Origin of the sequence: Paenibacillus sp. FSL R7-0163, assembly GCF_037969975.1 — a bacterium.
In the GTDB taxonomy this organism is placed as follows: Bacteria; Bacillota; Bacilli; order Paenibacillales; family Paenibacillaceae; genus Paenibacillus_AQ; species Paenibacillus_AQ odorifer.
Map to the genome: position 1 here is coordinate 1095756 of NZ_CP150224.1, position 115343 is coordinate 1211098.

Below are 115343 nucleotides of genomic sequence, written 5' to 3' on the forward strand. Positions count from 1 at the left end.
AGTAATACAACCGTAAACGTGAATACAGACACAACGTCTCTTATCCGTGTAACCAATGGCCTGGTGAATCTGGAGATTGATCTCGGAACAGGTGAGTCATCCGTTGTCGGCGGGACTTTTGCACATGTAAAGGGGATTCGCAGCGCCTTTCGCTGGCAGGGCCGGGAATATAATACTGAGCACTATCAGAGCCACGTGCTGAAGTTGCAGGAAGAGGTTGTTCGTGAAGGTTTTGGCAAAGGTGTTCATCTAGTGATTGTGCATGAAACATCCCTGCTGCCACAGCTGGAGCAGCATTTTTATATTTATGAGTCGTCCTCATATGTGCTGATGCAAAGTGCGATCGCAAGCGATGAGGATATCAAAGCGAACCGCATGGCGGTCATTCAGAGCAAATCGGTATCACTCGGCGGCGAGTCAGGTCAACCGGATGAACCAAGCATCCTGCGTGTGCCTTACGACAACGATAAATGGGTCAGATATACAGTGGTGAAGCCACCTATGGATACAGAGAGCTACGAGGTAACAGCAGTGTTCGCGCCGGATAGCCGGCGAGGGATTATCATGGGTTCCATAACTCATAAGGTGTGGAAAACGGGTATCCGTATCAAAAGCGAGCGAAGCGGCCAGATCGAGGAGCTGGATCTTTACGGTGGGGCTGTGAGTGAATTAACCCGCGACTTTCAGCCGCACGGTTATGTAAAAGGCAAAAGAGTGGAGTCACCGCTCGTATTCGTAGGTTTTTATGACGATTACAGAGAAGGTCTTGAAGCTTACGGCCGGGCCAATACATGGATTGAAGCTCCGCTGGCTTGGGAGGGTGGCGTTCCTGTTGGCTGGAATAGCTGGTCTGCCGCAATGGCTGAACTCGATTATGATTTGTATACGTCGACCAGTGAGTTTTTGAAAAAAGAAGTGCAGCCGTTAGGATTCCAGAATGAGGATACGCTGTACATCAACTTTGACGCTTTTTGGGATAATTTCACAGCAGAAGAGATGAAAAATGCACTTGAGCTAGTGCGGAAGAATGGTCATAGACCGGGAACCTACTGGACCCCTTTCGCTTTCTGGGGAAGTCCTTCTCAGTTCGGAGATGTCGTGGAGGGTACGAACGGTAAATACACCTATGGCGATATCCTGCTTCGGGACAGCGAAGGAGAGATTCTGCCGGATGTTGATGGAGGGCTAGCCATTGACCCCACACATCCGGGGAACCTGCAAAGAATGGATTGGTATACAAATAAATTCATCTCGGAAGGATTCGAGTATATCAAGCTGGATTTCTTAGCACATGGCGCACTGGAAGGGCAGCATCACAATCCGGAGATTACGACGGGCATTGCGGCGTATCACTACGGTATGTCCTACTTGCAGAACAAGCTGTCTCCAGAGGTAATTGGTCGACCGTTCTTTATTAATCTGTCCATCGCACCGTTGTTCCCTTATGCATTTGCACATAGCCGGCGTGTCTCTTGTGATGTTTTTGGCACGCTGCAGGATACAGAATACATGCTCAACTCTTTAACCCATGGCTGGTGGATGAGCGATTCATTGTACCGTTACAATGATCCTGACCATTCCGTACTGTACAAGAGCCATAACCAGGAAGCCACGGGCTGGCATGAAGGTCGCAGCCGGCTAACCGCTTCGGTGATCGCGGGAACGGTGCTGCTGCTAGGGGATGACTTCCGAAAAGAGGAAGCCGCCGCCCGGGCCAAAGCTTGGCTGAGCAATAAGGACATTATGGATGTTGCTCGTCTTGGCAAAACCTTCAGACCGATAGAAGGGGACCTCGGCAAGCAATCCTGTGATACTTTTGTGCTCGAATCTGCAGAAGAAAATGCTTTTTATATAGCCGTCTTCAATTACGATGCCGTGAAATCCGCTCCTAGATCTATCTCATTAGAACGTGCAGGGCTGAATGCTCAAGGTGCTTACCAGCTGCTGGACCTATGGGAAGGTGTAAAAGGGGAAACCTCAGGAGAGCTGGAAGTTACACTTGAACCCGCAGAATCTAAAATCTTCAAATTGACAGCAAAATAAAAAAGAATACGCGCCCTCTGCTTCTTGCGGATAGCGCGTATTTTTTTTATAACCTATATTTGTATTCGGCTTAGCGGATTAAGGCGGTATTGTGTGGGATTTATGCCGTAACAGGCACTGAAATGTCTGGAAAAGGGATGGATCGAAGGATAGCCTAATTTCTCAGCAATGGCAGTAACACTTAGCTCGCTCTCCAGAAGCAGACCTGCCGCCCGTCGCATAACGAGATTATGATGATAAGCGCGCGGCGTCATCCCGGTTTCTCGCAGAAACAGCTCATGAAAATAGGTTCGCTTGAGTCCGCAGAGATGTGCCCAGTCTTCGATAGATTTACCACGTTCGGGATGAGTGTTCAAATACTCCAACAGGCGGACAATCCGATAATCGCTTGGCTGATGCTGATGGAGGGCATTATACCAGCTTAATATCCAACCGTATAACAAGCTATGGACCGCTTCATTCCGGTAGAATATCGCTTCATTGTATATTTTGGCAATCATCACAAGACTATCGTATAGCTGTGGATATTTAGCTAGCGGGAAAACGCAAGGCAATTCGTTCAGCTCGGCACAGGGGGCTTCGGTGGCCTTTTTCTCAAGCCTAAAGGTTTCAGGCGCATGGATAAAAGAAAGATTAGTAGACATAGGTGACTGCTTGTCCCACAGATCAAAATAGACATTGTAGGACGAGAGTGGATGAGAAGGGGAAATATGAAAGGCATGTGGCTGGCCGGGACGGAGAAACACCAGTGTTCTACGCTCAATCGGATAACGTATTCCGTCGATTTCCATCTCACCGGGGCCATCGGTAAACAGATGAAAAGCGTAGGCATTGCCGACGCGCAGATGCTCATTGCTGCTGCCGTCGTACAGATAAGGCATGATTGCTCCAACATACGGTGTGATTTCAGATAGTTTGTTCATACTATACCCCTTGTCTAGAAGTATTTCTTAATTCTGGATTGTAGTTAAATGTTTGGGATAACGGATAAATTGTCAAATGAATGAACGAGTCAACAAAGACTATTAATACCGACAATGTTACGATAAATGCGATAAATAGACAATGCTAATAAAGAAATAAGCGAATTAATTAACAACACTTTGAGGTCTATTACAGACAGGAGACGATCTAATGAGCGATTTTAAATTGTGGTATTCAGCCCCTGCAACAAGCTGGTCGCAAGGTTTGCCATTGGGCAACGGAAGAATAGGTGCTGTTATAATGGCGGCGCCGCATCGTGAGGTTTGGAGCATGAGCGAGGTGACCTATTGGTCTGGGCAAAAGGATCCCGACCCTGCTCCTGCCGGAGGTAGAACTGCGCTTGAAGAGGCGCGAAGTCACTTTTTTGCCGGCGATTATGACAGCGGTGATCGTTTAGCCAAACAGTATTTACAGCCTAAAAAACAAAATTTCGGTACGAACCTGGGATTATGCGAGGTTGTTATTGATTTTGCCCAGGATGCGGATGTTAAATCAGGCGGTGTGTTTCGGCGGGAGCTGGAATTGACAAGTGCAGTGGCTTGGGCGGTCTATGAGAGCGGCGAAACAACCATCCATCGAGAGGTCTTCGCTTCACATGCCGATGATCTGTTAGTTTCAAGAATTTGGAGCGATAAGCCTGGAGGTGTATCCTTTACGCTTGCCATCGAAGGTGGGACAGAATCGTTTACGACTGAGGTTGTGGATGGCGACACCATTGAATTCAAGGGGCAAGCTACAGAAAAGGTGCATAGTAATGGTAAATGCGGGGTATGGGCAAAAGGGCAGCTCAAAGTAAGTCTATCCGGCGGTACGATCTACAGGGGGGATGGCCGATTAAGAGTTTCCGGAGCTAATGAGGCCCGGATTTATTTTGGGGTCAGTACCGATTATCGCCGGAGCAACCAGGATTGGGAGACGGAGAGCTACAGCAACCTACGGCAGGCTTTAACCAAAGGTTATGGACAGTTAAAAGAAGATCATATTCAAGATTACCGTCAGGAATATGAAAAGGTGGATATTCAATTGGGAAGCTCCGGGAAAGAAAGTCTGCCTACCGATCAGCGGATTAGGTTGCTGGCACAGGATCAGGTGGAGGACCCTCATTTGTTCGCATTGTTCCTCCAGTATGGCCGCTACCTGACCATTGCCGGATCACGGGAAGATTCACCTCTTCCACTGCACTTGCAGGGAATCTGGAATGACGGTGAGGCTTGTCGTATGGGCTGGAGCTGCGACTATCATCTCGATATTAATACACAGATGAATTATTATCCGACAGAAGTCGTGAACCTTGGGGACAGCCACCTTCCATTGATGCGATATATTGAAGATTTATCTCAGGCGGGAAGATCAACTGCACGGGATTTATATGGCAGCAAAGGATGGGTGGCGCATGTATTCTCTAACGTCTGGGGTTTTACAGCTCCGGGCTGGGAAACCTCATGGGGGCTCAATGTCACAGGCGGATTATGGATTGCAACCCATCTGATGGAACATTATGAATATAGTCAGGATCGTGTATTTCTAGAGCGCCAGGCATATCCTGTTCTAAAAGAAGCCGCAGAATTCTTCCTCGACTATATGACGATTCATCCGAAATATGGCTGGCTGGTGACGGGGCCTTCGAACTCGCCAGAGAACAGCTTCTATCCCGCAGATAGCAGCGAGGGTGCACAGCAGCTGTCTATGGGCTCGACCATGGATCAAGTGCTCGTGCAGGATCTTTTCGAGTTCTGCCTGAAGTCTGCGGTGTTACTTGATACAGATGTTGAGCTTCAGCTGAAGCTAGAGGAAGCTATTGCTAAGTTACCCCCGCTACAGATTGGCAAAAGAGGTCAGCTGCAGGAGTGGGTTGAAGATTATGAGGAAGCACAACCTGAGCATCGACACTTGGCTCATTTGTTCGCTTTGTATCCAAGCAACCAGATTACACCGGACAGAACACCGGAGTTAAGTGCGGCAGCAAGGGTAACGCTGGAGAACCGGATGGCTCAGGAAGAACTGGAGGATGTAGAGTTCACCGCCGCCTTATTCGGCCTTAGTTTTGCCAGACTATATGACGGGGAGAAGGCGTATAAGCATATCTCTCATTTGATTAGCGGATTGTGCTTCGATAATCTGTTCAGTTTCTCCAAATCAGGGATTGGTGGAGCAGAGTGCAATATCTTTGTCGTGGATGGCAACTTTGGCGGGACGGCTACCATTGCAGAGATGCTGCTGCAAAGCCACGCGGATGAAATTCATCTGTTGCCAGCGCTCCCGCAAGCCTGGAATACAGGATCGGTGTCTGGATTACGAGCCAAAGGAAAGGTAGAGGTAGACGTAGTTTGGGAGAAGGGGCAGTTGACGGAAGCTACGCTTCGCACCTACTCACCGGGAACGGTGACCCTTCGATGGGGAGATCAGAGAAATACCTTCCAAGCAGAAACAGGAGGAAGCTACTATTTCAACAGCCAATTGGAGCTGTTATAATAATTCGGCGGGGGCGATGAGCCTCCGTTTTCATTATGCGTCCGAATAATGATGAGTACGTATCAAAGGGCTATCTGGTCTGCTTAGGACCCGATAGCCTTTTTACAAGCACGTTGGGATTAGATCTTACAAAGTAACGATTCATGCCTGAAAATGACTTACATTAATTTGGTCGATGATCGCCTAAGGGGAAAAGAATATAATAGGAGCAAATACAGACAACAAGTAGGAGGAAACCTCAGGTGTATAGTATTTTTCTGGTAGATGATGAAGAAATGGGTCTTGAGATGATGAGAGATTATATCCGCTGGGAAGAGATGGGCATCTATGTCGTTGGAACAGCGAGCAATGGTAGAGAAGCTTTGGAGAAAATAGAGGCTTTTCAACCGGATATTATTCTTACAGATGTTCAGATGCCGATAATGAATGGAATTGAGTTGGCTAAAAAAATACATGAATGTTATGACCATATGCAAATTATGTTCCTCACCGGACATGATGAATTCCACTATGTTAAATCGGCCCTTAATGTAGGAGCTGTCGGATATTTACTGAAGCCGCTAGATTTGACTGAAATTGAAAGCGTTATCGAAAAGGTTAAAGCACGCTGCGAAGAGGTTCAGATGAAACAACGTTCTATGGAGGCTGCTAAAACTAAAATTCTTAAGGAGCTTTCTTTTGAAAAAAATGCGGAGCAAGCCGCAGAGCTGGCAAATAACTTCAACAGGCTGACACGTCTCCCAGAGAGTAATCGTTATACCATGGCACTGTTCAGCATCGACCCCAAAGAGGCGGAGGGTGAGCAGCAGAGTCTGGAAGAGTGTATGAGCCGGCTGATCTCTTATCTGGATCACTTTTTTAAGGCGAAAAATATAGAGGTTGTTTTTGTTCCTTACAAGGATGGCGAGACAGGTGTGTTTATGGAAGCAACTCAACAACCTGGCTATTATGCTTGGGAGGATTTAGCTGTGGCTATTCGTAGTGCGCTGGATTTTACGGTGACGGCAGCAGTCGGGGCGCTGGCAGCAGAATTAGCGCTGGTCCATAATCTGTATAAGCAGACGCGTGTGATTTTAAATGAACGTTTTTATAAAGGCACGGGCTTAATTATTCATGCCGCGGCTATTTCGAATCAGTTCGACAGTGAACATATGCCACCTTTTGAGAGAAAAGAGTGGTTTGAAGCTATCAATCAGCTGGACTTCGAGCAGGCCGCACAAAAGCTGCATCAATATTTCGTGGGATTGGCCACGCTGAGAATCAAGAAAAAAATCATCTGTAATTGGGCGATTGATCTTGTTGATGAACTGCTAGAGCAGCTGCATCAGTCGGTTCCCGAGGGCTTTAAGCGGGCGGAGCTCTATCATTCCATCTATAATGCGCTGACTTTACATGAGATCGAGGATTTAATCCTGGGCACTGCGGGTGATGCCGTGAGCATGCTAGGTGAGCGACTTATGGATAAAAATACAAAGCTCGTCCACAAGGTTCGCACCGTGATCGAACAAAATTACGATCAGCCGATTACGATTAATAGTCTGTCTGATCAGGTTTATCTGTCACCGAACTACTTAAGATCTATTTTTAAGGATAAAACAGGCATCACGATCCACGATTATTTAACCCGTATTCGGCTTGATAAGGCTAAGGAGCTGCTCGCAGACGGGTCACTGAAGATTCAAGATATTGCCCAGAGAGTGGGGTACGAAAGCACGTCTTATTTTATTTCTCTATTTCTGAAGAACCTTGGGGTCACACCTAACGAGTATAGGAAAAATATTTAACCTTCCGCACTTCTGCTTACTGAATAGAAAGAAAAGTCGCTTTCCTTTATGAATTGTAAACTTGCGATATGGAAAGATGCCCCTTTGCTTTTTACAATAAGCATGTATTACAACTCAGCACATGTGAGGGGCTTGATTCATTATTGCGATTAAAGGAAGCTTTTTTACAAATCTAATTGCGATAGCGCTTTCAAGAAATCCAGACGGCAATAGTTGGATACAGCATTCTTGAGAGAGTAATCGGTACGGGCCGTTCATTCCTTACATGACGTTACTTACAACAAGGAGAGGAGTTCTGAAGACGTTATTTGGAAAAAGGAACAACTGATGAATTGCAACCGGAAGGCTTTTCTTATATCAGAAAGTTAAATGGAGGGATTAAATGTTTGGACGTGTAATGAAAAGAGGGTTCTTGTTCTTTCTTATGATCAGCTTAGTGTTAGGCAGCGGTGGTCAGTTTGCCGGCAAGGTTTACGCCGAGGATACAAATAGCTATGAAGCTGAAGCGGATGGGAATATTCTGACGGGTAATGCGTCAATTTCTGACCACCCAGCGGCTTCCGGAGGGAAAAAAGTGGGCGGCATGTATCAAGGCAGCTCCTTGTTGTTCAATAATGTGACCGTAAACGAGCCAGGGAATTATAAAATTACAGTGTATTATATTTCTGGCGATTCGCGCCCGTTTAATATCAGTGCCAATGGCGGTGACAAGCAATTTGAAGAACCGTCCAAGACTGTGGACTGGGATACGGTAGGCACTTATGATGTGACGCTTCCGCTGAACGCGGGTGCTAATAACATCTTGATCGATGACAACAACTGGTATTCTCCAGACATCGATAAGATCGTAATCCGTGGACTAGACGACAGCGATCCAGGTGAAGGACCCGGAGGTGACTGGAAGGAGAAGCTGCATGGTGTGATCATGGAAGCCGAGGCTACTGAGAATATGCTTACAGGCAACGCCAAAGTGGCGGACAGCAGTGTGGGCTCTGGCGGTAAAATCGTAACGGATCTGAACAAAAACAGTTCCTTACAGTTCACAAATGTTGCAGTACCAGTAGCGGGAACGTATTTAATCCGCATCTCCTATATTTCCGGCGATCAACGTCCTGTCTATATGCAGGTTAACGATGGAATGGATGAAATGATCGACCTGCCAAAGACGGCAAGCTGGAGCACCGTGGGAACCTATGATGTGGAGGCCTCTTTGGTAGAGGGTTTGAATACTATCACCTTCTCAGATCATGATTGGTATTCTCCAGATTTCGACCGGATAGAAATTATTCCTTATACCCTCAGCTATGAAGCAGAATCTCCGCTCAATGTTTTGACAGGTGAGGCCCAAGTTTCCGAAAGCCCGAATGCTTCGGGTGGCCAGAAGGTAGGGTACTTGAATAGCGGCAGCTCCATAACCTTCAACAAGATTACAGCCCCTATGACTGGTGATTACCGAATCACAGTCGCCTACATTTCAGGTGACCCACGCAGCTTCTACGTTAGTGCGAATGGTGGTGCAGAACAGTATTATGAGCTGCCCAAGACACCGGACTGGGATACGGTTGGAATGTATGAACTTACACTGCCACTGAACGAAGGCGAGAATACAATCAAATTTACAGATGGCAACTGGTATGCGCCAGATCTGGACCGAATTATAGTTGAGCCAGCCATGGGTGTGGATCCTAATCCCCCAGTGGAGGAAGACGGTGATTTAGGAACACCGGGCGCTTCGAAGAACTACGGAGCTATCACAGTTACCGAATATACTTACGGACTGCTTGTATCAAATGGCCAATATGAAGTGTCCTATAATACCAAGTCTGGATATGCAAGCTATAACTGGGCTGACGGACAGAAGCTGCATGGGATCTATAGCAGTATCAAAATCGGCGATACGCTCGTTGAGACTACAAGCTATGAGAGTCATACAATTGTTGGTGCTCCGGTAGAAATTCAGGATGGTTTCGGCAAAGGCGTGGAGCTAACTTTTGTCCACACTTCCACAGGAAAACCGACGCTAAAGCAGGTCTACAAGTTTTATGACGATCAAAAGTATTTTCTGACCCGTCTGGATGTCGCCAGCGATACAGCGGTCAAGACCAACTATATGTCACCTATTACCGTAAAACGTACAGGTGGTGTGGATATCGGAGCTAGTGCGGATAATCGTGTGCTTACAGTTCCTTTTGACAACGATGCTTGGATTCGTTATAAATCTCAATCTATGAACCGTGCAGATACCAGCTATGAGGTGACTACTGTGTTTAACAACTCGACACGCAGCGGCCTTGTGCTTGGCTCTGTAACTCATGATACCTGGAAGACAGGCATCGACTGGAAAGGTTCCGCCAATCGGCTGAATGAACTGGTCGTATATGGCGGTGCAGCTAGTGATGTCACACGCGATACCCAGCCTCATGGCAGCTTAAGTGGAACAAACTTATCCTCACCTATGATCATGGTAGGGGCTTTCAGTGATTACCGTACAGGGCTTGAGGAGTATGGTAAAGCTAATGCGATCATTACACCTGCACTTGCGCTAAACCCCGAGCTGCCACAAGGCGTACCGGTTGGTTTTAATAGCTGGGGAGCTTACGAGGGTACGCTTTCCTATCAGGATGTAGTGGATGTCTCCAATTACTATAAAGAGAATCTGCAAAATTTCAATAATAACGGCAATGTATTTATTAACATGGATTCTTATTGGGATAATCTGAATGATAAGCAGCTGGCTGACGCCGTATCGGTTATTAAAGGGAATGGCCAGCATGCGGGTATTTATTGGGCACCGTTTGTATACTGGGGCAACAATATGGACCAGATTGTAGAGGGAACTGACAATAAATATACTTACGGCGATATTGTCCTTAAGGATGCCGCGGGTCAACCGCTGCCGACTCTGGACGGGGCTTTTCCTTTGGATGTAACACATCCTGGTGCCCAATTGCGCATGAACTATTTTTTGGACAAATTTAAAGGTCTGGGCTTCACCTTCATCAAATTAGATTTTTTAACGCATGGTTCGCTTGAGGGGCAACATTTCGATCCAACTATAACGACAGGAATCCAAGCTTATAATGAAGGAATGCGTTATGTGAAAGAACGTCTGGATGGAAAAATGTTCATTAGCGCATCAATTGCGCCTATTTTCCCGAGCCAATATGCGCATAGCCGACGAATTTCCTGCGACACTTACGGCAAGATCAATGAAACCGAATATATGCTGAATTCATTAACCTATGGCTTTTGGCAAAATGGCACGATCTACACCTACACCGATCCTGATCATTTGGCATTGGCCCGTGCTACCAGCTTGACTGAAGCGCGTAGCCGTATGAACTCTGGCGTTATCGCTGGAACAGTACTGCTTGGCTCTGACAATGTTAACGACTCAAAAGCACAGGAGTACATGACCGCTTTGTTCAACAACAAGGATGTTCTCGATTTAGCTTTAAAAGGAAAAGTGTTCAAGCCACTTGAAGGAAATACAAACGCCAATGCCGCTGATACTTTTGTTATGAAGGATGGCAATGATTATTATCTGGCCGTATTCAATTACAGTGCATCTGCTTCGGCAGATAAGCAAGTTGATCTTGGCCGCGCTGGACTGGATGCTGCAGAGATTTATACTACGCAAGATCTCTGGACAGGAGAAGTTTCCTCTGCCACAGGAACTATGAAATTGTCCTTGCAGCCGACAGAGTCGAAATTGGTAAAATTGACGGCTGCACCTAAGCAAGTAACCGGTATAACACTGGATAAGACAGAGCTTTCGTTGACCGCAGGTGAAACCGGCAAATTGACGGCTACGGTATCGCCGGAAGATGCGACGGATAAAGCAGTCCTCTGGACTTCGAGCGATACCTCTGTAGCTACCGTAGTCTACGGAACAGTAACCGCTGTAGAAGCTGGAAAGGCCACCATTACTGTGGAAACGGTAGACGGTGGATTCAAAGCATCGGCAGAAATCACGGTCAAAGAGGACTCTACAGGAGAGCCTAGCAATCCAGGAGAACCGAGCAGTCCGGGAGAACCGAGCAATCCGGGAGAACCGAGCAATCCAGGAGAGCCTAGTAATCCTGGGAATCCAGGAAATCCGGGAGAACCGAGTAATCCTGGGAATCCAGGAAACAATGGCGGTACCTCTGGCAGTACTTCGGGCTTGGAGAATGCTATTGGAACCTTGATTCTCACGCCAGATATGCTGAAAGTGGACAGTGATTCTGGTCAGGTAGTGGTTGATATTAAAGGGGACATCCAACAAGTTCAGTTATCCACTGCTGTAGTCCGACAGTTGGCGAACCACACCCTAGTTTTGAATGCGGGTAAGCTCTCTTTGCAGGTACCAGCGGAGTTAATTCACCAGCTACAAAACAAGTTGCCTGAGGGACAGCGGGAAGATAGCACGATTGCCCTGAAGATGGTGAACCTCAGCAGCAAGGCCGATGAGTTGGTTGCTACAGTGGCTAGTTCTACTAATGCGGCTGTTGTACTCAAGGGAGACATCTATGAACTTAGTCTCTCTATCACCACCAGGTCAGGCACTACAGACACACTCGCTACATTTGATAAGCCAATAACACTCATCATGCCAGTGGCAGAAGGCTTCAATGCTAAACGAGGTGGTGTTTATTATATCGCGGACAATGGCAGGCTGGAATATATTCAAGCTGATTATGCTAACGGTGTATTAAAAGCTGAGGTCAGCCACTTCAGCAAATATGCTGTGCTGGAGTTGAACCGCATCTTTGTCGATGTGCCGGCCAATCACTGGGCTAACCCAGTAATCCTAGAGCTGTCGTCCAAGCTATATGTGCAGGGCACAAGCAAAGAAAAGTTTGAACCAAGCCGGGCAGTTACACGTGCCGAGTTCACTTCGATGCTTGTTCATGCCCTTGGACTGACCGCGACAGGAAAAGAAAGCTTTGCTGATGTTGCTCCATCCGCCTGGTTCGCGGAGCCTATCTCAATCGCTTACAAGGCGGGAATCGTGAGTGGTAGAAGTGCGTCCAAGTTTGAGCCGGGCGCACAAATCACCCGTGAAGAAATCACGGTGATGCTAATGAAGGCTTACGAGCTGAACAACGGCGTAACAGCCAATGGCGTAATAACTAACGGCGTACCAACCAACGGTGCAACAGCTAACGGCGCAACAACCAACGGTGCAACTGCCGCAGCGTTCACCGACATGAATCAGGTGTCTGCTTGGGCCACTGCTTCTGTTAATGAAGCGGCCAGTCTGGGACTGATTCAAGGTCAAAGTCATGAACGGTTTGCACCAAAAGGAATCGCTTCGCGCGCAGAAGCGGCTCAAGTGATCTATAATTTGATTTTGAAGTAAGCTGAAATCACTACAAAAAAGCGACTCTCCATTAACCGGAGAGTCGCTTTTTTTGATAGATCACTTGATGAAATTAGCTACTTTATCGAACTTTACTAATAGGTACTACATTATTATTAGGTACATTACTGTTCGGCAGTTATTAGTACCGCACTTTACTATCTATCGGACCTTACTCCAGCGAAGTAGAATCCCGTGCAAAAGTCGAGCACACCCCAGCAAAGTAGAATCCCGTGCAAAAGTCGAACACACTCCGGTCTCAGCAAATTAGAATCTCGCGCAAAAGTAGAACACACCCCGACAAAATAGATCATAGTTAGAACACATCGGACCGTATTGCAGCTATTTCGGATATATGAGTCATTTTACTAAGACTTCGGACTGTATAGCTCTTATTGCTATAAAATTGTCCAGAATTAGTATGTAAATGAGTCAATAGCTGCATCTGAGTTCGATAGCCGAGCAAAATGCCCTGAATCATCGAAATAAGGTCTCCTCGGTCCGATGCGTAGGAGGAAGGAGTATAAGTTGGAACACACTAAGACACTCTGGCAAAGTAGAATCCCGCACAAAAGTCTAGCACACCCCAGCAAAGTAGAATCTCTCGCGCAAAGTAGAACACATCGGACCGTATTGCAGCTATTTCGGATATTTGAGTCTTTTTACAAAGATTTCGGACTGTATAGCTCTTATTGCTATAAAATGGTCCAGAATTAGTGTGCAAAAGAGTCAATAGCTGCATCTGAGTCCGATAGTCGAGCTAAATGCCCCGACTCATCGAAATAAGGTCTCCTCGGTCCGATGCGTAAGAGGAAGGAGTATAAGTTGGAACACACTAAGACACTCTGGCAAAGTAGAATCCCGCACAAAAGTCTAGCACACCCCAGCAAAGTAGAATCCCGCGCGAAGTAGAACACATCGGACTGTATTGCAGCTATTTTGGATATTTGAGTCATTTTACAAAGATTTCGGACTGTATAGCTCTTATTGCTATAAAAATGTCCAGAATTACTGTGCAAATGAGTCAATAGCTGCATCTGAGTCCGATAGCCGAGCAAAATGCCCCGACTCATCGAAATAAGGTCTCCTCGGTCCGATGCGTAAGAGGAAGGAGTATAAGTAGAACACACCCCAGCAAAGTAGAATTCCGCGCAAAAGTCGAACATTCCCCAGCAAAGTAGAATTCCGCGCAAAAGTCGAACACACCCCAGCAAAGTAGAATCCCGCGCGAAGTAGAACACATCGGACCGTATTGCAGCTATTTCGGGTATTTGAGGCATTTTACAAAGATTTCGGACTGTATAGCTCTTATTACTATAAAATTGTCCAGAATTAGTGTACAAACGAGTCAATTGCTGCATCTGAGTCCGATAGTCGAGCAAAATGCCCCGAATCATCGAAATAAGGTCTCCTCGGTCCGATACGAATGAGGAGGGAGCAAATAGTGCCGAACGATCCCAACGATCCCAACGATCCCATCAAATCCAAGGAGAAGCAAGCCAAAGGATTCTCGCAATGGAGAATCCCCTCGTCACCGCTCCTACACCTCTTTTTGCGGTAAACGAATCTGCACGGTGGTGCCTATTCCTAGTCTGCTAAACACTTTAACGCCGTAGTGCTCACCATATTTTAGTTTGATGCGGCGATCAACGTTAGTGATTCCGTACCCTCGTCCAGGCTTATCCTCAAGCAAAGAGCTGAGGGTCTCGCGGCTCATCCCCATGCCATCATCGATTACCGACAAGATAATATCGTTTGCTTCCATGACACCTTTGATATGAATGTTCAGCGGACTTTCTTGGCTCCACACGGCATGCAGCACTGCATTCTCCACAAAAGGCTGTAAGGCAAGCTTGACAGTAGAGTAGGGCAGGATCGCTTCATCTACTGTGTAGGTAATGTTCAGTTGGCCTTTAAAGCGGATTAGCTGAATGGCGTTGTAGCTCTGGGTCAGCTTTAATTCCTCGTGGATGGTCAATATACTTTTCCCTTTATTCAAGGAGATTCGATAAAACTTGGCTAGATGAAGCACCAAATCTTGTATACGCGTATCTTGATGTTTTAGGGCAAGCGACGAGATGGAGCCCAGCGTGTTGTACAGAAAATGAGGGTTGATTTGCGCTTGCAGCAGGTCAAGCTCGGCCTCCTTACTCTGCAGCTCCTTCTGATACACCTCGGTAATGAGACTTTTGAGCCGGGTGGTCATTTGCTTGAAGGCAAAATGCAGCTGGCCAATCTCATCATTCCCCAAATGTTCTTCTGTACTATGATTGAAATCGCCCCGTTCCAGGCGGCGGATCATCCGGATTAAAGTACGGATACGCTTGCTGAACAGCGACGCCGTAATGTAAATCAGCAGGAGGGCCACACCAATAAAGCCCAGTGAGATTTTGATAATCAGATCTGAGAGTGATTTAGCGTCCTGAATGATGCTGTCATAAGGGAAGATAGATACGGTTTTCCATCCATTTTTAAGCGTGTTATAGACGGCGAAAGCCTTTACCCCTTTGTAAGTTGTGTCAAATCGGCCCGAAGGCGATTCATCAAATTTCTGATCAAGCAATTCCGGCAGGCTCGTATTTAATAAGTGCTTGTCTGCTGCCGAGAGAATAAGCCCTTTATCATTAATAATAAAAATATCTTTCCCGCCCGCTTCTTCCTCCATTAAAGAATAGATGACCGATTCGGAGATTCTGAAGACCAGAATACCGTAGGGATATTGATTGCGGTTATTGTTCAAAAATCTTGCTAAGGTAAACATGGCTGGACTATCTTGGGTTTGCGGTGAGGATAGATGAATAATATTCCCATGTGACTGCTGAAGCTGCTTGAACAGCTCGGTCTGTTTAACCTCAGCTGTCACCGGCTTGATATAGTAATCATCTTTGGGCAGTGATTCATTGTCCGAATAAATGAAAACGCTATCAAAATCAGGATAGGCAGTCATTATCGTGTCCATGCGGTTGCCTATGTATTGATAGACATCCAGATAAGAAGGATCATCCTGGTATTCACTCGTGAGGTAGCTGGCAAGTCTGTTATCCAGGTAGATGGAAGCTGAAATATGTTCATAGCTGTCCAGCTTGTTTTCCAAATTTTTATTAATCTGAGCTGTTGAATTCATCATATTGCTGTAAATCTGATCCGTTAATTTTGATTTTGTTAATTCGTAGGAAAGGTAGGCGAAAAGCATCATCGGAACAATGGTCACTAGCACAAATACGCTGAACAGCTTGGAGCGAAAGCTCAAATCGATAAAAGGCATATAAATATATTTCCTATATATATGGCGCATAGAAGAAGTCCCTTCTTTACTGTAAATTCGCTGTTTGCCATGTTCATCATAGCAGACTGAATATCGAAATCCAATGCTCGAATCTGCCGAAACTCCTTTAAAAAGCGCTATCATTCGGAGGATTGAAGTATAGAAAGCCACCTGTTGCGGACTTAAGATGAATAGGAGAGAAGTTGAATCGAGATGTGGCTCGACATGCTGCACTAAATAAAAAGGGAGGGTATTTGATGCATAAAGCAAGCGCTATCAAAACAGTCAGAGGCAATAATCTGTGGTACAGATTAAAAGAGCAGAAATGGTTATTTTTGCTGATGCTACCTGCCTTAATTGCGACATTGCTATTTTCTTATGGTCCTATGTTTGGGATGTATATGGCGTTTACGAATTATCAGCCGGGCGGAGGAACATTTTTTCAACAATTTTTCCATGCAGAGTTTGTAGGATTCAAGTGGTTTGAGTATTTCTTTACTACCGGAGACTTCTACCGTGTAATGCGCAATACGCTCGCTACAAGCTTGCTGACCTTGTTATTCGGGTTTCCAGCACCGATCATCCTCGCACTTGTACTGAATGAAGCTAGACAGGGATTTTTCAAAAGATTTGTACAGACGGTTTCTTATCTGCCGCATTTTATCTCATGGGTTATCGCTGCAAACATCGTGATTACACTGCTGGCTTCCGATGGGATGTTTAACAATTTATTGGTGACGTTGGGCATTGTTCAGGAACCGGTTGCTTTTCTACAAAATGGACCGCTATTCTGGTGGATTATCGCTTTGTCCAATATGTGGAAGGAAATGGGCTTCAGCGCCATTATGTATCTTGCTGCAATTTCCGCTATTAATCCAGAGCTCTACGAAGCAGCTAGAGTGGATGGAGCCAGTCGCTTCCGGCAAATGTGGCATATTACGTTGCCAGCCTTGCGTCCAACCATTGTTATTTTAGGGATTCTTGCCGTCGGAGGCATTTTGAATGCGGGCTTTGAACAACAATACCTGCTGCAAAATAATACCGTGCTTGAGTATTCAGAGGTTATCGATATTTATGCATATAAATACGGGCTACAAAACAGCATGTTCTCCTACGGGGCGGCCGTTGGGGTATTTAAATCCGTGATTGCCTTCATACTTGTTGTAATTGTGAATCGAATTTCTAGAAAAGTGAACGACCAAGCGTTGTTCTAAACCCGAAAAAGAGAGGAGCGCTTGTGATGATTTCGAATAGATACGGGGATCATATTTTTAAATTTATAGTTTATCTCATTCTTATACTTGTGTTGCTAGTTACCTTTCTCCCTTTTTGGAATATTCTCGTTCTTTCATTAAATGCTGCTGAGGATACCGTACGTGGTGGCGTCTATTTATGGCCCAGAGTCCTCACCTTTGATAGCTACAGTCAAATCTTAAAAGATAGCGAGATTTTGAATGGCTTATGGGTTACTGTCAAACGTACCGTAATTGGCGCGCCGCTATCTGTCCTTGTCATTACGATGCTTGCTTATCCGCTAAGCCGCCGGAATTTGATGGGACGTAAAGGATGGAATCTATATTTTGTCTTCACAATGTATTTTGGAGGCGGACTGATTCCTTATTACATGGTGCTTAAAGCGCTGAATATGATTGACACGTTTTCCGTATTTATTTTGCCAGGGCTGATGAATGTCTTCTATATGATTATTGTCCGTACCTTTATGGAGGGGCTGCCTGGTGAGATCGAGGAGTCGGCGAAGGTAGACGGGGCGAATGACCTGACGATTTTCTTCCGGATTGTTCTACCGTTGACCACACCCGTGCTTGCGACTGTAGGACTTTTTCAGGCAATCTCACATTGGAATTCGTGGTTTGACTCCTATGCGTTTACCTATAGTTCTGACTTAAAGACCTTGCAAGCCGTACTCGTGAAAATATTAAGCCAATTCCAGACCGGAGGCATGGTATCGCAATCGCAAATGCTAGCTAACTCGGCTAAGCGGAATGCGGTTTCAAGTGATACTATCCGGATGGCAGCGACGATGGTGGCAACATTGCCTATCGTACTGGTATACCCATTCCTGCAAAAGTACTTTGTTAAGGGTATGACTTTGGGAGCGGTTAAGAGTTAATATGATTAAATAAATAGCGGCCCTGAAGGGGGGTGAACGGGCAGACTTGCTTGGTTGCTTGATAGACTTATGAAGTAACTTACTTAATGGGAGGAATTAGGGTGTCTATGATAAAGAAAAACAAATGGTTGAACGTGAGTATTACTGCCGCATTAGCCGTTGGTGTATTAGCGGGTTGTGCTTCAAATGATGGAAAAAACAATACAAACCAAACGGCCGGAGACGATAAAAAACAAGAGCCGATTACATTGACCTGGTTTGATTCAAATACCAAGGGAGAACCTTTCACTGATGCTATTGCGCAGGAAATCACCAAAAAAACAGGCATTTCGATCTCAATCCAGCAGCCAACGGGTAATCCTACGGAAAAGCTGAGCTTGATGCTTGCCAGTGGTGACTATCCAGATGTAGTTGTAATGAGCCGGGGCGATGCTTCTCTCGATAAATACATTACAAGTGGCGCATTTATAGCGCTCGATGAGTTAATTGAGAAAAGTGGACCAGACATTAAAGAAATGTACGGCGACACATTGATCAAAACACGTTATAAGGATGGGAAAAACTATTACCTAGCTAACTGGTATGGCCTGGATAGTGATCCTGTTTTCGGTATGCTGATGAGAAAAAATCTGGTTGCGGACCTAGCTCCAGATAAGGCAGATGGCTCTACCCCACTCACAACGGATGAGTTTGAAGCACTTTTAAAGAATTTTAAAGAGAAAAACAAGACAATTGATGGAAAAGAAACTGTTCCAATGACGATGAACGGTGAGAATATGGGCGCCAATCTCGGTACATTTAAAGGGATGTGGGGTCTGAGAACCTACTATGATAATAATGGAACATTACAATATGATGTTAAGGATCCAAAGTATCGTGAGATGCTGCTTTATGTGAACAGTCTGTATAGAGAAGGTCTAATCGAAAAAGAGTTTGCCATCAGCAAAACACAAACATGGATTCAAAAGCTGGCTACCGGCGCAGTGTTCTCCACACCAGGCGCATACTGGGACCCAGGTAATGCAAATGGTACTCTGAAGAAGGATGGCGGAGATGATAATCAGTTCTTCCCGTACAAGGTTGTAGCACCAGGCACAGAGACCTCCCAAACAACATTCGGACCAAGAAGCTCACTTGGATGGGATGCTATTGCCATTACGAAAAATAACAAACACCCTGAAGAAACTATCAAGCTGTTCAACTACCTAGCGAGTGACGAAGGACAACATTTGCTGCTATGGGGTAAGGAAGGCGAGCAGTACACCATGGTGGATGGAAAGAGACAACCAGACCCTGCATTCCTGCAAAGCTTCAAGGATAACTGGGACGATGCTGTGAAGAAGAGCGGGGTTCGTAAATGGTTGTGGTTTGTTAAAAATGGTCTGGATGCCAATGAACAGCCATACGATATGGCCGTTAAATACCAACGTAGTGAAATTGACGAAATGGCCATTAAGAGCCTTGGAGATTCCGTATGGGATACAGCAGAATTTGATAACTTAGGCCCTGACGGCGGAACGCCTGAAGCGCTGACAGCGCAAAAAGTAAAAGATATTATGGACCAAAGCATTACGAGAGTAATCATCGCTCCTTCTGAAGCCGAAGCCAATTCTACATTCGACAAGATGCTTGCGGATATGAAAAAAGCTGGGGATGAAAAAGTAGAAGAAATCTTCAATCAGAAGTATAGCGAACGTATGGAATTGTGGAACTCAAAATAATATAATTATCTATGTAAAAGCTTCCTCTCTGCATTTCAGCAGAGGGAAGCTTTTTGTTGTATAAAAAAGCTAAACCAGCCGATTAACATGTGCATTCCTGCGGAAATCAAGCGGAGCTTGATGATAGAATTTTTTGAATTGATGATAGAAATGACTGACATTCTCGAAGCCGGATTCCAAAGCGATATCGACCACACGCAGCTCGGTAGTGAGCAGTAGGTTGCGGGCTACATTGAGCTTTAGCTGGTTGATATATTCCGTAGGCGTCTGGTTCAAGTATTGCCGGAAGGCGCGGTTCACATGGCCGGCGCTTCTCCCTGACAGCTCGTACAAGGCATGAAGTCCACGGTGCAAATTATCCTTTAAATGCATTTTGGTTATGGCATGCTCTAGCCAGAGCGGGAATTCTGGTTGAGCGACTGTCTCTGCGGAGAAAAAATGCTGGGTGAGTGTATCGACGAGCAGGCCTTTTAGAAAAATCCGGGACTTAACCTTGTCTAGGGTTGATAGGATGCGAATGCGTTCCATAGAACGGACGAAACTAGCCATTTCCAGCTGAGATAACATGGCGATTCGGGGGAGAGGCGTGTTCAGCAATCCGTGCAAAAACTCCTCTTCATTCAGATAAGTTAAAGCAGCTTCAATGAGGCTTTTGCGGCAGGGAATGTTCAGGAAACGGCAATCGCTATCACCATCTGCTTCATATCTGTGGGTATCACTGGGCCGAATAAAGACAAGGCAGCCAGTCTGAAGCAGCTGCGCTGTCCCGTTAACAATATGCTGACATCTGCCTTCTGTGAGAATGAAAAATTCATAGAAATCATGCGTATGTTCTGGAGATACCTGACTTAAGGACTCCACCCAGAAAGGGTCTGCTAGTAGTTCAGGATTCATATGGCTTGCCTCGGTGTATTTGAGCATGTTCGTCCTCCAGTGTATTAATGATGTTAAAATAGCACATGATTCTCGAGAACACAACACAAGAAATATAAAGATATTATTGATAGACTTGATCTATAAGAAGGCAAAATAGCACATTTTGGAGGCGGGAGAAAATGCATCTTGTAGATCTAAATGGCAAATGGAAAATGAGACGTCTGCATGAGCCGAGCTGGCTGGAGGCTAGTGTGCCAGGTTCTGTCTATCACGATTTATTGAATGCCGGAGAAATGCCGGATCCGTTCTATCGTGAGCAGGAATATGAGGTTCTGGAATTATCCAATTACGATTACGAATATCAGCGTTGCTTTCAAGTGGAAGCTGAAGTGTTACAGCATGACCGCGTATTTCTGCTGTGTGAGGGGCTGGATACGTTATGCGAGCTTTTTGTGAATGGAACTAACATTCTGAACAGTGATAATATGCACCGGACGTATGAAGTGGACATTAAGTCAGTGTTGAAGCAAGGCGATAACACCATTCACGCGATTTTTCGTTCCCCAGTGGAATTTGCTCTGCGGAAGCAAGCGGAGCTGCCGCTTAGCAGTTGTGCTGATGCAGTGGAGGGAATATCCCATCTGCGCAAAGCACATTCCATGTTCGGCTGGGACTGGGGTCCGAAGCTGCCCGATCTTGGAATCTGGAGAAGTCTCTCCATTCAGGGGTATGACAGTGCCCGTGTTGACGATGTTTATATTACACAATTTCACGAGCCGGATAAGGTTACTCTGGATGTTCGGGTAAGAACAGAGAGCTGGCAGGAGGTTGAACGGGAAATCGTAGTCAGCGTTCACACTCCAGCAGGTGTGGCCGTTGAACGTCGTGTGTCCGAAACTGCGGGAGAAGATCATCATATTACACTGGAAATTATGGAGCCAGAGCTTTGGTGGCCGAATAATCTGGGTGCACAACCCCTGTATAACGTCGAGGTTGTACTGTTGCAGAAGGGACAGGAGCTGGATCGTCGAGAACTGCGGATTGGATTAAGAACGATTTCTGTGAAGCAGGAAGAAGACCAGTGGGGACAATCATTCGCTTTTGAAATCAACGGCGTACTTATCTTTTCTACAGGTGCCGATTATATTCTGGAAGATAATCTTCTACCTCGCGTGACTAAGGAGCGCACGGATCGCCTGCTCCAAAGCTGCGTGGCTGCTAACTTTAATACCATTCGTGTATGGGGTGGCAGTTATTATCCTGACGATTATTTTTATGATCTATGCGATGAATATGGGCTTATCGTCTGGCAGGATCATCTGTATGCCTGCGGGATCTATGCACTGACAGAATCTTTTGAGGACAATATCACACATGAGACGATGGACAACATGAAGCGCTTACGCCATCACGCATCGTTAGGCTTGTGGTGCGGTAACAACGAACAGGAGATGGCTTGGGTCGATTGGGATTGGGAGAATCATTATTCGCTCCAGCTAAAGGCCGACTATATCAAGCAGTATGAAGTGCTTCTGCCGGCTATCGCTAAGGAAGTTGATCCCAATACCTTCTACTGGCGTGCCTCTCCTTCCTCTAAAGGAAGCTTTGATAAACCGAATGACGAGAACTATGGAGACATGCATTACTGGGGCGTTTGGCATGGCAAGGAGCCTTTTACCGATTATCGGAAGCTCTATCCGCGTTATATGTCTGAGTTTGGCCTGCAATCCTTCCCAAGCTTGAAGACGATTGAATCCTTTACGCTGCCGGAGGATCGCAATATTTTCTCCTATGTCATGGAGTCCCACCAGAAGAACAATACCGGAAATGAGAAAATTCTCTATTATATCGGCGAGACCTACAAATATCCGAAGGATTTTGAATCTATTCTCTATGCGTCCCAGCTTATCCAAGCCGAAGGCATGCGCTGTGGCGTAGAGCATTGGCGTAGACATAGAGGGCGCTGCATGGGCGCATTGTATTGGCAGTTGAACGATTGTTGGCCGGTTGCTTCCTGGTCTAGCATCGATTATTATGGCCGGTGGAAAGCAATGCATTATACAGCTAGACGTTTTTTTGCTCCAGTTCTTGCTTCTGCACATGACGAAGGAACCGTAGTTTCCCTGCATGTCTCTAATGAGAGCAGAGAGAAGGTGAGCGGTGAATTAAGATGGAGACTGCTTACTCCGACATCAGAGGTTCTAATGGAAGGTGCGAAGTCGGTGAAGATTGAGGCTTTAAGCAGTGCCGAGTTCGATCGGCTTGATTTTGGTCATGTCTTGGATACAAAAGAGAAGAAACGTGAAGCCTATCTGGAATATGTATTTGAGGTAGAGGGGGAAACGATAAGCGGGGGAACCGTCTTGTTCGTTAAGCCGAAACACTTCAGCTTTGTTGATCCTGAGCTTGAAGCCGTACTCACTGAGGAAGCAGAACAATTCGTTATTACTGTGAAGTCAAAAGCATATGCCCGTTTCGTCGGACTTGATTTCAAGGAAAGAGATGCGATCTTCAGTGATAACTATTTCGACCTATCAGCTGGCGTTTCAAGAACCGTTACGGTTGCTAAAAAAGATCTCGATAAACCAGCTACGGCTGAGGAACTGCGTGCCCAGCTTACTGTACGTTCCGTCTTTGATATTTAAGAAAAAGGTTATTTTCCTACTATATCCTAGGCTACCAATCTCCAAATGACAGTTTGATGATATATATTCTAGTGGTTTAGACTCTGCGTATAGATAGATCAATATTTTACTATAATAGGTATAGATATTAAGATTGTATACCCTTCCATTTCACTCTAAAATAGACTTCGAAGAAGCATTAATTACAAACTATAAACGTTCTATTGAGCTACCTTAAGGAGAGTGCAAACATATTATGGGTATTTATTATGATGACAACCGCAAGGTGTTTCATTTACAGTCTGAGAAATCCAGCTATATTATTGAAATGATCAAAGGTGTTATTCCAGCGCATGTCTACTGGGGCCCAAAATTGGCAGGGAGAGAATTTCAACATCCGTTGAATTTGGTGGAACGTTGCTCTTTTAGTCCAACTTATTTGCAGGAGGATAAAAATATCTCCCTCGACACCTTGCCAAGCGAATTCCCTTCTTATGGAAACGGTGATTTCCGCGAGCCGGCACTTGAGGTTCACCTAGTAGATGGCACGACCGTAACGGATTTCCGTTATAAGAGCCACACCATTAATAAAGGAAAACCTGCACTCAAGGGTCTGCCTGCTACTTATGTTGAAAGTGAAGAAGAAGCAGAGACCCTGGAAATTATATTGCAAGATGATAAAACAGGATTGATCGCTGCCTTGAGCTATACCGTATTTAACAATCAGGATGTTATAACACGTTCCGTGCGGATTGAGAATCTGGGTAAGGACAATCTGGTTCTGAAAAGAGTATTAAGCGCGAATGTTGACTTCCATGATTCTGACTATGACATGCTGCAATTATCCGGTACTTGGACTAGAGAACGCCATATTCACAAAAGACCACTCGTTCCTGGCATCCAGCGGATTGACAGCAAACGCGGCTCCAGCAGCCATCAGCAGAATCCTTTTATGGCCTTGCTTGCAAAAGATGCAACAGAGGATCATGGCGAAGTTTACGGGTTCAGCCTTGTGTATAGCGGAAGTTTCCTTGCCCAAGCAGAAGTGGATCAATACGGAATTTCCAGAGTAGGGATCGGTATTCAACCTTTTAACTTTCAGTGGTTGCTTGAACCGGGCGAATCCTTTCAAGCTCCTGAAGCCGTATTGGTAAGATCCAGTGAAGGGCTTGGTGGGTTATCGAGAACCTATCACCGTCTTTATCGGACACGGTTATGCAGAGGTGAATTCCGCGATAGCAAGCGTCCTATTCTGATTAACAACTGGGAAGCGACTTATTTTAATTTTAACGCGGATAAAATCAAAGAAATTGCTAAAGCAGGCAAAGAGCTAGGCCTGGAGCTGTTCGTGCTGGATGACGGCTGGTTCGGCAAACGTGATAATGACGACAGCTCCCTGGGAGACTGGGTAGAGGATCGTCGCAAGCTGCCTGAAGGTCTTGGAAAGCTAGGGGAAGATATCACGGCAATGGGCATGGAATTCGGATTATGGTTCGAGCCAGAAATGGTATCGCCAGAAAGTGATCTTTACCGTGAACATCCAGACTGGTGTCTCCATGTACCTGGGCATAAAAGTTCGTTAGCCCGCCAGCAGCTAGTGCTGGATTTATCCCGCAAGGATGTATGCGATTATATCGTCGAGTCAGTTAGCTCGGTATTGTCATCTGCTCCGATTACTTATGTGAAATGGGATATGAACCGGAATATGACAGAGATTGGATCAGCGCTTCTTCCAGCCGAACGTCAACGCGAAACGGCACACCGTTATATCCTTGGACTTTATGATGTGCTGGAACGTATCGTTTCCCGTTTCCCTCATATTTTATTCGAAAGCTGCTCCGGCGGTGGCGGACGATTTGACCCGGGAATGCTGTATTATATGCCACAGACCTGGACTAGCGATGATACGGATGCCGTGGAAAGATTGAAGATCCAATACGGAACAAGTATGGTGTATCCTGCGAGTTCAATGGGTGCGCATGTGTCGGCTGTTCCTAACCATCAGGTACATCGTATTACTCCTTTGGAGACACGTGGTCATGTCGCGATGTCGGGTAATTTCGGCTACGAGCTGGATTTGACCAAGCTTACTGAAGCTGAACGCGAGGATATCCGCAAGCAGGTTTCGGAGTACAAGGAACTGAGAATGCTGATTCAGTACGGTGATTTCTATCGACTGCTTAGTCCTTTTGAAGGAAACGAGACGGCATGGATGTTTGTTTCCGCTGATAAAAAAGAAGCCTTCGCCACCTACTTCCAAGTTCTGGCCGGGCCTAATCCACCGTTGCGCAGATTGCGTCTGAAAGGACTCGACCCTGCAAAATCGTATAAGCTTGAGCTTAACGGCGGAGTATACAGAGGGGATGAGCTGATGCACTTCGGACTCACGATTCCACAGCTCGAGGGCGATTTCAGAAGCCTACTTTTCGTGCTTAGAGAAGTTTAATCAAAAAAGGAGGGTGCCCCGAAAGCCATTGGCTGCTGGGCACCTTCCTTTTTTTTCTCCTTTTTTGAGTTCTTTTGTGACTAGCTGCGCGCCCGAAGCTGTTATTGGATGGGGCGCTTTGCGAGATATGCTTACTTGGCCGGGGACTACCAGACGCGAATTAGTGCGACTTGCAAGTAGCTTGGCGCCACTGGAGCTGATTGTTTATACTGAAGCCGGCGGGCTCAAATTGGTGCACCATGTAAGTTGCTTACCCAGCCAACACAGTGCTATCGGACTCAAATGCCGCTAACCGCTCTCTTTCCACACATTTGGAGTTTTATCGGACCGCATAGTCGCTATTGACTCGAAAAGTACCTAATAAGCACCTCTTTCGAAGGAATAGCAGCACTGGAGTCCGAAACTGTGCTCAAAAGGCGAAAAATTAGCAAATAGCGTCATCTGAGTCCGAAAGCGGCGGTGGAGGGGGCGACTCGGTGCTGCTGTACTCGAATTAGGGTGTTTAACAAGCTGCTTACCAAGCTGGTGACTGCTGGATGCGAATTAGTACGACTTGCAAGTTGCTTACCCATCCAACACAGTGCTATCGGACTCAAATGCCGCTAACCGCAGCCTTTTCACACATTTGGAGTTTTATCGGACCGCATAGTCGCTATTGACTCGAAAAGTACCTAATATGCACCTCTTTCGAAGGAATAGCTGCACTGGAGTCCGAAACTGTGCTCAAAAGGCGAAAAATTAGCAAATAGCGTCATCTGGGTCCGAAAGCGGCGGGGGATGGTTTTGAGTTGGCGCCACCAAATCTGAATGGTTACTACTTGCATCCACCGGCCCCGAATTAGCACGCCACGCACGCCACTCAGCTCTATCGAAGCCGAACGGACATACCGAGCAACATCAATTTTCAAAAAACACATGCTTGGACAGGAACTCTAGGTCCTGCTCGCGGTAAGTAGAGGGGCTAACTCCAAAGTAGGAACGAAAGACTTTGCCAAAATAGCTGGCATTGTCAAACCCGGTGTCCACAGCGATCTGGTAGATCGTCTGATCTGTTGTTTTCAGCATAGATGCTGCCAGCTCGATCCGTCTCCTTCTTAAATACTCAAAAGGTGAGAGATTGATGTTTTTTTGAAATAGTCTGCAAAGATGATGTTTGGAAATTCCAACATGTGCGGCGACATCGTCTAAGCTAAGGTTATTATTGTGCAGATCATTTTTCATAAATTGTATAGCAGCATGAAGTTTGTCATTTTTTATATAGGTGGTTAACAAACTCGGTTTCTTGAGGTATTTCTCCATGGACAATATCCACTGAAAGGCTTTCCCCGTTAGAAAATGCAAATCTCTTTCTTCATCAACCTGGATGTCCTTGAACATACTCCACAACAAATCCATCGGAACCGATTCCTGAGGGAGTTCTATAATGGGACCGCCATGTCCGATCAGCTGGTTCCAGAGTGAAATAGCTAGAGGTCCTCGTACATTCAGCCAAATGAATTCCCAGGGCTCTGTACCTTCCTCCGGATAATAATATCTGTGTATACTGGGGACAGTCACTAGGAAAGCTTTGCCCTTTGTTAATGGGTGAACAACCCCGTCTATTTCAATTCTACCCTCTCCAGATAAGGTGTACTGAAAAATAACACAACTTCTCTCCGTCCGGTTCTGGCCGTTGAATGAATATGCCGGAGTCTCGGCTTGTTCCCAGCCAATAGAATCAAACAAAAGCATAGAAGCTTGTTCTTCCGAGCGAATGGTATAGGAGGAGCGCAACATTAGCAGATTTCCTTTCCATGGTTCGTTATTCATACAAAGTGTAAACTTTTTTGTTGATCTGTTCAATTTTTGTTTCATTTAATCTGCTGTCTTCGATATTGATAAGGCGTAATGCCATACTGATCTTTGAACAGCTTAATGAAATATTGTGGCTTTTTGTAGCCGACTAGATGTGAAATATCGAGCACATGTAAGTTGGAATCGATCAATAACTTGGAGGCCTTTTCTAAGCGTTTAGAAGAAATGTAGCTCGATAAATTTTCGCCCGTCTCCTGCTTATAAAATTTGGACAGGTAAACAGGATGGAGGTGAACAATTTTCCCTAAATCCTCCAGGCTCAAGCATTCACTAATATGATTGGAGATATAGGCTTGAATGGTATGAACAATATTTTGATTGGAAAATTTAGCGCTTCTATCTAATTGGGTGAGGCTCTGCAAGATGGATTGAAGAGCCGTATTTGGCTCTGATAATTGATTGAAAATCCAGTCTGCGGCCTCAGCTGATTGTATTTTAGCGGTTGTGGAATACAGCAAATTAATGAATTCGAGCAGGTAGAGGAGCTTTTGTTTTTTGACAGTGAGCTTGGCAAAGTTTTTTAAAATGTTTTTTCTGGTTTGCTCCCATTCTCCCAGCTCTAATTTAGGGAGAGCACTAGAGTCATGCAGCATAGTAAAGTCACTGGTACCTATATTTTCATTAAAAAAGAAATGATAAAAAATATGCCGAACAGCATGCTTTTGAGAAAATTCAAACGGCTCGGAAAAAGAAATGGAATCGACGCTGCTTGCCACAGTTTCGATATTTGATTCTGGAATAATTCCAGTAATGGCTGATGGAGTGGTCCAAATAAAGTCTCGTCCACCATTATGATCTTTTAACATCATTTCATCTTTCCCACTAGCCCCTGAGACATGAAAAAAGCAAAAATGCTCATTCCGGAAGGTAGAATCGAATGTACTGTGATCATAACGTATTGGGGAAGATTCGCTAATGACAGAAAGCAGGTAACCTAGCCCATCTATCTTTTTCTCTACCACTGGGGTTTTTGAGGGTTTCTCAGCGATACTCTTAATAACTTGACTCATGGCTTTTTCCATATCCTCTTTATCTACCGGCTTGAGTAAATAATCCAAAGCGCCCAGACGGATGGCTTGCTGTGCATAATCAAATTGAGAATAACCGGAAAGAAAAATCACCTTGGTTTTGAGCTTTTTTTCATGAACATGATGCAGTAAATCAATGCCGGATACCTCGGGCATACGAATATCTGTAATAAGAATATCTATATGATTCTGATTCAATAGCTCCTTGGCTTCAATCGAATTTGTTGTCGTCTCAATATGCTCAATCCCAAATTTGTTCCAATCCAGCAGGTGTTTTAAATATTCAACGATGTAATGCCCGTCATCAACTATCAGTAATCGCATATTGACCTCCTTCATCCAGCGAGAAATCTATGAATGCCAGCACGGATAAACCGCCCCAGTCATTGATGAAGAACCGCAGCCCGCTTAATTCACCATAAGCATTTTTGAGGCGATGATGAATGTTCCAAAGACCAATTCCTCTTGATCCTTCAGGGGGGGATTCATTCTCAAGTCTGGCCATTAGCTGGTGTATTTCCTCAGCAGTAAGCCCCTTACCGTCATCGGCAACAATAATTAACGCTCCAGTATCAAGTGCTTTTACATCTATAGTAACGCGATAAGCCCCTTGCTGTTCTTCAATCCCATGCTGAATCGCGTTCTCGACCATAGGCTGGATAATCAGTGGCATAATCAGATGCTCTCCCAGTTCAGGGGGCAGGTTGATTTCATAATTTATTTTTTTGGAAAGTGACATGATGGATAAAAAATGATCGGCAAGCTGCAATTCAGAAGCCAACGTAACATTATCTGAATTCATTTTTGTTAAATAACGATAGTACTCTGCTAAATGCTTGCTCATCTGCATTACGGCTTCCGGTGAAGTTTTTGCCACAGCCATAATGAAAAACAGATTATTGTAAAGAAAATGTGGATTGATCTGAGCTTGCAGCTGTTTCACTTCCGCGTTTCTGCGCAGCTCGGTTTCTATTTTTAATGAAGCGAATAAAGCCTGTATTTTGGCGACCATGTGGTTAAAGCTTTTAAATAGACTATAAAATTGATTGTCCGGGTTCTCACTAATTCTGGTGCTGTAATTCCCTTGTTCCACTTGGTAGAATTTCTTGTCGAGCAGATATACATTGCGATAATAGTTTCGATAGAACATAAAAATCACGATAAGGCCAATGATCAAGATCATTAAGATGCTGACAAAAAACACCTGTTTATTCCGGTTAAGCGGATTCAAAAAATCACTCATTCGCGTATAGGTAACTAGATACGTATCAATCGGCTCAATATACTTTGATAAAACATAATAATCGTCATCGTTGATATGATAGTCAAACTTTAGAATTTCATGTGCATTGGGTGTTATCGTCTCCTTGGCTTTTTCCTCGATTCGATTATCCACCGCTTTATTGCTAATCATTAAACTCTTGTTCACAAGCAAAAAGGCATTGGAGCTCTCACCGCCACTCACTGCTTTCTCTAACAGACTTGTTAAATACTCCTTTTTCAGCTTAACGCCCACAATGTATTGAATATTGGCAGGATTCTTAGGCTCATGAATATAAGGGTAGATTGAAAAATAATACAAATTATTATTAACAATCTGCCAGCCTCGCTGCGTGACCTTCTGAAAGGGCTGTTTGGCAAGCGAATCATGACCCGTAAAAATAAAAGTGCCGTCCGATTTCCAGTAGATACCGATAGATTCAATCGCCTGACTGGAGAGAAGTGGTGCTGATATGCGGTCATAGATATCATTTTTTTCATCTGGGCATCGTAATTGTTCATCTCTTGTATTTTGCTTTGATAGAAACGTACGGAGGTGTCGGCTGTATATTGGATGCCATACAAACTTGCCTCAGAGATGATGCCATCCAGTATGCTTTCCGTATAAGCTAGCTGATTTTTGGAGGAGTTAACCAAGCTCTCTTGAATGGTTTTGGAACCTAGGGAGTTCATTACGAAAAACAAACTTAAGGTCAGTAAAAGGAAAAAAACGAAAAAATATATGAATCGTTTCATATTTACTTTTTTAATCATAAGCATTACTCCTGTCGCTAGGACTCGTGTGAATTCATCATAAGCCATATATTCCAAAAGAAAAAGGGAAGAGCTCTCGCAAAATGAAAGCGTTTATAAAGATGTTTAGCGAGTGGTTATGATATTTAATTTGAGACATTTTCGAATGAAAGCGCTTTTGTTAACATTAAACCAGAAAGAAATTAGCAGCCAAGAATGTAAAAGGGGGTAAGCACAATACCACAGATAATGAATACCCAGCTCAAATGGAGTGAGAAAGCCAACGTTAAAAAAAGCAGAAAAAATCCTTGGAAAAAGGAAATCAAAAAAAATTGGCCATTGTATGTTTTATGTATCCCAGCTTTGGTATTCGTTCTAATTTTTGCCTACGGTCCTATGGTCGGATTAGTGATGGCCTTTCAGGATTACAAGCCCTGGCTTGGAATTACAGGTTCAACTTGGATTGGTTGGGATAACTTCGCAAGAATCTTTCAATATAAAGAGGCGACACAATCTATTATCAACACCCTCATTATTGCTGTAATCAAAATTATAGTCGGAATTATCGTTCCTATCTTTATGGCGATTCTGCTAAGCGAGATTAGAAACATGGGGATTAAAAAGAGTATTCAAACCTTGGTCTATTTACCGCATTTCCTCTCTTGGGTAACCGTTGCCGGAATCATGATTGATATCCTGGGTCTTGACGGGGGCATAAATCATTTTCTTACGAATTTCCTCGGACTAAAACCCATTTTCTTTTTGGGTGATCCTACGCTGTTCAGACCGACGATCATCATCAGTGATTTATGGAAAAACTTCGGATTTGGCATGATTGTTTACTTAGCGGTGATCACAGGGATCGACCCTTCTTATTATGAGGCCGCCGAGATAGACGGCGCGTCACGCCGCCAACAAATACGCCATGTTACCTTACCGAGTATGATGCCGATGATCATCGTAATTGCGACGTTAAGCCTTGGGAATATCCTGGATGCAGGATTTGACCAAATCTTTAACTTATTCAATCCACTCGTATATAGTACGGGAGATATCATCGATACTTATGTTTACCGGTCATCCTTATTGAATGGCCAATACGGTTTTGGTACCGCTGTTGGATTGTTTAAATCCGGCATCAGCTTCATATTAATCGTAATTTCCTATCGAATTGCTTACAAGGTAGCTAACTACAAAATATTTTAAGTCGAAGTTGTTAAGCTTACAAAACTGTTAGGAGGAATGGGAGTGTATTATAAATCCAAGGGATATAGGATATTTTCGATTTTCAATCATATCCTCCTGATTCTAGTAGCTTTATCGTGTTTATTGCCTATGCTTCATTTGCTAGCACAATCATTTAGTAGTAAGTCAGCGGTAAATGGGAATTTAGTATCCTTTTGGCCGGTCGATTTTAATATCGAAGCCTATGTGAAAACTTTTAAAAACACGAATTTTACAGGCTCCATGAGAATCTCAGTGGTCCGGACGGTGCTGGGGACGTTAATCAGTATGTTTATTATTACAACGTCAGGGTATGCCTTGTCCAAAGATTTCCGGGGGCGTAATGCTTTAATGTGGATTTTTATTTTCACGATGTTGTTTTCCGGTGGATTGATTCCTTCTTATATATTGGTTACGAAACTTGGGCTCAAGGATACGATCTGGTCGCTCGTGCTTCCCGGTGCCTTCGGAGCTTACAATTTGATTCTGATTATGAATTTCTTTAAAACAATCCCTAAGGCGCTTGAAGAGGCGGCATTTATCGATGGGGCTTCGTTCTTCGTCATTTTCCGGAAAATCTATCTTCCACTTTCCCTTCCCGGTCTGGCAACCGTCGGATTGTTTATCATGGTAGGGAGCTGGAACGCATGGTTTGATGGGATTTTGTATATGTCGAATACAACGGACTATCCGTTAGCTTCATTCTTACAGACTGTAGTTGTACAAGGTTCAGCGCAGAGTATGGCACTTAGTCAATCAGAAGCAGCCGCGTTGTCAGAACAGAGTATCAAAGCTGCGCAAATTTTTATTAGCACACTGCCCATTATCCTTGTGTACCCATTTCTACAGAAGTATTTTGTCAAAGGCATCGTTCTGGGTGCTGTAAAAGAATAACGTGACCAACATATAAAACTTAAATTTAAAGGAGCATATCAATGAAAAAAACAGGGGCCTTAATAACGACTACTGTATTGATGGCAGGATTGCTAGCGGGCTGCGGCTCAAACGGTAAAGAATCTAACGCGGCAGAAGCGGTTCTCAAAGATGGCAAATACGATCCTCCTATTACTATCAACATCGCCAAGCAACAAGATGAGAATGCCGGTAAATATATCAACGGGGAGAGCTTAAATGATAATGTGTTGACCCGCTGGGGTGTCGAGAATCTAGGGATTAACATCCAAACTACTCTTTTGGGCGGTGATGCCTCCCAATATAATACGAAACTTCGTTTAGCGCTCACTGGTTCCGAGAAGCTCCCGGATGTTTTGCCAGTGTATGACACCTCACTAGAAAATGATTTGATTCAATCAGGACTTGTAAAAGATATTGCGGAAGACATAAACAAATACATGCCTGAGCGTCTGAAAGAAATATATAAACAATATCCAACAACGTTCAACCCGGTTATCCAGAATGGCAAGGTTTATGGGATGGCGATTTCGCCCAATCTCACCGAAGGTGAAGTCATGCTTATCCGTCAAGATTGGTTAGATAAATTAAATTTAAAAGCGCCAACAAATATAGATGAATTTGAACAGGTTATCGCTGCCTTTACGAATGATGATCCGGACGGTAACGGAAAAAATGATACTTATGGATTTGATTTCTCGGGAAAAGATTCTTACAACACGGGCTGGGTGAGTGACTCTGTAATGATTTTTAGTGCTTATACAGGCAAGAGTCTCCCCGGCCAATGGTATAACGACAATGGTAAACTCACTTACGGTTCTGTCGCTGATGGGACAAAAGATGCGTTAGCTAAACTTCGCGATTGGTACTCCAAAGGGTATTTAAATAAGGAATTGGCTACACAGGGTGCATGGGATGCACTTGCGGATTTCACTGAAGGTAAAGCGGGGATTATTATTGGCCGTCCTTGGCTGTACGGCAGTGTTAAAGATGTGGAAACTAACGTAAAAGGGGCTAAAATCAAAGCTTACCCAACAATCAACGGTGTAAGTGGGGATCGAACCTACCAATCCGGTCAACAGAACGATGGTGTCTTTATGTTTAATAAAGACTTTAACAATATGGAAGCTTTCTTCTTGTATTATGACAAGCTTTACGATGCGGCATTTGGTACCGGAGATTTCAAATATGGTTATGCTCAGGGATATGATTATGACATCGTAGGCGATGAAGTGGTATTCGATTCCAAAAAATTCAATACTCCTTTGGATGCCGCTCAAGGTGTAGGCAAAATGGCTTTTACCAAAAATACACCAAGTGTTGATGGCCCAGGTAAATCTTTTTATGATCTTTCCAAAGGTGCAAAAGCAGAGAATGGGGTCTTGATCAGATCGGCATCAAATGATGAAACAGCCAAAGAGGGATATGTGATTTCCTATGAGAATAGAGAGTCACTGCTTCCAAATGCATTTAACGGTCCACCTACCAAGACCATGCAGACAACCTGGGAGCAATTGAATACGATGGAAAAGGAAACCTTCACCAAAATTATTTACAGTAAAGAGCCGCTAACTGCGTACGATGACTTCGTGAAGCAATGGCATGACAAAGGCGGTACGAAAATTTCCGAAGAAATCAACGAGTGGTATAACAATGCTAGCAAGGTGGATGTGATGTCTCAGATGGGATTGAAATAAGTTCGCAAGAACAGCAGGTTCAGTTAAGGTCATCCTTGGCCGAACCTGCTTTTTTGTATGAAAATCTAATCCTCTGGAGGATAATCATGGACGAAAACGCGAATATAGTCACCCTATTAAATAGCGCTCCGCTTCTGGATATGAGCGGGAACCCTGTACATGCACATGGTGGACATATGCTCTATAAGGATGGATATTATTACTGGTTTGGTGAGAACCGGATGGATCGGCGGAGAGTGAACTGCTACCGATCTGTGGATCTAGTGAATTGGGAATGGCGCAATGATGTGCTCACACTCGATTCACCGGTACAGCCGATTTATCATCGCACCACATTAGAGCTTGAACCCTTGGACAGGGAGGGTCGCCCAACGGGTGCGGTAATTGAGCGCCCAAAAGTACTCTACAACAAACTTACAGGGAGATTTGTTATGTGGATGCATTGGGAAAATGGACGCGACTACTCTGATGCGCGCTGCGCGATCGCTGATTGCGGGACGGTAGATGGGGATTATGTTTACCGGGGCAGCTTTAATCCGATAGGTAACATGTCTCGTGACTGCACCTTGTTCCAGGATGACGATGGGACGGCTTATTTTATCTCCGCGGCAAGGGAAAATGCTGATCTTATTATGTATCGTCTGTCACCTGATTACCTCAGCATAGAAGAACAGGTCAAGACCTTGTGGCCCGGACAAGCGCGTGAAGCACCTGCATTAATGAAACGTCAGGGTGTATACTTCCTCATCTCGTCCGCCTGTACGGGCTGGTTGCCTAACCAAGGAACCTATGCCTGGTCTGAGGAATTATTTGGTCGTTGGTCACCCTTGCTGCCTTTGGGCGACATCACTACATACGACAGCCAGCCTGCTTTTATAGTTCCTATTGTAGGAACAGACAATGACCAGTGCTCTTACCTGTATGTTGGGGATCGCTGGGACCCTGCGGATTATTATGCCTCTTCCTATGTATTTCTGCCGCTGAGCTTTCCTTCTGACCGGGAAATGAAGCTTGACTGGGCAGAGCGAACGGTGATTGACCTAAGGAAGGGAATCGTAGCTGTGGAATGCAGCTCTGGTTATGGTCTGTTCAGATTGAAAAGCTTAGGAATGGGGCTTTATCTGGCGGCGGGAAATCAATCTATTGAACATGAGGAGACCTTGAACGTCGAAGTCCGTACGCTTTCGTATGAAGATCAGCAGCAGAGATGGACGGTTGAATACGGAGAGAAGGGTAGGGCGAGAATTCGAAACAGTGAAAAGGCCTTATCTATTGGCCCGTTGAATTCCTTGCTGCTGGAGCCTATTCGTGACAACGAAGATCAGTTTATATGGTTGCTTACAGAGACAGAAGCAGGTTCACTGACTATTGGGAGCAATGACGGAAGAGTTCTTACCGTAGCAGGAGAACAGCGTGGGGGCTGGGGTTGTGTGTTTCTTGAATCCAAACGCTGCCATGATCCCCGTCTAGGTGCAGACCCGCAGCTTTTTCAACTGATTTCAGTAAGGTAAACAGTTTAGAGAAAAGAGGTATACCGCTGAGTTTATCTGTCTCCTTCCCTATGGAATGGTTTAAAAGTGACCCCCATACACAACTTACTGCGACTTCCTCTGAGGCTTTTCAGTTCATCACTACACCAGAAGGTGGTGGAATTGAGCTTCAGCCAGGGCAGCTGGAATCCGCCGCTTGGTGCGATTATGGTTTCGTTAATGCTGAGGTTTACCATGAAAGCCATGATGTTCTGGTGCTGTTATTCAGTTTTTATGATCGGGATCATCGCGTCATTACTTATCATGTGGGAATTTTACCTGGTGTGCGCACGAAAATTTGTTTACCCTTGATTCATTTAAATGGGGAGAAGCTGTTCCTTCCCCGTTATCCGGGTGTGATGCAGACAGTACTGCGGGGAGATGCAGGCATCGATCGCAAGCATATCACCCGATTCTCTATCGCTACTCTCCCTTCAACAACAAGTAGAGCTGTGCAAATTAGTGACTTGGCTCTAAGTCTAACTGAGCCCGTCTTTGAGTATGAACAGCAACCATATATAGATGATCTGGGCCAATTAAAGGGAAGGGGTTGGCCAGGGAAAACGGTTGATGCAGAAGCATTGACGGATCGGCTGCGCGAAGAGCGGCAACTTGCGGCACAAGTTGATCACAGTGGAGGTGACCTCAGCAGGTACGGAGGTTGGAAGGCGCTGAGATTCGCGGCAACTGGATATTTCCGCACGGAGTTTGACGGCAGCCGCTGGTGGTTCGTTGACCCAGAGGGTTATGCCCTGTTCAGTACGGGGATGGACTGTGTGGGTCCGGCTTGTTCTATGCATGTAACTGGCATGGAGCACTTGATACCCTCATTGCCGGAGCGGGAAGGAATCTATCAAGAAGCTTGGTCACAGGATGGCGAGGAATTCAGCTTCGAGATTGCTAATCTGATCACTGCTTTTGGGGCGGAGTGGCGCTCTAACTGGGTGGCTATGGCGAATTTCCGCTTACAACAATGGGGATTCAACACCATCGGCAACTGGTCCAATGATCGATTTATCAGTGGATCACAGCTTCCGTATGTTTATCCTCTAGTGGACTTTCCTATGACGGAGCAAACTATTTTCCGGGATTTCCCGGATGTGTTTAGCCCGGAGTATGAGCGGAATGCCGGGAGCTTTGCGGAGCAGCTTCTTCCATTAAGGGAAGACCAGAGAATGGTCGGTTATTTCATGCGCAATGAGCCGCATTGGGCATTCGTGGATGGGTTGAATTTGACCGGGCAGATGCTGAAATCTCCGGTCCGTTATGCCAGTAAGAAGGAATTCATTCGCTGGCTTGCAGGAAAGTACAAAACAGTGGAGCAATTAAACATGGCGTGGGATAGCGTTTTTGAAGAGTTCGAGGATTTATACGATGTATCGAATGTGAATGTAACCGGGGATAATCTCACTTCTGCCCGAGAAGTGGATTATAACCTGTTCAACCGGATCATGATCCGGCGGTATGTAGAAGTGCCAGCCTGTCTTTGCAAGCAGACGGATCCGAATCATCTGAATTTGGGAATGCGTTATGCCTGGGTTGGCAGTGATGAAGTGCTGGAGGGCTGCGAATGGTTTGATGTATTCTCTATGAATTGCTATCAGTTCAGTCCTGACAAGGAACAGATCGCCCAGATCAGCGGACGACTGAACAAACCAGTCATGATTGGGGAATATCATTTTGGTGCGGCTGAAGGCGGCATGTTGGCTTATGGGATCCGTGCGGTGGCAACTCAGAAGGAGCGCGGTGAAGCTTACCGTTATTATGTAGAGCAGGGGGCAGCCATCCCGCAGCTGATCGGAGTTCATTATTTTCAATGGAATGATCAGCCTGTGCTTGGACGTTATGACGGAGAAAACTATCAAATCGGCGTAGTGGATGTCTGCAACCGTCCATATGAACCTTTCGTGCAAGCAGCGAAAAAGGCCCATGACCAGATGTATCAGGTGCGGACGGGGAGGACAGCACCCTATAATATTGTGCCAATAGAGATTCCGAAAACGGGATTCTGATTGCAAATCTTTACAACAAAAAGGCCCCTAGCCAATGGGGCCTTTTTTGTCCTCTCCTCTGCAATGTAGCCCCTTTATAAGCCAAGGCCGGAGGAGGGGAGTGAATCATCACGGGAATAGCGCTTGCGGTATTCCCCCGGAGTTATTCCGGCACAACGTTTGAACATACGGATGAAGGAATTTACGTTCTGATAACCAACCTGAAGCGCGATATCCTGAATCCGCAGTTCCAGATTCATTAGCAGCTCTTTGGCCCGCTCAATCCGCAGATTGTTCAGATATTCACTGAAGTTGATGTTTGTTTTCTCTTTAAAAATGCTGGACAGGTAACCTGGAGTTAAATTCAACTTGTCTGCTACTAGGTTGAGGTTGATGTCCTCGCCGTAATGTTTGTCTAAGTAATCCAGCACAAAGCTGATAATGGGGTCGCGCGACTCCGAGCGGTTACTGATGACCACGAGCACAGGACGAACCAGATCACGCAGCCATTCCTTGTATTGATCCATTGAGTGGAAAGCGTTAAATGGCTCTAGTCGGGGTGGTAAGAGACGCTCCGCTTCCGCTTGGGGCAGATTCAGCTTCGTCACCGTTTTGCTCGTCTGTTCCGCTGCTCCCAAGGCAAATGCCCGAAAATCCGCCGCCGCTGCGTCCTTGTGCTGCAGCTGCTCCAGCTGACGATCCAGCCAAGCGAATACAGCCTCCTCATTGCCAGACTGCAGCAGATTGTGCAGCTCCTCTCCATGGGTCACCTTTAAATGAAAGGATTTGGCGGACGAGGCTCTAGGTTCTACGATAATTTGTGTTTCCCCGTTCAATCTACGCTCATTTAACAACATCGATAGATTATTGTAGGCATCGGTAAATGAGGTTTCGCCTGAATATACCGGACTTACAGCAATAGTCAGGTATAAGGATGTCTCCGAATCCAGCAGTTCTTTCAGTGTATCAAGAGCCTGCAGAAAACTGCTCTGCGGTCCGGGGTTGAACAGGAGCAGCAAGAGCTGATCCTGCTCCGGCTGGAGTGCGACGCTGTCGCTTTCACCTCCGGTGATCAAGGTTTGGATTAGTTTCCATAACATCAGTGTGTGTTTCTCAAATTCGTCCGGCAAGGTTTTGAAGCTGACCTTGAACAGAATGGAGGCATAGGGTAGTTCGGATTGCCGGACATCTTCAAGCTCCGCAAGACTTTTACTCAGCGGGATATTTTTCACTTTATGAGTGTAGGCATATTGGCGTACCAGTGAGTTCTTATGATCAAGATCGGTCTGGATGAATCGGTTATTCTCCAAAATGGAGCTCAGGCGGTCGCCGATAATGGCGAATTCCTTCACACTGCTCAATTTTTCTGGCCGGCTGCCCGCTTTACGGTCCAAGGCACCAATCAGGCGCTGGAGCGGCTGGTTAAGCCGATGGCTGAAGATCAGGGATGAGAGAACACTGATCAGTACTGCGGCAGAGAGTAATACAGCCAGCAATAGCTGCATACCACGCATTTCTGCGGCAATAGCCGCTACCTCGGTCACTCGGATATAGGTGAATCCGGTTTGTTTACCTTTTTCATAGAAGTAATATTGATCTCCGACCCGCTCATGGGCATTGCTACTTTCCGGAAGCTGGCTTGTTTGCAGTTTAACATCTGATGTAGAGAACAATAAATTTTCTTGTGCATCCAGAATATAGAATGGGGTATTGCCGGCATCACCGTAGGTATCCTGCATCAGCTGCGGATTCAGCATGACAATCCCATACACTTCCTCATAAGGAATCGCTTTGACCAGCACTGGCATTAACCTTCCGAGCGTACGGGTGGAATGTATAGTTTTCTCGGTAAAGGTTACGGCGGGCATGACTTTTAAAAATTGATTGTCCATCGTTTGCCGGCTCCAGTACTCCGGAGGGTATTCTGCACTGAAGTAGTATTTACCGAACATATCTGCGGCGCTGCTTAGGCCCTCCCTCTCCAGTACATAATTTTCCTTTTTAAAATAAAGAATGAAATTTTCGATATGCAGAAAAGGATTAGCATACAAAGTTGAGAGATCCGATGTCACTTCTGCCGGGATATCATATCGACGGTTCTCTTTGAGGTGGCTTAAAATGCCCAGATTGGCAGTCCATGAATCGGATTGGGTGAGGGCAAGAATCATGTTCTGGGTCAACCGGAAATGATTTTCGTAGCCTTCGACCGTTTGTGCGAGTCCAAGCTCATTTTGACGGATCATCTCCTTATAGATTTTTCCGCTTAAATACAGATGGGAGAACAGATTAAATGATGCCAAAATCAAGATGACACTGAGGAAGCTTAGCATCAGCTTAACGAACAGGGCATTCAGCGCAAATTTGCCTGTAACGGATCCCTTCATATGTATCCCCCTTTGGATGCACCCGTAAATGAATTGGATTAATTCTATCATAGCGGCAAAAAGCTAACACCAACAATATGCAATTTTGCTGATTTGTACGCTATTCTATGGAAATCCGCAGTTAAGGCGAAATGTTATATAACATGTAGATAGCGCTTTCCAAAGAAATGCAGCTATAATTCGGAGACAAATCCCAGAAAAAAGGGGGAAGTAATCTGACATCTATATGATTTATGATCATTTTAACAAGAGGAGACATGCATATGGCTCAAGCTAGCGTAGTGCAGGACAAAATGCGAAAGAAAGTGCACCGGCGACCCCAACGCCACAAAACGGGAATCCTTAGAACTTGGAATAAAAACAAGGCGCTCTGGCTGCTGTTCCTGCCGTGCCTGTTGTATTATTTGATCTTCCGCTATGCGCCGATGTTTGGATTAGTTATCACTTTCAAGGATTACAATCTCTTTAAAGGAATTTGGGCCAGCGATTGGGTGGGACTCAAATATTACAGGATGTTTATTGAGAATCCCGATTTTTGGCCGCTGATGAAAAATACTTTTCTGCTTGGTTTATATAAGCTGTTTTTCGGCTTCCCGGCACCAATTCTACTGGCGATTCTGCTTAATGAGGTGCGCAAGGCTGCTTTCAAACGTGTTGTGCAGACCGTCAGCTATCTTCCGCATTTTATCTCAAATGTCATTGTAGCCAGTATGGTGATTATGTTTTTATCCCCAACCGGAGGGCTGATTAATAATCTGCTTGGTGCCATAGGGATTGGACCGATCAATTTCATGAATGAACCTGGATTGTTCCGCGGTATTTATGTCCTGTCGGAAATCTGGCAGCATATCGGTTGGGAGACTATTATCTACTTGGCCGCGTTGACCGCTATCGACCCGCAGCTGTATGAAGCCGCTGATATGGACGGAGCCAGCCGCATGCGTAAAATATGGCATGTCACCTTGCCCGGCATTTCACCCGCCATCGTGATCACCTTGATTCTTAATATCGGTAAAGTGCTCGAGATTGGCTTCGAGAAGGTGTTCCTGATGCAGAACCCGGCGATCTACGACACAGCGGATATTATCAGTACTTATGTCTATAGGGTGGGTATGGTGCAGGGGAACTTCAGCTATGGCGCTTCTATTGATCTCTTCATGGGCGTGATTAGCTTGATCTTCATCTATACAGCAAATTACATCAGCCGTCGTGTAAGCGAGACAAGTTTATGGTAGAAAAGAGGTGTGGTGATGAGATCACCCCGTTTATCCTGGTTTAATGTCGTGAGCACTTTTATCCTTCTCGTGGTTGTGGTGGTCACGCTTTATCCGTTCCTGCATATGCTCGCTGTCTCTCTCAGTAGTGATGTGCATGTCATGAAGAATACAGTTTCTTTCTGGCCTAAGGGTTTTAACCTGAATATGTATAAGCTTGTACTCGGAGATTCGCAAATCTGGGTGGCTTACAAAAATACACTCATTTACACCGTGCTTGGCACCCTTATCTCGCTGGTGGTCACCTCCACGGGTGCCTATGCACTCTCACGCAGTGATATGGCGCTGCGCAAGAGCTTCACCCTGTTGATTGTGGTGACGATGTTTTTCAGCGGAGGGATGATTCCTACGTTCCTCGTGGTTCGCTCCCTGGATCTGGTCGATACCGTATGGGGCATGGTGCTGCCGGGTGCAGTTAGCACTTGGAATCTGATTCTGATGCGGACCTTTTTCTCCGGCATTCCTAAAGAGCTGGAGGAGTCAGGCCGCATCGACGGACTGAATGATATCGGCATATTTATCCGTATTATTGTTCCGCTTTCCAAGGCTTCCTTCGCCACCATAGCACTCTTTTACGCGGTTGGCATGTGGAATAACTTTATTTACCCGCTGCTCTACCTGCGCTCACCGGATTTGTTCCCGCTGCAAGTGCTGCTGCGCAATCTGGTGCTGGCTGGCAGTGCTAGCTCGGGAGATGTTACTAGCATTGGAGGTGACAACATGGTTATAGAAGAATCGCTGAAGTACGCGACGATTATGGTCTCGACGCTTCCGATTCTGATTGTGTATCCATTTGTACAGAAGTATTTCGTTAAGGGGGCCATGATTGGCGCAGTTAAAGGCTGAGGCGGGTGGTACCGTCACAAATTCAGAATAAGGGAGAGATCGTAATGAACAAATGGAAATCTGTACTGCTGCCACTGGTGATTGCAGCAACCGTAGTAACTGGCTGCAGCGGAGGGGGCAATGACACCTCGCCGCAGAGTAATACTCAGGGCAGCAGTACCGCTTCACCTACTGATTCGTCCAAAACGGAAAAAACCTTCACTGCGCTCTTAGACAACAATGCTACGTTCCCTTATTCGAAAAGCTGGCCCATTTGGAGCTGGCTGAAGGAGAAAACCGGTGTCACACTCGAGGTGCAGACCCCTTCAGGGAAGCTTGAAGAGAGCTTGAACCTGGCGATTGCCTCGAAGGCAATGCCGGATCTGATGTATATGCCTAACCGCAAAGAATCGAATAAATTCGGGCAACAGGGTGCGTTGGTGGATTTGATGGAGTATATGGACAAAATGCCGAATCTGACCGCCTGGGTAAAGCAGTATCCAGAGGAAGCGAAGGCTGCACTGTCTGCTGATGGCAAAATGTATATGTTCCCGAATCAGGGCTTTGGCGAGACGAATCGCATGATCTGGTTATACCGTAAAGACATTTTTGACAAAGAAGGAATCCAGGCACCAGCCACATATGAGGAGCTGCATACAGCTCTAAAAACCTTGAAGGCGAAATATCCGGACAGCTATCCGCTCTCGATCCGTTACGGTCAAATTCCTGATGAAATGAATGCCAATATGACTGTGAATTACGGGACAGGTGAAGGGGCTTATTATGATTTTGATAAAAAAGAGTGGCTTTTTGGGCCTACGGAAGATAGTTACAAGGAAATGGTTGGCATGTGGAAAATATTTTATGACGAAGGGCTGATTCCGCCTGACTTTCTATCTCTGCAAACTAAGCAATGGCAGGACATGGTGTCCACGGGCAAATCGTTTGTGACCATTGATTACATCAGCCGGATCGATTTTTTCAACAATTCGATGCAGCAGGAAAATCCGGAGTTCAACATGCAGTTCATGGCTCCTCCAGCGGGCATTGCCGGCGGCAAGCAACTGAACCCGTATTTTCATTATATGGAAGGTGGCCTAACCGTGGCATCAACCTCAAAGAACATCGATGATGTGATGAGCTATATGGACTTTTTCTATTCCGAAGAGGGACGTACGCTCAGCAGCTGGGGCGTGGAGGGCGAGACGTATGTGAAGGAAGGCGACACGATCAAGTTCAAACCAGAGTACAACGATGTGATCGAAATGCGGAAACAGACAGGACTTCAGACTAGCGGAACGTACACATGGATCGACTTTGGCTCACATCTGTCGTTGTTCTCAGACAATTTAAAGTATGCCTTTGAAGAAGCAACGAAATATGATCCGTCCATGATGCAGCCACGGCCTGCATTTACGGAGAAAGAGAATGAAATTATCGCGATTACCGGCCAGGCGATCCAAAAACACCGCGATGAAAGCTTTGCCAAGTTTGTTACCGGCTCCCGAAAGCTGGCCGACTGGGACAAATATGTGGAGGAGATGAACAATCTCGGCGTGGATAAGCTGCTGGCTACTTATAAGGAAGCTTACGACCGTGTTCAGAACATTCAGTTAAACGGGAATTAATCTGTCTGGTGCCAAGGACAATAGTTGCCCGGAAAGGATGAGCGGTATGAATGACATCATTAAGCCTTTAGAGACACACAGAGTAGAGCAGATGTCCGTTCAGGTTTATGAAGATCGTAGCCTAATGGGCGCTGCGGCGGCATCGCAGGTTGCGCAGAAAATTAGAGCTTTGCTTCAAGATTCTGCGCGTCAGGTCCGAATTGTGTTTGCTGCCGCACCTTCGCAAAATGAACTGTACGAGGGGCTGGTGCGGGAGCAGGGGATTGATTGGTCCCGGGTCAATGCTTTTCATATGGATGAATATATTGGCCTTGCGGCTTCGGCTCCCCAGCGTTTCGGCCGTTTTTTGACAGATCGGCTATACAGTCGGGTTAACCCTGGCCGGGTAGAACTGCTGGATGGTCTCGCCGCTGATGTGGTGCAGGAATGCCAGAGATATTCGGCTTTGTTGAGCGAGGAGCCTATTGATATCGTTTGCCTCGGGATCGGGGAAAACGGGCATATCGCGTTTAATGATCCGCCAGTCGCTAATTTTACCGACCCGCAGCTGGTCAAAGCGGTCGAACTGGAGGAAGCCTGCCGCCGCCAGCAGGTGAATGACGGTTGTTTTACCGGGCTGGACGAGGTGCCAACCCATGCGCTGACGCTTACGGTACCAGCCTTGCTGGCTGGCCGTCACCTGTACGGAATTGTACCTGGGGTGTCCAAACGCAATGCTTTACAGGCGGCGCTCCATGATTCGATCAGCACGGCATGTCCAGCTACTATTCTGCGAACCCATCCGGACATCACGATGTTCACGGATCGGGCTGCCTTCGACCTATGAACGTGTCAATTAAAGGAAAGCACTACAAGACTGGGCTGCCGGTTGAGGTGAGTGTCGAGCACGGGCAAATCACTTCGGTCACCGAACTTGCGGAGAGTCCAGCCAGGGCCGATTGGCCCTGGCTGGCACCCGGGTTGGTGGATCTGCAAGTGAACGGGGGTTGGGGGCTGGATCTCAACACGCTGCCTTTGCAGCCTGCCACGGTATTGGAACTGTCCCGACTTCTGCTAGGAAACGGGGTTACCAGCTATTGTCCAACTCTGATTACCAATGGCAAAGAAGCGCTGGCTCAAGCGGTCTCCGCTATTGCGGAAGCCGCTTCGCTGTATCCGGAAGATGCTGGGGGGATTGTAGGAATTCATCTGGAAGGTCCTTTTCTATCAGCAGAAGAGGGTCCACGCGGCGCCCATCCAAGGGAACATATTGGCCCGCCGGATTGGGATATGTTGTGCCGCTGGCAGGAAGCGGCTGAAGGGCTTATCCGTATCCTCACCGTCTCCCCGGAATGGCCAAACGCCGCTGCATTTATCGCCCGGTGCAGCGAATCAGGCATCCTTGTTTCCATCGGGCATACAGCAGCTTCTCCCGAACAGATAAGGGAGGCGGTTGCCGCAGGAGCGGTGATGTCTACGCATCTCGGCAATGGCACACATCTGACGCTGCCCCGTCATCCCAACTATTTGTGGGAGCAGCTGGCGGCGGATGAACTATACGGCTGTATGATTGCAGATGGCCAACATTTGCCGCCTGCTCTGTTGAAAGTAATTCTGCGGATGAAGCGCAGCCGCACCATCTTGGTCAGCGATGCTGTATCACTGAGCGGAATGCTGCCGGGAACTTACCACCTGCACATCGGTGGAGAGGTTGTATTAACAGCAGAAGGACGGCTGCATCTGGCCGGTAATCCGCAGCTGCTGGCAGGCTCCGCCATGATGCTTCCAGATCAGGTAGCCTATCTTGCGGAGGCTGGATTAGCCCGGCTGGATGAAGCCTGGGATTGTGCTTCTGTTCATCCGGCTACTTTGCTGGGGCTGGAGCAGGCGGCAGGGCTTAGGGCTGGAGCGCCTGCCGATCTCGTGAGCTTCTGCTATGAAGACAGGACACTTACCGTGCTGGAATGCTGGAAAAAGGGTCATAGCAGGGCTTGCAGTAATGAATTACAGCAAAGATTAGGAGGAGAACGATGCAGAGCTTGATACCGCAACCGAAGCAGATCCAAGTGAAAGAGGGAGAAGCTTTTCAGTTCAGCGAGGATGTAAGCCTGAGCCTCTACATGGAGCAGCATGATCCGAGACTGGTGGTTCATTGCCGCCGCTCGTTTCCGGAGCTGGAATGTACACATGTTATCTCGGGAAAAGGATATTCACTTATTCTTCAGAGTCTCTCGCAGCCAGAAACGAAAGGAGCACAGCCAGATGAAGTGGATCTAAAATTGCTTAACGGCCGGGCGGAAGGGTACAGGCTGGAGGTGTCGGAGCGCCGGGTGGTAATCCAAGCACTGGATGCGCCGGGTCTGTTTTACGGGCTGCAAACGGTACTACAACTGCGTAAGTCAGTAGGGGAAGTTCCTGCCGTGTCTATCACGGACTGGCCTGACACTACCTTGCGGGCGATGAACTTTGATCTTCGCCAGACATTTTCCAAGCCAGAGCTACTGCTATCGTATTTGGCGGATTTTGCCAGGTATAAAACGAATGCGGTTCTGATTGAATACGAAGATAAATTCCCGTTCCAGAAGTACCCGGAATTCGTGCATCCTCAGCAATCGTTAAGCCTCACACAGCTAGAGGAGCTGAAACGCACAGCCCATGAATATTTTATTGAGATCATTCCGCTGCAGCAGAGTTTCGGGCATCTGGAGTATGTACTCCGCCACGACGCTTGGCGGCACTTGCGCGAAACGGAGTTATCCCTCGGGGAGATCTGTCCATCGCATCCGGAATCCTTCGAGCTGATTACCGATCTGTTACAGGAGATGATGGATGCTCATCCGGATTCCCGTTATATTCACCTCGGCTGCGACGAGGTGTACAGCTTATGTGAATGCGAACGCTGTAAAACGTTGTTCGGAGGGGTACGGGAGCGGGTGTTTATCGCTTTTTTGAACACTTTGATTGAATTTACAGCCAGCCATGGTAAAAAAGTGATTTTCTGGCATGACATGCTGGACAAATGCCCGCCGGAGGAACTGGCAAAGCTGGATAAGCGGAGTGCGGCGATGATCTGGATATACAACGGACGTAATATTGAAGCTGAGGTTTCTTCTCTTGCGGATAAATTCAGGTCACTAGGTATCGAGGTTATGGGAGCGCCGGCGGTTCGCAGCTTTGACTGGGCTGAACATCAGAATTATCCGGTACTATTGAACCGGACGGATAATCTGCTCCAATGGGCGGAGACAGCGGATAAGCTGGACCTCGGTTGCATCGTCGCCACGAACTGGACGGGGCCGTTCAGCCTTGGCGTTCCTTATGGTATCTTCGAGACGACGTGGTATCCGATGCTGCTGCACGCCGATTTGGCCTGGAACCGCAAAGCGGACGCCTCAACATTTATCGATCGATTCATGGAGCGGTTTCATGGCATTGATCCTAGAACAGGTCATGCTCAGCTCGGGAATTATCAGCTGGAAGATTATTATGATGTTATCTGGAAGCTGCTGGACAAGGTGAAGGATCACAAGGATGAAGCAGAGCTGATTGCCATTATGCATGATTTTGAAGCGGCGACGGACCGTTCGCGGGCGATCCACAAATATGTCTACCGCTGGGAGCTCTATCCGGGAGACGATGCGGAATGGCATTCGCTGCTGAACAATTACATGAGAAATCGCCGTGGACGTGAGAACGTTTTGCCTCGCATGAAAGCGGTTTTGGAGCGTTACCAGCCATCCGATATGGCGGAGCATTTTGTGAAATCCCGGTTCTATCTTCACGATTATCTGGAGCAGACATTATACCGTGAGCTGGGGTTTGGCCAGGCTGAATAAAGGTTTTGAAAAGATCGTACGGCTACCGTGTAAGCGGGTAGCTGTGCGGTCTTTTGTTATTCCTATCTGGATAAAAATGTATATTGAAACATAGTCAGGAACAAAATCCCATTTTGCTGCGTCTAACCTTATAAAGTCCTAGCAAACTACATTGGAGGAGAATGAATATGAGAGCAACACCCATAAACAGGATGATAAGGAAGGTTACACTTACCGCATTATGTATTTTGCTTGTATTGCTGAGTGGCAGGGTAATGGCGGAGCCGTCTCCGGCACAAAAGACAACCGCGGTATTCACAGCGGAGATGCAGAGTACCTTGGAAGAGGCGCAGAATGTGCTGCTGACGATACAGCCATTCCCGGACGAAGCAGCCGTAGGTTTCTTCAAGAATGGGCGCAGTCTGCCCAAGGGATATCTGGAGCAGACTGCCGATAAGATTCTGGAACAGCGGGGCAAGTTCACCAAGGTGGCAGAGCTAACTCGAACAGCGCTGGCTTACAGTGCTGCGGGGGGCAACATTAACAACATCGCGGGTATTGATCTTTATCCATTCCTGATGAATCATGACGGAATTGATTCGGAAGGGGCAGCCGCGGTAGCAGCCGCCTATATTACCTCGAAGAACTCCATTTCAAATTCATTGGAGCGGACAAACCGTTACCCCGATTTGCTGTTTTATCAGCTGCTTGATATGCAGCTAGCGGATGGCAGCTGGCCGCTGGCCGGGCAGAAGCAAGGAGATCTGGTAGCTACTGCCTGGGTACTGACGGCACTTGCTTCGGAAGTGAGTTCAGAACAAACTGCGCAGCCGATTGAGAAGGCTTTGCAGTGGCTTAAGAGCAAGCAGCAGCTAGACGGAGGATTCGATGGTAAAACTACGACGACAGCGCAGGTGATTGTTGCTTTATCCTCGCAGGGAGTTGATGCAGCAGATTTCACCAAGGAAGGCGGAGCCTCGTTGCTGGACCATTTGCTGGCGCAGAAGCTTCCGGGTGGCGGCTTTGCGCAGACAGCAGGCGGCGGAAACGATAGTCCCGCTACTGTGCAAGCCTACCTTGCCCTGACTTCCTATAAGCTGCTGTCCAAGCAGGCTGGCATGCTGTATAGCGGACTACATCATGCTGGACTTGACCGGGCAACGATTCAGGTCGAAGGACCCGGTGGCACCCTTGCCGGGGGGCATATTGTTGGCGGAGATGCTGTGAAGGCAGCGGCAGCTTTTTTACAGGCGAAGGGTCTGGCGTATAAGCTGAATGCGGATGCAGCTAAACCAGCCTTCACAGCTATAGAAGGGATTCAGAACGGGCGATACAATGGACGCGGAGAATGGAAGATTGCTGTATTCAGCGGGGGCAGTGCATGGATGTATCCTGAGAATAGCCCGTACAGACTGACAATAGGCAATGGGGATCAGCTGCTTGTTTACTACGCGGATGATACAGAACTGCTTGACCGGATGGAAGTAAAATGGAAAGATAAAAACGGCCAGGAAATGGGTGGATACGCAAGCGCCAATATGCCGTTTTCCCTCCATATCACCAAGTCAAACGGTCAGCTGGGCGGTCTTCCGGCTTTCGGCGCTACTGTGACACTTCAAGGAAAAAGCGTAGTGGCTGACAGCACGGGAAAGGTGTCTTTTGCCGGCATGAAGCCCGGTGTCTATCCTGTGCAAGTCACCAAATACCGTAAAGATGCCGCTCCAGCACTTTCCAAACGGACGTTTGCGCTGCATGTCTCTTCACCGGAATTGGCGAGCTTTACGGATGCCAATAAAGTCGCATCTTGGGCACGTTTGGATATCGCAACAGCGCTCAGCAGCGGATATATTCAGGGCGTGAGTGCCAGCGGAAATGTGCTGGCTCCTAAGCAGAAGCTGACCCGGGCTGAATTTCTGACCCTGCTGTTGCGGCTATTGCATGAGTTCCCCGATGCCAAGGCCACTTCTAGCTTTAAGGATGTTCCGGCGGACAAATGGTACAGCGGTACCATCGCCAAGGCTGAGGAGCTGGGCATTATCAGCTCTTCAGCCGGCAAGTTCGAACCGGACCGCGGTATTACGCGGGAAGAAGCGGCGGATATGGTAACCAAAGCTGCCCGGTTGTCTACGTACGGCAGCCCGGACCGTGTGAAGTTTGCCGATACTTCCAGTTTGTCAGAGGCGAGCCGCCAGGCGATTCAGGCCGTGAATGAACATGAAGTAATGACCGGCAGCGGGAGCCGTTTCGATCCTAAGCAGATTCTGGTGCGTGAGCAGGCAGCGGCAATTTTAGTCAGACTGCAGAAATTAATCCCGGAAGCCTTCTATTAATGGAATAAACGTCCAGGGATATGATAAGCTTCAGATAGAGTTATCACATCCAGTGCAGAGGAGGCAAATCTATGAGCCGCTTGATCACAGGCAACATATATTATGGATTTCAGGTCGTTAATGAGGAATTTATCCGGGAGATCGATTCCGCCGTATTCACGATGGAACATCTGAAGAGCGGCGCCAGGCTGCTTTTCGTGCAGAATCAGGATGACAACAAGGTATTCAGCGTGAGCTTCAGGACCCCTCCTGAAGATAGTACAGGGGTCTTTCATATTTTGGAGCATTCTGTATTATGTGGTTCGGAGAAATATCCGGTGAAGGAACCTTTTGTAGAATTGCTAAAGGGCTCGATGCAGACATTCCTGAACGCATTTACGTTTGGGGATAAGACGATGTATCCGGTGGCGAGCCGGAATGAGCAGGATTTCTCCAATCTGATGGAGGTCTACCTGGATAGTGTCTTTCAGCCGAATATTTATAAGCAAAAGGAGATTTTTGAGCAAGAGGGCTGGCATTACGAGCTTCAGCAAACAGAAGACGAGTTGATCTATAAAGGCGTGGTTTACAACGAGATGAAGGGTTCCTATTCCTCGCCGTTTACGGTACTGATGGACAGGATCAAAAAGTCGTTGTATCCAGACACGATTTACCGCCATTCTTCAGGTGGAGATCCGCAGGAGATTCCTGCGCTTACGTATGAGCAATTCCTTAAGGCGCACAGCAACTATTATCATCCGTCCAACAGTTATTTTTATCTGTACGGAGACGTCTCTATTGAAGAGAAGCTGCAATTTATAGACCAGGAATACCTTAGCCGTTATGAAAAGAACAGCTTTGATACCACCATTCCCCTACAACAGCCTACCGGAATGACGGAGCTGGTAGCGGATTATCCGATTCTGGAAGCAGAAACGGCCGACGACAAAACTTATTTGAGTCTGAACTATGTAATTGGAACCTCTACGGATCGGGAACTGAATCTGGCTTTTGATATTTTGAAAAGCATGCTGATGGACAGCAACGCAGCTCCGCTTAAGCAAGCCCTGCTGGAAAGCGGTCTGGGTAAAGATGCCTTTGCTTTTTATTCCGACAGTATGGTTCAGCCGCTGCTTGGCATTACCCTGACACATTCGAACGCCTCCGCCAAAGATGCCTTCGTGGAGCTGGTGAAGACCACATTAAGCAGCTTGGTTAAGAACGGGCTGGATGAGAAGCTGGTGCTGGCGGCGGTCAACAGCAAGGGATTTGAACTGCGGGAAGCGGACTTTAGCCGATATCCAAAGGGACTTACTTACAATATCGAAGTGATGAAGTCCTGGCTCTATGACGGTCAGCCGTCTACTCATATGCTTTATGAAGAGGTATTCACTACCATTCGGGAAAAAATAACGGATCGTTATTTTGAGAAGCTGATTGAGGTCTACTTACTGAATAGTGATCATTGCAGTCTGGTGGTGCTGAACCCGTCCAAGACGATTGCAGCCGACAAGGAAGCGAGCACCCAGCGTCAATTAAGTGAATACAAATTATCACAGCAACCAGACCAGCTGGAGCAGCTTGTGCAGAGTACACAGCATCTTCTGGCGCGGCAAGGTCGTGCAGATGCAGCCGAGGATTTGCAGAAGCTGCCGAGTTTATCTCTACAGGACATTAACCGCAGTGCTGAACCTCAGGTGCCATCCCATGAATATAACCTTGAGGGTCTAAAGCTGATCCACCATGACGTATCTACTCAAAAGATTGCGTACTGCAAGTTTTATTGGGATACGAGTGTTGTGGCTCCTGAGCAAATTCCTTATCTTGTACTGCTGGCAGAGGTATTGGGCCAAATGGAGACAGCTTCTTACAGCATTGAAGAGCTCACTAGTGAAATTGGGATCAAAACCGGAGGCATTCATTTCAAAAATGAGATCTTTGGCGCTGCAAAAGATACTGGAGCCAGTTATCAGCCTAAATTCACTGCGCAGGTTAAGGTGATGGCGGGGCATATTGGCGAATCGCTGGATCTGCTGCGCGAGCTGCTCTATACCAGCGCGCTCGATAACCTGACGAAGCTACAGGAAATCGTGCGCCGGGAAGCTTCGCAGATGGAATCGGTTCTGAACCAAAAAGGCAATGAAATCGCGGCCAGCCGCCTGATGTCTTATTTTTCGGACATGGGAGCGTATCAGGAACAACAGGGTGGCGTGGCCTATTACCGCTTTATCCGTGAGCTTGCCGAGAAGATCGATCAGCAGGGAGCTGAGGTGGCAGACACGCTGAAGGATATCTGTACGGTTTTATTCAATAAACAGAATTTGATCATCAGCGTGACGGGTACCCCTGATTTGTATGAAGAATTCGCCGCTAATGTAGCGAAGCTGGATATTCAGGATCGGCCAGTGGTGAATAAACCTAAGATTACAGCGCAGGGCCATGCGGATAATGAAGGTTTTATGTCTTCCAGCCAGGTGCAATATGTGGTTAAAGGCTACGACTTCAACAAGCTGGGATTTACGTATTCCGGCAAAATGCAGGTGCTCAAAAAAATCATGAGCCTCACCTATCTGTGGAATGCCGTGCGCGTGAAGGGCGGAGCTTATGGCGGAAGCCTGATGCTGCGCAGAGATGGGATATTGATGTTCACTTCCTACCGTGATCCCAATTTGCAGGAGACGCTGGAGGTTTATGATCAGGCGTACCGATTCACCGAAGGATATGAAGCGGATGCCGACGAGATGACCAAAGCAATTATCGGCACCCTGTCCATGCTGGACCAGCCGCTGAGCCCAAGCGCTCAGGGACGGCGGGCGGACCGGCATTATTTTGAGCAGGTAACCGGGGCCGAGCTGCAGCAGGAACGGGATGAAATCTTGTCGACCACACCGGAAGACATCAGACAGTACACCGATTTGCTTAAGGCTGTGACGGAACAAAATTATTTCACTGTTGTCGGCAATGAATCCAAGCTGAAATCAACAAAAGGCTTATTCGGAAACCTAGAAGAACTTGTGATGTAATTCTCTCTATAAACTCCTCTTCAGTACCTGTCTGCCGACAAGTGCTGGAGAGGAGTTTTTTGTATTTAGTTAGAACCTTGACAGTTAGAGTTCTATCTATTATGATAATGATGTTACTTAGAGTTCTAACTAATTCAAAAGAGGAGGAAATAACAATGAACAAACCCGTTGTAGACACACCATTTTCTAATTTAATACGAGAGATTGGGATGAAAATAAAAGGTACAGCTGACACCAGGTTAAATGAGTTAGGTCTGAATTCACAACAAGGCCGCATGATCGGCTATATTTTTGAGAATCAAGCAGAAGGGGTTATTCAGAAGGATTTAGCGGAGGTCTTTAACAGGAAGGGGGCGAGCATCACCAGTATGCTTCAGGGGTTGGAGAAGAAAGGGTATATCCAGCGTGTCACTCCTGAAAATGATGAACGTCAAAAGAGTATTTTTGTATTGGAAAAAGGTGCTCTTTTAGTGGAAGAGTTCAATGAGATTTTCTCTGAGGTAGAAGCAAGCATTACTAAGACGCTTAGTCCGGAAGAAACTGCAACCCTAAAGTCTTTACTTCAAAAAGTTAGTTCAAGTTTATAAACGTTCGGAGGTTCACTTATGACAAATGAGTTCTCAAATCAATATTATTTAGAGTCGGCGCCCATGAAAAAAGCGATCGCTCATTTATCGATTCCCATGATGATTGGGATGTCTGTGGGTACTATTTATAATGTAATCAATGCTTACTTCATCGGCTTATTGCACAATACAAGTATGCTGACCGCAATCACGCTGGGCCTGCCTATTTTTACCGTTTTAATGGCTTTTGGAAATGTATTGGGGGTAGGCGGAGGAACATTTGTAACCCGCTTGGCGGGGCAAAAAGAGACGGAAAAAGGGAAAAAGGTTGCCGGATATACTTTTTACGGGAGTATTGTAGTGGGGCTTCTTATCGCGCTCATCGCTTGGTTAGCTATTAATCCGATCACGCGCATGCTTGGTGCAGATGCTGCTACCTTAGACTTTACGAAGTCTTACGCGCTCACTCTTTTTGCAGGCGGATTTGCTGTTGTGCTTAATTTTGCATTGGAACAACTGGTCCGTTCGGAAGGGGCCTCGAAGGAATCAATGTATGGTATTTTTATCAGTACGGCTTTAAGTTTGATTTTTGATCCTATATTTATTCTCGTGCTGAATTGGCATGTTGCCGGGGCTGCTTTGGCTATGGTTTTAGCAAATTTGGGCTCTGCTATTTATTATATTTACTTTTTGGAAACGAAAAGTGAGCATTTAAGAGGATTTTTGAAGCATTTTAAGATATCTGTACGAGATCAGCTTGAGGTTTATAAAATAGGTACAGCCGAGCTATTGCAAGCCAGTTTTTTAATTGTCAGCACGCTTTTGTTAAATAACTATTCCATTCAATATGGGGAGAGTGTGGTCGCCGGATTTGGTGTGGCTTTAAGAATTGTGCAGATTCCAGAATTTTTATCGATGGGTTTATTTTTGGGATTGATTCCGCTATTTGCTTTTAACTTTGCTAGTAAAAATACGGAGAGACTTAAATCCAGCATCAAATACGCTTTTGCATATATAGGCGGCATTGCAGTTGTTTTTGTGAGTCTAGTATATGTGTTTAGAGGAACGATTCTTCATTGGTTCTCAGGCGATCCTTCTGTGTTAAGCATGGGAACTTATATTTTGGCAGCTATGCTGATTTCGGCTTTATTTAATGGATTTACCGGATTATTTATGAGCATTTTTCAAGCAACGGGGCAAGGCACACCCACTACTATTATGGCAATAAGCCAAGGTGTATTATTTATACCGATGATTATCGTATTGCATTCTATTTTTGGCCTGCACGGTGTGATTTGGTCGATGACTGTGACTGAGGTAATAACGAGTGTGATGGGTGTGGTTTTGTTTATGATTTTTCGGAAAAAACTGAATAGTGCGGGCGGGGATGGAAAAGGCGCTGTAGAGGTTACGCCGGTATAACGCGATTGCTTTATGTAAAACTTAATATGGATTTTGTTTGCTGCGGGAGCTTAGCTCGCGCTTTTTTTGCGTTGTGCAAAAGGAATATAAAACTGCTGGATCGGTAAAATTCGTTCCAAAATGAACAATTCTAGTTCTTATGATGACCGCTTACTTTTTCTACAATTATGGATAAGTAAAGGAGGAGAACTATGATACGCAAAAAAAGGTTTCATCTTAACATGGACACACGCGAAGCGATGGCGGGATATCTATTCGTTGCTCCGCTTATGCTTGGGCTGATCATCTTGACCTTGATCCCGGTGCTGGGCTCACTGCTGTTAAGCTTCACGGACTGGAACTTTGTGGCTGGGTTAGGGGGGATTAAGTTCGCGGGCGTGGATAATTTCATCAGGCTGTTTCATGATGATGCTTTTATGAAAAGCTTGCTGAACAATTTGCTCTTTATTATCACAGTACCGGTTACGATCATCGTTGCCCTGCTGCTGGCTATCCTGATTGATAAACAGGTTTTTCTGAAGGATTTGTTTAAAGTGATTTATTTCCTTCCTTATATCTCCAGTGTAGTAGCCATCGCTATGGTTTGGCAGGTTATGTTTCACCCTTCGCTGGGACCCGTCAATCAATTCCTGATGTCACTGGGGTGGAACAACCCACCCAAATGGTTAGCTGATATCCATTATGCTCTGCCGTCGCTGATGCTGATTCAAGTCTGGATTCAGCTCGGTTACAACATTATTATTTTTATCGCAGGTTTACAGAGTATTCCAAAGGATCTTTATGAAGCGGCTGATATTGATGGTGCCAACGTCTGGCGCAAATTCCGCAACATCACGGTTCCCTGCATTTCGCCCACTACCTTTTTCCTGCTGGTAACAGGGGTTATCGGCTCATTTAAAATCTTTGATCTGATACAAGTATTGACCCAGGGTGGACCGGCTAACTCCACGACCGTTATCGTCTACGAGTTATATGATACAGCCTTCAATCAGCTGAAGACAGGTTACGCCTCTAGCATGGCACTCGTTCTGTTCCTTATTTGCCTGATCATTACAGCCTTGCAGATGTTGGCGCAAAAAAAATGGGTCAACTATTAAAGGCGGAAAGGAGAAATTACAGTGAAAAAAGAGCTTCTATCCAGAACCTTCTGGACCATCGCCATGGGACTGCTAGGTATCGCATTTCTTTTACCGTTCCTATGGATGTTATCCACTTCCTTTAAGCTGGAGAAAGATGTGTTTAACTTTCCGATTCAATGGTTGCCACAGCAGTGGAACCTCATTGAAAATTATAAACAGGTATGGTCGGGTGACTTCGCTCGCTATTATGGAAATTCCATTTATATTACGCTGGCTACGACTATAATTAATGTGCTGATATGCGCACTTGCTGCTTATGGGTTCTCCAAGCTGCGTTTTCCGGGCAGGGATGCGATGTTTATAGTTGTATTGGCACTTTATATGGTTCCTCCGCAGGCTTCGTTGGTTCCACAGTTTCTACTGTTTAACTGGCTGAATTTAATTGACACACATTTGGGATTGATCCTGATTAACAGCTTTAGTATTATTGGAGCGTTTATGCTCAAGCAATTTTTTATGGGGGTAAACAACGAGTATCTTGAATCGGCGCGGATGGATGGAGCAGGGCATTTTCGCTCTTTCCTACAGATTGCCTTTCCGCTGATCCGTCCCGCTGTAGCTACTTATGCTATTTTGCGCTTTATTTGGACCTGGAACGACTATCAATACCCACTCATTTTTTTGAAATCTAAAGAGTTGTTTACGATTCAGCTGGGGATCCGGTTGTTCGGGGATCAATACGGGGATGTCTATTCACTCATGATGGCTGGTGCGGTATCTGCAATTCTGCCGTTGCTCATCATTTTTGCACTCGGACAGAAGCAGGTTATTGAGGGAATTGCCCTCGGAGGTGTGAAAGGATAATAAAAGTCAAAATAGTTTCTCTTCGGTAGAATATGAGAACTTTCCTCGTCAATCCTGCATGTTAGGATGTTCTTGTAAGCAGTTACATAGTCACTGGTTATTAAGCGAGTGATGCCCAACACATTTATAGGAGGGTCTAAATGAAAAAGAAATTATTATCTGCATTCATCATCACATCGATGGCGTTATCATTGGCCGCTTGCGGCGGAAATGCGAAAACCAATAATGCAGGAGCGACTAATGCACCCGATGCTGGTGGAAATTCAAAGCCTGCAGCAGAGAAGGTTACCCTGAAGCTGAGCACCTGGCAGACAGAAGCCAAAGCGAAATGGAGCACGATTATCGCGGAGTTTGAGAAGACGCATCCCGATATTCATGTGGAAGTAGATTTGCTGAATGAAAAAGGTGATTCGGTAGCCTCTATGCAGAAGCTGGATTTGATGGCGGCTGCAAGCGATCCGCTGGATATTGTCGAACTGCCTTATACCAACTATTCACAGCGTGCAGATATCGGGTTATTGGAACCGATGGATGACTATATTCAGAAGGAAGGTTATAAGCTCGCAGATGAATATCTGGTGGACACTACGGTCAATGGCAAAATCTATGCGTTACCGTCTTCCATGCAGCGCTGGTTCGTGCTCCTTAACAAAGAAATGTTAGATGAAGCAGGCCTTCCGGTTCCGACAGATTGGACATGGGCGGATTTCGAAGAGTATGCCAAGAAATTGACCAAGGGCGAGGGCGCAACGAAACGTTTTGGCGCGTATCTACATAATTGGCCGGATTATTTCCAGCTCCAGCTGATGAGCAAGTCTACGGATAATACTTTTCTAAAAGCTGATGGAACCTCCAATGCACTTGACCCGCAATTTAAGGCTAATCTGCAGATGATGAAGAAAATGATGTACGAAGATAAGAGTGCCACTCCTTATGAGGATATTATTTCGCAAAAACTAGCTTACCGGAATCAGTATTTTAACGGTTTAGCAGCGATGCTTCCGATGGGCGACTGGATGGTTGCGGAATCGGGTGGAACGGATGCCATTCCGGCAACCTTTGTTACCGCGTTTGCGCCGATTCCCCGACTTGAGAGTGAGAGCAAACACTACTCACCCGTACAGCCGACCTACATGGGAATAGCCGCTAAATCCAAGCATAAGGAGGCTGCCTATACCTTTGTGCGCTGGTATACCTCAGAAGGACTGGAAATCGGTGGACGCGTTTTCTCTGGCTGGGCCAAATCGGATACGAACAAATTAGTGGATACAATTGTGAGTGGTTCTAAGGATGCCTCTAAGATTGATGTCGATTCTCTGAAATATACGATGGAGAACTCGACACCTGGTGCAACGCAAGTTCCGGCTAAATATGCGGATGAAGCTAAGAACAACGTTATTCCAGAAGCGGAGATGTATCTCCTTGGCCAACAGGATCTGGATGTCACGGTTGCCAATATCGATAAAAAAATAACGGAAGTTGTTCAGAACAATAGCGGAAAGTAAGCGGAGACTGATTGTACGCTTTTCAAAGGGGGCTTATAATGTGGGGGCAGGTAAGCATTTCTGCCTCCTGCTCCAAATTCAAACAGATGTGGGGCCTGTAATCCGTGTTTAGAAAGCATCAATCCCTCCGTAAGAAACTTGTCTGGTCATCGCTGATCTGCGTCCTGATCCCGCTGATCTGCATTTACATGGTTACTGATTATTTGACCCGGGATCTCATTCTGGAGAAAGCGGTTGGTAGCGCAAGAGAATCTTTAAATGCAGCCAGCGCCAATATGAATGCCATATTTGAACAGACACTGGAACAGTCCAACTTTGTGCTCCAGAACAGCGAGATCAGGCAGATGATGTCTGCCGATTCAGAGTCGCTCCGTGCACCAAAGCAGATCATTCAGTATAACCGTATGTCGCGGATGCTGGATGATATGTTTGTTTTAACAGAATATTTGAAGGTGACGTTAATCGGAAAAAATGGTCTTATTTATACCAGCTATCCTTACAGTGACTTTAACCCGAAAAATTTCTACAACAAGAATTGGACATCGTTGCTGAAACAAATTCAACCCATCTCGACTTATTGGAGAGCGGAGCACGATACTTACTACAATTATTCTGATAAAGGCTCAGCTGATTGGGTAACCATTGCAAGGCCGATTCAATCGACCTCTAGCAGTACCATCGGATATTTAATTATTAATATCAATGAGCGCAAGCTCCGTCCTTATCTAAATAACGATAATGATAAAGAGATGATGCTTTTGGATGACAAGGGAACTGTAGTTTCCCATGCTGATAAGGCCCGAATCGGAGAGACGATGACGTGGTTGAAAAAGGATGGCGAGCTTGACACTGTGGAAATCGACGGAGAGAAGTTTTTATATGTTGATCAGGAGCTGAGCAGCAACAAATGGCGGATGGTCAGCATTATCCCGCTGAAGGCAGCCTTGTCAAAAAATAAGCAGATTTTATTTATCAGCCTGGCGGTGCAGATTCTTTTCTTTACTTTGTTTTCCGTTCTCTTAACCGTTCTAATCTCAAAGCTGACTCAGCCTATCGTAAAATTAAGCGCTTTTGTAAAGCGAATAGGTCGTGGTCAGTTAGATGAACGTTCGTTCATTCGAGGGAATAATGAGGCAGCACAGCTCGCCCGCACCATTGACCAGATGCTGGATCGGATCGAGTCTATGATTGAACAAATCACTTATGAACAGACGGGAAAAAGAAAAGCCGAACTAGAGATGCTACAAGCGCAGATCAATCCACATTTTATGTTTAATCTGCTGAATTCGATTCGCTTAAATATTCTGATGCAAGGCGATCGGGAGAATGCTGAGTTGATTGGTTCGCTGTCGTCTTTGCTCCGTATGACCTTTAACAGGGACAATGAGTTTATCCCGCTTCGTGAGGAGACAGATACGATATCGCATTATGTCACTTTAATGAATTTCCGCCATGCCAATCAGGTCAGGCTGGAAATGAATTTAGAGGACGGGAGCGCTGAAGCACTGGTGCCTCGATTTATGATTCAACCCATGATCGAGAATGCCATCATCCATGGCTTCGAGCAGTTTGGTGGCGAGATTTTTATTGAAGCTCGTATTGTTGCAACTACGGGAAGCTTGGTTATCACCATTAAGGATAATGGGATCGGGATGTCACCGGAAACTTTAACAAGACTTCGTGAAACCGCATACAGTAGCGAACAAATTACAGAGGAGGACAGAAAAGGGTTCTCCGGCATAGGTTTACGCAATGTGGCCCAACGCCTCAGTATGATTTATGGCGCTTCTTTTAAGCTGAATATTCAAAGTGAACCTGATGTGGGCACGGAGATTTGTCTGGAGTTTCCTCTGAATTACGGAAAGGTGGGTGTGGAGAATGCTGACGGCAATATTGGTGGATGATGACTATCCGGTTATCCGTTATTTGTCGCAGGCCGTACCTTGGAGCGAGCTCGGTATTGAACTCACCGGATGTTATTATAGCGGTCTCGAGGCTTGGGAAAAAGCACAGCAGAGTCCACCAGATCTCATTATTACCGATATTGGCATGCCCAAGATGAACGGGCTGGAGATGCTGGAGCTATTCAGAGCTGTGCAGCCCGGAATCCGTGCGATTATTCTCTCCTGCCACAACGAATTCAAATACGCCCAGCAAGCGCTGAAATTAAACGTAGGAGAATATATTTTAAAGGAATCACTGGATATTGAGCAGTTACAGCAAGCGATTAGAACCCTTGTGGCGGAAGTGGGACTGAATAGGCAGCAGCATACGGAGATGCTGGTTTATAAGCAAAAGCAGTCTCAAAATCGCGCCGCGCTGAAGGAAAAGTTTCTAAAAGATACCTTGTATCAATCCTGGGACAAGGGGGCTTGGATCGAGCAGGCCCGATCAAACGGAATTATGATCCATGCCAAAAACTATATCCCGCTGGTTATTGTAATTGACCGTCCAGAGGAAGCTTCAAGGGTGCGCCGGATGAGTGAATATACGATTTCTTTTGCGGTTGAGAATATTATGCAGGAAGTGCTTGAGGCTGATCACAGTCTGTTTATTTCGAGATACAGCCATAAGGAGATAGTCATTCTCTTTTGTAGCGACCAGCCTTCCAAAGATCACCAGGCAATCTATCACTCCATTCAAAATGCAGCCTCTGCGGTTCAGAAATATCTTAAACTTTCTGTCTCTTGCTTATTTGGCGCTGAGGCGCGCAGTCCTGAGGAAATTCGCGGAACATTGCAGCGGATGCTGAAGGAGAAAATACAGCGCTTTTATCTCCCTGCGGCGGGAATTCACCGTTTTGAAGAAGTCTGCTTTTCCGGAGAAGATATTTATGCTGAATATGGAACCTTGTACGCTGTTATCAATGATGATATTGCCTTGAACAGGAACACGGAGCTTCGCGTTCATGTAAAGGAATGGAGGGAATGGGTGGCCTCGCAAAAATTCCATCCGAATGAAGTCAAGGAATGTGTGCTTCGCTTGCTGATGGACTTGCAGATGAAGACGAAACAGCTTCTGCAATCTCCATTGCCTATAACCGAAGAAAAGCTATTTAGCGTGGTTGGTGACATTGAAACTCTGGAGCATTTGGAACAATGGCTGGTGCAGTACTTGGAGGAATTAGCGCGGAAAATAAGTATGTTCTCCATCAAGTCTAAACGGAGTGAAGTCATCAAAGCCCAGCAGTTCGTGATTAGTCATGTGACGGAGAAAATAACGCTGGAGGACATGGCAGGCCGCCTTAACTTAAATGCCAGTTATTTCAGCCGCTTATTCAAACGGGAAACAAACCAGAACTTCATTGAATATGTAAATATGCTAAAGCTTCAGAAGGCAAAGGAGCTGCTTAACCAATCTGAAAAGACAGTGGAAGAGATCTCCGAGTATTTGGGATATGCCAACAAAAGTTATTTCATCAAGCTGTTTAAACGGGAAATGGGCATGAGACCTAGCGAATATGCGGCTTGGCATTAAGTGTGGACAGGAGGAAACATTGCTGTGGAAATAAAGGCCACTAAAAATGAATTACAGATGTTCCTAAATGAACTATATACTCCACTGGAGAGCAGATTTACTTCTGGTTGTGCAGGAATTAATATGGGCGCTACAGGATCGATTTACAATGAAGCTACAGCGCTTATGGAAGCTTTCGCCCGTCCTTTATGGGGCCTTGTTCCTCATGCCAGCGGTGGAGGGGAAAGTGCACTCTGGCCGATGTTTCTGGAAGGGATCATCAACGGAACAGACCCGGAGCATGAAGAATATTGGGGGCAATTTACTACCAAAGATCAGCGTATGGTAGAACAGGCCGTGTTGGGATTGGGGCTTGCTCTTGCACCACATAAAATGTGGGAGCCACTGAGCGACACGCAGAAAATGAATGTATATAACTGGCTAAATCAGATTAATCATGTGGATCGTTCCAATCCGAATAACTGGCTGATGTTCACGGTTCTTGTGAATGTGGGCTTCAAGAAAGTCGGATTGCCTTATGATCAGAGCATAATGGATGATTATCTAGCGAAGATCGATACTTACTATCTTGGTGATGGTTGGTATTCCGATGGATTGACCGATCAGAGGGACTATTATATTGCTTTTGCTATGCATTATTATACGCTGATATACGCTAAGCTGATGGCGGATGATGATCCTCAGAGAGCTGCTGTTTATCGGGAAAGATCCGCACGATTTGCCGAGGATTTCATTTATTGGTTCGCTGAGGACGGAAGCGCACTTCCTTTTGGTCGTAGCCTGACCTATCGTTTTGCACAGGTTTCTTTCTGGAGCGCGCTGGTGTATGCAGAAGTGGTTCCTTTTTCATATGGCGTTCTTAAGGGAATCATTATGCGCCATTTTCGTTGGTGGTTTGAACAACCTATTATGGGATTAGACGGACTGCTTAGCATCGGATATGCTTATCCGAATCTAGTTATGACAGAGAGCTACAACGCCCCCGGATCTCCGTATTGGGCCTTTAAAGCTATGCTTATTCTTGCCTTGCCAGATGATCATCCTTTTTGGCAGGCGGAGGAAGAGCCACTGCCTATTTTGAAAGAGGTACGGGCTCTCCAAGAGGCGCGAATGCTTGTGAGTCATCCGGAAGGAAATCGGCATGTTATTGCCTATACCTCTGGCCAGATGGCTAATTTTGATATGGCCCATAGTGCAGCCAAATATTCTAAATTTGCATATTCCACTCTGTTTGGCTTTAGTGTCCCGAAAGCGGGTTACGGGTTGGTTCAAGGCGCTTACGATTCTACACTCGCACTATGCGAATGTGATGAACACTATCGGGTACGCAGATTCTGCGAGACCTGGGAAATCGGAGACAGCTATGTATATTCCCGCTGGCATCCCTGGAGTGATGTACATGTGGAGACATGGATTATTCCGGCAGGTCTATGGCATGTTCGTGTTCACAGCATTCATACTGCCCGGCGGCTGGATGTAGCGGAGGGTGGATTTGCCATTGGCCAGTCAGCTGGCTTCTCTCACAGTGAACGGGAAACCATTAAGGTATCAAACACTGCTGTTTCGGTGCAGCTGCCCTGGGGAATCAGTGCCATACATAGGCTAAGCGGCTTTGATCGGGGAGAGTGCGTACATCCCGAGCCGAATACCAATCTGCTGAAGCCGCGGACACTTCTTCCGAGCTTGTGCTCCAGACTGGAACCGGGAGATCAAGTATTGATATCTGCTGTCTTCGGAGCGACGAATACTCCGGAGAACCAGGCAAGTCTTGCTTCACCACCGCTTATTCAATGGCACTCGGACGGAAGGGTTGCTGTATACGAACCTAGTAACGATACACTTTTGCATACTGTTGATTTAAGGGAAGGGAGAAACAAAGATGTGGAATAAGGCTATTGAGGATGCGATTCACAAAGTTGGGAGCAATATTGCTAACCATCCGGGCAAACTGCCTCATATCGCTGAGGGGCAACAGTACGAATGGGGAGACAACGACGACTGGATAGAGGGTTTCTATGTTGGGATGATGTGGCTTGCTTATGAATATAGTAAGGATTCATGCTATAAGGAGGCGGCAGCCTCTTGGTTAGGGGACTTCAAGCATCGTCTGGATCAGCACATTGCCCTGGACCATCATGATATTGGTTTCTTGTATACACTGACTGCAGTAGCGGAGTGGAAAATAACGGGCAGCGAAGCGGCGCGAGCTGTCGGCCTGCAAGCTGCGGACACGCTGTGCAAGCGCTGGCGTGAACCAGCAGGGATTCTTCAGGCCTGGGGACTGGAGAGTGACCCGGAGAATGCGGGACGTATCATTATTGACTGCTTGATGAATTTACCTCTATTGTTCTGGGCAGCGGAGGAAACAGGAGATAAGCGCTATTATGAAATAGCGCTCGAACATGCGTTTAAGAGCCGGAAATTTCTTGTGCGTGGGGATGCCTCCTCTTACCATACTTTTTATTTTGATCCGGCTACCGGAAATGCAATTCGTGGGGGAACACATCAAGGTTATGAGGACGGATCGACCTGGACACGGGGTCAAGCTTGGGGAATATACGGTTTTGCTCTGGCGTATCGCTATACGCAGAATGAGGATTTTCTTAATACCTCTAAGAGCCTAGCGGATTATTTTATCAGTCATCTACCGGAGGACGGTGTGGCTTATTGGGATTTCGATGTGCCAGTGGGAGCGGACACCCCTCGCGACAGCTCGGCTTCGGCGATTGCTGCAGCCGGTCTTTTGGAACTGCTCGATCACCTAGGTGTAGATGATCCGGACCGGGCCATTTATGAAGTTGCTTTACACCGTAGCATGAAATCCCTAGTGGAACATTATGCGACATCTGGAAATCCGGAAGCAGAGGGACTTCTAAAGCATGGTTCTTATCATGTGAGAGGTGGACGTGTGCCTGATGGTCATATGATTTGGGGAGATTATTATTATTTGGAAGCGTTGATCCGCTTGCAGACTGGCATCCGAGGCTATTGGTAGTGGGATGTTAGAATGTGGAAAGGTTTAGCCTATAGAAAAAGGAAACTGCTAAGACTAATCTCTTAGCGGTTTTCTTTTTTTTTGTGGCTACTATACAAGAATTTTAAAACGTAGTTATTTACTTGGAATAGTATGAATAAAATCATATCACCACACGTAAGGTTTAATGTAAGATTTTGATAATTATTAGAAATTAAGAAAAGGGGATCGGGTTACTCAGATATGAATTTAGACTGGGAGTTTATCTACGAGAGTTTGCCGCTTTATGGTGAGGCGATGTGGCTGACAGTGAAGCTAGCGTTGTTAGCTATTGTCTTCTCACTCCTTATTGGCTTACTGTTTAGTACCGTCTTGTACTATAAGGTCAAAATCGTCAGTGATGTTATTAAGATCTACATTGAGCTTTCACGGAACACCCCTTTACTTGTGCAGCTCTTTTTTCTTTACTATGGCTTACCTAAGATCGGAATTCACTTTAGTGAGATGACCTGTGCGATTGTAGGCATGACATTTTTGGGCGGGAGCTATATGACGGAGGCTTTTCGTGGTGGGTTCGAGGCAGTTAGCCAATCGCAGATTGAAGCAGGTCAAAGCATTGGACTGTCTAAGCTGCAGCTGGTCAGATATGTTATTTTTCCCCAAGCCTTTGCGATAAGTATTCCTTCTTTAGGGGCAAATGCGATCTTTCTGCTGAAGGAGACCTCTATTGTAGGTGCCATTGCTTTAATGGATTTAATGAATGTGGCAAAAGACTTGATCGGCATGCATTACAAAACAGCGGAGTCTCTGCTCCTTCTGGTACTCGCCTATTTGGTGTTAGTCCTGCCCTTATCGCTTTTATTGACTTGGGTAGAAAGGAAGGTGAGATATGCAGAATTCGGGGATTGAGGTGCTTTTTGAAGGTTCTAATTTCGAACGATTATTAGGGGGCTTACTTGTAACGATTGAAATTTCATTCCTCTCTATTGGAATCGGTACGTTATTAGGTATCCTTATGGGATTGCTCCGGACGCTGGGATCGAGGCCTTTAAGGTTTATATTACGTCTTTATTTGGAGACCTTTAGAATTATTCCGATTCTAGTGTGGCTGTATGTAGTACATTTCAGTTTCTCTCCATTACTTCATATCGATATCAGCGGGGAGGCTACCTCTATATTGGTGTTCAGCTTATGGGGAGCTGCGGAGATTGGGGATCTTGTTCGTGGAGCTTTGCAATCTATGCCAAAACATCAGGTGGAATCTGCCAGGGCGCTAGGTCTGAGCAGCAGTCAACTTTATCGGCATATTTTGATCCCGCAGGCTGTACGCAGAATGCTGCCGGGAATGATTAATCTTGCCACACGAATGATCAAAACAACATCACTGGTGGTGCTGATTGGAGTGATTGAGGTGGTAAAGATCGGGCAGCAGATTATTGAACTCGGCGTGATAAAAGCGCCCACCGCTTCATTCTGGGTATACGGCTTTATCTTTATATTATATTTTTCTGTATGTTTTCCGTTATCCAGACTTTCGAAAAAAGTTGAAAGCAGATGGCAAAATTAAGGCTTAGGAAGGAACGGTTGTAATGGCAGATTCCGGAGAACTCCTGCTGGAGGTTACACAATTACACAAATATTTTGGAGAGCGAAAGGTTCTGGACGGCATTGAATTGCAGGTGGCAAAAGGAGAAGTAATCGTTATTCTCGGTCCCTCTGGCTGTGGAAAAAGTACGTTCCTGCGTTGTCTTAACGGTTTGGAGCCGGTTCAGGAAGGGGCGATACAATATCGTGGGCAGAACCTTGCGGGGGCTGCTGTAGATTGGCGTGAAGTTAGGCAGCATATCGGAATGGTCTTTCAAAATTATGAGTTATTCCCGCATATGACGGTTATGGATAACATTCTTTTAGGTCCTCTGAAAGTACAAAAGAGAGAGCTCAAAGAAGCAACTCAGCAAGCGGAACAGCTCTTAGAGCGGGTTGGGCTGCTTGAGCGTAAACTTGACTATCCACGGCAGCTTTCCGGTGGACAAAAGCAGAGAATAGCTATAGTAAGAGCTTTATGTATGAATCCGGAGATTATGTTATTTGATGAAGTGACGGCATCCTTGGATCCGGAAATGGTTCGGGAAGTGCTTGATGTGATCTTAGGGCTTGCTCAGCAAGGAATGACGATGATCATCGTGACTCATGAAATGGGGTTTGCCAGATCGGTTGGGGATCGGATCGTGTTTATGGATCAAGGCAAGATATGTGAGATCGCTGCCCCGCAACAATTTTTTACCCACCCTGCGACAGAACGTGCCCAGCATTTTCTGGATATATTTCAGTACGAAAAATTATAGAAATAGGAGAGGAAGAGAAATGAAGAAAAGTTTGAAATGGCTAACGATGCTGGTAGGTGTAAGTATATTATTGATGGGATTGGCTGCTTGCGGCAATAGTTCGGATAACAACGGAAACTCAGCATCTTCTAAATTCACTTCTATTGAACAGCTAAAGAAGAAAGGGAAGATTAAGATCGGCGTATTTGCAGACAAACCACCTTTTGGTTATGTGGACGCTGAGGGTAAAAACCAAGGTTTTGATGTGTATATTGCCAAACGCTTTGCCAAGGATCTGCTAGGGGATGAATCGAAGGTTGAATTTGTGTTAGTTGATGCTGCCAGCCGTGTGGCTTATCTTGAATCGGGTAAGGTTGATATCATTATGGCTAACTTTACGGTCACCGAGGAAAGAAAAGAAAAAGTGGATTTTGCTAATCCGTACATGAAATTGTCCTTTGGGATCGTATCCCCAGACAGTGCTCCAATCACTTCCATTGATCAATTAAAAGGGAACAAGCAAAAGCTCATTGTAGCTAAAGGTACGACAGCGGAAACCTATTTTACCAAAGAATATCCGGATATTGAATTGCTCAAATTCGATCAGTACACAGAGATTTTTGCAGCGCTTAAAGATGGTCGGGGGGCGGCAATCGCTAACGATAATACAGAACTCATTGCCTGGGCTAAATCAAATCCTGGATTTACGGTCAGCATTCCTGCTTTCGGGGGTCAGGATACAATTGCTCCAGCAGTGGCAAAGGGGAATAAGGAATTATTGGACTGGATTAATACAGAACTTGATACCCTTGGTAAAGAACAATTTATCCATCAAGCCTATAAAGAAACCTTAAATGAAATTTACGGTGAAGGATATACCGATGAGCTTGTTGTTGAAGGTGGGAAAATCCAGTAACAGATTAGGAATAACATTGCGGGGGCATCTGAGAAGATGCCTTTTCTGCAGATAGACTATTGCAATTTCTATAATGCCGAGTATAATACTGGGTATACACAGAATAAGGAGTCGGTGAAAATGTCTGTCGATGATTATCTGGATCTTCTAAACTACGCCAAAGCAATTAACGATGGACAGTGGCAAGCTGACATCATAGACCGTTTGAATAAGCTGAGTAAGGCTTCTCATGCTGAGACAACAGAACAAAGTGTGAACGAGCTGTGGATTCAATTCGACGATATAAATGCAATATTAATGGATTTATTTAATAAGCTGAGGGAAAGTGTGGATCCAGTAGAGCAGTATCGGTGGAAAGAGAAAATCTGGGAGTTAAAGCAGGAACGGATTAATCTATCGAAGAAGATTCAGAGTAGATATATCAGGATATAATTTAAGCCCACATTGTGATAAAAAAGAAATAAAAAAAGGCATGCAGTTAGTCTGCTCTGCCAAACTTACGATGGTCTATAGGCTACTTAGACATTTGCATTCCTTCGCGCATCATTGTCATACACATAGTCATCATTTCATCGCAGTCCTGCATTTTTTTCATCATCATATCCATGTTCATATCCATCATGCCCATTTCAGACATTTTTTCCATGCCCATCTTCATACAGTTCATCTTAGACATCATATCATCCATACACATGTTCATCATCATTTCCATACACATCTTGTCCATTTTTAATTCCTCCCTTCTTTTAAATTACCTTTCTTCCATAAAATACTATACAATTTAGGAACAATCAACGCTAGATTTGATATTTTACTAACTTATTTTTCTTATTTGTCGTAATTATGTATATCCTTACCATGTGGATGTTATTAATCAGAATACTTAATTGCGGATCGGTGACTATTGGCTAGATTGCCTCAGGTCAGCGTTTTTTTGCGTTCTACAGAGTGAGGAATTAACGAGCCGGATCATCACTCTGGGATAAACGAGAAGACACTGCCATAGGTCCCTGTAAATACGGGCTGACCGAATTTTTGTGTCCATTCCTTGAGTAGCTTATATGAGACCTTTTTGCTCGTAATAACATAATCGGGATGATCGTAATTAACGATCTCGGGAAGGTATTCAGAGAATCCGTGCATCGAGCGTTCAAAAGCAGTCCAACCCAATACGCCAAGAGAATCTTTTGTCACGAAGGGATCTTGTCTGCCATCACATAACACATCTCCCCCTCGGAACATGACATAGCCGGATGAACCGTAGTGGGCGAGAACTTTGGGACGTGTACCTTCAGGTGTATGCTGCAGAATATAGTCCATTTCATCTACAGGATATTTTTTAGCGTCAATAACTGGTGGTACAAGGAACAGATAAGCAATGTTTAGCAGCAGACCAACTGCCAGTAACCCTCGTAATGTACTTTGTCGGACTAGAATACCTGTTTTGGTGAACTCAGGAAGCGCATCAAAAAATACAGCCGCAAAATAGGGAATGAACAGCCACATAAACAGGTTTTGCTTGAAGTTTGATACACCGAGGTATAGAATCCCAAGCATAAGAAAAAAACGGAACGGTTTACGCTGGAGTGCAAAAGGAAGTGTGCAGGCAAAGAACAAAAGCAACAGTAGAATGGGCAAATTATCCAAGCTATTGAACCGAATCGGCTGCCATTCATTAATCAGCAGGTTAAAGTTCTTTTTCGTTACTGTCAAAATAAACAAGAGGCTTTTTACGCCGCCTGGATTTAGAATGCCAACTAACCAGATGAGACCGAAGACTATAATTTTACGCTCATTCAGCGTTTTTTGGATCAATGATTCAAGCAAGGCCATCCCTGTAAATACAGCAATTACAAGCCATACTCCTGCATGGAAATTGGCAATGCCAATAGAAAGGGCAATCATCGCAGCGGCATATTTCTTTTGAGCACTCATTTGATATTCACGCAAATATACGAAAAACCAGACAATCATAAACGAAGAGATCATCTGTGGACGGCCTTTGAAATAATTATAATAAATCCAGCAAGAAATTAGCAGCACAAAAGGGAGCAGGAGAACATGGTCTTCCGGAAGTCCCAGTTCTTTGCGTGAAACCTTACCCAGCCGAAGCAATCCGAGCACTAAAAAGAACAAGCATACAGCGGTCAAAATATACACACCCGGCCATCCAAACGCTGCATAAAGCGGGGCAACGAGCAGCTGGAATCCGAATTCATGAGGGACGTAGGGCAGCTTATTTCCGTAAAAAGTATGTATGGCATGATGTAGAACTTGTCCGTGCTCGATCATATATTGTCCTAGCTCTATATGCCAGAAGGTATCGGGATCATTGTAAGAAAATTTAGGGAACATCAGCAAGATAGCGGCTATAACGAATATGCCGTACAAAAATTTGTGTATATTGAATTTCACCATTATTTTGTTTCCTTTCTTATATAATAGAAAATTTATGAAGCGGAGTGAACACTCATGCATCAACTATTTACGTGGATATCTGAATCCGCGCTTCACCTTGTTAATTCTATGGGCATTTGGGGCATATGGTTAGGGATGATTCTAGAGAGTGCCTGTATTCCCATTCCCAGCGAAGTGATTATGCTCAGCGGTGGCTGGCTGATTGCGCAAGGCTCGCTTACTTTTATGGAAGTTGCTGTTGCTGGGATATTCGGAAACCTACTGGGTTCCATCATTGCCTATTATATTGGTAAGGCTGGTGGACGCCGGTTATTAGAGAAATACGGAAAATATATTCTCCTGAATGAGCATCATTTGGAGCAATCGGAGCGTTGGTTCGAGCGTTATGGCGAGAGTACCGTATTTTTTACTCGTATGTTGCCCTTTATTCGTACTTTTATCTCACTGCCCGCAGGGATTGCTGGAATGAAAGCTTGGAGATTCATAACATTTACAGCACTCGGCTGTATCCCGTGGAACTTAGCTTTGATCTATCTGGGATACCGCTTAGGTGACAACTGGGGTATCGTGGAGCAATTTATTCGCCCAATCAGTTATACCATTTGCGGAATCGTGGTGCTTCTTGTGTTGAGATGGTTAGTACGGAGATTTCGTAACCAGACTTAATGCCAACTCTTCGGGTGTTTTCTGCTCGGTGAGCCTCACAGCTTATTATGGATAAATTAAGGTTAGGAACGTCGGTGCTAGAATTAACTGCTATATGTTGAATGTATTCTATATTCAAGATTAATCTACTTATGTCTGGGAGGTTTGAAATGAAGGTCAAACGAATCGTCGCCAATATAAACACGAAGGATATCACGGCAGCTAAATGCTTCTATGAGGATGTGCTCGGTCTTGATTTAATGATGGATCATGGTTGGATTAGAACTTATGGTTTAGACGAGGAGATGAGCATTCAGATTAGTTTTGCCTCACAGGGTGGCTCAGAAACGCCTACGCCTGATCTATCAATTGAAGTCGATGATGTCGATGCTACATTTGAAAGCATGAAGAAAGCTGGATTTCCGATAGAATATGGGCCTGTTGATGAGCCTTGGGGCGTTCGGCGATTCTATGTCCGCGACCCGTTTGGCAAACTTATTAATATTCTTGCACATAGACATTAGAAGAGTGGTCACGGCGTGCAGAAATCTTGATTGTTAAACTGTCGAATAGCGATAGCTAAATGATGACATAGGGGCAGCCGGTCAGGGGATCGGCTGCCTTTGTTCAACTAACGGGCAGTAGAGCGTAATGTCGCTGATACAAAAAACTAACATTACATAGAGTGTTGCTACGAATTGTATGTCTTGGGTAGAGATAGGGCAACCTAATTAATGGAAAATAAGATAACGGAGGAAAAGAGCGCGTGGATTTTTTTAAGAGCCAAGAGTCATTGTCGGCAATAGGGTGGATTTTACGCTCGATTGTCGGATTTGTATTCCTTATAATTGCTGCCAAAATGATGGGTCAGCGTTCAATATCGCAGCTTAGGTTTCTTGATTTCATCATCGCGTTGACGCTGGGAAATATTATTGCGCATCCACTGTCGGACGAGCAACTTGGCCTGAAGGGTTCCATGATTACGACTCTTTCGCTCGTGATCCTATACATAGTCGCGATCTGGCTCAGTTTAAAGATCCCACTGTTAAAACAATTTTTCGATCCTCCAGCGATTACTCTTATTCAGGAAGGGAAGCTTAATTACCGGAACCTATCGAAGGCAAAGTTACCTATTGATTTTTTGTATGCAGAGCTGAGAAAGTCGAGCGTAGAGGATATCTCGAAGGTTGCCTTTGCTTCATGGGAGCCAGGCGGTACTCTTTCTGTCTTCGTAAATACGGCTTATCAGCCTGTAACTCCGGCTGATCTGAAGTTGGCCACACAACCATTTAACCTGACCAAACCGATTATTGTGGATGGCCACATTGAACATGCACTGTTACGCGAAATCGGCAAAAACCGCGAATGGCTGGAAACGGTAATACAGCCCCACTTATTGAACAATGTCATCTTGGCAACCGTAGATAGTAAGCTTACAGTGCAGGTACATGTGGTTGAGGGTCCATAAACGTATGTTTCCTCCGAAAGTGTAATCGCGTAGCCATGAAATTTGAATATATAATACGGTTCACCGTAATGCTTCCAAATACAAAGTACAGTTTGACCACAAAATGTATATCAGTATATAAAGCAAAAAACACTCCTGACAATGGAGTGTTTTTTGTTATTCAAATTTATTTGAGGTCCATGTAGCAATTCCATTCATTGGACATGCAACAACCAGCCAATTATCAAATTCTACTCCCACCTGCCAACATTCATACTTCTCATGAAAACCATTAACAAATAATATGCTTCCTGATTCCAAGTTTATAATTAAATGTGGAGTAACGTCTCCCAATTTTATATCTGTAATTTTTTCACGTCTCAGCTTTATTATTTGACTGTACTTTTCTTCCTCTGAGACATCTGCAATTTGACTTTCATTACTAGGGTATTGAGAGGGAACTGAATCAAATATAGTCCACTTTGATTCAATGTTCAGGTACAGTTGACCAGCTAAATCATCGAACTCGTTCAGCGAAGTCCCTATTTTCTTTATTCATTCCGTTCCCAGCTCTTTTCATCAACGTATAAGCAAAATTTTTACACCATATCTTGGATTTGTCGGTGTTGGCTTTTCGCTTCAAATTTCACTCCTAAAAAACTCAATTACGACACAAAGGCAGCCAGTCAATGGAGCGGCTGCCTTTGTTTAGCTAACGGAAGGTTAGTTCAAATATGCAGGTGACCTGCGTTTTTATATTAGCGTTTTGGCATTTTGCTCTCATCCATGTACAGCAGATTCCAGCGGTGACCGTCCAGGTCGGCAAATCCTGCGCCGTACATCCAGCCGTCAGTTTCACTTGGCTTGCCAAAGATGTTTCCTCCGGCAGACTCTGCTTTTTGGATAAAGGCATCTACTTCTTCTCTGCTTTCAGCACCAATGGAGAATATTACTTCAGCGCTATGGGAAGTATCTGCGGTCTTTGAACCTGTGAATTTCTCAAACGCCGCATCCGGAAACAGCAGAATTGTTGTTTGGCCTATAACAAGCTTGGCTCTCTCGTTACCAACACTCACCGCTTGGAATCCAATCTCATTGAAAAAGGCAGTTGACCTCTCAACATCTTTGACTGGCAGGTTAATCCAAATCTCCTGTGACATGGCTGTAGCCTCCTAATATATTTTCAACTATTCCTACTATACTCTACTTCTGGCAGCAGAAGCGATCTCTTTCGCAACTCACCTTTAATTGAAATACTCGATAGTTTTCTCAATAAATGCCTTGGCCGATTTTGTCAGAAAACGGTCGGAACGATGAATGATCTCAAAGTGACGATATGGCGGATCGTCTGTAATTCGGATGCAGTGTAGTGTTGGTTCATTCATCGCTTGGATCAGAGGATAAGGCAGCAATGTTCCTCCGACGTTGGCTTTAACCAAGCTAATAATGGAAGTTGCCGAACTGGTCTCCATGATCGTATTTAAGCTGAAGCCATATTTACGGCAATAGCCATCAACCAATTCTCTGCCTGTAAATCCTTCGGGGAACATTACAGTTTGGATATTACGCAGTTCCTGGATTCCAATTGTGCTTCGTTCAGCCCAATCATGTTTCTCGGAAACGACAAGTACATATTCTTCACTGCACAAAGGAATGCGTACAAGCCGGTCATCAGGAGCGGAAATGATCTCGATCCCGATGTCTACTTCATTATCCAGTACTTGATTCAAGACGTAGATCGAAGAGATAACCTTCAGCTGCACCTTAGGGAATCGCGTATGAAAATTCACGAGTAATGGGGTGAGCCGATAGTCCAGATCGGAAGGGAGAACACCAATTACCAACCGCCCTCGTTGATCATTGCGTAATTCAGCTAACGCATCCTGGGTATTCTGTAAATGCCGAATCATCTGTACACAGTGCTCCAGAAAGAGATTTCCGGCCTGAGTCATCACAATCTTTTTGCCGACTCGGTCAAATAAGGGAACTCCGAGTTCATCCTCGAGCGCGCGTATTTGTTGACTCAACGTAGGCTGAGATATGCCAAGCTTCTCAGCTGCTCGTGTAAAATGAAGCTCCTCACACACAGCAATGAAGTTTTCCATCTGACGAATCTCCATATGAATGACCTCTAATCATTGGTTTTTGTAATCATTTTAATAGAAACTATTGTATTGTTCAATCATTCTAATGATTCTATACTTAATCGTGCACCATCCAAAGATCTGTTATTAACAAATAGGATCATGGGTGATTGCATCGATACTACTACCATGAGGTGATTCATAATGAAACTTTTTTATATCGTCTTGGCGCTTATTCTGGCTTCACTGAATTTACGGCCACCCATTACATCCATTTCTCCTCTCATGAGCACCATTCAGAATGATCTGGGTATAAGCGGGATTACAGCCAGTCTGTTAACCACACTTCCGGTATTATGTATGGGTATATTTGCTCCGTTCTCCGTACGATTAAGCAGAAGGTGGGGAAATGAGGGTGCAATTGTTCTGGCTTTAATCCTCATTGGGTTAGGTACGGGATTACGATGGTTTGTTGGTACAACTCCTTTGATGATGTTCACTTCTTTTCTGTCCGGTGTAGGGATTGCATTGGCAGGGCCGCTGTTGTCCAGCTTCATTAAGCAGTACTTCCCTGACCGAGTGGCATCCATGGTGGGTATTTACTCTACAGCGATGGTGATGGGGGCCAGCATTAGTGTGGGACTATCGGTTCCGCTACAGCATACGCTGGGTGGTTCGTGGAGAGGCTCGTTGGCTGTATGGGCATTACTCGCAGCCATTGCATTGCCGATATGGTTGAGATTAGCCTGGTCTGCGCACGCAGATCGACAATCCGGTAAAATCTCCAGTGTACTTAATGCACCACTTCCGGTGAACAACAAACGTGCCTGGGTGCTGACATTATTCTTCGGGCTGATGGCAGCGATCTTCTATTCATTGACCGCTTGGCTTGCACCAGCAATCCAAAGCCAGGGGTATAGTCAAGAGACGGCCGGCAAAATCCAAACTTTATTTACATTGATATCACTGCCCTCTACGTTGTTCATTCCCATGCTTGTACATCGTTACCAAAGACGTGTATTCTGGCTTGTCGGGTGTGCATTATTGGAGTTGATGGGTGTCCTGATGCTGAACCTAACCGTTAGCCCCTGGCTCGCGGCGATTCCGCTCGGTATTGGAGCGGGTGGGCTGTTCCCGATTGCACTGATGTTGCCCATTGATGAAACAAGCAGTGCTCAAGAAGCCAGTAGCTGGTCCGCAATGACCCAATCTGGTGGCTACATTCTCGGAGCGCTTGGGCCGCTAGCCATTGGCTGGCTGCACGATGCAACAGGCAGCTTCGTTCAAGCATTTTATGGATTGGCTGTAATCATCGTGCTTCAGATTATCGTTCAAATGGCTATAGGAAATAAAAAAAAGTTCTCCAGCGAGTTATGATAAACCGCAACCTGGTGTATAAAGAAATCTATCAATATGATGAAATCTCCTATTTCTGTTCCGTCTCTTTTTCTAGAGCGTGAGCAATGCTAAGCTCCACAAAGTTCAGCGCTTCGTCGGAAACGGGATATAGTCCTGACTCTGATGTAGGGAGCTTCCTCACTTCCCAAAACTTCTCCATCAATTCCTCGTCTCCATTAAAGGTTTCGTGTGATAGCTTTATTAACTCACAGGCAATGGAATAACCTTCATCAGATTCAGGTGGAACAGATTGTTGTATGCACCACTCAATCCGGCGCAGCAAAGAGGCATATTGCTGAGTGGTCTGGTCATTACTGCTGAGATTGGGTAGTGCATTTTGTAGAAAGGTACTTTCGTCATCGTTGAAGTAATCGATCCATTGTTTAGAAATGGGTTGTACGTTCTGGACCAGATGAGAAACCCGATCCCAGGAGAGTGTACCTTCTAGATCAATCATGTTGATCAAAGAAGTAGTATTTGCAATACTGCCCTGAAGAGAAGCAAGCTGCTCCTGAAGATGATTATGATGTGCGATTAGAATATGACGAAAGGATAGCTTGTCCATTACATTTATAATGTCTTCAAGCGGTAGTGATAGTGATTTAAGCAACGTTATCTTTTCGAGAGTGAATAAATCTTCTTCTGAATAATAACGGCGGCCGTTATCTTCCTTATAACTCGGTGTAAGTAGACCGATCTGATCGTAATAACGTAGGGTTCGAACCGAAATGTTCCGCTTTTTGGATATTTGTCCTGTTGTCCATCTATTCATGGTTCTTTTTCCTCCCAAAAATAATGCTTGCAGGTAACGTAACGTCACCTATTATCATTAAATTATATCACAGAGGATTGAGGGATTAAGGATGACCAGCACGGAAATGTGGAAGAAGATGGATCAGTGGACATGGCGTGAGTTTACTGCTTTACTTGCGCTTGAATTTGTATTCGTTATATTCGTTATCAAATATGCGGTACAGTCAATGTATGAGCAATGGTTGGGGAATACTCTTTATTCAGGGACTCTTACAGGGCTTACCATAGCAATTGTACTTTTGTTAGGTTTATATTTTATTGCTTTACGACCGAAGAAAATGCCTTGGACTGAGGTAGGAGTAAAGAGATTTTCTGCGAAAGATTGGTGGAGGATTGCGCTGTGGACACTTATTCTTATCGTATTCAGTGTGGTGACTCTCTATCTCACTAGTTTTCTTGGGAATACGGTGGACAATAGCAAAACAGAGAGTCTGAAGCAAAATGTCACTCTATTTACTATAATTATTGGTATTGTGTCGGCAGGGATCGTGTCACCATTTTATGAGGAGATATTTTACCGTGGATTTGTATATCGTTGGTTACGGACTCGTGTTAGTATGAGCTGGGCGATTGTGATTAGTTCGCTAATCTTTACGCTTGCACATTTTCCCACTATGAATGCCATGCCCGTGAATTTTATTAGTGGAGTTGTCCTTGCATGGACCTATGAACGTACGGGATCGGTCGTGCCTGGTATGATCGTTCACGGTGTGTTTAATACGATTGCCGTGTTGTTAACAGCGATGAGTTAGAGTGATGATTATATTATGTATAAACGATGAGCGCTGATGAGCCTCAGGGTTTCTGCATTAATTGGACGAGAGAGCAACGTATTTAAGACTTCGGTACTGACCAAAGGCCTGGGTGTAATTCAACTAGCGGGTAGGATAATGGAAATGATTTGTAGAAAAAAACCTATAAATGAAAGTGACAAAAGTGGACGATTCTACCGGCAGTTGAATAAAGCGCCTGTGAAAATTCAACCACCGCTTGATAGGATTGCGTTTGAGGAAATGCTATGCTGTTTTCGACAGTGCGCACTGTACATTTTGTTTTATTGGAGGTATACAATGCTCGACTTGCGTAAAATTGGAGCTTATATTTCAAAGCTTCGCAAAGACCAGGATTTGACCCAATTAGAACTTGCCGACCAACTGAATGTAAGTCATCAAGCGGTATCGAAATGGGAACGGGGCGACTCGCTACCGGATATCGGAACGCTTCCGCAGTTTGCGAGGTTATTCGGCAAAACGGTAGACGACATTTTAAATGCAGGAGACAACGCAGAAAATCGGGAGCACCCGCACCTAGGAACGATCGTTGAGGAGATCGCAGAGAACAGGCCGGACCAAGTTGCAGAGATGGTCAATACCGGTGAGGTGGAGGTGGAAGAACTTGTAGAAGTAGCGCCGTTTGTAAAAGCGAGTGCTCTGCATAAGGTTACAGAACGATTAGACAGCAGCGTCCTTAAGTTAGACGTGATCATGCGGCTGGCTCCGTTCCTTGGAACAGATACATTGGATGAACTGGTTCGTCAGGCAGAAGAGGGCGAAATTGTGTGGAATACCATTACTGGACTCGCTCCGTTCGTCAGCAGCGACACATTAAGCCGACTGGTAGATAAATCAATTGACGGTTCCTTAGAAGTGCACAATCTTGTTGGAATTGCCCCATTTCTTGAAAAAGAACATGTAGATCGGTTGGTACAACAAGCAGAAGAGGGTAGCTTGAGCTGGAATTCCGTTCAAGGGTTGGCACCCTTTATTAGCAGAGAAACGTTAAGCCGCTTGGTAGACCGGGTTGCAGATGGCACTATTGATGCGAACCGGATCATTAGCCTCGTACCTTTTCTGGACAGGGAAAATCTCGAGAAGTTAATTAGTGGAGTTGAAGCTGAACATCTTAGCCCAGATCTGCTGGCAAGCCTTGCTCCTTTCGTCGATCAAGGGACATTGAGCAGAATGGTGACAAACTTATTAAATAAAGTAAAGTAGACACGTATATCGGAGATTGGTGATGCATAGGCAATGGCGTTAAGCTCCCTCGAAATGATTCAGTTTCCTCACTCAGACTCATGAATTCGCAGGATTTCATCCTGTAGTTAAAGTGATGAAGAGGATGATGAAGGAGCCGGTGGCTGGGAGATGGGGAATTGGGCATGCGTAAATAAGGGTGAATAAGGATCACCCATATTGTTCCATTATATGCACGTCTCCACTTCGCCCTAGCGATTCTCACTCCCATGTCTCAACGGGTCATAGCCCTTTCATTCCTTCGTCACATCTAACTAAGGGGTGGAGGTCGGTCTTTCTAACGGAACGGGTCCGAGCCCTTTTGCGTAACGTCTCCCGATACTCCGTGCTTCTTGTTATCCTGCGAATGCATGAGTCGATGAGGATTAATTGGTTTTATGCTGCTTGTGGGAATACCTTGATCGGTTCGTAAGCGGTACTGCTTTTAGCCAATGCGACTAGCATTCTCGCTACTTTACCGATTAATTTCATAATGGATTTCATCTTCTTCAGTTTCTTTTCCTCTACATTATAACGATGTGCCGCTCGTATCTCCGGATTTGTCATAACCATACTCATTGTCATGAGATAAAGAAAATGACGTAAACGTGGCCGGCCTCGTTTGCTGAGCACCATCTTTCCTCGCCATTTCCCGGAGCTAGCTTCAGCTAGATTTAACCCAGCATGACGCAGTAAAGCATTTCCGTGCGTATATCCGCTTAGATCACCAGCCTCACCGAGTACACCAGCTAGATTCGTAACATAGATGCCTCGTATTTCAAGGAGCTTCTGTGCATAAGGAATACGCTTAAGAATGAGGCGGAGCTCATGCTCAATTTGTTCAAGCTGGCGCTGGGCCAGGTCATATTCTTCGAGCAATTGCCCAAGATGGAGCTTGTATGCGTGGAGTGCCTGAGTGGCACCCACACTGGATTTCGCAAGTGAAATGAGTAGCTCAGCACGTTTAACTCCAGCATGACGCTTTACATATTGCTTCCAACCGGCAAGGACCTGTTCCGTATTTAACAGACGGATCTCTTTTGGCAAGGGGAAGAGTCGGAGTGTTGCGATTGCACTGGTGCAAGTGAGGATTTTAAAAACCTGACGAAGTTCAGGGAAAACAATGTCTACCCAGCGATGAATCTGATTAACCGCAGCGTTGAGGCGCTTGGTAACCGTCTCTCGGTTCGCCATTAGAATACGTAGTTCCTCGTAATCTTCGGGATGAAAACGAACAGGGGAGTAGTACCCGTTTTTGACCATGTCTGCTATGACAAGCGCATCTTTATGGTCACTTTTAGACGGTGTATTATCTCGGTTTTCCTTGTTCTTTTTGACGAGATGAGGATTAACCAGAACGGGCTCCATGCCTTGATCGAGGAGCCAACGTGCCAGGCTAAACCAGTAGTGGCCAGTGGGTTCCATACCAACTATGACGCTGCTAAGTTTGTAGGATTTGAGTAGATCTTGGATCCAGCGTTCGAACAGATCGAACCCTTCACGATGGTTACCGAATTCGAGCGGAGTTCCCAAAGCAATCCCACGAAAGCTGACCGCGCGGGCCACATGGACTTCTTGGGCGATGTCTACGCCAATGACCAAATGATGAACGGTAATGTTTTCAATGAGTTGATTTTGCTTGTCTTGAGCTTTAAACTTCATAGTAGAGCGACCTCCTAAATGGTGAGATTAAAAGGGCTGTAGACCCGTATCCAACTCCCATGTTACCGAGGCGCTCGTTTTTGTTCAAACTCCAAATTATTCAGTTTACAGGAATTCTAACGGGAAACGTTAATTTAATAAAAACATGTAAGCAGCCGACTCGATTCCAAAAGGAACTGCTAAACCTTTTAAGTCAGATGCAGACTTTACTATTGTATGTGTAAATCCCAAAGATATTGATTACGAAAGATTGTCAAAAATTAAAGACAGGCTTTTGGAAGAATATCCAATAGTAACTAAGATTGATACGATAATTTGCTCGATTGACGATGTATTAAGTAAACCAAATGAGTGGGGTTTTTGGGTAAAGATAATTTGTGTTTGCATATATGGTCATGACGTTGGTGAAAAAGTACCACCGATAATTATTTCTCCAGAGTTCATTTTAGACTTAAATACAGAGACCAAGGAGGAAATAGATCGTATACATAGTTTACTTTCTAATGCTAGTGATAATACAATGAAAACTAGATATATTAAAGGTTACTCTAAGAGATTAATTCGTGCATTATACTCTTTGGTTTTAGAAGATACAGGTGTATGGCAAGATGACATTATTAAGATGAAGAATGCCCTATTAAACTATTGTGAGATTGACTCCGCTTTAGTTGATTATCTGTATGCTTGTTACTTGGATAGTAATGTACTTGTTGAAGAGTTTCTGGGAATTGCAGATGAAGTATGTAGCTATTTTGAGAACGTCTTAAATGCAATGGCTGCTTCCAGAACTTCCTTCGGCTAACACCATATTGACGCTCCGGGTCACTCTGAGAAGCGAGTGACCACATCCAGCCCCCTAAGCCCGTCGGGACGTCACTGCGTTAGGTGTTTGGCAAGCCTCACAACTATAAGCAGCGACTCTAATTAAAACATATGACTATCGAGCTAACGGGAACTTTAGTTGAATAATACACATTAATGAGCAGGCGCTACGGTAGCCTGCTGTTTTTATTGAAGTAACGGGCAGATTTGCACAATAGTCACCGCAGTTTAATGCGACTTCAAAATAAAAAGGAGAGAAAAGACCCATGAATACTACACTTGGCAGATTAACAGGTCGAATCGCAATAGTAACAGGTGCAAGTCGCAGCACAGGAATCGGTGCTGCAGTGTGCAAAGAGTTGGCCTATCTAGGCGCTGATGTATTTTTTACACACTGGGTTAGTTACGATCAACAGATGCCCTGGGGTAGCAATAACGAGGAGCAAAAGCAACTTTGTGAGGAAATACGTTCCATGGGCGTTCGTTGCGAACACCTAATGATGGATCTTTCTGTACCTGAAAGCTTTGTGGATTTAATAAATAACGTTGAGCAGAAGCTAGGAGAACCTTCCATTCTTGTTAACAATGCTTGTTATTCGGTTAACGATGACTTAACCACGATTACCCCAGAGTCTTTGGATGCACACTACGCAATTAATGTTAGGGCGGTAACTATGCTTAGTGTGGAATTCGTTAGACGGTTTACGCAATCGGCAGGTGGTCGAGTTATTAATATGACATCGGGCCAATCACTAGGTCCCATGGCTGGTGAAATCTCTTATGCCACAACGAAAGGGGCAATAGATGCTTTCACACGAACTTTTGCAGCAGAGGTGGGACCGAAAGGCATCACCGTAAATGCGATAAATCCTGGACCCACAGACACCGGCTGGATGACTCCTGACCTACGACAGCAGTTATCTAAGCAATTTGTAACAGGTAGAGTAGGATTGCCTAAGGATGCAGCTCGTCTGGTTGCATTCTTAGCCACCGATGATGGGGAGTGGATTACCGGCCAAGTTTTACATTCCACGGGTGGATTCAACTAACGGAGAACGATAGTTGAATAATACATTACATTGATAAGCAGGTGCTTCGGTATCCTGCTCTTTTTATTAAGCTAACAGGCAGGATTGTTTAGAAAGTCCCTGATTGTATTTACCTATGCTTACTGTTAATCTAAACAATAGAGATGCAAACAAAGGAGCATAAACTTATCATGTGGAATACTCTGTAAAGATTAACAATTTGAAAGGATGCCTGAAATAGTGACTACACTATTTTATTAGGTATGCTTTTCTTTAATCTTATAGGGTATGCAGGAAAAGGTGTATCATATACCCATCCTGCGGATACCTGATGGTATCCGCTTTTATTCGTGGGAAACAGCATAACAGCATCTCTATTGATTCCTACCTGTTTATCCTTCTACTAGCGAGTGGAGGAACTTTGTTATGCGATCGAAGTTAGTCTTGATTGAGGGAATGCCAGGATCTGGTAAAACAACAACTGCTCAGCAAGTTCATGAAATTCTTACGGAAGTGAACATTACATCCCAGCTTTTTTTAGAAGGAAATCTGGAACATCCTGCTGATTATGATGGAGTCGCTTTCTTTAAGAAAACCGAATGCGATGAATTATTGAATACCCGTAAAAAGTTTAAAGATTTGTTGAGTAATCTAATGATTAAACAAGGTAACGATTACTTCCTGGAATATCGGAAAATAAAAAATGAAGTCTGGTCAAGTTTTCCAGATGAATTGCATCACGCAGTTTTTAAACATGATATTTATGAATTGCCGCTAGATCAAAATAGGAAACTGATAACAGAAAGATGGAAGAAGTTTGCGGATCGTGTTTTGTATGGCACAGACACCTTTGTTTTTGATTGTTGTTTTATACAAAACCCTGTAACTATAGGCATGATTAAACATGGTGCGAAGAAGGAAGACGTTATAAGTTATGTTATTGAACTGGCAACAATTGTAGAGCGATTGAATCCATTGTTGATATATGTACAGCAGAATGATCTTGATCATTCTTTCAGAAAGGCTGTAAAGGAAAGACCTCAGGAATGGTCAGAGGGATTTATTGAATATTACACGAACCAAGGGTATGGAAAAGAACAAAATTATAAAGGGTTAGATGGAACACTGCAGGTTCTTAAAGCAAGAAGGGAACTGGAAGAAGAAATTTTTAACAGATTAAACATTACCAAGATAAAAGTTGATAACTCTTCTTATAATAAAAATGATTATAAGCAAGTTTTAGAGGGCATTTTATCAGAATATTATAAAACAACAAACTAATGAGAGAATGGATTCTAATGATTGCAGGCTGAAAAAGAGGCAATCTATAAAGCTTACGGGAAACGATAGCTGAGGAGCATTGCCATGACAATGCTCCTCTTTTATTTGTTAAAGTTACGGGCAGGATTGCTTCATCAATTGTCGAATCCTTTGCTTGAATATTTCTATAAAGGGGGGGATGGAAATTAAAATACGAGAAGTTGTAGCAAATGATTATACTGAAGTTGTTTTTTTATGGAATGATGTACTTGGCGTTCGCAATGTTAATATTGAAAACTTTCGAGTTACTATGGAAAACATGAATAAGGCTGGAAATTACAAAACATTCGTTGCATTATTTGAAAATGATGTGGTTGGTTTTGTCACTATAGTTCAGGCGTTATCCGTAGGGTCTTCGAATGGTTATCTACATATTCAAGGGCTTGCTGTTAAAAAGGAATTACAGCATAGTGGGATAGGTACAGAACTACTAAGATACACTGAAAATTACGCTAAAGAAATGGAAATATCAAGTATTATTTTATGTAGCGGATTTAAGCGAACCGACGCCCATGCTTTCTATGTGCATAGTGGCTATGACAAAGATTCATACTGCTTTGATAAGATTATTAAACTTGACTAATTTTGAATATGTAATAGCCGAGCAGCCATTTTGTATTAAGTTAACGGATAACGATAACTCAATAACGACACACGGGCAGGTCAGCTTGGGATTTATGTTTTTATTCAGGAGGATTTTTAATTGTGGGTTTTGAACAGGATTTTAAAAAAAGGGTACATGAAGTTATTACACAGAAACAATTATGTTCAGTTATGAATGACACTAAGTGGGGAAACTTACAAAGTGATGTACTAAATAAACTACCTTTTACCCCTCCATATCAAGCTAAGTATGTATTAGACGATATACTTTATCCAGAGAACTTCGAAAACGACGTCTGGTATTTAGGGGATTGGATAGAAGGACTTTCACCTTTTTTTTCTGTAGAATGGATACGGGTTAGACCAAGGTATCAGAAGCACAAGGGGAATCTGCTTCCTCCTGAATTAATTGACATAAGTAAAGAATTTCTTTCGATTTTACATGAATTAAGAATTCCGTATAGAGAAGAAAATAATACATTTTTCATTTATGGATATATATCAAATACAGACTCACTTTTCAAAGGTAATCAATTGAGCTAACGGGACACGTTAGTTCAATAAACCAGCGGCAGTCTAAAACTTTATTTACTCAGACACCAACTTTCATTTAATTTGATCATATTACACGTTCGAAGATGCTTTCGGACACAGTTTGCCTTTAACTAAACACAGAACATTAATCCTATCGTTACTGGAGGTTGATGCACTGTGTTTTTTTCTGCGGATTTCTTCGTTTGCTTCGCTCTATAGAAAATCATGAAGTTAATATTCAGTTGAGGATCTCATCACTATCTGTTTACGATTCAGAGTTAGAGTTAGAGAAGGCCAAGCGAAAAAGGAGCTTTCTCATGAACACAGATCCTAAAGTACTTATTGTAACTTCGGCATTTGGAGACGGGCATATCAAAGTAGCAGAAGCAATTGATCATTCTTTTAGACGTAGAGGGATCAGCCGGATTGTTACCTTGGATCTTTTCGCTGCAGTCTACCCTAGTCTGAATGAGCTGTCCCGCAGATTCTATCTGAACAGCACAGGTTATACTCAAGAATTTTATGGATTAGTGTACAAGTTGACGAGCAAGATTAAACCAGACCAGTTCATGGGTAAATGGATTCATTCTATGGGCAAGCGGAAAGTGCAAAGGATCATCGACGAGATTGGACCGGATATTATCATTCATACCTTTCCCTATTTGGCCGCTGCTGAGCTTGCATCAACAAAGGGAAGACGAATCCCCCTTTTCACTGTCATGACGGATTATGTGGTTCATGGCAGGTGGCTTCATCCACAAACCTCGAAGTATTTTATTGCTACGGAAAGTATGAAAGCAGAACTGATGTCATTAGGTATTGCTGAAGAAAAGCTTGTGGTTAGCGGGATTCCGATTCGTGAAGCTTTTGAACAGACTCAGGAACGTGAAGGCCTTTTACGTAAGCATGGACTAGATGGAAATCGACATTATCTATTACTTGCGGCAGGGGCTTACGGCGTGTTGAGTGATATTAACCATTTAATAATAAGGGCGCTGCAGCAATCAAACTTCGATGTAATGGTATTGTGCGGGAATAATCATAAGCTCCAGATGGCTACGGAAGAGCTTTTTCAAGAGAATCCTCGGGTTCACATACGGGGTTATACAGAAGAAATGCAGGAGCTAATGTGCATATCCTCCTGTCTGTTGACCAAAGCAGGGGGGATTACCTTGACTGAGGCGATGGCTCTAGCACTTCCTGTAATTGTCTATCGTCCGCTCCCCGGTCAGGAGGCAGGCAATGCAGAATGGTTGTCTGAGCACAATTTAATAGAGATTGCCCGAAACGAGGAGCAGTTAGTAGAGCAGCTTCAGAGATTGGAGCATCTGGGGTACAGGGATGGAAAGGTGCAGGATATGAAGAACTTTTCCCGGAAATCAGCCGCGGATGCTATCGTTACTGAGGCTTTAGAGGTTATCAAGCTGCGGCAGCCGTCTGTTTCAGCCGTAAAATCTATGGTTGTTGAAGGGCAGGCGAAGACGATTCATGGATATTATTAGCAAGGTAGAAAGACCACGCGTTGTGGGTCCTCTAATTGGAGGCTGGCTCGGAAGCTCGGAAAATGAATTGCTGCCTTTTCAAGTAAGCGACTGTTTATTTGATTATAATTATTTATTACCAGATAAAGGGTCGATAAGATGTTATTATTTGTATGGGTGAATTTATTGAAAATGGTGCTTTATTGTCATTGGGGAGGACAAAATGTACAAGAATCAGAAGATAGAGGATATTTTGCATGAAATGCTAATCAAGTTTGTGGAAAATGAAAAGTTTCCGGGATTAGCGACCGGAATCGTAAAGGACAACCAAGTTCTGTTTACTGGTGAATATGGGACGGCAAATTTATCGACGGGTGATCCTGTAGTTCGTGGCACTTTGTTTCACCAAGCCTCTGTCTCCAAAACCTTCGTAGCAACCGCCATTATGCAATTAGTTGAGCGTGGTAAGGTAGAATTGGATGCCCCCATCACTAAATACCTGTCATATTTTAAGTTAGAGGATGAGCGGTATCAAAATATAACAATAAGACAGCTTATGAATCATACCTCCGGTATGCCTGATGAGGAAGATTATGCGTGGGATCGCCCTGAATACGACGAGCAAAGTCTTGAACGATATGTAAAAGGGATAGGTCACCACAAGCTGTTAAGCCAACCGGGAGAGAAATTTGCCTATAGTAATATAGGATATGAGATATTGGGAGATATGATAGCAAAAGTCAGCGATATGAGCTTCGAGCAGTATATGGAAAAAAATATTCTTGAACCAACAGGAATGCAGTCCAGTTCTTTTCTTAAACAGGAGGTTGAAGCTTATATTGCTGCACCTCATGTGCTTGGAGCTACCCATGAATGTGGTGGCTGCGTTAGTAGTGTTTTTCCATATAACAGGGCCCATGCCCCTAGCTCCACTTTATATACCCATGCCGAAGATATGTGCCAATATCTGTTGATGCATCTCAACGGTGGAACAGCCGGGAACGGCAATGAAATCCTCCAGCCAGGTAGCTATGATGAAATGTGGAAACCTCATGCACAAACGGGCTATGATCCGGAAAATGCACAGATAGGATTGGGCTGGTTTCTAGGAGAATATAAAGGTTCTCGTATTCTCTCACATTCCGGCTGGGATACTGGATTCTTAAGCAATCTGTTCCTGCTTCCCGATGAAAAAATCGCTATTTCTGTTATGAGTAATTGTGACTATGTCAACATGGGCAGTGCATGCTTCCCAATCCTTGATCTGTTGCTTGGCTCCAATATTTAGAACGAGTCTGTAACTGATTTTACAACTTCATAACAAGGGGCTTCGTACTTTATAACATTCGTAACTTAAAGTACATGTAAGTCAAGCCCACTTACACTATGGAGGTTATGAGAAATGAAGAGTAAAAATGTGAAATCAGCCCTTGGGGTGATCGCGATATCCGGTGGTCTGCTGGCCCTGACTGCTTTGGCAGTGCCCAAAATCGTCGCTTACACTACAGTGAACCAGAATGTGTCTCAAGCGAACGTTTCCTACACGCAAGAACTCAACCAGAAGCCTGCTGTTCAACTGGCGAGCAGCCAGATCCCGGTACTTAAGGTTGCAACCAAAACACCAGTCTCGACGATCAAGTCGTATTTTGAGCGCACAGTCACCGCTGAAGAAATTAAGCAGATTAATGAGTATGCAGAGAAGGCCAGGCTCACCGGCAAGGATGAACAGCTTACGCGGCAATTTACGGATCAGGAGAATAAGCGGCGGATGTTATTGGATGATCAATACAAGTACGATGGTTTACGGCCCAAGCAGAAGCTACCTTTGAAATCAGGGAGCTCCGAATTTTATCTGGATCAAAGCAAATTTACCTATGTATTTCCTAAGCGCGAACTGACCGATGAAGAAATGCTGCAATTGATCGACTGGAATTACCGTTTTAATTATGTGGTAAGCCTCAATCTTGTCGTGGCACAGCCAGATAAGAAGGACATCAGTCAGGATGAAGCCCTACGCAGAGCAAAAGAGAGCGTAAGCCGTCTATTCGGTGTCGATCTCTCAAAGTTGCAGGCTCAGACCTCATATCATAAGCCTTTTCCTGATTCGAAAGGGCAATGGTTCGTTAATTTTCTACCTTACCGGGCAGAGACACTGCGGGCTCAGGATAAGTCTTATTTCATGTATAATACTTTCGTGGATGCAAAGAGCGGGACCGTACTTGATACCACGATAGTGGATCTGTCCTACAAGAGAACTCCGATTACAGCAGCTATAAATAAAAAGATTAGCCAGGATTCCAGCTGGCTTCAAGCCGCTAAATCCATTGTGGTGGACAAGCAGGGCGAGACCCGTGCGATAACCAGCTCCTCTATCATTAAAGACAGTGCATATGACAAAAGCGGAGTGGTAGCGGTCTTGGTCAAACTGAAAGACGGTAGCACCTACACGGCAGAGCTGCGCTATCCCGAGAAGACGCTGCGCTGCCTGATCTATACACCGGTTTCCAAGTAATGAAGTGAACCAGCGTTATAACCTACTTTAGTATTTACAACCTACAGCAAGCCCCACTCGGGGCTTGCTGCTATGCATTTTGAGAGCTGGTGGATGACTATTGTGAGAGCAGACATGGGTATAGGAATTTCTTTTTACAAGAAGGGATGGTTAGATGCTAGATATTAAATCCTTACAAGAATGTCCTCTTCGTCAAAATGAGCTTATTGAGTATGTCAAAGAACGGTGGCCAAAAGTACAACAAGTTGTGCTCCCCAATATACAAGAAAGTTTAATCTCAAAAGATGAGGAGTTTCCTTTTACATTTTTGCTGTTGAAACATGATGTAATCATCGGGTTTTATCAATTAATTGAGCAGGAATTTATAACTCGAAAAGATTTATCACCTTGGATTGCGCCATTGTTTATTGACGAAAGTGAGAGAGGCAAAGCACTAGGATCCGTTTTGTTGGAGCATGCCAGAAAAATAGCTGGACAACTAGGTTATGCAAAAGTCTACTTGGCGACGGATCATATTCTTTATTATGAGAAATATGGATTTAAGGAGATAGGTCTGGATAACTTCGAGTGGGGACGGCCCACCAAAATATATGAACATGACACTATTACATAAATGACCCAAATGGAAAGCAGGAGTTATCATGGAGCATATCTTCGAATTAGCAAAAATAAAGAGTGAAGAAATAACGATACTCGAACTGCAGGATGCAATGGATAGAGGGGATGTTAGTTCTAGGGAACTTGTTATGTATTACATGTATCGGATAGCAACGTTTGACCAGAGTGGTCCCATGATAAACTCTATTATGGAAATGAATCCAGATGCGATTTTTATTGCCGAGGCATTAGATCAGGAGAGAAAATTAAGCGGAGCACGAAGTCTTTTACATGGTGTGCCTGTATTATTGAAAGGAAATATTGAAACGAATGATAAAATGCATACAACCGCTGGCGCATTAGCTTTGGAAAACCATGTTAGCTCAAACGATGCTTTTCTTGTCCAAAAACTAAGGGATGCTGGGGCAATTATACTTGCAAAAACAAATATGACGGAATGGGCAAATGGGATGTCATCATCCATGTGGGCTGGGTATAGCTCAATAGGAGGACAAACCAAAAATCCATACGGGGATCATTTTCCGGGGGGTTCCAGTACGGGTTCTGCCGCTTCTGTTGCAGCCAATTTTTCAACAGTAGCCGTGGGGACAGAGACGTCTGGCTCTATTTTAAGTCCAGCTGTGCAAAACGCAATTGTTGGTTTAAAGCCAACTGTAGGTCTAATAAGTAGATCAGGCATAATTCCATGGTCATATTCTCAGGATACAGCTGGACCTATGGCAAGGAATGTGACAGATGTTGCGATCTTATTAAATGCACTTACGGGAAAAGATGAAAGTGATCCTGCTACTTGTAAAAATGAATATTCTACTATGGACTACACAGCATTTTTGGATAAAGACGGATTAAATAAAGCGACCATAGGCGTTTTTAGAAATGCTCTACCTAAGAATTATTGTGACATGGGTGAATATGATGAACATTTATTTAATGATGCTGTGGCTAAATTAAAAGATTCTGGAGCCAACATAATAGAAGATATAGATATTCCATCGTTCCATAGAGAGTGGAAATATAACAAAATGAATCTTGAATTTAAGCATTCCGTTGAAAATTACTTATATAACCTTCCGGCTCAACTTCCTGTCCATAACCTAAATGAATTGATTGAATGGAACGAGCGGAATTCGGAAAAGGCTTTGAAATATGGACAAGATATGCTGAACTATCGATCACAGCTAGATAAACCGTTGAATCATTCGGAATATATTGTAGAGTCTATCTCTGACTTATATTATTCGCAAAATATAGGGATCGATCATGCTTTAGAAAAGTATGGATTGGATGCAATCCTGTTTCCTGCTTATGTCGGAGCTGATTTAAGTGCTAGAGCAGGTTATCCAACTATAGCAGTGCCCGCAGGCTTTCAAGAGAATGGAAGAGCCTTTGGGATCACATTTGCAGGAACGGCATTTAGTGAACCGACACTCATTCGGATTGCATTTGCATTCGAACAACAAACGAAACACAGAAAAATGCCGGCTCTAAAGAAATGAAAGATGATTTGAAAATTAGAAAAAGGTGCATTTACAAACGAACGTATGTTTGCTAAAATGTTGATGTGGATAAAAATACCAAAGTGAAGAAAAGAGCGTTTGAGATTAGCAATCCATAAGAAACAACCCAAGTTGAATTCTGCTAAAATGTAGTTAATGTCTAATGTAGATATCCCTCATGAACAAAGGAGAACTGAAAATGAGAAAACTCGTTCTATTTCTTCACGCATCGCTTGACGGTTTTGTAGAAGGGCCGAATGGTGAAATGGACATTGGCTGGGTTTCCTACGATGCTGATTTGGAGAACCATGCGAAAGAAATTCTGAGTACTGCCGACACTGTCATTTGGGGACGTGGGACTTATCAGATGATGCACAGTTACTGGTACCATCTGTCCCTTCGAACCCATCAGCTTCGCAGCATGAACGGAATCATGCCGAGTGGATCGAAAAGACAGCTAAGATCGTTTTTTCCACGACGCTGGAGAAAGTCGAATGGAATAATTCCAGACTCGTGAAAGAAGCTGTCGAGGAAGAGATCAATAACCTCAAACAGCAGCCCGGCAAGGATATGGTCATCCTCGGCAGTCCTAGATTCGCACACCACCTTATGCAGCTTGATTTAATTGATGAGTATAAAATTACGGTTTCTCCCGTCCTGATCGGTAAGGGATTGCCATTATTCCAAGGTCTCAAGGAGAAGAGAAATCTTAAGCTAATCGAAAACAAGACCTTTGATTCTGGAGCCATAGGTCTCGTTTACCAGACGGTAAGATGACCTTGTCACTTAAGGTGATTACGCTCACGAGGAACGTTATTGGAACGACAACAGCGGCAGTCTAAGACTTTATTTATCAAGTCTTGGTCCGCCGCTGCTTGTTTTAATGGATCCAGTCTAATACTTTATTTTTACCAAACACTAATCAGATGTTGGTTCTTTCATAAACCATGAAATATGGGTGCATCGCTTACAAATAAGGATGGCAGCGTTTTTGTTCGCCCAGTCAAAGCCTAAAAATGATGCGCCGCTTGTGTTAAGCAGTTTATAATCCAGATCAAAGGTATCGTTTTGACAGCAAGGACAGGTTATTGGTGCGCCTGCAGCACTGTATCTCATTATAAAAACCTCCTGTAGATTTGTATATTACTTTAACGTATTTAAGGTTATTCAGGTTTCGTGCACTTGAAAGGATTACTCACGAGTTCATTTTGCCAAGGGCAAGAGTGTTAGGTTTATTTCAGTTATAATATTTGATATAAGGTATACAGGATTCGTTTTAATGAAGAAGGTGAGGGACTGATTTTGACCCATAATATTATCGAATACTGTTTACAAAAGAATGGAGCAACAAAGGATTTTCCTTTCGGCTTCGATCCAATGGTGATCAAAATTGCCGGTAAAATGTTCGCGCTTATATTTGAGAATAAGGGGAATTATGCTTACATAAATCTAAAATGTGATCCGGTGATTGCAGGGAACTTGCGAGAGCAGCATGAGAGCGTTCGGCCAGGATACCACATGAACAAAAAACACTGGAATACGATTGTTTTGGATGGCTCCTTACCAGAGTCGGATATCTATTTAATGATTGATCATTCTTACGATATGGTTGTCAAAAATCTCCCTAAGAGCCTCCGACAAACGATATATTGAAGGTGGCATTAAGTTGTCGTTAAAATGGCAATGAACTGGTATAATATGGTTTATATTCATGGGAAGGAGTTGTATTTATGTCTGACTTTTTTAATTCAGGACCTAATCCCAATTTGTCGGACCCTGCAGGCCATAAAGCAAACCATGATGTAAATGCGCAAAAATATCATACTGAAGGCGTTCCAGGATTCTGGAGTGAGGTAACCAATCTGTTGATCGTTGTGGCTATAATTGCTATCATTTTTTTAGTTATAAGGTTTGTTTTATGATTACCCTGGTTTAGAGTGAAGACATTGACTTTTAGGAGGCGGTTCCATTGGTAACTATCATTAGGTGGACAGAATTTAGAAGGATAACGCCTACTCGTCCATAAACTGCGTATTTCCTTCTTAATGAGGGTACTAGATGCAAGAATATAAAATTAGTACAATGAAAGACTATTCAAAGCAATCGATTGATCAAATCCGCATATTAGAACATCTTTGCAAGACGTCCGACAGATCAAGTTTGAGGGTGGGTATAGAAAGCCTTAAGGAGATAGACGGAGATGAGGCATTCTTGTGCCAGATCGATAACCAATTAGTCGGATTTCTCAGTTGGTATACTTCGGATGGCATCGAAGCTAATATTAACGGAATGGTTCACCCGGACTTTCGTCGCCAAGGTGTATTCCACGACTTACTGAAAAGTGCCGCATCAGATATGCAAATGCAAGGCATACAAACTTGCCGTTTTAGGATACCTTCTAATTCTGAATCAGGGATGGATTATATACGGTATTTAGGGGCAAGTGCTGCACCGTCTGAATTCCTCATGGTTTTTAATCGGGCACAAATCGCTGGATCAAGCCACTCCGGTTTAGCTGTGCGATTAGAAGAAGATCAGGATTTAGAGTTCATGGTTAAATGTTCATCACAAGCTTTTGGTGATTCAGAGTCCTGGACTAGGAATTATTTAACTCGTACAAGAGAACCGGCACGGATTACTTACATTGCTGTGGACAACATGATTCCGGTTGGGATGATCAGAGTCAATTATTTAGATACAAATACAGCGGTTATACATGATTTTTGTGTGCTTCCTTCGTGTCAAGGCAGAGGATACGGACGTGAAATTCTTTCAGAGGTAGTTAAAATCTTGCGAGATCAGAGGGATTTCCAGATTCGTCTTGGCGTGGTCACTCAAAATAGAAAGGCATTATCCCTCTATCAGTCGATTGGGTTTGAGGTGACTGCGGAGTCTAATTACTATGTAATATCCGTCGATATGATTTATTAAGAAAGAGGCGCTACTCATGCGCCTCTTCTTTTTTTATCATGCCCTTCTAATTATCACGCTGAATCTAGCTATAGTTAATACTTATAACCTGTCATAGCTCATTGGTAGATCGGTTTAGTCAGTCGGTTATGCTATATTTATTCTAATAATTTGTTTACGAGGAGATTAATATATGAGCATTCAAACCGTACCCCAAAAACGAACCGTTACTCCATTTCGATATGATATCGTGGGCAGCTTCCTGCGCCCCCAAGCGTTGAAAGATGCTAGATTAAAATTCAAGAATGGTGAAATTACTGCCGAGCAGTTGAAGGAAGTAGAGAACGACGAAATCGTTAAGCTCGTGCAGAAACAAAAAGAGGTGGGTCTTCAAGCAGTAACCGATGGCGAATTCCGCCGCTCTTGGTGGCACCTCGACTTCTTCTGGGGACTTGACGGTGTAGATCGGACAATTATTGACCAAGGTTACCAATTTAACGGTGCAGAGTCCAGACCAGAAACAGCCCGACTGACCGGGAAAATAAGCTACAGCAGCCATCCTTTTGTTTCGCATTATGAATTTTTAAAAGGTGCTGCTGGTGAGGACGTTGTTGCGCGTCAATCGATTCCTGCGGCTGCACAATTCCTGTTCGAGCTAGATCGGGCGGAAAACAAGGAAAGCACAAATGAATTATACCCGAATCGCGAAGAGCTTATCTCGGATATTGCCAAAGCATACAAAGCATCGATTCTGGCCTTCTATGCAGCGGGCTGCCGCAGTATTCAGATCGACGATTGTACGTGGGGAGCGCTTTGCGACGAACAGTTTATAGCATTTATGAATCAGATTGGCGTGAACGTAGCTGAATATGCAAGCGAACTTGCAAAATTGAATGAGGAAGTTGTAACTGGTCTGCCGGAAGACCTTGTTGTAACGACCCATGTATGCCGGGGCAATTATGTTTCGACTTATGCTGGAGTAGGTGGAGGCTACGAGCCTATCGCGCAAACGCTTCTTAATATCAATAACTACTCGGGTTATTATCTGGAGTTTGATACCGAACGTGCAGGTGACTTCAAGCCATTGCGTTTCTTGAAAGACAATCAGCAGGTTGTGTTAGGTCTGTTCTCATCCAAATTTGGTGAGCTTGAAAGCAAGGAAGATATTCTGAAGCGTATTGAGGAAGCGAAGCAATACGTTGATCTAAACCGGATTTGCCTTAGCCCGCAATGTGGCTTTGCTTCTACGGAAGAAGGCAACCACCTGACAGAAGAGCAGCAATGGCGTAAGCTTGCTTATATTAAAGAAATTGCTGAAGAGATCTGGAACTAACTCTAATTAAAAAGTAGACAGAGACAATACACCTTTAGCCATTCGGATGTTCATCCGTTCGGTTAAAGGTGTATTTTGTTCTACAGTGAGCATACCGATATACTTGGCCAGTTCTATCTATACCGTGACGGAGGATTAGGGAAAACCTCCCTAATAAAAGCCGATAATTGCTCTAAATGAATGAAATTAGGGAATAACTCCCTAAAAAACAGAGCAATATCAAGAATTACCGCCAAATCAGTTAAATTTCAGGGAAGAATTCCCTGATTATTAGTCTGATGACCAGAATCCTCTGGTAATAAGGGAGGAATCCCCTAATTATCTCCAGGGCGAGCATATGATTGAGCTTTACGGAGTTTTTTTGCCACGCTCAGTATAAAAGAAATCACCCCCGTTTAATAAACGAGGGTGATTTAGCCTAAGAAGTAAGAGTGTCAGCTTTTAATTGTCTTTAGAGTGTCTTTCGCCAACCTGGAATTCATCGGCATGTTCAAACATATATTTCACGGTCAGAGGGTCATGACCAGTAAGTTGTTTGAAGTCGTCTGTATAAACATCCATTTTTCCTTCACGAATAGCTTGTCCGAAAGTAACCATACCTTCTGAAGAAAAGGGTGCTTCGGAGCCTTCTTTAAATGCACCGTCGGTGGTTCTAGGCACGCCCATTGCTTCGAATACGGCATAATTTTCTTCATCCGTGTTTTCTTTGTAGGTGATATGATTGCCCGTTACTTCATTACCAATCTTAATGAAATCGGTAATTGTCATCAATTCAAGTCCGTTGATATTTAGAATCGCTTCCTGATAATTATTGGAGGCTAGGGCATACGCAACGGCTTTTGCGCAATCCTTCCGCGAGATATAAGCCATTTTACCGTCACCTTGATTGTTTGTTAATACCCCGTCACCCTTCACATACGTGAAGTAATTGGTAATCATGGCTTCCGCGTATTGGGAATTCCGAAGGAAGATATAATCTAGCCCAACGCTTTGAATATAACGTTCGGTATACACATGGTCGATTTTTTCTACGCTTGGATTGCTTTCATCGGCTGCGTTTACTAGAGAAGTATAAATGATCTGTTTGACTCCAGCTTCTTTGGCAGCATCGATCACATTTTTTTGTGCATTTTGGCGTTTTTCTCCAACAAAAGGCATGGAGATTAGAGCGAGTTTATCGGCATGAGCAAAAGCTTCGGCAAGGCCGTCCTTGTTATTAAAGTTGGTCACATGTGTTTCAATCCCTTGTTCCGCATATTCTTTCAAACATGCTGGATCGTAAGCGCAAAAAATGATTTGGTCTTTATCTACCAGCTCCAACAAATATTCCGCAGCTTGCTTCCCTAGATTTCCATCGACACCAGTCAACAATAATTTACCCATGATCGTTGTCACTCCTTGTTGAAATGAATTATACTCTTATAGTATGTGAAAAAAGTAACATAGTCTAACACATAAAACTTATGGTCGATTGCTAAATCCAATTTGGATTTGTTGCAGGAAGGAAGGCAAGGCCGGGTTTGTATTATTTTTGAGATAACCTGCTTCGATTGCAAAGGTATGGTGTGAATCATCTAAGGGAATTAGCCGGACTTCATCTTGAAGATAAGCGAGCTGATAGTTATCCGGGAAAAAGCCAATCAAATTCTCCGTGATGATATAAAACAATTCTGTCTCCACATCGTCTGCGGTTCGAAGAATGTTCGGCTGATAGCCGTCTTCAATTGCATGCTGGATCATTAGATGATAAGAGTTTCCAATAGCTGTTGGATTCAGCATGACTAGTGGATGTTCATATAACTCCTCTTTGGCGATCGATTCATGATGAAACAGGGGATGGTGGTGACTCACAGCCGCACAATAACGTCCCTTATACAAGGGATAGGTTACAATGTCCTCTTTTCCCTGAAACTCGGAATCAAAGGCAATAGCCACGTCGTAAATCCCTTTTTGCAAGTATTCTGCAATATCTTTTAGCAATACTTTATTCAGTTCCAGCTTAATATTCGGATGATGATCCTGAAACGAGGGAATCAATTTCAACAAACTTTGGATATCCGTCATCGCCGCATATTCGATACTCAAGGATTGCGTATTATACTTTTGAAAGTTTTCCATGCTCATCTTCATAAGGTTATATTGCTTCCAGAGGATGAGGGCTTCGCCATAGAAAAGCCATCCGGCTTTGGTTGGCTCAATAGGGATCTGCTTTCTGTCAATCAATTGAATGTTGAATTCCTCTTCAAGCGCGGCGATTTGTTGGCTAATGGTGGTCTGCGATACATAGTTCTTTTTAGCTGTTTCCGTAAAATTTCTGCATTCCACGAGATCTATAAAATATTTAATCCTTCTTATGTTCATAGTATCCTCCGCATGCCGCTGTTTGCTTTTATTATAACCCAGAAAGTAAAAAAGAGAGCCTCGTTTAGAGACTCCCTTTGTTGTACTACTCTTATTTTGTGTAGTTATCGAAATAACCTTGGATATAAATCATTGGTGTTCCTTTATCGCCACTACCAGAAGTCAAATCAGATAATGATCCAATCAGGTCAGTTAATCTACGAGGTGTAGTCCCTTGGGCTTCCATCGCACCAACTAGATCATCATTTTTATTCTGGATGTATTTAGAAATAGCTTGTTTTAACTCTTCACCACGAAGATGAGAGAAGTTGTTATCGGCCAAGTATTTCAATTTTACTTCATTTGGTGTTCCATCAAGTCCGGCGGTGTAAGCAGGGGAGACAACTGGATCTGCCAGCTCCCAGATTTTTCCGACTGGATCTTTGAATGCTCCATCGCCATAAACCATAACTTCTACAGTTTTACCTGTCATTTCTTTGATTTTTGCTTGGATACCATCCACGATAGGCTGGCAGTTATTTGGAAATAGCTTTACACTTTCTTCTGTTGCTTTATTTGATCCTAGCAGACCATAGGCTTCGTTAAAGCCGCTGCCATCGATTGATTGTGTAAGAATATCATCCAAGCCAAATACTTTTTCAGCACCGTTGTTTGTGAGAATACGTTTGGTTCTGAAGCGAGTGTGAATATCGCAAGTTAATACATTTTTTGTATAGTTTAAAATGGTTTTTGGGTTGTTGGAGAAGATGACTTCACAAGCCACACCTTCAGCTTCAATTAAACCTTTATAATATTCAATATAGTCAACCCCTGTGAATGGGTGCTTAATATAGCCGAAAAACTCACGGAACTGAGCTTCTGTTAATACATCCGTCCATGGATTGATACCTTTAGCATCTAGTTCGTCGATGTCTACAAGGTGGTTGCCTACTTCATCAGCTGGATAGCTTAACATTAGGACTACTTTTTGTGCCCCTTTGGCAATACCGCGTAAGCAGTTAGCAAACCGGTTACGGCTAAGGATTGGAAAAATAACACCTACGGTTTCTTCGCCGAATTTCCCCTTTATATCAGCAGCAATATTGTCAATCGTCGCATAGTTTCCTTGTGCCCGAGCAACAATGGATTCAGTTACGGTCACAATGTCACGATCTTCGATCGAAAAACCCTCGACTGTTGCTGCATTCAATACCGTCTGAACTACGATTTCTTCAATGTTATCCCCATTGTTAATGATAGGTCCGCGAAGTCCACGTACAACTGTTCCAACTACTCTTTCCAATATGATCTCTCCTCTAATAAGGGTATACTCTATATTATTAAAATGGTTTTAAAGCCTATATTACTATACCCTTTTAGAGCGATATAAGTAAAATTAATGTTTATAATATCTAATATAAAAATGATTTATAGTTAAGGAGGATTACAATTGGCGCGTGTGTTATTTATTAATGGTGGATCAGAGGGACATATCAATCCCACGATTGGCGTTGTGGAAGAGCTTATTTCGCGTGGCGAAGAGGTAGTGTACTTTTGTATAGAAGCTTACAGAGAGCGTATGGAAATGACGGGGGCTACAGTACGAACATTTGACGATCAGAAATTTATACAAGCTTTTATCTCAGGTGGAAGAAATTATGTACTGGAAAGAATCAACGGCCTTTTACTTACGGCAGATATAGTTATTCCAAGCGTTCTTGAACAGATCAAAGGGGAGCATTTTGATTACATCATCCATGATTCTATGTTTGGTTGTGGACGTTTGCTAGCTCAAATTCTTAAGCTTCCGGCCATTAGCTCCTGTACTTCTTTTGCGCAGACAAAAGCAGCATTCGATGACATGTTAGAACGATTTTATACTACAGTCCCTGCAGAAGTAACTAATCCTATAAAGGATAAATTCCAAAGCTTGACGCAAATGGTGAAGGGCAAATATGATGTGGACATCCAATCCCCTTATGAAGTGTTTTGTAATCCTGCCCCACTTACTATCGTTTATACAACTAGGGAGTTTCAACCTGAGGGAGAAGCTTTTGACCCGTCTTATATCTTTGTAGGACCCTCCATCTCTTCACGATTAGCTCCAGAAAAATTCGATCTCATGGCAATTAAGGGGAAAAGTCTAATTTACATTTCACTTGGCACAGTTTTTAACCAAGCCATTGAATACTATAAACTTTGTTTTGAAGCATTGGGGAACACGGAGCACACTATTGTGATGTCAATTGGAGATAAAGTCCAAATCACTGATTTAGGGGAAATTCCGCAAAACTTTTTCGTGAAAAATTATGTTCCACAAACGGATATACTGCAATACACAAAGTTATTTATTACACATGGTGGAATGAACAGTATCAATGAAGGGCTTTATTACGGGGTTCCGCTAATTGTAATTCCACAAAGTGCGGATCAGCCAATAATTGCGAAGCAAGTCGTCCATGTCGGAGCAGGCATTAAGTTACAAATGCAAAGTTTAACTGCAAATCACCTACGAGAAGCCGTAGATCATGTATTAAGCGATTTATCTTATAAAAAAGCTGTCTCCAATATCAGTGAATCGTTTCGGAACTCGGGTGGGTATCGACGAGCTGTTGATGAGATTGTTCGGGGAGGGGGAGTCGTATGAACAAAATGGACCGGTTGTTAGCTATAGTGCTTGAACTGCAGCGTAACAAAATGTTGCGGGCGGAGGATTTGGCTGCTAGGTTTGAAACGAGCGTAAGAACGATCTATCGGGATATTCAGGCACTGAGTGAAGCGGGCGTATCCATTATAGGAGCGCCAGGGCAGGGTTACTCCTTAATCGAGGGGTATTTCCTGCCACCCGTTAGTTTCACGCTGGATGAAGCAGTGACATTGCTTATCGGAACTGATTTTATCGAGCAGCGGTTTGATGCACACTATGGTAATAAGGCTAGAAGTTCTAAAGCAAAGATAGAAGCTATCCTGCCGGAAGCCATCCGCAGTGAAGCATCACAGATTCGCAAAAGTTTTCGTTTATTTGCATCCGTAGAAGATATAGCACCCATACAAGAGAAGGCATGTTTGGAAGCCATTCGTGGAGCGATATTGGAGGGAAGGAAAATAAGATTTCGTTATTCCAAAAGAATCGCCGAAGCCGATGGGAACCGTCAAAGTGTTCGTACGGTTGCTCCTTATGGACTTGTGCTTCATCACGGGTCATGGGTACTCATCGCCTGGTGTGAATTGCGTCAAGACATCCGTCATTTCCGGTTATCCCGAATGAGGGAGCTTATTAATCTGGAAGATGAATTTATACTGCCAGCAGATTTTCATCTGGAGGTATACCAACCTCCTGATGATCGCAACGTTCATGTGCTTATCTTAGTCCAAGCTGACATAGCCGATAAGGTAAGGGAATCAAATAATTTCTATATGGAAACTATTGAGGAGCATGCGGAGGGGTTACTTGTTACTTTTCGCGTTCGCGAGCCAGGGGAATTGCTGCAATGGGTGCTTGGCTGGGGAGGCGGTATGGTTGTGCTGGAGCCCGAATCTTTCCGTGATCAGGTTAGAAATGAAATAGAAATAATGTTAAAACGCTACTGACATAACGCTGTCAGTAGCGTTTTTGTATACTTGGACCATCAATGACTACAGGAGCTGATATATGATGATTACAACAAAAGAAGCCTTACAACGATTTGAAGAAACTGCGACATACTATATTCAAGAATTGGAGCGATTCAATCTGGAGCAGCTGAAGCAAAAGCCGAGTGAAAACGAGTGGTCCATCGGACAGATGTTTCAGCATCTCATTAACTCGGCGCTGTATATGCAGCTTCGTAATATTGATCAATGCCTTGTGCTCGACCAAGATCCCTTAGTAGCTCATGTGGGGAAAACTGAGGATGGTGCGGCTATATTTGCGCAAGGAAGCTTTCCGCCCATTCGTATTCAGGTTCCGCCTTCCGCCCAATATACGCCGGAGCAGCCGGAGAGCAAAGAACAATTAATTCAAGGGTTACGTACAGTCATCCAAAGAATGAGAGAGATCGAACCCTCTCTTGAGAAAGCATCCAAACAAAATACCGTTTCTCACCCGCGATTCGGTGGATTATGCGCGGAGGAATGGTTCCTACTTATTGAAATGCACTATCGTCATCATCTTCTGCAGCTGGAGCGGTTAAACAAAAGAATTGTTGTTTAATTCCATATTTGCACCTAAAGAAGGGTTCATTCAGGTTGTGAAAGGATCATAAAATCAGGAACCGCATTCCAATAAAAAGAGTTGGAATGGTCTTAATTTCCTGAGCCAAGCGTGACCTGAACGTGATTCTTATATTCACTAGGATTAACACCAAAGTGTTTTTTGAATAACCGGGTGAAATAAAATTGATCGTGTATACCGATTTGCGTGGAAATTTCTTTAATGTATGGATTCCCTTTAAGTATTAAATCTGCGGCTTTTTCCATTTTCACAGTATTAATGTAGTGAATGATGCTTTGCCCCACTTCTTCTTTGAAGATTCTGGACAGATAGTTCTCACTTAAGTTGACATGCTTGGCAATCAGAGATAAGGTCAGCTTCTTCTGATAATGTGTGTTGATATAGTCAATCGCTTGTTTAACATCTCTATTGTGTGTAGTTACGATCTGTTGCTTTTGATGGGAGAATAGTTGGAACACAAGCTCCATTATAGATAGAACGTCAGTGGTACGTTTACTGCTGGCGATATTTTCTATATAGTTCTTTAAAAGCTTTGGATCCTCGACAATGAGATGGGCATCGCATAAGGGAAGATAATGCAGACAATTTACAATGAACTTTTTGGTTTCAGCAGGATTAATTTGCTTGGATTTACAGATGTCAAGAAATTGCTGAGTTGCTTGAGTAACGGCTTCAACCCCTGAAAGCTTCCAGTTCTGAATTAATTGCGTCGAGAAATCATGTACATCCTCGAAGTCCAGCGTATCCTTTAAATGGACATCCTTTGGATCTATAATCGTTATTTCGTTGTAAAATTGGATTTGCAAGGATTCTTTACATTGCTCTAGGGTTCGTTTTGCTTCAGCATATCCCCGTACAGGATCAGAAAAAACAATAGTAGGGGTGATAGAAATATACATTTTGATTAAACGAATGACCCTCTGGATAAAGTCTGTGCGGATAATTTGATGATCGTCTAAGGTATCACAGGAGATTAGAAGCAGCAGCCCATTAGATTCTAGCTGAATAATTTCTAACTGATCTACGGTCTCCAAGATATCCAAGATGATGTTTTCAATAAAGGATACGGAGATGTGATTTTGTCTTTCGTTTTGAGTGGCGTTATTCTGCTCAAAAGTAATGTAGAATAAATAACAGCTGCTTTCGCTGAAAGCGAACGTTATAGCATCATGCTGATCAAGCTGCTGCACATCGTAATAAGGATCGGTGAAATAATCTTTTAAAAGCGCATTTTTCACGCTTTTTAAGTTATGTTGTAATAACTGTGTTTGGGTCTCCTGCTGCTGCCTAGATTGAAGCTGTTCTTGAATTAGCTTCGTAGATTTCTCCAGCAAATGGATCAAATCCCCCGTTTTCATACTAATCTTCAGCATATAATCTACAGCACCAAGCACTAAGGCTTCACGAACTAACTCATACTCCCCGTGGTTGCTGGCCACCAGAATTTTTCCTGCAAACCCTCTGTTATTCAGTTCTTTTATCAGCTGCAGACCATCCATATTAGGCATTTTGAGATCTGTAATGATGATATGGGGATTAAACTTGTCTACAAGTGTTAAGGCTTCAACTCCGTCAGAGGCAGTAGCACAGATCATGTATCCAAGCTCTTCCCATGGAATCATGGTTCTGAGCGCAACTTTAACAATAGGTTCGTCATCCACTAGCATTACATTATACATAGGATACATAGTATCACCCCTTAAGTTCGTATGTTTGTATAGGGATAATCAGGCGGCAGCAGGTTCCATGACCCATAGAGCTTGTGATGAACAGCCCGTAACTCTCACCGTATTGAAGTTTAATGCGATCGGCCACATTTGAAATTCCGATACCCGACAGATTGTCAGCCTTTTCTGATTTGGTGGTGTCAAACCCTTTTCCGTTATCGATGATTTCAATAATAAGGGTATATTCATTTTTTGCGTATACCTTAATTTGGATTAGAACTTTTCCTCCTATATCTGTAACTCCATGAAGAATCGCGTTCTCTGCGATCGGCTGCAGGATGAGCTTGGGGATCATGCTCTGTAATAAAGACTCATCCAAGTCATATTCAATGTCAAACCTGTCGGCATAACGTATTTTTTGAATGGCAAAATAATGATCCAGATTGTTCAGCTCCTGCTTGATGGTGATTTGCTCATCTTGATCGATAATGGTACTACGCAGCAATTCAGCTAGTGAGGAGATGCCGTCGCTAAGGACGGGAACCTGGTTAATCATCGCCAGCCATCGTAAGGAGTTAAGTGTATTAAAAAGAAAGTGAGGATTAATTTGCGATTGCAGCATTTGCAATTCGAGCGAACGTCTTCTTTTCAGATCTTTCTTTTGATCCTTCATCAGCTGTTCCATTCTACTGACCATGCTGTTAATTCTATTGGCCAACACGCCCATTTCATCGTTGCTGTGATCTTCGATCCGACTCGATAGATCACCATAAAAAATTTGGTTGCAGAAGACGATGATTTGTTTGATTGGTTTCAGGATGCTTTTATACAATACGATAATAATTAGAATACACACGACTACAATGATGCTGACAACAATAAGTAGTCCAGTGGTGATTTTACTTGTCTCTGAATTGATATAAGAGAAGGGGACGGTAGAAATCATGTACCAGCCTAATTGATTATTGTTAATATAAGAGATTTGCTGCATTTTTCCATTGACCATGCCTTGGAAGGAATGGTTTTTCTTTGCCTCTTGTGTCTTGATTTGCTTAAAAAGCTCATCTTTATAATAGGGTTCTCCTAGCGGAGTATCCTTTTGATTCGAGGACATTACTTTTCCCTCCCTATTCATAATAAGGAGACTGGAACCTGTACCTAAATCCACACTGGAAAGAATGACTTTTGAAAATAACTCCCCACCAATAAAAACAAACACATGACCTAAGGGAACGCCAATGTCATCTTGATCAAAAATTTTCCGGCCCAGGACAATGGTATTGTAAGCGCGATAGCTTTTTACGTAGTTAAGACTGTCATAAGGGGCATTCAGCTCTACTTGTTTCATAATTTCTTCATACTTAGGATTGGGGATGCCGTCGTAGCCTAATTCATAGATAGGTTGGTTCTTGGCGTCGATGACCCGAACGTTCTGGACATATCCGGGGTAGATGGTTCTATATAAATTGTCCATGGCATGATTAATGGCAGCATTGCTAGGAGCGGGTTCATTTGGTGCTGCCGATAAACGCTCCTGAATAATACTATTGGTAGAAACAGAGCCTGCAAGATATTGATAGTTGTTAAGTTCACTTAACATCGTTCGATTAAGCAGCGTTAAAGCCTGAAATGTGGATTTACTTAATTTATTGTTAATGGATTTGGAGTAAATGGTGTAGGAGTAGAAACCTATAAAGATGATTGGGATCACAGAAACGATTAAGAAAATGACGGTTAAGCGATTTTGAATTTTAACCTTGCGCATGATTTGCGGAGGATTAGGAAAATGCAGCTTCCCTTTACGTCGACTCAGGTGGATGACCTCCCATTCACTATCTTTTACTTACAAGTTAACATAAAAAGAACAATGGAATATATATGCAGCGGCGAAAAGTGAGAATAATCTATGGAATGGATAATATTATCCATTCCGTTAACGGCTAAGTTTACAGGTTATGTGACCCTGATGAATAAGCTTATACGAGCTTGCATTGGAAGATGGATAAGATAATACATAGGTAGGTTTGTATTGTAAATGTAAATATAGCGTAAATCCTTTTATACTTAAATTATTAAAAAAGCGTTTACAAGAATATCTTAAGGAGGGCGTTTATGAAAAAGACTATGAGTACATTATTAGCAGTAATGCTGCTAGGTGTGGGGTTGCTCGGCTGCGGGAACAGCAATAATAAACCTGCTGCCTCTAATGAATCGGATCCAACGAAAGCTGCGAGCACAGCGCAAGCTACAAGTACAACGAACGCCGAGAATACTAAAGAAGAACCTGCTAAAGATTTTGATAACAAGGAACTTAGTATTGCTGTATTCCAAGGGGGATATGGTGCGGATTATTGGAATGAAATTGTCAGCAAATTCGAAAGTACTTATCCAGGTGTGAAAGTGAACATGACGATTAATCCAAAAGTTGGTGAAGTAATCCGGCCGCAGATTGTTGCGGGTAATCCTCCCGACTTCCTTTCTGTTACAGATACAGAGCAAAGTGGCATCGTGCTTTCATTAATTAAAGAAAAAGGACTGCTAGATATCAGCGATGTATTTGAAAGCAAAGCGCTTGATAAAGAGGAGACGCTTAAGGATATGATTCTACCGGGGATGCTGGACAGTACAAGATTTCAGCCCTATCAAGATGGAAAGACGTATCTCGCACCTTTTAATGCTGGACCGATGGGCTTGATTTACAATAAAACACTGTTCGCAGAAAAAGGCTGGAGTGTTCCTGAGACTTGGGAGGAGTTCTTTGCTTTAGGTGATGAGCTGAACAAAGAGGAGAACTACCTGGTTAATGCAGATGGAACTAAAACGAAGCGGGCTTTATTCACTTATCAAGGCATCTATCCGGATTATTTGGAGGAAATTCTCTACCCGGCCATTGCCAGTGCGGGGGGAAAAGAAACGCTGGATAAAGTCTTTGCATATGAAGAAGGTTCATTTAAGAACGACACGATCAAAAAAGTACTGGATATCTTCTATAAAATCTCTAAAGACGGTTATCTGATGGATGGCACGGTTGCCTTGAACCATACACAGTCGCAGACCGATATGATGATGGGTAAAGCTTTGTTTATCGTAAACGGCAACTGGATGGAAAATGAAATGAAGGATTCACCTAGAGAAAATGGGTTTGAATTTGGGATGACAACAGTACCTGTGTTCAATAAAGGCGATCAGAAGTATGTGCTTTCCAGCTACGAGCAATTCTCCATCCCTGCTAAGGCTAAAAATCCTGAGCTCGCTAAGGAATTCTTGAAGTTCCTATATACCGATGAGTCTGTGAAACTATTCGCGGAAAAAGCGAATGGGGCGTATGCGCTTAACGATGCGAAGGAGCTGTCTAAGCCATTTTTGACTAAAGGTGTCTATGACATGTTTGAGGCTTATAATGGTTCCATTTCTATTCTACAGGGCTGGCAATCGTTACCGAAGGGTTCCAAGGTTAGTGTAGTCACTGAAATGTTCAAGAATACGGTCACACCAGTGATGACAGGCCAGATGACCACGGATCAATGGATGGATAATGTGGAAAAAGCTTTTGCACAGATTCGTAAAGAGAAAGCAGCTAGTAAATAATCTATAGTATCTCATGCAAATGCATCCTGTTAGGAATGGATAAGGTTATCTATGAACGGGATGCATTTTGTATGAAGAGGAGTGAGAAAGATGTCTGAAATGCAGCTGGCAGAAGTAGCTCCTAGACAGAGAAAATCAAAGATTAGGACAGCGAAAACCAGAAATCCTAAGCTATTCATAGCGGTATGCACGATTCCTACGCTCCTGTTAACCCTCGTATTTATGATTATTCCAACCTTTCGGGCATTTTTTATGTCTTTTACGGATGCCACCGGGATGAGTGATGAGAACAAGTTTATCTTTTTGGATAACTATAAATATATGTTTCAAGATGAGATGTTCCTCAAAGCTCTGAGAAATACATTTAAACTGATGCTGGTTGTGCCAGTAATTACATTGATTTTTGGGCTGGTGCTTGCTTTTCTATTAACGCAGACGAAGCTGAAGGAAAGAGGATTTTACCGAACCGTATTCTTTTTCCCTAGTATCATCTCTTTGACGGTAGTCGGAATTATCTGGTCCTTTGTGTTTCATCCCAACATGGGCATTTTGAATAATATTCTGGGGAGCATCGGATTAGATCAACTGAGCAGACCCTGGCTTGGAGATAGCCGAACAGCATTGTGGTGTGTAGCCGTTACACTGATCTGGCAAGCGGTTGGTTATTATATGGTCATGTATATCGCTGCGATTGACGGGATTTCTGCGGATGTGTTTGAATCGGCGACTATTGATGGTGCGGGATATCTCCGGAAGCTTACCAGCATTACGATCCCTCTGCTAAAAGATATTATTGGCATTACGTTTGTGTTGTCCCTGGCAGGTACGATCAATTTAAGTTTTATAGTTGTAACTGTAATGACTGGCGGGGGTCCGGCAGGTGGAACTACTGTTTTACTCCACTACATGTACACGCAAGCTTTCCAAAATGCGAACTTTGGTTATGCCATGGCTATTGCTATTTTTACGCTGGTGTTCGCCTTTGTGCTTTCTTTTCTGTCCAGACTACTTACAAATCGAGCAGAAGGGTAGGGGAGAAGGATGACGAGCAATCAACAGAGTCTTATAAAAATGAATATTGCCAACTGGATCACGCGGCTGTTTCTGATTGTAGCCACCATTGTTTTGTTATATCCGTTTGTATGGAATCTCTTAGCTTCATTTAAAAGCAATACGGAATTTCTAACCGACCCCTTCTCCTTACCACAAGCCTTACACTTTGATAACTATGTACGCGCTTTTCAGAAATCCAAGATGGGGAGTTATTTCCTGAACTCTATCTTTCTTGTAATGTTATCCACGGCGATTCTAGTTATTTTTGTAGTTCCTATGGCTTATGTCTTAACGAGATTTAAGTTTTGGGGCTCCAAACTAATCCTTAACCTTTATATGGCCTGTATCTTTCTGCAAGCCTCCTACATTATGGTTCCTTTATTTCTGCAGGTGAATTCATTCGGGATGTTGGACAATCGCGGGATGCTCAGTTTAATCTATGCTGTTCTGCAGTTTCCCTTTGCCATCTTTGTATTAAGTGGATTTCTGCGGTCCGTCCCTAGAGATTATGAAGAAGCCGCTAAGATTGACGGTTGTGGCAACACAGGAGTGCTCGTCAGAATTGTTGCGCCGCTTGCTAAACCGGGGATTGTGACGGTCTGTATGCTGGCAGCGATGGGCTTTTGGAATGAGTATCCGCTGGCATTGGTCTTAATTCAAAGTGATAGCAAAAAAACATTGCCAGTAGGTTTAGCCAATCTTTTTGAGGTTCAACGTTATGCTACAGATTGGAGTGCACTATTTGCCGCGCTGATCCTAGTGCTGATTCCAACAATTCTTTTATATGTGATAGGACAAAAGCAATTGCTCCAAGGAATAAGCGCAGGCGGAATTAAGGGCTGAACAACAAAGACATGGAGGGAAGTTACGTGGACAAAGGAAGATTTACACTGCCTGGTGAAACAGGGATGGAAGAGGTCATAGCCGATCTCGTCGAAAGATGGGGTGTAGATGCCGTACGTGACAGTGATGGCACGAATCTATCGCAGGACATTCTCGACATGGGTCTGCAAATTTATTCAACGCTTTGTCTCGTCCGTGAGGACAACGAGTGGGCGAAGCAGCATCCGCAATATAGACAGCAGATTTATCTGATGTCTGCTCCAGTAATAGTAACTTCAAAGGTGAAGACCATCGATATTATGGCTGATTATTTTGTCGATCAATTTAGTCCTAACACAGATGTGAATATAAAAAAATATTGGCAGGTTGTAAACCGGACTACAGGAGAAGTATTACCTTCTGAATGTTGGAGTTATGCAGAGGGGATTGACACACTTGAGCAGGCGGTACAATTTCACAAATATACGGTCAGTTTCTTGGCCTACCAGAAATGGGAGCCAGTCTCCATGTACAATCACATCACGAATGATTGGGATGAGGAGCATCGTTTACCGTTGGATGTTCGTTATCCCGAGGCTCAAGAGCATGTTTTGAAGGTGCTGGAGGATTGGCTGAAGAAACATCCCAAGACAGATATCGTACGTTTTACGACCTTCTTTTATAATTTTGATTTGATTTTTAACAAGGAAGGTAAGGAGAAACAAGTGAATTGGTTTGGCTATCTCAGTTGTGTAAGTCCACTTGCGTTAGAGCAATTCGAACAAGCTTATGGGTACCGATTGACTGCAGAAGATTTTGTGGATCAGGGGCGATATAACACACCATTTAAGAACCCGACCCAAAGATATCTGGACTGGATGGACTTCAATCAGAAATTCATCGCAGGTTATGCGAAACAATGTGTAGATATGGTGCATGATTTCGGGAAGAAAGCGATTATGTTTTTTGGGGATCACTGGGCGGGCACAGAGCCTTATGGCAAATATTTTCCGGAGATCGGGCTCGACGCAGTGGTTGGGGCAGCAGGAGATGGCGTTACAACCCGTATGATTGCGGATATACCTATTAAGGATACCGAGGCACGTTTCTATCCTTATTTCTTTCCAGATGTCTTTTTTGAAGGGGGAGACCCTGTCGGAGAGTCCATGCCGATCTGGATCAAATGCCGGCGTGCGCTCATGCGCAAACCAGTTGGCAGGATGGGGTATGGCGGATATTTAAGTCTAGCGCATCAATTCCCGGATTTTATAGATCATGTGACAGAGATTGCAACGCAGTTCAAAGGGATTCATGCCAATGCAGAAGGGACACAGCCTTTTAAAGCTCCTTTTAAAGTGGCGGTTCTGAATACTTGGGGCTCCCTTCGAAGCTGGCAGACACATCAAGTGGCTCATTCATTATGGAATCAAAGATGTTACTCCTACATAGGGGCATTAGAGTCACTGGCAGGCTTGCCGTTCGACATTGAGTTTATAAGCTTTGATGACATCAGGTTAAGTGGGATTGATCCTAGTATCGGTGTGATTATTAACGCGGGTGATGTCCATACCTCTTGGAGCGGTGGAGATCAATGGAGCGATCCGCAAGTTGTGGCAACACTCCGTGAGTGGGTGGATCAAGGGGGCGGTTTTATTGGGATTGGTGATCCATCAGCTTATGAACATCAAGGGGTTCTTTTTCAACTAGCGGATATTCTAGGGGTTCAGAAGGAGATTGGATTTACAGCAAGCATCAATAAGGCCAAGGTAACGCCTGTGCAGGATCATTTCATAACGGAAGATCTGGAAGGTGAGATCGATTATGGTGAAGGGATGACCATGGTTTATCAAGCGGAGGCCGGAGCAGAAATATTGGACGTGCACCAAGGCAGCTGCAATCTTGCCGTGAACTCATTTGGTCAGGGGCGGGGCGTTTATATCGCGGGGCTTCCCTATAGTATTCAGAATACCAGACTACTCAGCCGAGCGATCTTTTGGGCTGCACATCAAGAGGAGCAGTTGTATTCATGGTTCTCAGTGAATCCGAATGTTGAATGTCATGCGTATCCTGAGACGGGTCGATATTGTGCCGTAAATAACACTTCCGAGATCCAAAAGACGACGATCCTGATGGATAACGCTGTGATCCAAGAAATAGAGTTGGGTGGGATGGAAAGTGTGTGGTTTCAATTTGAGATCACACATTAGGAGTCAGCCGTAACTACGGCGAATAATTAGACTTCCGGCTGCTGTTATCTCCAACTTTCCTGAATTGTACCGCTTCGATGGAGTGATTGGGGAATTTCTCCCTGAAATTCCGGGATTTTTGGTCATCAGACTAATAATCAGGGAAAATCTCCCTAAAGTTTAGCTGATTTGATAGCAATTATAGAAATTCCTCTTATTATTAGGGAGGAATTCCCTGATTTCGTTCATTTAGAGCGAATATTGATTATTTTCAGGGAGTTTTTCCCTGCTATGAACGAATTAGTCAATTCCCCTGTTTTCCCCTTTAAACTAGAGGGTTTTCAATCCCTTGGGCACAGAGACAAAATGCGAGTCGTCGGCTGGCAATCTGCTATCCGTGGGTTGGTTACCACATATTATGCCTACGTCGAAGGAGCTTCCGTAAACTAATTTCGCACGTTAGATCAGGGATCCTGTGCACAGGGAATTCACGGATTCTCCTCGAACCTTTCTCTTTGTCTCCATGCCCCAAGGATTCAAATCTTTTGGGTATGTTTTTATTTTTTTTCGTTTCACCTACGCCATTTTTCGTTCTGCCTCTACCGCAATCGACCAGATAAATCCAATTAACTCACGACCCACTGCTGCCATGGTTAAATTTCGGTGTTTCCCGCGTCTGACTAATTTTAAATACTTGCTGTGTAACCGTTCTTGGGCTTTCCACGACGTTTCATGGACATGAATACTCTGGCCCTCAAGACGCACTGCTAAATCTCCCTTGACGGCAGGGCGGTGACGGTAACTCCATGCGGACTCCACCAGTGCGCGCCGCACTCCGGAATTTCCGACTTTTGTAAGACTCCCTCTTTTGGTACTTGCTCCCGAGGAATATTCCCGTGGCACGAGTCCCAGGTAACTCATGAGCTGAGCCGGTGAACGAAAACGTTCGAAATTTCCAATCTCGACAACTAAAGTCATAGCTGTCAGCAGGGCGATTCCCCTCAGGCCTTGCAACGCTTGAATGACAGGTGCGTAAGGGCAGATCTGTGCTTCTTCTCGCATTGCGGCTTCAAGTCGCTTGATTCGCTCCTCCACTTCCCGGAGCTGTTGCAGGGATTCGGTAAATACCCGTTCTTGAGCTACATTATTAAACTTCAGCATAGAGAGCCATTCCCGGTACCTTTTGGTCCAGCGTTTTTTCATACCCTCTGGCTTGTGAATTTGGTGGCGCAATAGAAAATGAATGAGCCGTTGCCGAGCCCGATGTAGGTCTTGCCTAGCATCTTCTCGTGCACGAATGAGATCTCGTAAAGCTTCGAGTTCTGGCGTTGGCACATAGATCGCAGTCAATTCTCCAGCCCGGTGTAACTGAGCCAGTTTTTCTGCATCCCGTCGGTCGGTTTTTATGGCATCTCCGGGACGCTGTGGCATACGCGAAGGTGCAATTACCACACAGGAAATTCCCATCTTCGTCAACCAGCGGTATAAGTCGTACCCCGTAGGCCCGGCTTCATAGCAGACCTCCAGTGTAATCCCTGAACCTTTGAGTTTCCGAATCATTCGAGCCACTGCATCTGGGGTATGGGGGATGGCTCCATAATATCGTGCGGGTTCCCGACCCTCATCTGCAATCGCCACCGCAATTTTTTCTTTAGACACATCCAAACCGACGTATTTTATGGTATTCTTCATAGTAACAGCTCCTTTCGCATGTAGCTCTGTAATGGTTGTCCTTTTAACTTCCATTTTAACCTACGGTGTGCGAAACAGGGGCTGCCTTTCGTTCATCATAACTAATTAGTTTTAGAGCCGTCCCCGCATACTGCATTAACGCAGAAAACACGAACGTTCGCCGCCCCGCATATTGCACATCTCACCGTACAATGTATATTGTTTATCGGCCCCCACAGGTATCATACAAAGCAGATGATCCACCACCCTCAATGTTTTTAGCGAGTTCTTCTAACTTGGATTGAGATATTCTGGGGTTTCCGTATCTAGAGTATCCGGGACAACTTGCGATAAGCCCGCGGAGAAATCCCCTCATTCGCGGTAAATACCCTGCTGAAATAATGGATATCAGGATAACCAACCTTATCACCGACCTGTTCAATCGGCCAATCCGTTTCGCGCAGCAGCTTGCGTGCTTCCCGATGCCGGATGGAACGGAGATATTCACCAGGAGGCATGCCAGCCACCTCACGAAATAGCTTGGAGAAATGGTCTTCATGCATATTCATGGCACCAGCCATGAATTTATTACTCCAGCGGTCTGCTAGCTTTGAATCCATCTCGTCGATTAAAGCTCTGATCCGCCCGGTATGAACGGAAGATTTGGCTGCATTTCGGGAGCTTTGTGTTCGGAGCAGCGAGGTTAGGATGCCGAGCAGTAACCCCCGACAGACCCATTCATAACCGGCAGGCCGCATCGTAAATTCATGCACGAGCTGTTCCATCGCATGAATACATTCGGGTGGCGGGGTATAAATGGGCTCCTGTGACAATGGCATAAAAGGAGCGGTCACAGCTTCCAAGGCAAACTTCTCGGCCATAACCTCCTCCTCATTGACCAGCATGTCTTCATCGCTTGTAATAATCGATTCCCCAAAAAAATCAAAATGGATCCCAATGAGTTTGGTTTCCGAATCTGACACAATCGCATTCTGATGATATACCCCGGAAGAAAGGAATATCAGTTGTCCTGAATTCAGGATATATTCCTCCGTATCCATTTTTGTTGATAATTTCCCCTGGCGAACGTATAGCAGCTCGAAATCATACAATCTTCTTCTTGGAAAGAGGCAAGGTGAGAGGGTTTGGAATTGTGCGTAGTGAATGCCAGGTGACCACTCCCGGGAAGGGACCTGTTTTCTCAGGGGATAACGGGGTTCTTTTTCAGCCACGAATAAACCTCCCATACAGTATAAAATGATTTACTAAATAGACCGGAATCGTGCAAAAAATCTCTTGTTCACCTAAATAAATCTAACTTACAATCTATTATAATATAAATAAATCAAGGATATAAGGGTATTTAGGGCAGGATCTTAAAAGACGGAAAATAACAAATTTGAGGAGGATTCAGATGAAAAAGGGAATAAACATTTGGTCGTTTCGCGAAGGTACTGAGATCGAAGAATGTGCACGTCTGGCTAAAGCGGCGGGGTTCGATGGAATTGAATTGTCTTTGAATGAATCGGGTGAACTTGGCCTGCAAACCACTGAGAAAGAAGCTATTAAGATCAGAAATTCCATTCAGGAGATGGGGTTAGAAATTGCAGGACTGGCGACAGGACTATATTGGTCATATGCCATGACAAGTGAATCCGCGGCGAACCGGACGAAGGCTATCGATGTATGTAAAAAACAATTGGAGCTGGCAGCAACACTTGGCGTAGATACGATTCTTGTCATTCCTGGTGCGGTTGGTGTCGATTTTATTGAGGGCTGTGAAGTAGTCGATTATGAAAAAGCTTATGATCGAGCCTTGAAGGCGATCAGTGATCTAGCTCAGGATGCAAAAATGGCGGGTGTTTCTATTGGGATTGAAAATGTGTGGAATAAATTCCTGCTGTCTCCGCTTGAATTACGTTCTTTTATAGATGCTGTAGGCTCCAATTATGTAGGTTCCTATCTGGATGTAGGGAATATCGTTCATTCTGGTTATCCAGAGCAGTGGATACGGATTCTAGGCCATAGAATCAAGAAGGTGCATTTCAAAGATTACCGCCGGGCAGCCGGAGGACTTCATGGATTTGTTGATCTACTTGCTGGGGATGTGGATTATCCTGCTGTTATGGAAGCACTGCAAGAGATCGGCTACAGCAATTATGTTACTGGTGAAATGATACCGCCATATACGCATTATTCGGAGCAAATCATTTTTAATACTTCTGCAGCGATGGATGCTATTTTAGGACGCACTAGTTACTAAGTTTAAGAGAGGTGAAGGCTGTGCTCAGAGTGGGGCTGGTGGGCTTTGGATTTATGGGCCGAATGAACTTTGATCAGTATGTTCAATTGCAGGAAGACGGCC

85 protein-coding genes and 2 pseudogenes (2 of these 87 cut by a window edge) are annotated in these 115343 nt (G+C 44.4%); 66 read left to right on the forward strand and 21 right to left on the reverse strand.

All coding sequences use genetic code 11. The features are described 5' to 3' along the window. Positions 1-2043: the 3' portion of an alpha-galactosidase gene (locus tag NST45_RS04725; RefSeq protein ID WP_076179462.1), read on the forward strand. Its footprint begins 12 nt before the window's first position; 2043 of the gene's 2055 nt are visible here — the last part of the coding sequence; its start codon lies off the left edge, out of view; its stop codon occupies positions 2041-2043. Between the two features lie 53 nt (positions 2044-2096). On the opposite strand, the gene NST45_RS04730 is transcribed toward NST45_RS04725, so the two are convergent. Further along, positions 2097-2966 carry an AraC family transcriptional regulator gene (locus NST45_RS04730; protein WP_076142401.1) on the reverse strand — a complete coding sequence of 290 codons (870 nt, stop codon included), beginning with the start codon at positions 2964-2966 and terminating at the stop codon, positions 2097-2099. Positions 2967-3177: 211 nt separating this feature from the next. Between NST45_RS04730 and NST45_RS04735 the strand changes: the two genes are divergently transcribed. The 3 genes from NST45_RS04735 to NST45_RS04745 all read left to right on the forward strand — a co-directional run bounded on the left by NST45_RS04735 (position 3178) and on the right by NST45_RS04745 (position 12627). Continuing rightward, complete coding sequence (locus NST45_RS04735; RefSeq protein WP_339825040.1) at positions 3178-5499, forward strand: glycoside hydrolase family 95 protein; 2322 nt, start codon at positions 3178-3180, stop codon at positions 5497-5499. A gap of 242 nt (positions 5500-5741) precedes the next feature. Then, a complete protein-coding gene (locus NST45_RS04740; protein ID WP_036683251.1) occupies positions 5742-7283 on the forward strand; it encodes a response regulator in 1542 nt (513 codons plus the stop codon). A 382-nt stretch (positions 7284-7665) separates the two neighbouring features. Continuing rightward, positions 7666-12627 carry an S-layer homology domain-containing protein gene (locus NST45_RS04745; RefSeq protein WP_339825043.1) on the forward strand — a complete coding sequence of 1654 codons (4962 nt, stop codon included), beginning with the start codon at positions 7666-7668 and terminating at the stop codon, positions 12625-12627. A gap of 1540 nt (positions 12628-14167) precedes the next feature. Here the strand turns inward: NST45_RS04745 and NST45_RS04750 are convergent. Beyond that, the gene (locus NST45_RS04750) at positions 14168-15892 is read right to left on the reverse strand and encodes a sensor histidine kinase (protein ID WP_179087412.1); all 1725 of its coding nucleotides are present in this window, start codon (positions 15890-15892) and stop codon (positions 14168-14170) included. Between the two features lie 257 nt (positions 15893-16149). Here NST45_RS04750 and NST45_RS04755 point away from each other — a divergent pair, with 257 nt between their 5' ends. From NST45_RS04755 to NST45_RS04765, 3 genes are all read left to right on the forward strand, one after another. Next, on the forward strand, positions 16150-17106 hold the full coding sequence (locus tag NST45_RS04755; protein ID WP_051491272.1) for an ABC transporter permease subunit: 957 nt from the start codon (positions 16150-16152) through the stop codon (positions 17104-17106). Positions 17107-17132: 26 nt separating this feature from the next. Further along, entirely contained in the window at positions 17133-18023 is an 891-nt protein-coding gene (locus NST45_RS04760) for a carbohydrate ABC transporter permease (RefSeq protein WP_038572696.1), read from the forward strand. A 107-nt stretch (positions 18024-18130) separates the two neighbouring features. Then, positions 18131-19744, forward strand: a complete 1614-nt coding sequence (locus NST45_RS04765) for an extracellular solute-binding protein (protein WP_038574721.1) — start codon at positions 18131-18133, stop codon at positions 19742-19744. 69 nt (positions 19745-19813) lie between these two features. Here NST45_RS04765 and NST45_RS04770 read toward each other — a convergent pair whose 3' ends face one another. Next, the gene (locus NST45_RS04770) at positions 19814-20665 is read right to left on the reverse strand and encodes a helix-turn-helix domain-containing protein (protein ID WP_076099824.1); all 852 of its coding nucleotides are present in this window, start codon (positions 20663-20665) and stop codon (positions 19814-19816) included. 134 nt (positions 20666-20799) lie between these two features. Here NST45_RS04770 and NST45_RS04775 point away from each other — a divergent pair, with 134 nt between their 5' ends. Together NST45_RS04775 and NST45_RS04780 are read left to right on the forward strand one after the other, a co-directional pair. Next, on the forward strand, positions 20800-23265 hold the full coding sequence (locus NST45_RS04775) for a glycoside hydrolase family 2 protein (RefSeq protein ID WP_339825048.1): 2466 nt from the start codon (positions 20800-20802) through the stop codon (positions 23263-23265). A gap of 235 nt (positions 23266-23500) precedes the next feature. After that, complete coding sequence (locus tag NST45_RS04780) at positions 23501-25690, forward strand: alpha-galactosidase (RefSeq protein ID WP_036683179.1); 2190 nt, start codon at positions 23501-23503, stop codon at positions 25688-25690. A gap of 897 nt (positions 25691-26587) precedes the next feature. On the opposite strand, the gene NST45_RS04785 is transcribed toward NST45_RS04780, so the two are convergent. From NST45_RS04785 to NST45_RS04795, 3 genes are all read right to left on the reverse strand, one after another. After that, positions 26588-27466 (reverse strand): AraC family transcriptional regulator, encoded by an 879-nt coding sequence (locus NST45_RS04785; RefSeq protein ID WP_076208405.1) that lies wholly within the window; start codon positions 27464-27466, stop codon positions 26588-26590. 74 nt (positions 27467-27540) lie between these two features. Further along, positions 27541-28896 carry a response regulator gene (locus NST45_RS04790; protein WP_076224918.1) on the reverse strand — a complete coding sequence of 452 codons (1356 nt, stop codon included), beginning with the start codon at positions 28894-28896 and terminating at the stop codon, positions 27541-27543. Beyond that, positions 28877-30154: a histidine kinase gene (locus NST45_RS04795; RefSeq protein ID WP_339825056.1), complete on the reverse strand. Its 1278-nt coding sequence runs from the start codon at positions 30152-30154 to the stop codon at positions 28877-28879. The genes NST45_RS04790 and NST45_RS04795 overlap by 20 nt, the downstream gene beginning before the upstream one ends. An 842-nt stretch (positions 30155-30996) precedes the next feature. Here NST45_RS04795 and NST45_RS04800 point away from each other — a divergent pair. From NST45_RS04800 to NST45_RS04820, 5 genes are all read left to right on the forward strand, one after another. After that, positions 30997-31791, forward strand: coding sequence for an ABC transporter permease subunit (locus NST45_RS04800; protein ID WP_339825059.1), 795 nt, complete (start codon positions 30997-30999; stop codon positions 31789-31791). Positions 31792-31827: 36 nt separating this feature from the next. Continuing rightward, positions 31828-32703, forward strand: a complete 876-nt coding sequence (locus NST45_RS04805) for a carbohydrate ABC transporter permease (protein ID WP_076275128.1) — start codon at positions 31828-31830, stop codon at positions 32701-32703. A gap of 41 nt (positions 32704-32744) precedes the next feature. Beyond that, positions 32745-34418 carry a hypothetical protein gene (locus NST45_RS04810; protein WP_076100980.1) on the forward strand — a complete coding sequence of 558 codons (1674 nt, stop codon included), beginning with the start codon at positions 32745-32747 and terminating at the stop codon, positions 34416-34418. 86 nt (positions 34419-34504) lie between these two features. After that, positions 34505-35929 (forward strand): family 43 glycosylhydrolase, encoded by a 1425-nt coding sequence (locus NST45_RS04815; protein ID WP_339825062.1) that lies wholly within the window; start codon positions 34505-34507, stop codon positions 35927-35929. 50 nt (positions 35930-35979) lie between these two features. Further along, complete coding sequence (locus NST45_RS04820) at positions 35980-37959, forward strand: beta-galactosidase (RefSeq protein ID WP_339825065.1); 1980 nt, start codon at positions 35980-35982, stop codon at positions 37957-37959. A gap of 74 nt (positions 37960-38033) precedes the next feature. On the opposite strand, the gene NST45_RS04825 is transcribed toward NST45_RS04820, so the two are convergent. Further along, entirely contained in the window at positions 38034-40322 is a 2289-nt protein-coding gene (locus NST45_RS04825) for an AraC family transcriptional regulator (RefSeq protein ID WP_076296274.1), read from the reverse strand. A 263-nt stretch (positions 40323-40585) separates the two neighbouring features. Between NST45_RS04825 and NST45_RS04830 the strand changes: the two genes are divergently transcribed. The 22 genes from NST45_RS04830 to NST45_RS04935 all read left to right on the forward strand — a co-directional run bounded on the left by NST45_RS04830 (position 40586) and on the right by NST45_RS04935 (position 68734). After that, the gene (locus NST45_RS04830; RefSeq protein WP_081382599.1) at positions 40586-41557 is read left to right on the forward strand and encodes an ABC transporter permease subunit; all 972 of its coding nucleotides are present in this window, start codon (positions 40586-40588) and stop codon (positions 41555-41557) included. A gap of 15 nt (positions 41558-41572) precedes the next feature. Continuing rightward, positions 41573-42442 carry a carbohydrate ABC transporter permease gene (locus NST45_RS04835; protein ID WP_076130282.1) on the forward strand — a complete coding sequence of 290 codons (870 nt, stop codon included), beginning with the start codon at positions 41573-41575 and terminating at the stop codon, positions 42440-42442. Positions 42443-42486: 44 nt separating this feature from the next. Beyond that, a complete protein-coding gene (locus tag NST45_RS04840; RefSeq protein ID WP_339825069.1) occupies positions 42487-44049 on the forward strand; it encodes an extracellular solute-binding protein in 1563 nt (520 codons plus the stop codon). 37 nt (positions 44050-44086) lie between these two features. Continuing rightward, positions 44087-44875, forward strand: coding sequence for a glucosamine-6-phosphate deaminase (locus NST45_RS04845; RefSeq protein ID WP_339825072.1), 789 nt, complete (start codon positions 44087-44089; stop codon positions 44873-44875). After that, the gene (locus NST45_RS04850) at positions 44872-46071 is read left to right on the forward strand and encodes an amidohydrolase family protein (protein WP_339825075.1); all 1200 of its coding nucleotides are present in this window, start codon (positions 44872-44874) and stop codon (positions 46069-46071) included. Before NST45_RS04845 ends, NST45_RS04850 begins: the two co-directional genes overlap by 4 nt. Beyond that, positions 46059-47864 carry a DUF4838 domain-containing protein gene (locus NST45_RS04855; RefSeq protein WP_076142259.1) on the forward strand — a complete coding sequence of 602 codons (1806 nt, stop codon included), beginning with the start codon at positions 46059-46061 and terminating at the stop codon, positions 47862-47864. Before NST45_RS04850 ends, NST45_RS04855 begins: the two co-directional genes overlap by 13 nt. Positions 47865-48031: 167 nt before the next feature. After that, complete coding sequence (locus tag NST45_RS04860) at positions 48032-50173, forward strand: S-layer homology domain-containing protein (RefSeq protein ID WP_076104313.1); 2142 nt, start codon at positions 48032-48034, stop codon at positions 50171-50173. 71 nt (positions 50174-50244) lie between these two features. Then, on the forward strand, positions 50245-53175 hold the full coding sequence (locus tag NST45_RS04865) for an insulinase family protein (RefSeq protein WP_076317241.1): 2931 nt from the start codon (positions 50245-50247) through the stop codon (positions 53173-53175). Between the two features lie 155 nt (positions 53176-53330). Beyond that, a complete protein-coding gene (locus tag NST45_RS04870; RefSeq protein ID WP_076142261.1) occupies positions 53331-53762 on the forward strand; it encodes a MarR family transcriptional regulator in 432 nt (143 codons plus the stop codon). Positions 53763-53780: 18 nt separating this feature from the next. Beyond that, on the forward strand, positions 53781-55163 hold the full coding sequence (locus NST45_RS04875; RefSeq protein ID WP_076100504.1) for an MATE family efflux transporter: 1383 nt from the start codon (positions 53781-53783) through the stop codon (positions 55161-55163). 191 nt (positions 55164-55354) lie between these two features. After that, complete coding sequence (locus NST45_RS04880) at positions 55355-56260, forward strand: sugar ABC transporter permease (RefSeq protein WP_036683142.1); 906 nt, start codon at positions 55355-55357, stop codon at positions 56258-56260. Positions 56261-56323: 63 nt separating this feature from the next. Further along, on the forward strand, positions 56324-57106 hold the full coding sequence (locus tag NST45_RS04885; protein WP_052097522.1) for a carbohydrate ABC transporter permease: 783 nt from the start codon (positions 56324-56326) through the stop codon (positions 57104-57106). 140 nt (positions 57107-57246) lie between these two features. Further along, positions 57247-58611: an extracellular solute-binding protein gene (locus tag NST45_RS04890; RefSeq protein ID WP_038572661.1), complete on the forward strand. Its 1365-nt coding sequence runs from the start codon at positions 57247-57249 to the stop codon at positions 58609-58611. 104 nt (positions 58612-58715) lie between these two features. Then, a complete protein-coding gene (locus tag NST45_RS04895; RefSeq protein WP_076215635.1) occupies positions 58716-60515 on the forward strand; it encodes a sensor histidine kinase in 1800 nt (599 codons plus the stop codon). Continuing rightward, positions 60490-62088, forward strand: a complete 1599-nt coding sequence (locus tag NST45_RS04900; RefSeq protein ID WP_036683135.1) for a helix-turn-helix domain-containing protein — start codon at positions 60490-60492, stop codon at positions 62086-62088. Before NST45_RS04895 ends, NST45_RS04900 begins: the two co-directional genes overlap by 26 nt. Positions 62089-62112: 24 nt before the next feature. Then, the gene (locus NST45_RS04905; RefSeq protein WP_256717412.1) at positions 62113-63978 is read left to right on the forward strand and encodes a DUF2264 domain-containing protein; all 1866 of its coding nucleotides are present in this window, start codon (positions 62113-62115) and stop codon (positions 63976-63978) included. Beyond that, a complete protein-coding gene (locus NST45_RS04910) occupies positions 63968-65083 on the forward strand; it encodes a glycoside hydrolase family 88 protein (RefSeq protein ID WP_076104317.1) in 1116 nt (371 codons plus the stop codon). The genes NST45_RS04905 and NST45_RS04910 overlap by 11 nt, the downstream gene beginning before the upstream one ends. A 222-nt stretch (positions 65084-65305) precedes the next feature. Next, the gene (locus NST45_RS04915) at positions 65306-65971 is read left to right on the forward strand and encodes an amino acid ABC transporter permease (protein WP_076317239.1); all 666 of its coding nucleotides are present in this window, start codon (positions 65306-65308) and stop codon (positions 65969-65971) included. Continuing rightward, positions 65952-66629, forward strand: a complete 678-nt coding sequence (locus NST45_RS04920; protein WP_036683130.1) for an amino acid ABC transporter permease — start codon at positions 65952-65954, stop codon at positions 66627-66629. The genes NST45_RS04915 and NST45_RS04920 overlap by 20 nt, the downstream gene beginning before the upstream one ends. 22 nt (positions 66630-66651) lie before the next feature. Then, the gene (locus NST45_RS04925; RefSeq protein WP_038572651.1) at positions 66652-67407 is read left to right on the forward strand and encodes an amino acid ABC transporter ATP-binding protein; all 756 of its coding nucleotides are present in this window, start codon (positions 66652-66654) and stop codon (positions 67405-67407) included. 19 nt (positions 67408-67426) lie between these two features. Then, positions 67427-68302 carry a cysteine ABC transporter substrate-binding protein gene (locus tag NST45_RS04930; protein ID WP_036683125.1) on the forward strand — a complete coding sequence of 292 codons (876 nt, stop codon included), beginning with the start codon at positions 67427-67429 and terminating at the stop codon, positions 68300-68302. Positions 68303-68422: 120 nt separating this feature from the next. Then, entirely contained in the window at positions 68423-68734 is a 312-nt protein-coding gene (locus tag NST45_RS04935; RefSeq protein WP_036683223.1) for a hypothetical protein, read from the forward strand. An 82-nt stretch (positions 68735-68816) separates the two neighbouring features. Here the strand turns inward: NST45_RS04935 and NST45_RS04940 are convergent, their stop codons facing one another. Beyond that, a complete protein-coding gene (locus tag NST45_RS04940; RefSeq protein ID WP_038572647.1) occupies positions 68817-69029 on the reverse strand; it encodes a hypothetical protein in 213 nt (70 codons plus the stop codon). A 245-nt stretch (positions 69030-69274) separates the two neighbouring features. Then, positions 69275-70720 carry a hypothetical protein gene (locus NST45_RS04945; protein ID WP_076317238.1) on the reverse strand — a complete coding sequence of 482 codons (1446 nt, stop codon included), beginning with the start codon at positions 70718-70720 and terminating at the stop codon, positions 69275-69277. 54 nt (positions 70721-70774) lie between these two features. On the opposite strand from NST45_RS04945, the gene NST45_RS04950 reads away from it, so the two are divergent. The 3 genes from NST45_RS04950 to NST45_RS04960 all read left to right on the forward strand — a co-directional run bounded on the left by NST45_RS04950 (position 70775) and on the right by NST45_RS04960 (position 72833). Further along, positions 70775-71386, forward strand: a complete 612-nt coding sequence (locus NST45_RS04950) for a DedA family protein (RefSeq protein WP_036683119.1) — start codon at positions 70775-70777, stop codon at positions 71384-71386. Positions 71387-71535: 149 nt separating this feature from the next. After that, entirely contained in the window at positions 71536-71889 is a 354-nt protein-coding gene (locus NST45_RS04955; RefSeq protein ID WP_036683117.1) for a VOC family protein, read from the forward strand. Positions 71890-72131: 242 nt separating this feature from the next. Continuing rightward, positions 72132-72833 (forward strand): YetF domain-containing protein, encoded by a 702-nt coding sequence (locus NST45_RS04960; protein WP_036683116.1) that lies wholly within the window; start codon positions 72132-72134, stop codon positions 72831-72833. A gap of 737 nt (positions 72834-73570) precedes the next feature. Here NST45_RS04960 and NST45_RS04965 read toward each other — a convergent pair. Beyond that, positions 73571-73972 (reverse strand): VOC family protein, encoded by a 402-nt coding sequence (locus tag NST45_RS04965; protein WP_036683113.1) that lies wholly within the window; start codon positions 73970-73972, stop codon positions 73571-73573. A gap of 84 nt (positions 73973-74056) precedes the next feature. Continuing rightward, positions 74057-74917 (reverse strand): LysR family transcriptional regulator, encoded by an 861-nt coding sequence (locus NST45_RS04970; protein ID WP_235219488.1) that lies wholly within the window; start codon positions 74915-74917, stop codon positions 74057-74059. Between the two features lie 183 nt (positions 74918-75100). Here NST45_RS04970 and NST45_RS04975 point away from each other — a divergent pair, with 183 nt between their 5' ends. Next, complete coding sequence (locus tag NST45_RS04975; RefSeq protein ID WP_036683107.1) at positions 75101-76273, forward strand: MFS transporter; 1173 nt, start codon at positions 75101-75103, stop codon at positions 76271-76273. Positions 76274-76322: 49 nt separating this feature from the next. Here the strand turns inward: NST45_RS04975 and NST45_RS04980 are convergent, their stop codons facing one another. Then, positions 76323-77066, reverse strand: coding sequence for a MerR family transcriptional regulator (locus NST45_RS04980; RefSeq protein WP_036683105.1), 744 nt, complete (start codon positions 77064-77066; stop codon positions 76323-76325). 91 nt (positions 77067-77157) lie between these two features. Here NST45_RS04980 and NST45_RS04985 point away from each other — a divergent pair, with 91 nt between their 5' ends. Together NST45_RS04985 and NST45_RS04990 are read left to right on the forward strand one after the other, a co-directional pair. Further along, a complete protein-coding gene (locus NST45_RS04985; protein WP_036683103.1) occupies positions 77158-77859 on the forward strand; it encodes a type II CAAX endopeptidase family protein in 702 nt (233 codons plus the stop codon). Positions 77860-78177: 318 nt separating this feature from the next. Then, positions 78178-79101 (forward strand): helix-turn-helix transcriptional regulator, encoded by a 924-nt coding sequence (locus NST45_RS04990; protein ID WP_051491268.1) that lies wholly within the window; start codon positions 78178-78180, stop codon positions 79099-79101. Positions 79102-79515: 414 nt separating this feature from the next. On the opposite strand, the gene NST45_RS04995 is transcribed toward NST45_RS04990, so the two are convergent. Beyond that, positions 79516-80781: an IS110 family transposase gene (locus tag NST45_RS04995; RefSeq protein ID WP_036684113.1), complete on the reverse strand. Its 1266-nt coding sequence runs from the start codon at positions 80779-80781 to the stop codon at positions 79516-79518. Between the two features lie 160 nt (positions 80782-80941). Between NST45_RS04995 and NST45_RS05000 the strand changes: the two are divergent. The 11 genes and pseudogenes from NST45_RS05000 to NST45_RS05050 all read left to right on the forward strand — a co-directional run. Next, positions 80942-81583: pseudogene (locus tag NST45_RS05000) on the forward strand (nucleotidyltransferase); the annotation flags it as partial. Between the two features lie 286 nt (positions 81584-81869). Next, positions 81870-82652: an SDR family oxidoreductase gene (locus tag NST45_RS05005; protein WP_036683085.1), complete on the forward strand. Its 783-nt coding sequence runs from the start codon at positions 81870-81872 to the stop codon at positions 82650-82652. Between the two features lie 405 nt (positions 82653-83057). Next, a complete protein-coding gene (locus tag NST45_RS05010) occupies positions 83058-83912 on the forward strand; it encodes a hypothetical protein (protein WP_036683084.1) in 855 nt (284 codons plus the stop codon). 178 nt (positions 83913-84090) lie between these two features. Further along, positions 84091-84534, forward strand: a complete 444-nt coding sequence (locus NST45_RS05015) for a GNAT family N-acetyltransferase (RefSeq protein ID WP_036683081.1) — start codon at positions 84091-84093, stop codon at positions 84532-84534. Positions 84535-84656: 122 nt separating this feature from the next. Next, positions 84657-85097, forward strand: coding sequence for a DUF6678 family protein (locus tag NST45_RS05020; RefSeq protein WP_051491267.1), 441 nt, complete (start codon positions 84657-84659; stop codon positions 85095-85097). 308 nt (positions 85098-85405) lie between these two features. Beyond that, positions 85406-86590, forward strand: coding sequence for a glycosyltransferase (locus tag NST45_RS05025; protein ID WP_036683080.1), 1185 nt, complete (start codon positions 85406-85408; stop codon positions 86588-86590). A 202-nt stretch (positions 86591-86792) separates the two neighbouring features. Continuing rightward, complete coding sequence (locus tag NST45_RS05030) at positions 86793-87857, forward strand: serine hydrolase domain-containing protein (protein WP_076215355.1); 1065 nt, start codon at positions 86793-86795, stop codon at positions 87855-87857. A gap of 114 nt (positions 87858-87971) precedes the next feature. Continuing rightward, on the forward strand, positions 87972-89081 hold the full coding sequence (locus NST45_RS05035) for a hypothetical protein (RefSeq protein WP_076215352.1): 1110 nt from the start codon (positions 87972-87974) through the stop codon (positions 89079-89081). A 154-nt stretch (positions 89082-89235) separates the two neighbouring features. Beyond that, positions 89236-89694, forward strand: a complete 459-nt coding sequence (locus NST45_RS05040) for a GNAT family N-acetyltransferase (RefSeq protein WP_076215349.1) — start codon at positions 89236-89238, stop codon at positions 89692-89694. A gap of 28 nt (positions 89695-89722) precedes the next feature. Next, on the forward strand, positions 89723-91195 hold the full coding sequence (locus NST45_RS05045) for an amidase family protein (protein ID WP_038572613.1): 1473 nt from the start codon (positions 89723-89725) through the stop codon (positions 91193-91195). A gap of 199 nt (positions 91196-91394) precedes the next feature. After that, positions 91395-91972 (forward strand): annotated as a pseudogene (locus tag NST45_RS05050) (dihydrofolate reductase family protein). A gap of 141 nt (positions 91973-92113) precedes the next feature. Here the strand turns inward: NST45_RS05050 and NST45_RS05055 are convergent. Further along, positions 92114-92311 carry a hypothetical protein gene (locus tag NST45_RS05055; RefSeq protein ID WP_036683067.1) on the reverse strand — a complete coding sequence of 66 codons (198 nt, stop codon included), beginning with the start codon at positions 92309-92311 and terminating at the stop codon, positions 92114-92116. Positions 92312-92497: 186 nt separating this feature from the next. Between NST45_RS05055 and NST45_RS05060 the strand changes: the two genes are divergently transcribed. From NST45_RS05060 to NST45_RS05075, 4 genes are all read left to right on the forward strand, one after another. Next, a complete protein-coding gene (locus NST45_RS05060) occupies positions 92498-92848 on the forward strand; it encodes an MmcQ/YjbR family DNA-binding protein (protein ID WP_036683066.1) in 351 nt (116 codons plus the stop codon). 77 nt (positions 92849-92925) lie between these two features. Then, positions 92926-93117 carry a hypothetical protein gene (locus tag NST45_RS05065; protein WP_036683062.1) on the forward strand — a complete coding sequence of 64 codons (192 nt, stop codon included), beginning with the start codon at positions 92926-92928 and terminating at the stop codon, positions 93115-93117. 136 nt (positions 93118-93253) lie between these two features. Next, positions 93254-94126 carry a GNAT family N-acetyltransferase gene (locus tag NST45_RS05070; protein ID WP_076098608.1) on the forward strand — a complete coding sequence of 291 codons (873 nt, stop codon included), beginning with the start codon at positions 93254-93256 and terminating at the stop codon, positions 94124-94126. Between the two features lie 172 nt (positions 94127-94298). Further along, positions 94299-95438: a 5-methyltetrahydropteroyltriglutamate--homocysteine S-methyltransferase gene (locus NST45_RS05075; RefSeq protein WP_076098609.1), complete on the forward strand. Its 1140-nt coding sequence runs from the start codon at positions 94299-94301 to the stop codon at positions 95436-95438. A gap of 441 nt (positions 95439-95879) precedes the next feature. Here NST45_RS05075 and NST45_RS05080 read toward each other — a convergent pair whose 3' ends face one another. The 3 genes from NST45_RS05080 to NST45_RS05090 all read right to left on the reverse strand — a co-directional run bounded on the left by NST45_RS05080 (position 95880) and on the right by NST45_RS05090 (position 99081). Further along, complete coding sequence (locus NST45_RS05080) at positions 95880-96821, reverse strand: NAD(P)H-binding protein (protein WP_038572607.1); 942 nt, start codon at positions 96819-96821, stop codon at positions 95880-95882. A 78-nt stretch (positions 96822-96899) separates the two neighbouring features. Then, positions 96900-97799 carry a LysR family transcriptional regulator gene (locus NST45_RS05085; RefSeq protein WP_076141636.1) on the reverse strand — a complete coding sequence of 300 codons (900 nt, stop codon included), beginning with the start codon at positions 97797-97799 and terminating at the stop codon, positions 96900-96902. A 91-nt stretch (positions 97800-97890) separates the two neighbouring features. After that, positions 97891-99081, reverse strand: a complete 1191-nt coding sequence (locus tag NST45_RS05090) for a coenzyme F420-0:L-glutamate ligase (protein WP_038572605.1) — start codon at positions 99079-99081, stop codon at positions 97891-97893. Between the two features lie 147 nt (positions 99082-99228). Here NST45_RS05090 and NST45_RS05095 point away from each other — a divergent pair, with 147 nt between their 5' ends. From NST45_RS05095 to NST45_RS05105, 3 genes are all read left to right on the forward strand, one after another. Continuing rightward, the gene (locus tag NST45_RS05095) at positions 99229-100425 is read left to right on the forward strand and encodes a macrolide family glycosyltransferase (RefSeq protein WP_076141635.1); all 1197 of its coding nucleotides are present in this window, start codon (positions 99229-99231) and stop codon (positions 100423-100425) included. After that, complete coding sequence (locus tag NST45_RS05100; RefSeq protein WP_038572601.1) at positions 100422-101369, forward strand: YafY family protein; 948 nt, start codon at positions 100422-100424, stop codon at positions 101367-101369. The genes NST45_RS05095 and NST45_RS05100 overlap by 4 nt, the downstream gene beginning before the upstream one ends. Positions 101370-101436: 67 nt before the next feature. Further along, positions 101437-101970, forward strand: a complete 534-nt coding sequence (locus tag NST45_RS05105) for a DinB family protein (protein ID WP_038574709.1) — start codon at positions 101437-101439, stop codon at positions 101968-101970. Positions 101971-102062: 92 nt separating this feature from the next. On the opposite strand, the gene NST45_RS05110 is transcribed toward NST45_RS05105, so the two are convergent. Continuing rightward, the gene (locus tag NST45_RS05110) at positions 102063-103679 is read right to left on the reverse strand and encodes a response regulator (protein WP_076148255.1); all 1617 of its coding nucleotides are present in this window, start codon (positions 103677-103679) and stop codon (positions 102063-102065) included. 4 nt (positions 103680-103683) lie between these two features. Then, on the reverse strand, positions 103684-105423 hold the full coding sequence (locus NST45_RS05115) for a sensor histidine kinase (protein WP_036683043.1): 1740 nt from the start codon (positions 105421-105423) through the stop codon (positions 103684-103686). Between the two features lie 347 nt (positions 105424-105770). Between NST45_RS05115 and NST45_RS05120 the strand changes: the two genes are divergently transcribed. The 4 genes from NST45_RS05120 to gnpA all read left to right on the forward strand — a co-directional run bounded on the left by NST45_RS05120 (position 105771) and on the right by gnpA (position 111328). Beyond that, positions 105771-107246 carry a carbohydrate ABC transporter substrate-binding protein gene (locus NST45_RS05120; RefSeq protein ID WP_076104349.1) on the forward strand — a complete coding sequence of 492 codons (1476 nt, stop codon included), beginning with the start codon at positions 105771-105773 and terminating at the stop codon, positions 107244-107246. A 90-nt stretch (positions 107247-107336) separates the two neighbouring features. Further along, positions 107337-108278: a sugar ABC transporter permease gene (locus tag NST45_RS05125; protein ID WP_256717410.1), complete on the forward strand. Its 942-nt coding sequence runs from the start codon at positions 107337-107339 to the stop codon at positions 108276-108278. Positions 108279-108287: 9 nt separating this feature from the next. Beyond that, complete coding sequence (locus tag NST45_RS05130) at positions 108288-109142, forward strand: carbohydrate ABC transporter permease (RefSeq protein WP_081384465.1); 855 nt, start codon at positions 108288-108290, stop codon at positions 109140-109142. 26 nt (positions 109143-109168) lie between these two features. Beyond that, positions 109169-111328 carry a 1,3-beta-galactosyl-N-acetylhexosamine phosphorylase gene (gene gnpA / locus NST45_RS05135; RefSeq protein WP_339825091.1) on the forward strand — a complete coding sequence of 720 codons (2160 nt, stop codon included), beginning with the start codon at positions 109169-109171 and terminating at the stop codon, positions 111326-111328. A 555-nt stretch (positions 111329-111883) separates the two neighbouring features. Here the strand turns inward: gnpA and NST45_RS05140 are convergent. Continuing rightward, positions 111884-112999, reverse strand: a complete 1116-nt coding sequence (locus tag NST45_RS05140) for an IS110 family transposase (protein WP_036683961.1) — start codon at positions 112997-112999, stop codon at positions 111884-111886. A 305-nt stretch (positions 113000-113304) separates the two neighbouring features. Further along, positions 113305-114210 (reverse strand): AraC family transcriptional regulator, encoded by a 906-nt coding sequence (locus tag NST45_RS05145; protein ID WP_339825094.1) that lies wholly within the window; start codon positions 114208-114210, stop codon positions 113305-113307. 182 nt (positions 114211-114392) lie between these two features. Here NST45_RS05145 and NST45_RS05150 point away from each other — a divergent pair, with 182 nt between their 5' ends. Both NST45_RS05150 and NST45_RS05155 read left to right on the forward strand, forming a co-directional pair. Then, the gene (locus tag NST45_RS05150; RefSeq protein ID WP_076104352.1) at positions 114393-115241 is read left to right on the forward strand and encodes a sugar phosphate isomerase/epimerase family protein; all 849 of its coding nucleotides are present in this window, start codon (positions 114393-114395) and stop codon (positions 115239-115241) included. Between the two features lie 20 nt (positions 115242-115261). Then, positions 115262-115343 carry the start of a Gfo/Idh/MocA family oxidoreductase gene (locus NST45_RS05155; RefSeq protein ID WP_339825097.1) on the forward strand. The gene runs 932 nt beyond the window's last position, so 82 of the gene's 1014 nt are visible here — the first part of the coding sequence; its start codon is at positions 115262-115264; its stop codon lies beyond the right edge, outside the window.

Excerpts from the sequence above, each read along its gene's own strand:
- NST45_RS04730 (WP_076142401.1), bottom strand. The coding sequence starts at position 2,966 with ATGAACAAACTATCTGAAATCACACCGTATGTTGGAGCAATCATGCCT.
- NST45_RS04735 (WP_339825040.1), top strand. The coding sequence starts at position 3,178 with ATGAGCGATTTTAAATTGTGGTATTCAGCCCCTGCAACAAGCTGGTCG.
- NST45_RS04745 (WP_339825043.1), top strand. The coding sequence starts at position 7,666 with ATGTTTGGACGTGTAATGAAAAGAGGGTTCTTGTTCTTTCTTATGATC.
- NST45_RS04750 (WP_179087412.1), bottom strand. The coding sequence starts at position 15,892 with ATGCCTTTTATCGATTTGAGCTTTCGCTCCAAGCTGTTCAGCGTATTT.
- NST45_RS04755 (WP_051491272.1), top strand. The coding sequence starts at position 16,150 with ATGCATAAAGCAAGCGCTATCAAAACAGTCAGAGGCAATAATCTGTGG.
- NST45_RS04760 (WP_038572696.1), top strand. The coding sequence starts at position 17,133 with ATGATTTCGAATAGATACGGGGATCATATTTTTAAATTTATAGTTTAT.
- NST45_RS04765 (WP_038574721.1), top strand. The coding sequence starts at position 18,131 with ATGATAAAGAAAAACAAATGGTTGAACGTGAGTATTACTGCCGCATTA.
- NST45_RS04770 (WP_076099824.1), bottom strand. The coding sequence starts at position 20,665 with ATGCTCAAATACACCGAGGCAAGCCATATGAATCCTGAACTACTAGCA.
- NST45_RS04775 (WP_339825048.1), top strand. The coding sequence starts at position 20,800 with ATGCATCTTGTAGATCTAAATGGCAAATGGAAAATGAGACGTCTGCAT.
- NST45_RS04780 (WP_036683179.1), top strand. The coding sequence starts at position 23,501 with ATGGGTATTTATTATGATGACAACCGCAAGGTGTTTCATTTACAGTCT.
- NST45_RS04785 (WP_076208405.1), bottom strand. The coding sequence starts at position 27,466 with ATGTTGCGCTCCTCCTATACCATTCGCTCGGAAGAACAAGCTTCTATG.
- NST45_RS04790 (WP_076224918.1), bottom strand. The coding sequence starts at position 28,896 with ATGCGATTACTGATAGTTGATGACGGGCATTACATCGTTGAATATTTA.
- NST45_RS04800 (WP_339825059.1), top strand. The coding sequence starts at position 30,997 with ATGGCCTTTCAGGATTACAAGCCCTGGCTTGGAATTACAGGTTCAACT.
- NST45_RS04805 (WP_076275128.1), top strand. The coding sequence starts at position 31,828 with ATGGGAGTGTATTATAAATCCAAGGGATATAGGATATTTTCGATTTTC.
- NST45_RS04810 (WP_076100980.1), top strand. The coding sequence starts at position 32,745 with ATGAAAAAAACAGGGGCCTTAATAACGACTACTGTATTGATGGCAGGA.
- NST45_RS04815 (WP_339825062.1), top strand. The coding sequence starts at position 34,505 with ATGGACGAAAACGCGAATATAGTCACCCTATTAAATAGCGCTCCGCTT.
- NST45_RS04820 (WP_339825065.1), top strand. The coding sequence starts at position 35,980 with ATGGAATGGTTTAAAAGTGACCCCCATACACAACTTACTGCGACTTCC.
- NST45_RS04825 (WP_076296274.1), bottom strand. The coding sequence starts at position 40,322 with ATGAAGGGATCCGTTACAGGCAAATTTGCGCTGAATGCCCTGTTCGTT.
- NST45_RS04830 (WP_081382599.1), top strand. The coding sequence starts at position 40,586 with ATGGCTCAAGCTAGCGTAGTGCAGGACAAAATGCGAAAGAAAGTGCAC.
- NST45_RS04835 (WP_076130282.1), top strand. The coding sequence starts at position 41,573 with ATGAGATCACCCCGTTTATCCTGGTTTAATGTCGTGAGCACTTTTATC.
- NST45_RS04840 (WP_339825069.1), top strand. The coding sequence starts at position 42,487 with ATGAACAAATGGAAATCTGTACTGCTGCCACTGGTGATTGCAGCAACC.
- NST45_RS04845 (WP_339825072.1), top strand. The coding sequence starts at position 44,087 with ATGAGCGGTATGAATGACATCATTAAGCCTTTAGAGACACACAGAGTA.
- NST45_RS04850 (WP_339825075.1), top strand. The coding sequence starts at position 44,872 with ATGAACGTGTCAATTAAAGGAAAGCACTACAAGACTGGGCTGCCGGTT.
- NST45_RS04855 (WP_076142259.1), top strand. The coding sequence starts at position 46,059 with ATGCAGAGCTTGATACCGCAACCGAAGCAGATCCAAGTGAAAGAGGGA.
- NST45_RS04860 (WP_076104313.1), top strand. The coding sequence starts at position 48,032 with ATGAGAGCAACACCCATAAACAGGATGATAAGGAAGGTTACACTTACC.
- NST45_RS04865 (WP_076317241.1), top strand. The coding sequence starts at position 50,245 with ATGAGCCGCTTGATCACAGGCAACATATATTATGGATTTCAGGTCGTT.
- NST45_RS04870 (WP_076142261.1), top strand. The coding sequence starts at position 53,331 with ATGAACAAACCCGTTGTAGACACACCATTTTCTAATTTAATACGAGAG.
- NST45_RS04875 (WP_076100504.1), top strand. The coding sequence starts at position 53,781 with ATGACAAATGAGTTCTCAAATCAATATTATTTAGAGTCGGCGCCCATG.
- NST45_RS04880 (WP_036683142.1), top strand. The coding sequence starts at position 55,355 with ATGATACGCAAAAAAAGGTTTCATCTTAACATGGACACACGCGAAGCG.
- NST45_RS04885 (WP_052097522.1), top strand. The coding sequence starts at position 56,324 with ATGGGACTGCTAGGTATCGCATTTCTTTTACCGTTCCTATGGATGTTA.
- NST45_RS04890 (WP_038572661.1), top strand. The coding sequence starts at position 57,247 with ATGAAAAAGAAATTATTATCTGCATTCATCATCACATCGATGGCGTTA.
- NST45_RS04900 (WP_036683135.1), top strand. The coding sequence starts at position 60,490 with ATGCTGACGGCAATATTGGTGGATGATGACTATCCGGTTATCCGTTAT.
- NST45_RS04910 (WP_076104317.1), top strand. The coding sequence starts at position 63,968 with ATGTGGAATAAGGCTATTGAGGATGCGATTCACAAAGTTGGGAGCAAT.
- NST45_RS04915 (WP_076317239.1), top strand. The coding sequence starts at position 65,306 with ATGAATTTAGACTGGGAGTTTATCTACGAGAGTTTGCCGCTTTATGGT.
- NST45_RS04920 (WP_036683130.1), top strand. The coding sequence starts at position 65,952 with ATGCAGAATTCGGGGATTGAGGTGCTTTTTGAAGGTTCTAATTTCGAA.
- NST45_RS04925 (WP_038572651.1), top strand. The coding sequence starts at position 66,652 with ATGGCAGATTCCGGAGAACTCCTGCTGGAGGTTACACAATTACACAAA.
- NST45_RS04930 (WP_036683125.1), top strand. The coding sequence starts at position 67,427 with ATGAAGAAAAGTTTGAAATGGCTAACGATGCTGGTAGGTGTAAGTATA.
- NST45_RS04935 (WP_036683223.1), top strand. The coding sequence starts at position 68,423 with ATGTCTGTCGATGATTATCTGGATCTTCTAAACTACGCCAAAGCAATT.
- NST45_RS04940 (WP_038572647.1), bottom strand. The coding sequence starts at position 69,029 with ATGGACAAGATGTGTATGGAAATGATGATGAACATGTGTATGGATGAT.
- NST45_RS04945 (WP_076317238.1), bottom strand. The coding sequence starts at position 70,720 with ATGGTGAAATTCAATATACACAAATTTTTGTACGGCATATTCGTTATA.
- NST45_RS04950 (WP_036683119.1), top strand. The coding sequence starts at position 70,775 with ATGCATCAACTATTTACGTGGATATCTGAATCCGCGCTTCACCTTGTT.
- NST45_RS04955 (WP_036683117.1), top strand. The coding sequence starts at position 71,536 with ATGAAGGTCAAACGAATCGTCGCCAATATAAACACGAAGGATATCACG.
- NST45_RS04965 (WP_036683113.1), bottom strand. The coding sequence starts at position 73,972 with ATGTCACAGGAGATTTGGATTAACCTGCCAGTCAAAGATGTTGAGAGG.
- NST45_RS04970 (WP_235219488.1), bottom strand. The coding sequence starts at position 74,917 with ATGGAAAACTTCATTGCTGTGTGTGAGGAGCTTCATTTTACACGAGCA.
- NST45_RS04975 (WP_036683107.1), top strand. The coding sequence starts at position 75,101 with ATGAAACTTTTTTATATCGTCTTGGCGCTTATTCTGGCTTCACTGAAT.
- NST45_RS04980 (WP_036683105.1), bottom strand. The coding sequence starts at position 77,066 with ATGAATAGATGGACAACAGGACAAATATCCAAAAAGCGGAACATTTCG.
- NST45_RS04985 (WP_036683103.1), top strand. The coding sequence starts at position 77,158 with ATGACCAGCACGGAAATGTGGAAGAAGATGGATCAGTGGACATGGCGT.
- NST45_RS04990 (WP_051491268.1), top strand. The coding sequence starts at position 78,178 with ATGCTCGACTTGCGTAAAATTGGAGCTTATATTTCAAAGCTTCGCAAA.
- NST45_RS04995 (WP_036684113.1), bottom strand. The coding sequence starts at position 80,781 with ATGAAGTTTAAAGCTCAAGACAAGCAAAATCAACTCATTGAAAACATT.
- NST45_RS05005 (WP_036683085.1), top strand. The coding sequence starts at position 81,870 with ATGAATACTACACTTGGCAGATTAACAGGTCGAATCGCAATAGTAACA.
- NST45_RS05010 (WP_036683084.1), top strand. The coding sequence starts at position 83,058 with ATGCGATCGAAGTTAGTCTTGATTGAGGGAATGCCAGGATCTGGTAAA.
- NST45_RS05015 (WP_036683081.1), top strand. The coding sequence starts at position 84,091 with ATGGAAATTAAAATACGAGAAGTTGTAGCAAATGATTATACTGAAGTT.
- NST45_RS05025 (WP_036683080.1), top strand. The coding sequence starts at position 85,406 with ATGAACACAGATCCTAAAGTACTTATTGTAACTTCGGCATTTGGAGAC.
- NST45_RS05030 (WP_076215355.1), top strand. The coding sequence starts at position 86,793 with ATGTACAAGAATCAGAAGATAGAGGATATTTTGCATGAAATGCTAATC.
- NST45_RS05035 (WP_076215352.1), top strand. The coding sequence starts at position 87,972 with ATGAAGAGTAAAAATGTGAAATCAGCCCTTGGGGTGATCGCGATATCC.
- NST45_RS05040 (WP_076215349.1), top strand. The coding sequence starts at position 89,236 with ATGCTAGATATTAAATCCTTACAAGAATGTCCTCTTCGTCAAAATGAG.
- NST45_RS05045 (WP_038572613.1), top strand. The coding sequence starts at position 89,723 with ATGGAGCATATCTTCGAATTAGCAAAAATAAAGAGTGAAGAAATAACG.
- NST45_RS05055 (WP_036683067.1), bottom strand. The coding sequence starts at position 92,311 with ATGAGATACAGTGCTGCAGGCGCACCAATAACCTGTCCTTGCTGTCAA.
- NST45_RS05065 (WP_036683062.1), top strand. The coding sequence starts at position 92,926 with ATGTCTGACTTTTTTAATTCAGGACCTAATCCCAATTTGTCGGACCCT.
- NST45_RS05070 (WP_076098608.1), top strand. The coding sequence starts at position 93,254 with ATGCAAGAATATAAAATTAGTACAATGAAAGACTATTCAAAGCAATCG.
- NST45_RS05075 (WP_076098609.1), top strand. The coding sequence starts at position 94,299 with ATGAGCATTCAAACCGTACCCCAAAAACGAACCGTTACTCCATTTCGA.
- NST45_RS05080 (WP_038572607.1), bottom strand. The coding sequence starts at position 96,821 with ATGGGTAAATTATTGTTGACTGGTGTCGATGGAAATCTAGGGAAGCAA.
- NST45_RS05085 (WP_076141636.1), bottom strand. The coding sequence starts at position 97,799 with ATGAACATAAGAAGGATTAAATATTTTATAGATCTCGTGGAATGCAGA.
- NST45_RS05100 (WP_038572601.1), top strand. The coding sequence starts at position 100,422 with ATGAACAAAATGGACCGGTTGTTAGCTATAGTGCTTGAACTGCAGCGT.
- NST45_RS05110 (WP_076148255.1), bottom strand. The coding sequence starts at position 103,679 with ATGTATCCTATGTATAATGTAATGCTAGTGGATGACGAACCTATTGTT.
- NST45_RS05115 (WP_036683043.1), bottom strand. The coding sequence starts at position 105,423 with ATGCGCAAGGTTAAAATTCAAAATCGCTTAACCGTCATTTTCTTAATC.
- NST45_RS05120 (WP_076104349.1), top strand. The coding sequence starts at position 105,771 with ATGAAAAAGACTATGAGTACATTATTAGCAGTAATGCTGCTAGGTGTG.
- NST45_RS05125 (WP_256717410.1), top strand. The coding sequence starts at position 107,337 with ATGTCTGAAATGCAGCTGGCAGAAGTAGCTCCTAGACAGAGAAAATCA.
- NST45_RS05130 (WP_081384465.1), top strand. The coding sequence starts at position 108,288 with ATGACGAGCAATCAACAGAGTCTTATAAAAATGAATATTGCCAACTGG.
- NST45_RS05140 (WP_036683961.1), bottom strand. The coding sequence starts at position 112,999 with ATGAAGAATACCATAAAATACGTCGGTTTGGATGTGTCTAAAGAAAAA.
- NST45_RS05150 (WP_076104352.1), top strand. The coding sequence starts at position 114,393 with ATGAAAAAGGGAATAAACATTTGGTCGTTTCGCGAAGGTACTGAGATC.